Here is a 113,398-nt window from a genome sequence, read left to right as displayed (position 1 = left end):
GACTCTACTGGTGTTTCGATCGCATCCTCCATTCCGACAAGCGAGAGTGCATTGACGACCGGCTGTGGTGGCGTTCGATTACCAATAACCGGAACGAGATCACGGAACCGAGTCCGCCAGGACCGACGCACTCGAAGCCCATACTCCACATTTCGTCGGACAGTCGTTCCGAACAGATTCGGCTCTTGAAATACCATCCCAACTGATCGGCGTTTTGTCAGTCGCTCTCGCTCCGTCGCTGCCCAGATATCAGTTTGATCCACACGCACCGTTCCTGCCTCCGGCCGTTCAAACAGCCCGAGGGTTCGCAAAAGCGTACTTTTTCCTGCTCCTGACGGTCCAATCAGTGCCAGAATCTCACCGCGTTCGATCGTCACTGAAACCGCTTCAAATACCGTTGTCTCTCCAAACCTCCGGGCTACATTCTCTACGCGTAATGCCATTAGATATCACCTTGCGTCGCGGTCATCGTGATCTTCCTCCGCCGCTTCCAAGCCGGATGACGATCGCATTCACAGAGAGCACTAACACCAACAACACCGCGCCAAGTACGAGTGCAGTCTCGAACTGTCCTTGTCGTGCTTCCAACTGAATCGCGGTTGTGAGTGTCCGAGTGTATGAACTTCCATCGGAGACGATATTCCCACCGACAATCAGGACCGAACCAACTTCGCTAATCGCTCGACCAAATCCGGCAAGGATACCGGTTGCAATTCCATATTTGGCTTCTTTGATCGTTACAACTGCAACATCCAGCCGCGTCCCGCCCATTGCATAGGCCGCATCTCGAATCCCTCCGTCAACGCTATCGATCGCTGAGAGACTGATACCTGTAATGACCGGTGCTGCAAGGACGATCTGTGAGAGAATCATTGCCTCAGGGGTAAAGACCAGGTTGAGCGGGCCAAGCGGCCCCTGATTTGAGACCGCGAACAAGACAAGTAGCCCAACAACGACGCTTGGAAACCCCATTCCGGTGGTGATAATTGCATTCAGTAGCCGCTTTCCACGGAACTCCGTAACGCCAACAATAAGCGCGATCGGCAGGCTCAACACCGCACTGAGTGCAATTGCAGTAAGGCTCACATACAGCGAGACGCGAATGATACTCCAAATATAGCCATCCGACAAGAGTGCTGTAATCATTCGTCGATCGATCCGTAGCCAGTCTCATCGTCTGCTAGCGGGACAAAGAGCGGCTCATCATTGACTCGATACGTTTCAATGAGCGTTTGGCCCACCTCGCTCATCAAAAAATCAAGGTATTGCGTTGCAAAATTGTATCGTACGTGTTCGTGGCGATCCGGATTGACAGCCATTGCGCCGTACGGATTTGCAAGCGACCGATCGCCGTCTTCAACTGGCCCTGAAAGCAGTAGTGAGGGCGGTGCGTTTGCTCCCATCGAAAGATAGGTCCCGCGATCGGTTAGGGTGTATGCACCCCGTTGTGCAGCCATCATGAGGACGTTTCCCATTCCTTGACCCGCCTCAAGATACCATCCTCCCGACGGCGCGATCGCTGCGTGCTCCCACAACTCCAATTCTTTGATGTGTGTCCCCGAGTTGTCCCCTCGTGAGATGAACTCCGTCTCACTGGTTGCGATCTTCGAAAACGCAGCAGACACCGATCGTTGCGATCCAATATCGGCGGGATCCGACTCGGGCCCAACGATTACAAAATCATTCATCATCGGGACACACCGATCGATGCCATAGCCGTCCGCAACAAACGCTGCCTCAAGCGATGGTGCATGCACAAAGACAACGTCACAGTCACCTGCTCGCCCAGTCGCAAGTGCAGCCCCGGTCCCTTGGGCGATCGCTTGCACAGAAATGCCTGTGTTATCGGTGAACGAACGACTTAGTGCATCGACAATCCCGGAGTCATACGTGCTTGTCGTTGTTGCAATGCGAATTGTCCCATCAGTCGGTGTGTTTGGCTCCGTGGATTTGCGTCCAGTCGAGCCTGTCTGGAGAGCTGTTTGTGTGCAGCCTGCCGTCAGTGCAAGCATTCCTGCACCGATCGATCGGAGCACCGATCGACGTTGTGTCCGCATAGATACATCGGTGTTGGCAATGTTCTTATAGATTTCGCAGACCCAACAGCAACTGATTTCTGAATCGTTGAATAACCTCTCAATGAAACTACGAACGGTTACTTGACTGATGCCCGCCAAAGCGAACCGGACTTACACCCCGATCGAGAAAGGAGTGTATGAAGCAAGTCATCGCCGCCCGCACTGATATTGGCATGGGCGTTGGCAAACTCGCAGCACAAGTTGCACACGCATCGTTGTCAGCGTACGAAGATACGGACGAACGAACACGCCGTGCGTGGAAAGGTGGTGGTCAGAAAAAGGTCGTCGTCAAAGCCAGCGGCGAGTCTGAGCTGTACGAAATCGCAGAAAAAGCTCGTCTTGAGGGGCTTCCGCACGCAATCATTCGTGATGCTGGGCACACACAGCTTGATCCGGGTACCCCGACAACGATCGCCGTTGGCCCCGGTGATGACGAGCTCGTCGATCGCGTTACGGGCGACCTCTCTTTGTACTAATGACCATCGACGCACACCCGATCGAGCAGACGGTTGGAATGGAGCACTATGTGAGCGAGACCGAGGGTATTGGTGGTGTACTTCGAACCGAGCCTGATGATTTCCATGTCACGGAGCTTGAGGCATTTTCGATCGCCCCGTTTTCCGCAGAACCCGGCGGATACCCCGAAATCGTCCTTCGGGTAACGCTTCGATCGTGGGATACAAACGACTTCGCTCGGCGACTCTCGAACGCGCTGTCGATGAGCAGAGAGCGAGTGTCGTGGGCTGGAACAAAAGATAAACATGCAGTGACGACACAGCTGTTTACGGTCTCAAAAGCGGATCCGGACGAAATAGACGCACTCGATATTGATGGAGCAACGATCGAAGTGCTTGGTCGTGCGGGTCGACCGCTCTCGTTTGGGGACCTCTACGGCAACCGATTCTCGATTCGGGTCAGAGACGCGGAGACGTCTTCGCCCGTCCCACAAACGACTACCGAACTAGCGGCGTTTGCTGGGGACGAGAGCGAAATCGACACGAGTGAGCCAGTAACAGTTGGCGTTCCGAACTACTTTGGTCACCAACGATTTGGAAGCTACCGCCCAATCACACACGAGGTTGGACTCCGTATTGTGCGGGATGATTGGCGGGGTGCCGTGCTCTCGTATGTTGGCTCACCGTCGGAGAGCGAGCCTGAACGAACACGCAGCGCTCGAGAGTTTGTCGATGCGCAGGCCGAACGCGAGACGCCGGATTGGAACGCCGCGCTTGATCGTATGCCAGGACACCTTCGATATGAGCGATCGATGCTGCACCGGCTGCTGGAAGACGGCGCAACCACCGACGAGGATTTTAGACACGCGCTTGAGTCGGTCCCATCCAACCTCCAGCGACTCTTTGTGAACGCTGCACAGTCATACATCTTCAATCGTATCCTCAGCGAGCGGCTTTCCAAAGGGCTGCCGTTCGATCGGCCGATTGCAGGTGATGTGTGCTGCTTCGCCGATCGGGACGCACCGGACGGACTGTACGCACCCGATGATCACCGATTGCAACAGGTGACAGAAAAGCGCGTGCAAACGATGGAACGACACTGCAAGCGTGGCCGTGCGTTTGTTACCGCGCCGCTTGTTGGAACAGAAACCGAACTTGCGGACGGAGCGCAAGGCGAGATCGAACGTGCGATTCTCTCGGAACTTGAGATTGAGCCACCGGACTTCTCACTCCCCGGAAACTTTGATTCGACAGGGACTCGGCGCGCGATCTTGGTTCGAACTGATCTAACAGTCGATCCTGACGAGCTTCGATTTGCGTTTTCGCTTCCAAGCGGCTCCTACGCAACGGTTCTCCTCCGAGAGTATCTCAAAACAGGGCCGCTCGAACTGTAGCTGCCGCTGTCGCGGTAGCCACGAACCCAGTACTCATTACACCACGTGCGGATCGTTTCACATGGAATACACAACGCTTGGATCAACAGGTATCGAAGTGAGCAAACTCTGTCTCGGCTGTATGAGCTTTGGTAAACAGAATCGCAGCGAGTGGATGTTGGACGAGGAGGGTGGTCGTGAGCTTATTGAGCGGGCGATCGAACTGGGGATCAACTTCTTTGACACCGCAAACGTCTACGCGGCGGGAGAGAGCGAGGAGATTCTTGGAGAGACACTAACAGCGTACGACAGAGACGAGTTCACAGTTGCCACAAAGGTACGATTCGCCGTTGGAGACAAACCACACTCGTCGGGACTCTCTCGGAAGACGATCGAACAAGAGCTGGCGGATTCGCTTGAACGGCTGCAGATGGATACTGTTGATCTGTATCAGATCCATCGGTGGGATTATACAACACCGATTGAGACGACGCTTCGGGCCTTAGACGACGCAGTTCGACGTGGATCAGTTCGCCATATTGGTGCGTCCTCGATGTGGGGCCACCAGTTTCAGAAGGCGTTGCATCTGAGCGATCAGCATGGACTTGCACGGTTTGAGACGATGCAGAACCTCTACAACCTCGCGTATCGCGAAGAGGAGCGGGAGATGCTCCCCGTGTGTGCGAATGAAAACATCGGTGTGATTCCATGGAGCCCAATTGCTGCGGGCTACCTTGCGAGGCCGTACGAACAGGACGATGCAACAACGCGCGGCGAACATGAAACCGACATTGGCCGACCGTACCGTGAGGGTGGCGGTGAAACAATCAACGAACGGGTGCAAGAGCTCGCCGACGAGAGGGACCGTTCGATGGCCCAGATTGCGCTCGCATGGACGCTCCACAAAGATGTGGTGACTGCACCGATCGTCGGTACATCCAGCATCGAGCATCTCGAGGAGGCGGTCGAGGCAGTGTCGATCGACCTTACTGAGAGCGACATCGAGTACTTGGAGGAACCGTACACGCCAGTTCGGGTCTCCGGACACGAGTAGCTCACATCGACTGAAACAAATGATGTTTTAGTTGCGCCCTCCAAAACACCTGTAATGGACTGTTCGCGGTGTCACAACCCGCTCGATCGACCAGGCGACTACTGTCTGGTCTGTAACACCGCAAACTGTGATGCTGTCGTTATCGACTTTTCCCGTGATGCCGCGACGCTAACGATGGTTGCTGAGGAGACAATCCTCGGTGAAACCACAATTACAACCGTTCCTGAATTGGATCGAGATCATGACGATCGGGCAACGGTCGTTGAGCTCCGGAACTTCGCCGGACGCGTTGCTGATGAGGTTCGACGCAAGCGCCCGGAAACGGTTTTTGCGGCCGGCGAGCGTGAGCCGCTTCGAGAGACAAAAGCACAACTGCACTACGAGTTTTATCGGGTTCCGAATGAGGAACCTGTACAGTCGGTGATCGATCGGCGCGGGACACGCGCACTCGACATTGTTGAGATCCCTCCACGAGAGAAGATTGGTGGCCGCCACTCCACGCTCATTGGTGGGCGGAAAGGACGAAAAGCGATCAGCGTTATCGCTGGCCATCCACATGTCAAAAAGATCATTCCGGGACCGATCGACGCAGGCGGAAAAGGCTCACAAAAAGGACTGCGGGCGAAAGTCACCCGCGCGGATGGGAATGGAAACGTTCGGATGTTGCTTCGCGATGGTTCAAGCGTCCAAGAGAATCGGATTGTCACAACTGCAATGGATCGCGAGACCGGTGAGCGAGTTCGTGATGATCTCAACACTGCGCTTTCGGAAGCGGAGTTACAGTAGCGGATCTCCGGGTGTCACAGTGGCGCACAACGGGTCCGACTCAACACCTTTTTGTTCGCGCCTTGGGTACTGTCTGCTACTATGGCTGAAAAGAAGGCACGAAGCGTCGGGAGCGCCGGCCGATTCGGCGCACGGTACGGACGTGTGTCGCGGAAACGCGTGAAAGATATCGAAGCGGAAATGCGAAGCGCAACTGTCGATGGTGACAGCGTCAAACGCCTCGGAACCGGCATCTGGGTCAACGAGAAGACTGGAGAGAAGTTCGCAGGCGGCGCATACCGACCGGAGACACCTGGTGGAAAGCAGGTTCGACGATCGATCCGCGCAGCACTGGCCGACGAATAAGGTTTTCAACGACTTCGCCTAACTATATCATATATGAGCTACAAGTGCTCCCGTTGTAAACGCGATGTGGAACTCGATGAGTACGGCGGCGTTCGCTGTCCGTACTGTGGTCACCGCGTCCTGTTGAAAGAGCGGGCCCGAGACATCAAAGAAGTCGACGTTCGCTAACCGTCGCTGTCGATCGTGTCACACGCCGATCACACAGCGTCATTCTCCTTTCAGTACGACACCGAGCGATGCGCACGGATCGTTACAGATGCTGTTTCTATCGAAGTTGGTGAGCTTGCAGAAGACCGTGCACATGCAACAGTGTCGCGTGACGGATCAACTGTCACCGTAACAGTCCATGCGACAGACCTCATCGCGCTTCGGGCGGGAACAAACAGTTGGCTACGGTTGGTTTCTGTCGCGGAATCGATCGCAGATATGGTATCATATTCCACGGAAGATCCTAACACAAAATGAGTGGAATACCGCGGGTTTTTCCCGCTGGCGTTCAACGCTTCGAGCATGCAAGGAAATCTTCCACCGGAAGCACAGGAGAAACTCGAAACGCTTCAGGAACTTCAAGAGACCGCACAAAACGTTGCACAGCAGAAACAGTCAACGGAAAGTGCCCTCAATGAGGCAAAAACCGCACTCAACGCACTCGAAGATGTTGACAAAGACGCTGTAATGTACCGCGAGATCGGTGAACTGTTCATCCAGACCGACTACGACACCGCAGCAGAAGACCTCGAAGACAAGGTTGACAGCCTCGAAATCCGCGTTGAGCAGCTCAACAAACAGGAAGATCGTGTCCGCGGCCGATTTGACGATCTCCAAGAAGAGCTCCAACAGCTTCTGCAGGGTGGCATGGGCGGTCCAAGCGGCCCAGCCGGTCCGGGCGGCGCAGGCGGCGCATAAACGGTAATGTCGGAGCCAACAGACGAAGCAGTCGTCAATGCAGCTGCGGAGGCTGCTGAAGGCGTCATCTTCGCTCACTACAAACAGAAGGCAGTTCGTGACCTCGATATCACCGTCAGATTTGAGGACGGAATCCTCGAAGTTGACGTCTATCTGAACGCCCCGGATGATCCGGACCCAGAAGCGGTGATTGAAGAGGCGATCGCGGCCGCAGAGTCGGCGGTTGACGAACTGTTCGAGTAACGCTTTTTATACTACTTTATTTTGGATCTCCGATACGGGAGTGCCTACGTCCCAGTAGCAACTCTACACTGAACCTACAGCATTGCTGAGCAAATTATTAACCCGATTGTCGTACGTGTATACTCATAACGGAGTAGTTCGCTCTCAACTACTGTTGACACCCAACACAAACACTGGAGACACTCGTTGGGACCAACGCTCAGTTACACCATGGTTTTCTTGGATGTATTACCACTCGTCGTCGTGATGGTTGCGGGGCCACAGATACTCACTCCAATCTTTCTTGCATTGAGTAATGATTGGCGACGCAACTCTCTTGGGTACATTGCTGGGGCTGCGATTTCAATCACGCTTGTTGTGACAACTGCCTACATATTCGGTATTGGTGCGATCGGACAGGGGGCATCGAACACAATGCTGAGTGTCGTGATTCTTATCGTTCTTATTTTTGCGATGATCCATACCTACCGGACCAGAAATAAAGCAGAGCCACCGCAGTGGATGGGCAAACTTGATGCAGCCACACCAAAAACATCGTTCCGGCTTGGATTCCTGTTGTTAGGATTTTTCCCAACTGATATTCTGACGTCGATCGCAGTTGGTTCGTACCTTGCTGCGAACGGAGCGCCGTGGACGTACTCGCTGCCGTTTATTTCGCTCACAATTTTTGTGTTGTCGATTCCCTTTTTATTTCTGCTCCTGTTTAGTAAGCGTGCAGAAAGAGCGCTACCAATAGTCCGTGATTGGATGCACACTCACTCGTGGATCGTCAACGAAGTCGTGATCCTCTTCTTTATATTTCTCATTATGGGTAACTTATTGGGATGATACTATCAGCAACAGTGACAGAATAATTATATCGTCGCTTATGCTATGTCCTACCATGTCATACCAAGCACTGGGGACGACACCATTGGAGCGGCTCCAAGATCGGCTCAATCGGGAGGCACGTGTCTGTCCTGCGTGTCGGTATGAAGATACGGAGAACGGCTGGCAGGCAGTGACGAGTGGGTCGCGTGTTCAGTACCGACATATCTGTCCGAGCTGTGGGGAGATCTCAAAGCGAGAGCTTCGGCTGGGGTCACGATCGTAGCTGATCAACCCCCTACGTTCTTATTTTATGCGAGTGAGTGACTGCCATGGACAGCTACGATCGAATTCTTGTTGCGACCGATGGCAGTCCCGGATCACGACCAGTTCAAGAGCATGCGATCTTGCTCGCTCAGCTCTCTGATGCCGTAATTCATGCACTCTACGTGGTTGATCAGCGGTTTCCAAGCGCAACAGAGTATGATATGGTTGTTGAACGAATGGAAACGCAGGCAACAAACGCGCTTGATGCCGTCTCTGAGGCAGCAAAACCACATGGAATTTCAGTCACAAAACACCTCAGACGTGGCGTCCCTCACGAGGAGATTGTGGCATATGCTGACCAGTATAATATTGATATCATTGTAGTCGGAACGCATGGTCGATCGCAAATCCAACGGTTCATTCACGCAGGAAGCGTCACGGAACGCGTTGTGCGAACCGCAGAGGTACCTGTTTTTGTCACTCGGATTAGACCGGAAGACGATCCTGCAAGCACCGGGAGCGGAACAATACGGCTTCCCGGTGTCGAACTGTAATTAGTTCGATTCGCAGATGGAAATAAAGTTCTCGAACACTTCTTCGCCGCGCTCTGTGTGTGCAACCTCTGGATGCCACTGGACACCGTAGAGGTCTCGTTCGGTGTTGCTCATCGCCTCCACTCCACACACATCGCTCGTCGCGGTATGGGTAAAGCCATCTGGAACTGCTTTCACTTCATCGGCATGGCTTGCCCAGACACGTGTTTGTGGGGCGAGCGATCCGATGAGCGGATCATCTGCATCGAGAATCTCTACATCAACATCCGCATACCCACCGTAGTCACCTGATCCCACACGGCCGCCAAGCTCTTCAGCAATAAGCTGCATTCCGAGACAGATTCCAAGCACAGGGACGTCTGCATCGAGGTATTCGGCCGATCGGCCTGCACGGTCCATATCTGGGCCACCGGAGAGAACGATTCCATCTGCCTCGACGTCTGCGGGGTCGGTTTCGTTGTCAATAAGCTCTGTCTCTACATCGAGATCGCGGAGCGCACGTCGCTCCAAGTGTGTAAACTGCCCGTGATTGTCGATAACGACGACTCTGGTCATGCACTTTCTTGGATTGTTGGGCTCAAAAACAGTTCGGATCTGTGTATTCTATGCGTGTTTGTGTATCAGTAACGCGATTTGTCGTTCTTTGATCGATCGAGCGCAGACTGAAATCCGAACTCGTTTTGTTCTTTGGTTCGCCGTGCTTCTTTTTCCGCAATCGCCTCAAGATCCGGTGAAACGTCGTCATCAATCCGTGCAAACGAATTGTGGACTTTCGCATGACACCACCGACAAAGCGAAACTGTCAGCTCATGTGTCAGCGTCTGGTCATCGGATGAGATGTTTCCATATGAGAGATGGTGTTCTTCAAGCAGTGGTCGATCGGGCTCATTGGCGATCGGTATCTCCTCCAGCCCACACCGAGCACATTCACGATCGTCTGTCGTCCACCGATAGTGTGGGCAGTCTCGCCAACACTCATCTGCCCCAACGTGACAGCGATACTCCTCAGCGGCCCGTTCTTGAGCAAACGCTGGATCGTGACCGGCATATTCGAGCGCGTACCGACATCGCCCGTCGCTTGTGAGATGATCGCAGTGACCTGCCACCGCATACGGATCGTCAACGCCAACCGGGGTCCCCTGCGGTGTTCGCTCCATAGGTTTACTACTAAATCCACAATAATATAGCCCACCGCTGCGTCGCATCGCCCGTGCGAGTGGTACACCGGCCAACAGGAGATGGCGACGCAAACACGATCGCAACGACTGGTGAGTATGCGGACTCCTGGTTCAGTCAGGCGCGTGGGTTGATGTTTCGGCGATCGATCCCCGAGGACTATGCCCTCGTCTTCCGCTTCTCGAAGACAAAATCACGCGACCTCCATATGGTATTTGTCCCGTTTGCGATCGATGCAGTTTGGCTTATTGATGGGACAGTTGAGCGCACAGCACGGCTCGAGCCGTGGATTGGACTTGCCAAGGCACAGGCAGATACCATTCTTGAACTGCCTGCCGGTGCAGCATCACATGTGAACCCCGGAGATACGATCGAGATTGTCGAATAGTGTGGTAATAGTTGCAGGTCCGGCAGATACTGCTGTCAACTCGCTCCTTTTAGTACATCCAGCGACTCCACACAGAACGAGTATATGTCTCGTGATCGATTTATTGGGGTCTTCCCCCGATAACCACCCACTCCCAGTCGACAACGTACAGCTGCTTGACACCACACTTCGCGATGGTGAACAAGCGCCCGGGGTTTCTCTCACACCAGATGAAAAGGTTGAGATAGCCCAGGCGCTCGATCGCGCTGGTCTCTCCGTGATTGAGGCCGGCAGTGCCTGCACCAGCGAGGGTGAACGCGAGTGCATTAGCCGAGTAACCGAACTTGGTCTCGATGCGCGAGTGACAAGCTTTGCCCGCGGTGTTAAGTCAGATATCGATGATGCGCTTTCCTGTGATGTTGATGGCATTACGCTTGTGGTGCCAGCATCCGATCGCCACATCGAAACCAAAGTTGGAACAACCCGTGATGCGGTCGTAGAGAAATCAGTCTCACTGATTGCGTATGCCAAAGACCACGGCTTGTGGGTTGAGTTCCTTGGTGAGGACGGCTCCCGTGCAGATCCAACGTATCTTGAGCGACTTCTTGGAGCTGGCATTGATGCCGGAGCCGATCGGATCTGCTTTGCAGATACCGTCGGACACACCACCCCGGAGGCGACCTCTGAGATGGTCTCTCGGCTCTCGGCGCTTGGTCCAACAAGTGTTCACACGCACGATGATCTTGGACTTGCAATGGCGAACGTCCATGCAGGCCTCGCTGCGGGCGCAGATATGGTTCATGGAACGATCAATGGCATCGGTGAACGTGCCGGAAACGTTGCGCTCGAAGAGGTTGCGATCGCACTCAGCCATGGTTACGGCGTTTCGACGATGGAGCTAGAGTCCATCTATGAACTTGCAACGACCGTTGCACGCAATACCGGCATCCCGTTAGCGCCAAACAAAGCAGTCATTGGACAGAACACGTTCACTCACGAGAGCGGCATTCACACGGATGGAATGCTCAAAGACGTGGCAACGTACGAGCCGTATCCACCGGAGATGGTCGGCCGTGAACGGCGACTCGTCCTTGGGAAGCACGCTGGCCGTGCTGGTGTTGCCTCTGCGCTCGCTGAACATGATGTTGATGTGACCGAAAGCGAACTGCGAGCAGTTGTCGAGCGTGTCAAAGCGCTCGGCGATCGCGGAAAACGGGTGACGGATGCTGACCTGCTTGCGATTGCAGAAGATGTGCAAGGTCGCGATCGCGATCGCTACGTCGCACTGCTTGAACTCTCTGCGATCAGCGGGACAAGTGTTCCAACCGCGAGTGTAAAACTCCGTGTTGGTGAGCGCGAGCACGTTGCTTCGGGGACTGGTTCCGGACCGGTTGATGCCGCGCTCAAGGCAGTCCGATCGGCGCTCGGGTCGACTGCATACGCTGAACTTGAATCCTACCATGTTGATGCGATCACTGGCGGAACAGATGCGGTTGTAACCGTCGAGGTTGAGATGTCACGAAACGATCACACCGTCTCTGTTGCCGCCTCTGAGGCGGATATCACCCGTGCAAGCGTAACTGCAATGGTTGATGCGCTCGATCGGCTACTGGTCGCAGATCCACCGGAGCAGCCGATGACACCACCTGCAGACGACTGACCCACCCCAACTTCATTCGGGAGCACTTTTTATATTGCGTGTGCACACATTGTACAGACTGTGTTCGTTGTTGAGATCAAACCGTCTGCACGAAAGCGCAATCCCAATGTTGGCCGACTCGTGAACAAGTCGGGAACGACACACACATTCGAGAGTCGATCGGTTGCGGAACGGTGGGCGGCAGCCCTCATTTCGAGTGCACGAACACGGGTTTGGATTCAGTCTGCACACCCCGCGGATCGATCCGATGTTGATGCATATCTTCTCTCACGCAATACGCGTGGAAAACTGGAGGCAGCCTATGATAAACGTCGGCGTCGGCTTCGTGGTGGTGACACGAGCGCACAAAAAGGGCTGCCGATCGACTAATTATATTAGAGTGATTTAGTCAGTCCTCCATCGACGCGAATGTTTTGACCAGTAATGTAGCTTGCGGCCGGCGAGAGGAGGTATACAACCGCGTCTGCGATCTCTTCGGTATGGGCTGGCCGCCCCATTGGGATCCGGCTTCGTGTTTCTGCATCCACCTCGTAGCTATCGACAAAGCCGGGTTGGACCGTGTTCATCCGGATCCCATCTGCTGCGTACCGATCGGCATACAGTTTGGTAAAACTTCCAAGCCCCGCACGATGGATAGAGGAGACTGGAAACTCACTCGACGGTTCGAATGCTGAAAATGTGGAGATGTTGACGATCGATCCATGACCTTGCGACTCCATAATTGGGGTGACTAATCGGGCCATACGGATCACATTCAGCAGTACGAGAGCAAGCCCGTCATACCACTCCTCGTCAGATATTTCGAGCAGTTCACCGGATGGTGGGTGCCCGGTATTGTTCACAACCGCGTCAATCCGCCCGTACCGATCGGCTGTCGCCTCGACGAGTGCTTGTAAGTCGTCCGGGTTGGTCACCGATCCTTCGAATCCATCGCCACCGAGATCCTCTGCAACGTCCACTGCACTCCCTGACGGTGACAGTAGCACTGGTGTGTAGCCGTCTGCAGAGAGCTGTCTGGCGCAGGCTTCCCCGATACCGCTTCCTGCTGCAGTGACGATCGCAATCTTCGTATCTGACATACGCTGACAACCACAGTACAGTGGTAAAAATATGCCCTGTGACGGACTCCACAAAAAGCTCTCGAAGGGATCGTTTTGTAAAAAGCGCCGAGGGTGAGATTTGAACGGCACTCGCTCACGGATGCTCGCTCGCTGCTTCAAATCGCACGATAGTCGTAGCCACACCCCGAAATTGAGTGCCATAGCACGCTCTCGAGGAGATAGTTTTGTAAAAAGCGCCGAGGGTGAGATTTGAACTCACGTGTCCGAATGGACAGTAGATTTCGAATCTACCGCCTTGGCCGGGCTAGGCTACCTCGGCGTACACTCACAGATGTCGCTTCATGAAGGTAAATACTTTCGGTTGAAATCGCCGCTGTGTACCGATCTCACACTGCGGCGACCCCGAGTATTAAGCCACTTCCACGCCGGGTGGTCTGTATGGATATCCCCGATGCGACTGCAGCGTGCCGTGCGGTCACTGATGCAATCGGTACGGCAGTGATTGCCGAGCAACAATTCCTCGATCGCCTTCTCATTGGCCTACTCGCTCGTGGTCACGTCCTGCTTGAAGACGTCCCTGGAACGGGAAAAACGCTCACTGCCCGAAGCGTCGCAACTGCACTTGGACTTGACTTTTCACGGATACAGTTCACTCCCGATCTACTCCCGTCGGATGTAACTGGCACGAATATGTACGACGAGTCTGACGGAACGTTTAGTTTCTCTCAAGGGCCGATCTTTGCGAACGTTATTCTTGCAGACGAAATCAACCGGGCACCGCCGAAGACACAGGCGGCACTGCTCGAAGCAATGGAAGAAGGGCAGGTTACCGTCGATGGAGAGACACACATGCTTCCAACACCATTTTTTGTCATTGCAACGCAGAACCCGGTTGAGAGCGCAGGCGCGTTCGAGCTACCGGAAGCACAGCTCGATCGGTTTGCAATCAAATCCTCGATCGGATATCCCGATGAGTCTGGAGAGGTTGAACTTCTCAAACGACGTGCCGGACGAGCCAATCGAAGCCCGTCCGTTGAGTCTGTACTCGATCGTGACGCGGTCCTCTCACTTCGAGAGGCACCAGAGAGCGTGCTTGTCGATGCGGATCTACTCAGCTACATGGTGTCGATCACGAGAGAAACCAGAGCGGATCGTCGTGTCTCGGTTGGTGTCTCTCCACGGGGAACACAACGGTTATTCGAGACGGCACGTGCGCGGGCGGTTGTTTCCGGTCGCTCATTCGTTACACCGGATGATATTAAAACGATTGCACCGGTTGTGCTTGCGCACCGACTTGTGCTTACACCGGACGCGCTTGTCAATGATGTAAACCGAGCGCAGATCATTCGTGATGTGCTTGATTCGGTTCCTGTACCAACAGTTGAACAACCATCGATGTGAGTTCACTGTCGATAGACTGCAATAATAATCACTGCACCAAGAATCAGCAATACCAGCGCAGTCATCGGCTGGCCGTCACCTGCCAACACGTAGATTGCGTATCCCACTGTTGCTGTTGTACTTGTGACAAAAAGACTGAATGCGGCTCGAACCGCCTCTAATCGAGCAGTGTCTGCATTATGCCCAAGTGTCTGTCCAATGTCAATCGCAGAAGAACCAATATCCCATGCTAAGATTGCACACCCGGTTGCACCAAGCAACGGCGCTGGCGGTGCACCAAGAACGCCAGCAGCAACAATTGCGCCAGTTGTCATGAGCGCCCCAAGTGTCACGCCTTTCTGCCGGCCGCGATATACACTGACTGTTGTTATGAGTGCGCCAACGGCTGCTATCGTTGCACCAACCAACGAACCAAGCACAAGCACAGCAGCAGCAAGCAGACTCAAAAATATCGCTGCATAACTGCTTGCGGCCGCTGGTTTTCGATTAATTGTTTCCTGACGGGTTTGTCCTCGCGAGGTAGTCTCTCCGCTCACTGTGACCACCGCTGTGTTGCAGCCATCACTGCTGTTGGCAGCGGCTCATCGCCCCAATCAACGACGCGAATTCCATTCCCACGGAGTGTCTGGAGGCGATGTTGCCGTTCGATTGCCGCAATCCGATCGCCGATCGTATCTGCGGTTGTCTCATCGGGTGTAATAACGGTGACGAGATGGCCATATGCGTGTAGCCGCCGTGCAGTGTATATTGGCCGATCATCAACAAATGGGGAGCAGAAGACTACCTGTGCATCGGCTGGGAGTCGACGAATAAACCGGTTGAACCACAGTGTATGATAGAGGGTTCCTTCCGTTGCGGTCGGTGCTAAGCCTGGATGCGTTGCAAGCGCTTCTTGTACCCGTGCAGTGTGTGTTTTCCCGCTCTGTGGTGCAATCCAACATTCCGTTGGAGACATCGTAGCAATTCCAACCCGATCGCCATTCGAAATCAACGATGAAAAAATGGTGGCAACCGCATCAACGCTTCGTTCAACTGCATTCCGACCGGTTGGTTCTGCTGCAACGTACGCCTCTTTTCGAGAGTCCACAAGCAGTATGACCGTTGCTGCGCGCTCCTCTCTGAAATTGAGGGTCGAAAGCGTCCCCGTCCGTGCACGTCGATTCCAATCTATTCGGTTGAGTGGATCACCGCTCCGATACGCTCTGGTTGAATGAAATTCAATTCCATACCCACCAACATCCGTGGTTACCCGGCCACTGTACGGTGTTGTCAGCCCATGAAGCGAAAGGTTCGCACCAGCATGAAGCGGTGGCGTACAGCGGAGCGTTGTCGAAACTTCGCACACTGTCTCTCGCTCTCTTGATCCGCTTGGATTTCGTGTGATAAGCCGGAGGCTATCCCACGTATGCTTGCCACGAACGACTGATACCGTGTAGTGACAGGTCGTTGTCTCACCCGGCCGAAGTGATGTTCCGATTCGTGCAGGTCCATCAATTGTCTCCAGTGCAGGTGGTACACCGTCAATGACTCGAAGGTCAGAGAGCCATTTCGAGCCAGTATTTGTTATGGTAAGCGTTACGCCTGTGGTCTCTCCCGGTGCTGGGGCCTCATCTCCAAGCTCTCGATCGATCGAAACGTCCGCCACAGGAGCATCCCACAGCTTTGTATATGCCGCGTACCCAAATCCAATAATTCCTGCGAGGATGAGTCCAGAACTCGTCGTTAATACCCCAATTGCGACGACAAGGAGGGTAAGGCCTTCAATTCCAGCCCACCGCTTTGTCGCAAAGCTCCTCATTATTTCGTCCTTCTATCGGCCAACTGTTGTTGCTCGTCCTCATTCCACAGCGTCTCAATCTCGGTCACTGTCCGATCGATCGCGATTCTATCAAGGGACTGTCGGAACAGTACCGCACGAACTCGATCGCGTGGTGGATATGGTGTATTTGAAAGAAACGTCACTGCCAGCCGGTCAGTTGGCCACTCACGAGTATCAACTTTTGAGAGTGCGTTTTGTTCGGAAAGCCCTCTCCGAGCAACGAGCGATTGTACCGCGAGTGCTCGAAGTTTTGTTCTGAGTTTTCGACGCCGGTTTGCGGCAGACCGACCACCAGCAACGATCACAGCTACGTCGTCAGTCAGTGCACTCCCTGGAGATGGGGCTGCTTTTCGTTGCTCTGGGTCGCCGAGTGTGATGTGCGCTCGATCGGTCTCTTTCCCCGAAAGCGTGTATCTAACACCTTGTACCAGTGCGAACAACCCAACAAGCGTTAAAAATGTGCCAGTGAGGGTCAACAGCTCAGAAACGTCCGCAACGAGCAACGCTGTGAACCCAACTCCGATCGTTAGTACGCCAAATACAGCGACCCATCCAACTGAGAGTCGTTGCGCTGTGGTACTCATGTTGATTCATCCTCCTCTACTGTACTATAGGTCTCTTCAATCCGCCGAAGAATGGCGATCGCTTCGGCTTCTCGATCGGCAGTCACTGTTGTCTTACCGTAGCGAACAGACTCAAAGAGTCGAGTAAGCGCCTCCGCATCAGACCGTGCAATACCTGCATCAACCGCAGTGTCGCAAAACTCCACCGGTGTTGTTGTTTCCGGATTCTCAACCGCAAGGGCGTTGGTCATCGAAATCCATGCCCGATAGATCTCATTCTGGTCCGTTCGTGTTTCCGTTTGGCTGAGCCGATCGGCCGCATTCCCAGCGGTCTCGCCAAACGCTTGTTGGAGGTTGTCTGAAGGGTCCGGCTTTTCCGTCGATTCGCCCGTGTCGACTGGCATCTCTTTTCGATCAGTACCTCCCGCAAGAAGCAAAAACACGCCCCCAAGCAACCCAATGATGAGTAGTAGCCCAAAGAGTGCAGTTGGAATCGGGACTGTTGGTGACTGCTCACCGTCCTCTCCTGGTGACCCACCGCCCTCAAACAGCCCTCCATCACCACCGCCTCCTGTCCCCATGTCTGGAACTGGGAGTGTGATGTCAAACGGATCGCCACATGCCGCAAGAACAAGATACAGCGGGCCAAATACGAATACAACCGCAGCCATCAGTACACCTGCTGCAAACAATGACCCAGTGTCTCGATAGGCGAGATAGCCAATTGCAACCCAGAGGGCGAACACCACAACGAGCGTCGTCGGCTCAGTCAGTAGCGTTACACACGGAAAGGGAATATCAAACGATCGATCGGGGGCTGCGTCTGCTTGCTCATCAGTTCCTGGTGAGTCACCGATAAATGACCCGTCACCGCTTCCAAACCCTGATTCGGTTCCATCACTAGTCACCGCAGAATCAATTGTCGCAGCCCCAACTGCAAGTGCCATGACTGCAAGGAGGGCAACCGCGATCGCAACGAGCGCTGACCGGTCCACACACAACAGTTCGGGATTAGGGAGTTAGGCGTTTCGGCGTCAGTTACGAAAGATACTCTTCACGCATCCACTCATTGAATAGGTCAACAGAACACTGACTCAGCTCGTGTGTCCACGCATCAACACCTGTTTTCGGTGGCTCTCCAGAACAGGTCTCCGCAGGAGGGCTGTTTGTGCTATAGCTCTCTGCGTAGCCTGAAAGCATCGGTGAGTTTGCACCATCCGTGTTTTCCCCATGTTCGTGTTTCACGTCAACGGAGTGGAGAAGTTCGTGAATGACCATATTCTCAAACAATCCCGCCGCATCAACCACGAGGTCAAACTCCAACACCGCTGCGTTAATGAGCGTAACTGGCCGCTCTGTTTCTCGATATTTACCACTGCTAAGGCCGAGATATGGATAGCGAGACGTATCTCCACAGCTTACGTATCCACGGAGCATACTTGTACTGTAAATTAACATGTTCATCTCTCCCTCAACGAGCGATGCGTCACCACGGAAATGGTCAACATACCCGCCATAGGTGCTGTACGGTGCATGTGGAAGGTCAATTTTGCCTTTCTCATGGAGAGCAAATGTTGTCTCAACTTGAGACTCAAACCGTCCGATAGCGTTCTCAACATGAGGTATGACATCCTGTTCTGTGAACTGGTCACGCCACAAATGCACCACATAGGGCTGTAGCCCTTCACTCATGTTGGCTCTCCGGTCTCTATGGTTATGCGCGCCAATGACGCCGTCTCACGTATCCAGATCGCAGTGAGGCGTCCTTCACACCGATAGCAGTGTGCGTGATCCTGAACCTGTCCATGGACATACGACCGTGTTGGTGAGTGACCTTCCGATGATGGGGCCCCAGCAACTGCGGTTGGGGTCGTTGCTCCTGCTGTTTCGATGTAATACGTGGCATCGTTTTCGAATGTAATGTCGGTTTTATCGAGCTGCTGTGGTACTGTGCCGTGGACGTACATTCGGAGCGGGCCACTCGTTGTAATACGTGATGGGAGTGCCGTTGCGTCGTACACATGCTGTTCATTTTGATCCAGCGAGTTGTGGAACTCCGTTGCTGCGTCCTGAGCCGTGTCTGTGTTGGAGGCTATTGTCGGATACTGCAGTTGGTACCTGATTGCTGTCTCTGTAAACAGTCGAATCTCCAGCAACTCGTCTGGAGCGGATGACCGGTTACGATACCGATCTACTCCAACCGGTATCGCTGCACTGCCAACAAATCCAGCAAACCCACCTATCTGTTGGAGTGACTCTCGTCTGGTTAGTGACCGATCATCGACCATACCACATATTCCACGATATATTGGTTAAAATTTATCAGCAATTATTGGAATGTTTTGATTATATGAATAACACAGCTACCTGAATATTTGCTTTTGTACCCACTAGCTGTCCGACTGATACTGGTGGTGTACTGTCTGGATGGTATTGCGAATAATCCGATGTTCTCCCCGTTTCATTGCCACTGTTGCCTCCTCCGTGAAATCAAGTGTAAACGGTTGTGTGGCCGGAAGTAGCGCACCAACAGGGCCAAGTAGCCTCTCTGGATCAATCGTTGTCTCAAATCTGAATGCCGCTGGGAATGTATCAAGCGGTTGAGTGAACCGGAATTTAGTGTTGACAAAGTTTTTCGCCTCTTCTTTGGTGAATGTCTCGGTAACGGTAGTCCAAAATTCATCACTTGGGTGGCGAATAAGCGGGACAATTGCATCACCAAGCGTGGTCGATCGATCGAGAAGTGCCGTTTCGATGTCCGCTCTTTTTTCAGACGACACTGTTGGTGAGATCGCATCGACATATGTGTCGGTCGACAGAAGCTGTTCGCGATACGGCTCTACGCCTCGGTCATCAGCTGCGTACGCTGCGATTACAGCAAACTGCTGGAGTATCTCTGTGTGATATTTTTGCAGCTCTGGCTGGACAACATATCGATGTAGTGCCGTTGAGCGCCCCAATAACGCATCAATAAGCCGCGTGGGTGCGTCTCCGGCCCCGTTTCGGAGTGCTCTGGCAATCCGAAACTCCTCTGCGGTTGCGGTGAGCGTCTCATCAACAAACTGTTCGAATCCATTTTTGACCGCAGTGTCTGTCATTTTAGGGCTCTCTTAGCTGTGATTCCAGTTCGTTTCGTTCGACAGTGAGTATTTGTTCCCAAACATCGAAGAGCGTGCTGTTGAGTTCATACTGCTCGTTTATTCTTTTTACCCAGAGATCATCTTGGAACAACAGCGCCTGGAACTGACAGACATCTCGATCAAGCGTTGTCCGAGTACCAGTGTAGTATGCAACGCTCTGTTTGTGTGTTCGATCGACAAGCTCCTGGGGGACAATAATACCTGACTCTCTGGCGACATGGACGAACCACTCCAGATGCAAGATTGCATCCGCAAACACAAACCGATCGACAAACCCTGATACCATGTTTACCGCGGGGACACCGTCGACCAGCACATCTTGTGGCCGAGAGAACCGTGGAGCCGGCACTGAGACGCCGACACAGTATGGTTTTGCGACACGAGTCAGTCGAAGATCAGCATATCTAACTGGTCCAATCAGCCCAAGTTCATACCAGAGTGGCATCCACTCACAGAACGGCTCACAAAAGCGAGCATCTGCAAGCAGATCTGCGGCGATCGATCGGCGAAGTTGGTCGGGGATTGCAAGCCGTCCATCGGCAAGCGCTTGCATACCGGCTTCGTAATCAACAAAGTTCGAGGTATCAAAACCCATACCCTCTGCAACCGTCTCAACGTATTCCGCCCCGAGTTGGTACCACGTTGCGAAATCAGTCGGTTGCCATAGTCGAAGCAGAGACAGAACAGTCACAGGTAGTGTACGAGCGCAACCAATTTAGTCGAATCGGCCACGAGATTAGTCCGCGTTCGCCTGCCAGTTTCGAACCGTGTCTGGGCCAACCCCATCGACGGAGCCCGCAAGCTCATCAGGGTCTGCGTCTTTTAACGATTTAACATCTTCAACGCCGGCACTCTTGAGCTTTTCAGCGGTTTTCGCACCGATCCCTTTGATTGACTCAAGCTCATCGCCACCAACCTGTTGGGCTTGGTACTCTCTGTAGTTACAAATTGGACAGCCAAGCTCCCACGGTTCATCTCCATTGTGGATCACCAGCTCTGGAAGCTCGTGTTCTTCGCACCGATCGTCCGTAATCTCGATCTCACCCCGCCGTGGAAGCGGCAGTGAGTACTCACAGTCTGGATATCGAGTACAGCCAACGAGTCGAGAGCCCGATCGCAGCTGTTTGATTGCGAGCTCACCACCATGCTCCTCGCCACAATCCGGACAGACCCCAATTACCTCATCTTCCTGTTCGTCTGCCTCGTCTGCCTTACACTGCGGACAGCCGTGTGTGAACGTCTTTCGTCCAGCGAGCATCTTCACGTGCCGGAGGCCATGATCCTCACACTCGTCTTCAAGAATGAGCGGCTTGCCAGTTGATGGAAGCGGGAGGGTATATTTACAGTCCGGATAGCCGTCACATCCAACGAAGTATGACCCATAGCGACTTTTTCGGACAAGCAGATCCTCACCACACTCCGGACACGGGCCAAGCCTTTTGTCGGCTTTAAGCGATTGCTGGAGATGTTTTCCAACCTCCTCACCAGCGTTCATGAGCTCATCAAAGACCAGCTCCAACATCTCCCTGGACTCATCAGTAACTTCATCGTAGCCTTTCTCACCCGCAGCGATCGCTTGCATATCCATCTCAAGCTGTGCGGTCATCTCCTCGCTCACAATCCGATTGGCGAACTTTTCTGCCGCCTCAACAACCGATCGCGCAAGCATTGTTGGCCGTGGGGGATCGTTCTCAACGTAGCCGCGATCGTAGAGCTTCTCAATGGTGTGGTGGCGTGTCGATTTTGTTCCAACACCCATCTTCTCCATCGTTTCGATCAGTCGGGATTGGCCGTATCGGCGCGGCGGCTGGGTCTGTTTATCTTCGATTTTGACGTCCGAGACCGCAAGTGACTCACCCTCTTCGACAGCCGGAACGAATGTCTCACCGGCGTTGAAGTATGGATATACGGCGTGGTACCCCTCTTCGAGGAGTCGCTTCCCGTTTGCTTTCAGCGAGAGATCTTCGACAGTCTCACCGCCATCTGCTGCAACCGAAACGTCAGGGACGACAGAGACCACGCGGAGATGTTCCCATTTCGCAGCGTCCGCAACTGTCGCAAAGAACCGACGTACGACCAACTCATACACTTCCCACTCATCCTCGGAGATCTCACCGCGGTTCGGGAGCTCGCTTGTTGGATGGATCGGTGGATGGTCAGTTGTTTCTTTGTCACCAGCGGTCGGTTCAATTGATTCTCGCTCAAGTAGCGCCTCTGCATCCTCACCGAACGTTCGGTTATTTATAAATGCCTCCAGGAGCTCTCGTGGATCGAGATCATCCGGATACACCGTATTATCTGTCCGTGGGTACGTGATGTATCCTGCGGTGTAGAGGTCTTCAGCGATGCTCATTGCACGCTGTGCAGAGTAGCCGATCGACCCCGCTGCTCGGATAAACTGTGTCGTATTAAACGGTGCCGGCGGGTTGTCGGTTCGTGTCCGCCGCCGAACCGCATCTGCGGTTGCGGTGTCTGTCTCTTTAAGCGCGTCATAAACTGCGGCTGCCCGATCGCCATCCCACACCCGTTCGGCCTCATTGCCGTCCTCATCAAGGTAGAAATACTGCGCCTCAAACCCTGCGCCTGCATCCTTAGTCAGGTTCGCAAATAGCTCCCAGTAATCTTGAGGATCGAACGCTTCAATCTCGCGTTCACGATCGACAATGAGCTTGAGCGTCGGCCCTTGCACCCGACCGACAGAGATGAAATCATTGCCGAGTTGGCGAGCAGACAGCGAGAGAAACCGTGTCAGTGCAGCACCCCAGATAAGATCAATTACTTGCCGTGCCTCACCAGCAGCAGCCAAATCAAAATCAAGCTCCTCCGGATTTGCGAACGCTTCTGTCACTTCATTTTTGGTGATCGAAGAAAACCGAACCCGATCGATCGGCACATCGTCATTTACGTCTCTGACAAGTTCGTATGCTTCCTTTCCGATCAGCTCTCCCTCTCGATCGTAGTCTGTCGCGATCGTCACGGCGGATGCATTGCGCGCAAGCCGACGCAGCGCAGCCACAATGTTCTCTTGGGTGGGGTGTTTGTCGATCGGTGCGGAGATCAGTTCAACAGGCTCGACGTCTCGCCAATCATTATACTCTGATGGAAAATCGACGCCAACAACATGCCCGGAGAGACCGATACAGCGCTTTCCGCCCCATTTGTAGACGTTCACGCCGTTCATCCGATCTGTCTCAGCAGACTCGCCGCTGAGGATCTCTGCAATCCGCCGTGCGGCGTTGTCCTTTTCGGTAATAATCAGTTCGGGACCGCGGCTCATTGTGCCGGCCTACGCCGTCTTTTGGTCTAAACCTTTCGTGGATTCGCTCTCAGTGGGTGCGGCAATCATCACTTGTTTGGACCAACAACAAGCACTGGCACATCAACTGACCGTGAGAGCCGGTCTGCAAGCGGTGTTGGATTCACAAGGCGATCGAAGCCGGTGTACTTCGGTGACGGTGCAACCACTAACTCAATGTTGTGGTCGTCGATGTACGCTTTTGCTTCCTTGTATGGGTTTCCGTACCGGAAGTGTTTGGTGACCGAAACATCATGCGCGTCACCGATCGACGCAACGGTTTCAACAGCCTCCTCACCGTATGCTTCACGCCGTTCAACGACCATATCCCAATGCTCTGCTGTATCGACAACGTACAGTGCGTGTAGGGAGCTTCCGTAGCCTGTTGCGACATCAACACCGGTCTCCGCAGCCTCAGTAACGTCTGTATCGTCGGTCGCAATGACAAGGATCCGACTAAATAATTCGTGGTTGTTTGTTGTTTGTGATAATTGTATTGACATAGCGTACCAATGATTGATTGTCACACACAGATTGTCATTAGATTACAAATCATGTATTATTCCGTGTGTTTCTTACTCTCTGTAATTGCTCTACGCACTTTAATTTCACCGACAGATACGATAATTAACATTATTGTTCTATTTTTTCCATCGGACTTTTCACCCTTCCCGGAGAACTAGGTGTGTATGATCCGATTCATCATTGGCGTTATCGGCATGTTCGAACTCTGTTATCCTCATCGAGCGATTTCAATATGGACAAAACTTGCGTACACCAACGCAGACGATGCAGAGCCTCGTGAGTGGTTCCTCAATGTTGCCAAATTTGAAGGGCTGTTACTCATTCTCACCGCAGTTGCATGGCCGCTTTTCCAATCTGGAACGGACGATGAGGGCGAAGCGCTAGACGCCGAAGATTCAGTGCCAGATGACGATGCTGACGCCGAGGGTGACGACAACATCCCAATTTCGATCGATTAATCACTTACTCTGCTGATTCGTTTTGTTCACACTCAAATGAGCGCCAGATACTCACATTTCCCGACATATTGTCTTGGGTATCTCCAACATGAACCGAGAGTTTCACACACGGTGTTTCGTACGACCGAGTGTCGAACACCTCCCACTCGGACCTCGGCTGCTCATCACGCCACGTATACAGTTTGATATCGGTTTTATTTGGAACGTCATCAAATGTATGCCCAGGGATCGTGCTCGTCGTTGATTGGTCGCGTGCATCAATGCGCTCGTTGGCGTAGTATACCGGCTCTCCATCTTTTTGTAATAGTACATGAACGGTGCGGCTCTCATCGTCAAAGTTTGCCACTGAGAGCCTTTCGATCGCAGTTTCTTCGGCTGCTGGCTCTTGAAAACGTGAACAGCCAGCGAGCAAGAGCGTCGCTCCTACAGCGGTCGTCCGCAGTGCGCGTCGGCGTGTGAAAAAAGGCATGCCATTGACATATCGCAGCTGATATAAAAATAGTCTCCCGTAAGTAGTGAAATTATAGACCTAGACCATCGTCGTCTTCATATTCATCTTCATCTTCATCATCCGAAATTATCCCGTCTTCGTCATCATCACTACCTTCGCTCCCCCCGTCATCACTATCATCACTTGTGTCATCCGCTCCGGACGCTTCATCGTCAGTTTCTTCATCATCGCTGTCTGGTTCTCCAGTATCTGCTGCTTCCGGATCGATCGGGTCTGCGAGAATTGACTGCACAAGTGCAACAATGTTGTCTTCCTCTTGACGATGAAGTTCGTCCGGATACACCCCAATGGCAACGAGGAGATCATCACCCCGCTCTATCGCAGTTGTAACGTGTAGCCGAACGTCAACATCGGTGTTATCAAACTGTGCCTCGGCCGTGAACTCCGATCGCGTCGTCGTCTGTTCGAGGACCGTCTGTTCATGATCGGCGTTGTGCGAGACGTTGCTGATATTATTGTAGTTATCCGCAACTAGGTCGATGAGTTCCGCTGTATCCATCTCTGCAACTGGATTGAACTCTTGTCCGAGCACGTTCACTTGCGGCGTCGAAAGCAGCATAAACACCGCTGCGCGTTGACTCCCCAACGGGCCTATATCAACTGATTTTTCATGTTCAGTGAGGTAGTTCCGCGCGGTTACCTCTTCGCTGAGGAATGTAAGACCGACACGTTCCTCGATGGGTATCTCCTCAACACCAGTCTGTTCGTATCCCGTGTCATCACGGGTTTCTTCAGAAACTCCCGCTGGTGCTGCAGTGTGTTCATCCAGCCCAACCGTACTCAAACAGCCCGCAAGTGTTGTCAACCCAATCGCACCTACACCTGAGAGGACAGTTCGACGGTTCATTGTGCCCCACAGTTTTTATTCCGTTTATATTAGTTTGATGACTTTCACTCAACAGTTGTTCACACATGTTTTTCAAGAAATGACGCAATAGCCTCAAACTGTGTGATCAGATTCGTCCGATCGGTTGTGTGGTGGCCTTCATCCGGGAAAATTAGCGTCTCCACAGGGACGTCCCGCGACGCAAGTGCGGCGGCAATCTGTTCCGCCTCGCCAACTGGCACTCGTGGATCATTTGCTCCATGTTGGATAAACAGCGGGCACTTGATCTTCTCAACAGCATGAATCGGGCTGATCTCTTTGAGAACGTCTCGATCAGTTTCAAGCGATCCGTACTCGTGTTCACGGTGAGACCGACGCCACTCACCTGTATTCTCCAAGAAGGTCTCGAAGTCTGCGATCCCAACAAATTCGACAGCAGCACGCCATAGCTCAGGGTACTCTGTAATCGCCGAGAGAACGATAAATCCGCCGTACGATCGGCCATATGCAATAATTCGATCGGGGTCAACCGCAGGCTGCTTGTGAAGCCACTCAACAGCGGATTTGATATCACGAACGGAATCCATCCGTTTTTCAACATCGTCAAGCTGTGTGTACGCTTTCCCATATCCAGACGAGCCACGTACATTTGGCTCTAACACGGCATATCCTTGCTGAAGGAAGAACTGTTTTGTCGGGTAGAACCACGGTCGCCGTTGGTGTTCTGGTCCGCCGTGAATGTCCACAATAACGGGTGTCTTCCCCGCTGTCGCATCGTTTGGGAGCGTCCAGTATGCTGGAATTTCAATCCCATCAGCTGCGGTGTATCTGATTACCTCCGGTGATCGAAGCGTTGGTTCTGGGATTCCGAGCGTTCCAGCGGCAACAATCGTTTCGAGAACTGTATCCGGTGTTGTGTTCCCACATGCGATTGCATGTGGAGCGGTACGTTTCGAGTATGCAACTGCAAACTGTTCGCCAGTCGGTGAGCGCACAAGATCTGAAACAACCTGTGAGCCGATGTCCGGTTCAGTGTGGATCGCAACTGTGTCTTCGGGCGTGATTTCGCCGACGTGTAGCGTGCTAAACCCATCCACATTTCGCGTATAGATGAGCGCGTTTGTCGATCGGTCAACTGCGTAGTGGTCGATATTCCATCCATCCCCATCCACAATCGGTGTCGCAGTCCCATCTGAAAGCGACAGCCGCACAAGCGCCATGTTGTCATCCAACTGGTTTGTCAAACAGTAGAGCCCACCAGCACCATCGAATGTAAACGACTCATATCGGGCGTTCTCGGCACGGTTTATCTGCGTGAGTGAGCCATCATCGATTGCGCAGACGTAGACATCTTGTGCCCCGCTCGATCGTGCACGCGAAAGACAGAGTCGATCGCCGTCGGGATGCCACGCCTCAACCGAGAGAAACCCGCCCTCTCCTTCATAAACAAGCGTTGCATCATCAGGACCGCCGTCTCGATCTTGTATGTAAACGTCAAATGTGTCCGACTGTCGCCTGTTTGCAGCGAACGCAAACCGATCGCCATCCGGAGACCAGCCACCCCACAGATGGATCGCGTCCGGTGTTGCGGTTAGCGGGGTTTGCTCGCCGGTTTCCAACTGGTACCGGAACAGTTGGTCATGTTCATCGCTTCCTTGATCCATCCCAAATATAAATTCGGCGCGTGTTGGTGATGCACTCACGAACGAGATGCGCTCGGATTCGGCTGTGAGCCGTTCCGGATCGGTGTGCCGATCGAGACGGTACCAAACCTGTGATGTACCGGTTGTATCACAGAGATACAGCACCCCACCTTCCGTTGTAAATGAGGGCGAAGTGATGGTGTCAATACTGAGAAATCGACGGACTGGGTGCATACGAGCACTGCACGCGGAGCCCGGTAAAATATTCGTACACCGGCAGCCCGGTTCACAAGAGGCCTTACTCGTCTGCAATCGCCTGCAAAAACGCCGCAGAAGTCCGGATCCCTCGCTCGAAACATGCAAGCTCCATGTTCTCATTTGGTGAGTGGTTCCCTTCATCGTGGTTTGCGTACGGAACAACAAAGACAGGAATATCCGCAAGCGACGGTGCGTTCTGGAAATACGCCGCAGGAAGGCTCCCACCTAACACTGGGAACTCCACCGGCGACTGCCCCCAGACGGACGACAACGCCGATCGGACGGCATCGGCCTCTGGAGCATCGATCGGCGTCTGCATCGGCGCGAACGCAGTCTGTTTTGTCACCATTACATCGGGATTTCGAGCCTCGATATGCGCGCTGATCGCCGCAAACACCGCATCCGGATCCTGTCCCGGAACCAGTCGTGTATCTAGCTTTGCGGTTGCCTTTGATGGAAGGACGGTTTTCATTCCGTCACCCTGATAGCCGCTTGAGAGCCCGTTAATCGTGAGCGACGGCTCAAGCAGTAGTTTGTGATAGAAGCCTCGGTCGGTTACCAATGCAGTAATATCCAACTCATCCATCAACTGCTGTTCGTCCACTGGGATACTGTCAACAAGCTCGCGAGCACGATCACTTGGATTGACGCCGTCGAGGAAGCCGTCGATCGCAATGTCCTCACCAGTAAAGAACGAATCAAGGATGTGCACGAGCTCAGTCGCCGCATTCGGTGTTGGACCGCCGAAGTTACCGGAGTGAAAGTCCGTATTTGCGGTTTGCAGATCAAGTTGGAACGAGAGTACACCACGGTTTCCGTACGCAAACGTCGGCACGCTCTTTCGCTGTGTTTCGGTATCTGCTGCTGTTGCAGGTGCTGCGTGCATCGGCCCGTCTGCGACATACAGCAGATCTGCATCCGAGATATCCGGTGCACCGGAGTCAATGTATTCGAATAAGCCTGCACTTCCGCTCTCTTCTCCACCTTCCACGAGGAGTTTGATATTCACTGCGGGCAGCTCGTCAGCCTCGCTGAGTGCATGCGTCGCAAACACGTGTGCACTGAACTGGCCTTTGTTATCTCCGACACCGCGTGCATAGATACGACCGTCTCTGACTGTCGGCTCAAACGGCGGCGACTCCCACTCGTCGTCTGCGCCCGGTGGTTGAACGTCATAATGGCCGTAGAAGACAACCGTTGGATTTTCAGGATCAGTGAGTTTCTCAGCGTAGACGAGCGGATGCCGGCATGTTTCAATTGATTTGACGTGATCGAAGCCAAACCGATCGATCGTTTCAACAACGACATCGACCGCCGTATCCATTCCCTCTCCAGTGGTACTGATACTTGGTTGTCGCAGAAGCGAAAAGAGTGCAGATTGATATGTCTCAAGCTCGGTGTCGATCGTCTGTTGAACAATGTCTGTCATGTGCGTCCGTGCGCGATTCGGCTGCTTGGTGTTTTGGGTTGCGGTGGTCGGCGCGTCTGTTGGCTTGGACCACAACGACAAGGTACCCTCGGCGTGTACTGAGGGTATGACCAAACTCCTTGTTGTTGGTGGGAGCGGCTTTCTCGGTCGTGAGATCTGCAGAGAAGCAGTCGGTGATGGATATGCTGTTCGTAGTGTCTCAAGAGGTGGTCGTCCCTCGACGGATCTTCCTGGGCTACATCAACATGATGCACAGTGGATTGACGATGTTGAATGGACGAGCGCGGATCTGTTTAGCCCACATACCTGGCGCGATCGGCTGCGGGGCTGCGACATTGTTGTGCACGCTGTTGGGACTGCACATGAGTCTCCAACAGACGGTGTTACGTTCGAACGAATAAACGGTGACTCAGCGATCCTTACCGCGCTTGAAGCAGAGCGCGCAGGCGTAGAGCAGTTCGTGTTTCTCTCCTCTGCGGTTAATTATCCAACTGCGCGACGAGAGTATCTCCGATCGAAACGCCGGGCAGAGCGCGCAATCTCTGATCTGAACTTTGACCTTACAGTACTTCGTCCGGGTCCAGTATATGGCCCAGGGCAGCCGCATTTTCCGGGCGTGCTAAATGAACTCTGCCGTGTAGTCGACCGGTTGCCTGCAGTTCCGGAACGACTGGGTGATGTTCGGCCACTTCCGGTTGCACATGTTGCGCGGGTGACGCTTGATTCGTTTGCGTCCGATCGTCGTTTATTGACCACAGAAGATATCGCTGACGCGTGAACGAATACAGTACAGCAGGTATTGGCGGTGATCGATGTGGGGTTTCCGCATACATAGGTTCGTCCCACCATGTTTTTCGAGTGAGTGACCGCTGTGTCTGAGAATCGAAGTCGCGTCGATATGACAACCGGCGCAATCACGCCAAAGCTGTTCACCCTTGCGTGGCCGCTCGTGCTTGGAAACCTGCTACAGACATTCTATAACCTTGCAGATATGTTCTGGGTTGGGCGGGTAAGCGACGACGCTGTTGCAGCAGTTTCGTTGATGTTCCCGCTTTCGTGGATGTTCATTTCAACTGCAATGGGGATCACTGCCGCGACAATTGCGCTTGTCTCTCAGCATGTCGGGGCCGGAAACGATCGACGGGCAGATCACGTGGTCGCACAGACGACACTGCTGGCGCTTGTTGTCTCAACCGCGCTCTCAGCGCTTGGCCTTGCATTTAGATACGAACTGCTCACACTGATCGGTGCAGAGGGGCAAGTGTTCGTTGAAGCGCTTGCATATATCGAGATTATTTTCCTCTCGATCCCGCTGACGTTCCTCTTTTTTGCATTTCGGTCGTCGCTACAGGGTGCTGGCGATACGAAAACAGCGATGTGGCTCATGGTTGCCTCTGCAGGGCTGAATGTCGTCCTCGACCCGTTCTTTATTCTTGGTTGGGGCCCATTCCCTGAACTTGGTACACAGGGGGCTGCTGTTGCTACATTTATTGCGCGGTTTGCAGCAACTGCTGCTGGTGTGTACATTTTGCTTCGTGGTGGGTTTGGTGTCCAACTACGAGTAGCTGATCTCAAGCCGGATCCACAGATCCTGAAAAAACTTGTTGGGATTGGCTACCCTGCAACGATCGATGGCTGGGCCCGATCGTTTGCAGCAGTTGTTATGGCTGCATTTGTCGCCAGATTCAGCGTTGCAGCGATCGCTGCGTACGGGATTGGTGTTCGGTTGATGTCCGTTTCGTGGTCCGTTGCTGGTGCGGTCGGACAGGCAACTGCAACTGGAGTTGGACAGAACCTTGGTTCGGAGACGCCCGATCGGGCAGTTGAGGTAACATGGAAAGCCACTGCCGCAACGATGGGAATGTTAGCAGTCGCAGCGGGGCTTGTCATTGCGTTCCCTGCAACCGCAATGGAAATCTTCATCAGCGAACAGGCAGTGATTGACGAGGGAGTCCGATTCCTCCAAATTGTCGCCCCGTCATGGGCATTCTTCGGCGGCGTGATGGTTATTCAAGGCGCGTTCCGTGGTGCTGGTGTTACCAAGGTTGCAATGGTGCTCTCGTTCCTTTCCCGGTGGATCTTCCGAATCCCGCTTGCACTTGTTCTCGCGTTTGCGTGGACAATCACAGTTCCGGGTGTCGGGATTGAAATCGCCGCGTTAGATTATGGTGTCTCTGGATTATGGGTCGCATACACGACCGCAGCAGTGCTCTCATTTGGTGTTGCCGTGGTCTGGTTTAGCCGTGGTACGTGGAAAGACGGTGTCATTGCTACCGATCGACACGGGAGCACTGCCGATTAAAATACTACCCGGATTTTATGCGCATGGGGCGCATACCACACAATGTCTCCTCTGAATATCTGAACTGATATTTTGTAGTTTGGATTCAAATACTCACCCCACGTATTTTGAGTGTATGTTGGGTTCCGTTTCAAGACTGCTGCGGCGACTTTATAGTAAACCAATCAAGACTGATGGAGGTGTTGTTTCTGCGAACTCCACGAGCGGACCGGAGACGCCACCAACAGGGACGAAAAACGAAATTGAGGAGCCGTTACAGGCAGGCTCCGCTGTCCGACAGGATTCCGCATCGGTGAACTTCGACGGTGTTGGTGTTCCGATCTTCACACTGAATCCTGATGGCAGTATTGAGTCGTGGAACGATGAACTCGCAGAACTGACCGGTGTTACTTCTGCGGAGGCAATCGGACACGAGCATGCGAGCGAGATGTTCTATCCTGATGGGCGACGATCGGAGACGCTTGCTGACAAGGTCTTAACAGCACCAAAAACTGCTGCTGAGGAGTATGAGTTGGACGTTGAGAATGAAACACAGTATCGGTATGCAGACACGAGCACCATCCCCGATCGACACGGCGTTGAAAAACACATTCGCTTCACCGCAACACCAATTTTTGAAGATGATAAATTAGTTCGTGTAATTGAGGTTGTTAACGATCGTACCGAAGAAGTCGAACAAAGGCGCGCAACCGAAGCACTTGTTGATGAACTCGGTACTGTCCTTGAAGCGGTTGATGATGGTGATCTCTCGGTTCGTGCAACTCGAACTGACGCATTTGACGCCGTTGATAGTGGGTTATTAGATGTTGTTGATGATCTCAACAGCTCTTTAGACAATATTGAAAAGCTTACAAGCGACGTTGAGGTTCAGACCGATGAGATCGAAGAGGGTGTTGAGGAAACCACACGTGCAGCAACGTCGATCGCACAAGCGGTTGATGAACAACACGAACTGCTCTCTGAGGGTGTCTCCGAGATGCAGACGTTCTCTGCAACGATGGAAGAGGTGGCCTCAACTGCAGAGGAAGTCGATACTGCGGCTGATCAAGCAAGTCTCGCTGCACAAGAGGGTGTTGATGCAAGTGTTGATGCCCGACAGACAATGAAAGAGGTTGTCGATATTGGAGATGATCTTGTGGACACGGTTGGGACACTCGGCGAACAGATGGATGACATTCGGAAGGTTGTTGAAATCATCTCTGATGTGGCAGAACAGACGAACCTGCTTGCACTCAATGCAAACATCGAAGCCGCACGTGCTGGCTCCGAAGGTGATGGGTTTGCGGTTGTCGCAAACGAGGTGAAGAATCTCTCCGATGAGACGCAAAAACACACCGAACGGATCACAAACGACATTGACGATCTCGCGGCCCGGATGGAGGAGGCGTATCAAGCGACGGATGAGTCACAGCAGCACATCGGGACGGCGAACGAACAGATCGGCGAAGTGCTCGACTCGTTTGACGATATCGCAGCTGCATCCGAACAGGTTGCAGATGGCATCTCCCAAGTTTCACGAGCAACGACAGATCAAGCAGCAACCGTTGAAGAGCTCACAGTGACACTTGAGTCCGTCCAAGACCAGTCCGAGGAGACGGAAGCTGCAGCCACACAGATCGTTGCGGCAACCGATCAGCAAGCTGCTGCGGTCGAACAACTTAGCGCACGGGTCCGTGCGCTCCGTGGCGGTCAGTCACTACAATAAGGATACAGCGGCTCGTTTTACTTACGCTAACTCGTCTTGGAGCAGCGCGTTTACGGTTCCGGGATCGGCACTGCCACGGCTTTTTTGCATGACCTGTCCGACAAGGAAGTTGAGCGCCCCATCCTCCCCATTGTGATAATCTTCGACCGCATCAGGATTCTCTTCGATCGCTTCCGTGACGAACGCCCCAATCGCATCATCGTCTGCTTTTCCAAGTCCTTCCCGGTCAATGATCGTCTCGGGGTCGTCACCCTCATCCAGCATCGATCGAAGCACGATCTCTTCAGCATTTTTGACGGTGACTTCGTCCGCATCGACGAGACTAATGAGTGTGGTAAACTCTTCGAGTCGATCGCTGATATCGGTGACTTCCATGTCACGGTAGTTCAGTTCACCGAGCAGGTTGTCTGCGACCCACGTTGCTGCCAGATCAGGATCGAACGACTCAGCAACGTCTTCAAAGAAGTCTGCGACCGCTTTTGTCGAGGTGAGTTTCGATGCAGATTCACCATCAAGCCCGTACTCGGATGCGAACCGATCGCGTCGAGCGTCAGGCAGTTCTGGAATCGGGATCTTTGCTTTCCAATCTGAGACCTCAAGCGGTGGGAGATCTGCCTCTCGGAAATATCTGTAATCCTTCTCGGCTTCTTTCGATCGCATTGAGACGGTTATCCCGCGTGTCTCATCCCAGTGTCGAGTTTCCTGTTCAATAACGCGGCCACGCTGGATGGCGTTCTTTTGACGTGTTACCTCATATGCAAGTGCCTTCTCCGCGCCTTTGTGACTGGAGATGTTTTTCACTTCAGTTCGGTTTGCCGATTCAAGTGCCTCATCGCTGATTGAGCCGTCTTCTGCCACCGCTTCAGCATCAACGAGCGAAATGTTTGCGTCAACACGAAGGCTTCCATCGCGGGTTGCGTCGAACACACCAAGGTACGCTAACACTTCCTCGAGCTTTGCAAGGAAGGCACGCGTCTCCGCTGGCGATCGAAAATCCGGCTCCGTGACAATCTCAACTAATGGCGTTCCCGCACGGTTGTAGTTGACAAGCGTGTAGTCCGCGGTGTCGATACTCCCACCCTTGTGTTGGAGGCTCCCTGGATCTTCCTCAAGATGTGCACGGGTGATGCCGATCGATCGTCTGGTTCCTTCGACCGAAATCTCAAGCGACCCATCCGCACAGATTGGTGCATCGTACTGGGTTAGCTGGAAATTCTTCGGTAGGTCAGGATAGTAGTAGTTTTTTCGGTGGAACGTCGTCTGTTCAGGAATCTCTGCAGAGAGCGCCTTTCCGATCTTTACTGCTGCCTCGACGGCCCCTTCATTCAGAACTGGAAGTGCCCCGGGGAGTCCAAGACAGGTTGGGCATGTTCGCGTGTTTGGCGCTTCATCTTCGTCAGCGCGTGTCGAACAGCCACAGAAAATCTTTGTTGCGGTTTCGAGTTGGACGTGAACCTCCAACCCGATCACAACCGCAAGCTCTCGTTGTTCGGCGGCCTGAGCTGTCATTACGCCGGCTTTGCCCGCTGTCGGCTAAAGGCTAACGGGACAGTACCGAACTAGCGTGTGTGTTCTTGTCACACAGATGTCTGACACACATTTATACGGCCAGCAACACGCACGTATGATATGAGTAATCGCTCCGAGTTAGAATCACGGATCGCAGAGCTTCAAGCGGCAGTCAATGGCCTCACAGAGGAGCTTGTCGAAACCAAAGAGCGTGTTCGGATTCTCGAGACGGAGGTTGACGAACAGCGCGCCGCTGCCGAAGCTGCCGAAGAAACTGCGGAGCAACCGATCGTTGAGACGGATACTGAAGCTGAGCCAGCAGTCCGTGAGTGGACCACAAAAAGTGACGACCATGTCGAGGTTGTCAAACACGAGCGTAATGAGCCTGCACAAACAGACGAGGAGACAGATAATTCAGCAACCGAGACTGTAACCGATGCCGATAAATCCGATGAGTCACAGGATGCAGATAGTGATGCGTCGGCTGAAGAAAGCGACATTATTGTTGCGTAACGCTGTACCAACCACAGCTGCGTGGCCGACAGATTCCTCCACGATCGTAATTTCCTATGCACATTAAACGGCTTGTTTTGGACGGTTTCAAAAGCTTTGGACGACCAACGGAGATTCCATTTTACGAGGATTTCACCGTTATCACGGGGCCGAATGGCTCCGGCAAATCAAATATTATTGACGGTGTGTTGTTTGCACTTGGTCTCGCTCGAACGAGAGGTATCCGTGCAGAGAAACTCACAGACCTCATCTACAACCCAGGTCACGAAGACGGCGCTACCCGTGGTGGCACAAAAGAGGCCAGTGTCACCGTTATTTTGGACAACGCAGATGGTGCGCTCACCAGAGAACAAGTTGTCTCTGCGGCCGGCACGGATCGGATCGGAGAGATTGATGAGATCAAAATCAAACGGCGTGTCAAACAAACCGAGGAGAACTACTACTCGTACTACTACCTAAATGAACGATCAGTCAACCTCTCGGACATCCAAGATCTACTCTCACAGGCGGGTGTAACGCCGGAAGGCTACAACGTGGTCATGCAGGGCGATGTAACCGAAATCATCAACATGTCCGCCTACCAGCGCCGAGGCATCATTGATGAGATCGCGGGCGTTGCGGAGTTTGACCAAAAAAAGGATGCAGCTTTTGAGGAGCTAACAGCGGTCGAAGAACAAATTAAAGAAGCTGATCTTAAGATCGACGACAAAGAGAATCGCCTTGAACAGCTCGAAGATGAGCGTGAAACCGCGCTTAAATATCAGCGCCTGAGAGACGAGAAAACCGAATACGAGGGGTATCTCCAAGCGGCAGAGCTCGAAGAGAAGCGATCGGACCTTGCACAAACACAAACCAAAATCGAAACCCGAACAGAGGAGCTCGAAAAGCATAACGAGACGCTTGATACAAAACAGGGGCGGCTTACCCGCCTCAAAGATGAGCTCTCGGAATTAAATCGTGAGATCGAGCGCAAAGGTGAGGACGAACAGCTCAAAATCAAACGGGAGATTGAAACAATCAAAGGCGAGATCGATCGGCTCGAGGGCCGCATCGAAAATGCGGAGGCACGAGCGGAGGATGCAGAAACCGAGCGCAGGAGCGCGTTTGTCGAGATCGACCGCAAACAAGAGCAGGTCGATGAGCTTGCAGGCGACATTCGATCGCTCAAAGTCAAGAAGGCATCTACAAAAAGCGAACTCACGACAAAAGAGAGCGAACTCGAAGCGATCCAAGCCGAGATTGACGATGTTGACACGGAGTTTGATGAACTCAAAACCGAACTCGGTGAAAATACCGACCGGCTTGAGACGCTCAAAACGGAGATTAATGACGTTCAGCGTGAAAAGGACCGACTCTTAGACGGTGCCCGGCGACGATCAAACGAGATCGCGGATGCTCGATCAGAGCGTGACGCTGCCAGAGAGCGAAAACCGGAGCTGAAACGTAAACGGTCGGAGCTTCACAGCGAACTCCACAAAGCCGAGACAAACGTTGAGACAATCACCGAAACAGTTGAGGCGCTTCGAGAGGAGCGATCTGCAGTCAAATCCGAACTCGATGATGTTGCATCGAAGATCCGATCGAAACAGACAGAATATGCGGAGCTAGAGGCGCGTGCAGGCTCAAACGGCGATAGTTCGTGGCCGCGTGCAGTGACGACAATCAAGAACGCAAATCTGGCAGGAGTACATGGCCCGGTTGGTGAGCTTGCAAGCGTCGATGGCGAGTATGCAACCGCCTGTGAAACCGCAGCAGGAGGACGACTTGCCAATGTTGTGGTTTCGGATGATGGTGTCGGCTCAGACTGTATCTCATACCTGAAACAACGGAACGCTGGCCGAGCGACGTTCTTGCCGATTACGAAGATGGACAACCGTGGCCTCCCGCGGCTCCCATCTCACCCCGGTGTCGTCGATTTTGCTCGGAACTTGGTTAGCTACGACAGCCAGTATGAGTCCATTTTCTCGTACGTGCTTGGCTCGACACTTGTTGTCGAAGATATGCAGACAGCTCGAGAGCTGATGGGTGACTATCGGATGGTTACGTTGGACGGTGACCTGGTTGAGCGATCGGGAGCGATGACTGGTGGTTCCGGTGGTGGCTCTCGTTACTCGTTCTCAAAGTCCGGCGAAGGGCGGTTAGAGCGGGTTGCCAAGGAGATTGCCTCGCTGGAGGACAAACGCCGAACACTCCATACGAAAATCAACGAGTTTGAATCCGACATTGATGCGGCACGCGACCGGAAATCCAATGCAAGCGACAAGGTTCGATCGATCGAAACAGATATTGAGCGGGTTGAAGCAGATATCGAATCAACAGACGAAGAGATTGAATCGATCGAGTCGCGGATTGCGGAACTTGAAGCAAAGCGTGAGTCTGTTGATGAAGAGATGGCCGCTCTCGATGCGCAACTCGAATCGTTACAGACAGAACGAGCATCTGTTACGGAAACGATCGAGTCGCTTGAATCGGAGCTTGCCGATTCGAAGATTCCAGAGTTGACCGCCCAAGCTGAGGACATCCGAACAGAAATCAGTGAGCTCGAAGATCGGATGAGCCAGATTGACTCCAAACTGAATGAGAAACAGCTTGAGAAACAGTACGCAGACGATGCGATCGAGAACCTGCATGAGACGGTCACAACTGCACAGAACCGAAAGGCCGATGCCGAAGAGCTTATTGAAGAGCTTGAATCCGAGATTGAGTCTAAAGAGGAGACGTTATCCGAGAAGCATGCGGCAATTGCGGATCTTGAAACGGAACTCGTCGATCTAAAAGCCGATCGAAGCGAGCTCCAGGAAACCGTTGAGTCCGCTCGCAACGAGCGCGATCAGGCCCGCGATCGGGTCAACTCGATCGAGTCACGGTTGGAGGGACATAAAGACGCTGCCGAGCGGCTGGCCTGGGAGATTGACGAACTTGAATCACAGGTTGGTGAGTATGATCCGGATGAGATCCCAGACCATGACGAAGTTGAAGCGTCAATCACGCGGCTTGAGACGAAGATGGAGGCGTTAGAGCCGGTGAATATGTTGGCGATCGATGAGTATGATGAGGTTCAAACTGAACTTAGTCGGCTCACAGATGGTCGTGAGACGCTTGCCACTGAACGAGATGGTATCGAAGAGCGCATCAACCAGTATGAATCCCAAAAGAAGGCAACGTTCATGGAGTCGTTTAACGCGATCAACGAACACTTTACAGAGATTTTCTCACGACTATCTGCTGGGACTGGCGAGCTTGTCCTTGAGAACCCAGAGGATCCGTTCGAGGATGGGCTCACAATGAAAGCACAGCCTGGTGACAAGCCGGTTCAGCGGCTCAATGCAATGTCCGGTGGCGAGAAATCGCTGACTGCACTCGCATTTATTTTTGCCATCCAGCGACACAATCCAGCGCCATTCTACGCGCTTGATGAAGTTGATGCGTTCTTGGATGCCGTTAATGCAGAGCGTGTTGGAGAGATGGTTGATGACCTTGCAGGCGATGCACAGTTCGTCGTCGTCTCACATCGATCGGCACTACTTGAGCGCTCAGAGCGGGCGATCGGTGTCACGATGCAATCGGATAACGTTAGTGCTGTAACCGGTATTCAGTTCGGTGGCGAGACGGATCCAGAGTCAGACGCCCCAGAGGTGACATCGGATGACTAAGTTGCCGGACTCAGGTGAATCCCTAGAAATTGTCTCACCCGATGACACATCCCAGACGCCTGCAGAGACAGATGATGACGAGGTTGAGCCAGTCGAGCTGCTTGTTCAACTTGCAGAAGAAGGAGAAATTGAGCCGTGGGACATCGATATTGTTGCGGTGACTGATGCGTTTCTCTCGAAACTTGATGAGACTGATTTGCGAACGACTGGGCGGGCACTTTTTTACGCGAGTGTTCTACTTCGGATGAAAGGTGATGAGCTCTTACGCGACCCAGAGCCGGAGCCGGAACCGGAACCGGACCCATGGGAACAAGCGTTCAATGATGATGTGAGCAGTAGCTTCGACCCGATCGATGCCCTCGAAGCAGAGATGGACCGTCGGTTGGATCGAAAAAGTACCCGAGGATCGCCTGAAACCCTCGATGAACTGGTTCGAGAGCTCCGAGAAGCAGAGCGTGAAAACTGGTGGAAACGTCGCCGCGAGTACGATACAACAGAGTCACCGCGTGGATTTTCTCGTGGCCGCCAGACACTCGATTACCGATCTGCCGATGATCTTCGTCATGATGGAGAACCCACAGAAGGCGATGTCACGGGGACAACACACACGGAAGATATTGAGACCGTGATCGCTGATGTGATTGAGGTAATCGAAAAACAGTTTGAGCGTGGGCGCGATGCCGTGCTGTTTGCTGAGATCCGTACTGCAGGTGGACGGACTTTTATGACATATCTCTCGCTGCTGTTTTTGGCTCATCGTGGGCGGCTTCAGCTTCGTCAGGATGATTTTTTTGGTGACCTATGGATTGAGTCAGCAACTGCAGGTGCGGTGTCAGAAGACGACAACTCAGAACCTGCATCACCACGCACGCCGTCGGATTAACTAAGCTCAAGATCGGCTGCATCTTTCCACTCTCCAATTCCGGATGGATCAAGGTGGACATGCACGTCACCAACGTTTTCTTCAGATCGTAACTGTTGGACAAGTTCGGTTTCGATTTCATGGGCTTCTCTCAGTGTGAGCGCACCATCAACCTCTACATGAACCTCCACCTCTAACACCGGTCCATCATAGAATACGGTTAGGTCATGGATTCCTCGTACTGCGGGATGCTCCCGAAGGAGTGTCGCGATTGCGGTTCGCTCTGTCTCTGTTGGTGCAGCACCGACAAGATAATCAATATTTTCGCGGCCAATCTCGATCCCTTGGTAGATCACAAGAATACTGACCAATCCACCGGCAATCGGATCCAACAGTGGAAATCCAAGGAGCACGCCAATCACTCCGATCGCCGCCGCAAATGAGGTATAGATGTCGTTTAGACAATCTTTCGCAAGTGCAGCTAGAGCTGTTGAGTCGATCGTCTCATTCACATGGTCAGTGTAGCGATACACAACATACATATCTGCAATAGCAAAGCCAAGTGCAGCTAACAGAATCCAACTAAACGTCACATCTGCACCAAACACCAATCCACGGGCAGACTCATATAATAAATTCAATCCAAGCAGTGTGATCACGGCACCGACGAACAGTGCCGTGAGCGGCTCGATTCGTTCGTGTCCGTGTGGATGATTATCGTCTGCTTCGACGTAGCTGCTGTCTCCCCAGATGAGGACGACAAAGCTTGCAATAAGATCGGCAATAGAATGAGCCGCATCGGCGATGAGCGCAACGCTGTTGAAGGCAATGCCTGCACCCCCGACAACAATGATTTTGATCGCATTTCCGAGTACGTTCACCCACGTTGCACGGATGAACCGATTGCGATCCTCACGCTCTGCCATGTACTGTTTCGATCATAGCGCAGTATAGCGATTGTCATTATAACGGTGAAAATACAGAATTAGTGATGTGAAAATACAGAATTAGAATCCATTGACGAAGCGTTTGATATCACATATCTTCTTGGCCACCTGTCTCCAGTGTGCATGTATGACTGTTTCGCGGATTGATCATTTTGTCCTGACCGTTTCAGATATCGAACAAACGTGTGCGTTCTACAGCCAGATTGATGGTGTCGAGGTGCTCACCTTTGGCCCCGATCGGACCGCGCTCAAAGTTGGAACACAAAAAATCAACCTTCACGAAGCGGATGCTGAGATTGAGCCACGCGCGAGTAACCCAACCGTTGGTGGTGGGGACTTCTGTCTTATTACAAGCAAACCAGTATCGATACTCAAAACAGAGCTCGCTTCGGCTGGGGTCACCATTGAGCGAGGACCAGTTCCTCGAACTGGCACGCGGAATAAACTTCGATCTATCTATCTCCGAGATCCGGATGGCAACCTTGTTGAACTAGCGAACGAGGTGTGAAACTCTTCAGATCCACGTATCTGCATCGACGAGGTGCATTCGACACTCACCGAATAGTCATCCGCTCTCGAACGCGGCCGCGTTCACAAATTGTAACACGCAGAACCGAGTTCGTTTGAATCGGTACGCACCGGCTCTTGAAACGGAGTGGCTTCAACTGTTATAGGTAGTTTCCAACAAGCGGTTCAACACGATCACGAGTTTCTTGTGGAATTGCCTCCGTTGGTGTATTCACGGTCCCTGCAAGTGAGGTATGTGCCTCACAGGTATGGTCTTCTGGTAGTGACTCGATCGCCGCTTTAATTGCTGTTTTGATCGCATCTTGGTTCTTCGCTGCATTCTCAAGAACCTCTTCAAGCGTTACCTCACTGTCTTTTTTCCAGACGTCGTAGTCCGTGACGCCTGCGATCGTTGCATATGCAATTTCGGCTTCGCGAGCGAGTTTCGCTTCTGGAATTGCAGTCATGCCGACAAGGTCCCACCCCTGCGATCGGAAGAACTCGCTTTCCGCTCGTGTTGAGTACTGTGGGCCCTCGATGCAGACGTACGTCCCGCCTTTGACGACTTTTGTGTCCGTTGCAGTTTTAGCTGCATCCGTGAGATGGTCAACCAGTTCTGGACTGTATGGCTCTGTGAACGGTTGGTGAACAACGATTCCGTCACCATAGAATGTCATCTCGCGGTTGCGTGTTCGATCGAAAATCTGGTCCGGAATCACAAGCGTTCCTGGCTCAAGCTCTTCTTTCAGCGACCCAACCGCATTCGATGCAAAAATATGGGTGACGCCAACTTGTTTGAACGCATAGATATTTGCTCGGTATGGGAGATTGGTTGGTGATCGACCGTGATCTGCACCATGCCGCGGTAAGAATGCAATCTCTTTTCCGGTGTCTCCAAACTCGCCGATTGTTACGGGCGAGCTTGGCTCGCCATACGGTGTGTCGATCGATTCCTCCCGAACATTGTTTAACGGGAGCGATTCGTAGATTCCACTGCCACCGATAAATCCGATCATACTCATACACTCATTTGTGCTATCGTGCTACTAAACCGTGCTGACATCCGCAGCAGAATCGAAACGTATCTCAAAACGAGCACCACCCGATTCACTCTCGCTAATTGAGATCATCCATCCATGCGCCTCAACGATGCGTAACACAATTGCGAGTCCGAGCCCGGTCCCATCAGCAGCGCTTGAGTAGCCAAATGTGAATACATCATTTTGGTCCGAAACCGGAATGCCACGGCCTGAATCTTCCACATAAAATCCAGCCTGATCATTCGTCTGTCCAACTGTAATCGTGACCACTCCATCGTTGTGTTCGATCGCATTTCGAAAGAGGTTTTCAAAGAGCTGGCTCAGTTGGTTTGTATCACCATACAGTGTACAGTCAGAGTGGATCTCTAACGCTGCATCCTGCTGTTCAACGGTTTTCCAACACTGGGTTGCCAGCTCACGGAGTGATCTGGTCTCATGTTCGAGAGCTTGCTCACCAGTCTGTGCAACCATGAGCAAACTATCAATGAGCGTGTCGATCCGGCTATGTGCTTGCTTGATACGATCGATTCGAGTATCATTGTTATCGTACTCCGATTCGAGTTGTGCGAGCCATCCTTGTGCGACGTTGAGCGGGTTTCGAAGATCATGCGTAACAATGCTTGTAAAATCATTGAGTCGCCTATTCTGTACCTTCAGCTCGTTTCGTTGCTGCTCTACAACGGCTGTTCGTTCGATCGAATCGATCGCTGTTTCTGCGGCTGTAATGAGAATCTGCCCTAAAAATATATCTGTCTCATCGAATGCCCCCGGGGTTGTTTCACCAACCGAGACGGTTCCATATCCGCCAAGTGGGAAAATCGCTAGACTCCGAAGTCCCGTTCCAGTGTCAAGTGCGCTCGTTGTTTCAATATCGGCGTATGTCCTGACCGCTCCGGAAGCATACGCGTCCCAATTAAGACTGTCTCCGTCCGCACCGAATCCATCACGGTCTGGAAGCAGGTTCGCAACTGGGTCACTACAGACGGCGGGCTCAAGCTGCTCAGTTTCCGGATTGTAAAAGCGCACAACCATGATTGAAAATCCAAGTATCTCGGCTGCAGATGACACAATCTCTTCTGCAATCTCTGTCTTACTTTCGGCTTGTATGAGCTGTCTTGTTGCATCATGTAGCTCTTTGAGCCGTTGCTCTCGATGTCGGATACGTTGCTCACGTGTTACCCGGTCCATCGCAGCGGTGAGTGAACGTGCTAAGATTTCAACCAGTGCTTCATCGCGGTCATCAAACGCATCTGTTGTATTTGCAGAAACAATAAATACGCCGTATGAGCCGATTGGATGGACAATAACACTCTCTGTTGGTGTTGTCTCAGTGATTCCATCATACGCTGAGACGTTGTCAATCCGACACGGGGTTCCGTTCTCAAACACATCCCAAATAACCGCGGCACGGCTCTGTTGGGCATGTTCCCGATTAAACACGGGGACCGTTCCGAACGCATCACGTACGGAGTCAAAAACAAAACAAGGCACAATCTGATCACCTGCATCGTTGAGCAAGTGAACTCCGCTTAATGGGGCCCCAATGATTTCATGCGCAGCCGTTACTGCAACCTCCGCTGTTTCCTCGATCGATTGCGTATGCATGAGCTTCTGAGATGTGTCCCTGAGCTGTTCGAGCTTTCGTTCCTGCTCTTTCTTTTCGGTGATTTCTCGCGCAAAGCCGACGATTCGATCGACCTCACCGGTATCATCCAGAATCGGTTCCGCTTGTGCCCAAACCCATCGAGTATAACCTTCCTTTTCGTTTATTCGACACTCTACATCTACAACGTCACCTTCTGACACCGATCGCAACTGGGCGGAGATACGTGCTCTATCTTCAGGGTGAACCGGCGCAAAAAACGTCAGCGGGTTTTCAATAACGTCGCTGACTGTGGCTCCAGTGAGTTCCTGGTAAACGGAATTAATAAAGAGTACCTCAGTCCAATCCGCAGAGACCATCCATAATAGGTCTGTTGTCTGTTCTGCAATCTCGCGAAGCCGCTTTTCGGTCTGCTCTGCAGTTTGACTTGCACGATACTGTGCGACCACATTTGTAATCCGGTTTGCCAGGACAGTGTAAGTCTCTGGGCCCCCTTTTTGAAGATAATCGGTCACGCCCGCAGTGATTGCATCGCTTGCAATCTCTTCGGATCCTTTGCCGGTAAATAGAATATATGGAAGGTCAGTCCCCTGGCTTCGAACCGTCTCTAGCAGCGCTAACCCATCCATTTCTGGCATGTCGTAATCACTTACAATACAGTCAAACGTGTTCGAATCAAGCTTCGAAAGCGCTTCAGTAGCAGAGGTTGCGCTTGTGACTGATATCTGCGATTCTTTCCGGTGGAGGTATGTAGCCACCAACTCAGTAAAGGCAGGATCGTCATCAATATGGAGGACGTCGATTGTGGTGGTCATAACAGGGGTCGCTGTCAGAATATGACTGCACTCGGTAATAAAGGTTGAAGCACCCGTTGCTGATACAGGCAACATAAGCAAGATTGTGATTTGATAGCGTAGTTCGCGAGCGTTGAAATACATGCGCCGTGTTTCGAATCGTAGTGTCATCCGAATCGTCAGCACGAACAAATGAACTCACAGAGGGGGACTTGGTCGGCCCGATGATCGCGCTTGCGTGGCCGATGGTTGTGATACAGCTCTTGCAGGTGACGTACAACGTTGCCGACACTGCCTTTCTTGGAGCGGTTTCTGAGGATGCTGTTGGTGCATTGAGCCTCTCGTTCCCACTGATTTTCTTTCTTATTTCCGTTGGCGGAGGGTTCACCGCGGCAGGTGCCATTCTTGTGGCACAGTATACTGGGGCACAAAGCGGCAACTCCGCGGATAAAATCGCGGGACAGACGCTCTCGTTTGTGACGATCCTTGCAATTGGAATTGGTATTGTTGGCTACTTCACAACCAATTGGATGCTTGGGTTGCTCCCTGCAGACCCGGAGACGGAAGCCCGTATTATTCCGCTTGCAGCCGACTATATGCGGATCTACTTCCTCGGCATGCCGTTTTTATTTGGATTTTTTGTGTTTGTGTCGATCATGCGGGGGTACGGTGACACCCGCACACCGATGCGAATTATGGTGATTAGCGTCGTTCTGAACGTCATCTTAGATGCGATTTTGATTTTCGGACTCGGGCCGTTTCCACGATTGGAGATTGAGGGTGCTGCGATCGCAACGATCACTGCACGTGCGGTTGCAACCGGCTTTGGACTGTATATCCTCTTTTGGACAGATGCAGGCCCAAATATTGAACTCGAATACTTGATCCCCGACCTCACGCAGATTAAAGAGATTGTCAGCCTTGGTGTCCCAAGTGCGATCGAACAATCAACCTCATCGCTTGCGTTTATTATTTTGACGGCGATGGTCGTCACATTCTCGCCTGCTATTGTCGCAGCGTACGGACTCGGAAATCGGCTGATTTCGCTCGTATTTCTTCCGGCAATGGGCCTCTCACAGGCTGTTGATACGGTTGTTGGTCAGAATTTAGGTGCAAATCGCCCGGACCGCGCAAAGAAGGCGTCATGGCTCGCGATGGGGCTTGCTGCGATTGTCATGTCGGTGATTACGATCATCATGTTCACGTTCCCAGAGCCGATCGTCCGAGTGTTCCTGTCAGCAGATACGGAGGGGGCGCCACAAACGATCGCCTACGCGGTTGAGTATATGCAGATCGCAGCGTTCATGTTCGTGTTCATGGGTGCACTACAGATTATGCTCGGCACATTCCGGGGCGCCGGAAACACAAAAACAGCGATGGTTTTCTCAATGATCACGTTGTGGGTTGCCCGTGTACCACTGACATACTACTTTGTGTTCGTGCTTGGATGGGCTGAGACCGGGATCTGGTATGCGGTCCTGTTGGGCGACGTGATTGGCTTTGTTGCAGCGTTGGTGTGGTACCTGCGTGGGACGTGGGCAACAAAAATCATCGAGGAAGAACCAACCCCTGATCGAAGCGTGGACACTGTTGGCTCCGACTAGCGATCAGACAATAACGCCGGACTGCAACAGTGCAATTAACACTGTAAGCAATGGTACACTCACAAGCGTTGTCACCAGTATCACCGTGCTCACATACTCTGCAACGGTTAGCTCTCCGATCGTCTCATCACCAGCAAACTCGACAATAAGCACAAGCGGTGTGACTGCTGCAGGCATTGCCGTCTCAAGCACAAACACTCGTGCAACCGTTGGGTCTTCGAATCCAAGTACGACCGCAATCCCAACGCCAACGATCGGCGCAAGCCCCATCTTCAGCAGGGTCGGTTTCGTTGCACGCGAGAGTGCGGAGCCATAATCTGTATTTGCCAACTGTATTCCTAAAATAAGCAGCATTACCGGTATTGAGGAGTCACCAACAAGTTGCACTGCTTCCATTGCTGCTGCATCTGCGGGCGGGACAAGCCCACCTGCTCGTAAGAGCAGTGCAACAATCACAGCATACACAAGTGGAATTTTCAACACCCGTTTGATCCCTTCAAGCCCGCTTCCGCCGCCGCTTCGTGATGCGATATACACTCCAACAGTGTACACTAAGACTGCTTGCGCAGTGAGAAAGACAACCGCAGTCTGTCGGCCAACCGGTCCAAACGCAAAATCAGAGACCGGGATGCCGTAGTTTCCGGAGTTTGTGAATGCAATCACTAGAATCAGCGCACTTATCACCGGCTCCGTCTCACCCGTGAGTCGGCCGATCGCCTCACCGATTGCAACCATAATCACGGTGAATAATAACACGCCTGCGGCAATCCGAAGTAACGTTCCACCAGCGAGTTGCGTTACCGCGAGGCTATGAAATACAAGCGCCGGTGCAAGGACGTAGACAACAGCGGTGTTCAGTGGCCCTGGATCGATCGATTTTGTTCGACCGAGCACAAACCCTGCCGCAGCGATCGCAATAATCGGCAGGATTGCCTCTCCAAAGATTCCAAGCAGATCCAGATCCGTCATCTGCTGTCTCGAATCTCCGTATATTGGTCGTGAACCTCTTCATAAAGCGATCGGCCCAACTCAGTTTGTAATCGCGGCTCTGCGGTTACGAAGAACTCATCGAGGTGTGTAAACTCGACAAAGGCATTTCTTGTGTCCGAATCCGGATCATACCGACGCTCCGACTCATACACAAGCGCTTGCAGGCACATGTCGACCAGATCCATCTCTTTAACAAAGACTGATTCTGGCGTCTCACGAGCCTCATACTCCTCCCACAGTGACCGGATCTGGTCCGTTCCGAGCGGCGCTGTAAGCGAACCCACAGCAGCCCGCTCAAGTCGCTCTTTTGTTGCTTCAGAGACGGTCTCCGCAGTTGAGTCCGCCCGTGTTGGGAAATCACCGGTCTCTGCTTCTGCAAGATCATGGACGACCGCAAGCTGGAGCGCTCGACCAACAGAAAGCGTCTGGCCACGTGTTTCGAACTCCGCCGCCATCCGATCGCCATACACGAGGCAGAGAAACGACACGCCCCATGTGTGTGCAGCGACAGATTCTGGCTGTGAGACGCCTCTGAGCTGCCAGCCGGTTCGTATTTCGTCTTTCAACGATAGAATTTCGTGGAGTGTTGCTATCTCATCGGACACGATCGATTATTCAGTGGCTTCCACGAGCGCCCACTCAGTCTCCGAGACTGGAACGGTTACGCCACGACGAACCATCTCCGAGAGCACCTCATCTAATCGGTCCGGCTGTGCAATCTCCATTTCGATCCGATCGACATCGTGGAACTCAGCGAGATGGTGTCGAATGCCGTCTTTGGTGAACGTCTCAGCGTCGGCTTTTTCCATAACTCCTGCGATAAGATCGATCATATCCTCGATGAAGTTCCACGGGTAAACGACCCATGCCCACTCCTCAAGCTGCTCGCCGACGAAATCCGGTTCAAACTCGCTTGTCTGTAGCAGTTGGAGTGTCGCCGTTCGCACGTCGCCAGCATTTCGCTGCTCAACGTACTCCTGTGCTCGCTTGATCGAGCCGCCAGTGTCGGCAATATCATCGATGATGAGGACGTTCTTACCTTCGACAGAACCTTCGGGCATTGGATAGCGAATCTGTGGTTCGTCGGACTTCTGGGCGGTCCCAACGTAGTGTTCCATTTTCAGGCTAGTAAGGTCATCCAACCCGAGGAAATCGCAAATACATCGACCGGCAAACCAGCCGCCACGTGCAAGTGCAACGATGACGTCCGGTTCGAAATCATCGTCTTTGACTTGGACGCTCACATCGCGGCAGAGGCCATAGATGTACTCCCAGTTGGTGATGGTACAGTTGAAATTGTCCGGGAGATCGCTCATAACATCTCAGGATGGTTGCTTTCGGACTATAAGAGTTTACAGTTCAATTCGTGAATGTGTGAGCCACTACCACAATCGAAACGTACAGGATAGTAGAGACCATCAAGTAACAGTATGGTTTCTGTCGATGAGTTTTCACATGAGGTGCATATGCGGCGAGCGATCGAACTGGCAGAACAGGCTGTCGAACACGGGAACCGACCGTTTGGTACGGTGCTTGTCCACAATAATGAGATCATTATGGAGGAAGAAAACAGGGTCATCACTGAAAACGATATTCGCAGACATCCGGAACTGCATCTTGCCATGCGCGCATGCAACGAGCTGGATGAGTCTGTGCGCGCAGAGACAGTCATGTACACTAGCACCGAACCATGCCCAATGTGTGCAGGAGGGATTCGGTATGCCGGGTTGAACCGTATCTACTACAGCGTCGGGAGCGATGAAATAACGGAATTCACCGGCAGCTCGCCGATTACGGTCCGATCGGCTGCGATTCTCTCTGGAATTACAGATGTTATTGGGCCAGTGCTTAATGAAGAAGGAAGAGCGGTTCACGACTCATTTTACGGCTCGGATTGACCGTCAAAAGACACGTGTCTTTATGAATTGTCAAACAAGTACCAAACTATGAACACACGTCGCTTTGCACTTGTTGACGCATTCACTGAGACACCACTCTCTGGCAATGCTGCAGGCGTTGTCCCAGATGGATCTGGATTGTCCGACGAGCAGATGCAAGCGATTGCACGCGAACTTTCGGTTAGCGAGACTGCATTTTTCTTCCCCAGTGAGGATGCAGATCGAAAAATCCGATACTTCACACCGACACAAGAAGTTGACCTCTGTGGACACGCAACGGTTGCAACTCACGCACTGCTTGCAACAGATGACACGATCGAAACCGGCACACAGTCGCTTGAGACGAACGTCGGCGTGCTCTCAGTTGAGATTACCGCGTCCGGAATGGTCTGGATGACACAAGCTGAGCCCTCTGTTACTGCTGTTTCGATCGACTATGAGGCGCTTGCGGCTGCGCTTGGGATTGAGCAAGCGGCGCTCACCGACGTTGGTGAAGAACTTCCGATTGCGCGTGCATCTACCGGTCTCCCGTTTCTGATGGTCCCGGTTTCGTTTCTCCAACCGCTTGGAAATGCCGCCCCGGATATGGATGCCATCGCGTCGCTTTCGACGGAACATGATGTTGCAGGTGTCTACGCGTTTACCTTCGACACGCTCGATGCAGCATCGACACTCCACGCACGAATGTTTGCGCCAGCGTCCGGCGTTCCTGAAGACCCAGTTACTGGAACTGCAAGCGGTGCATGTGGCGCATATCTCGAATGGTACGGCGCACTTGATTCGTTCGTTGACCCGCTCCAGTTTGAACAAGGTCATTTCATAAACCGTGGTGGTCATGCACACGTTGACGTCCAAACGGATGAGACAACGGGGCTAACAACTGTCCGCGTTGGTGGACATGCAGTTACTGCTGCAGATGGAACGCTTACAATACCAGATATGTCGGAAGATGAGATAATCGAGGCGTAATCAGTAGCAGAGGTGATTTTCTGAATACTCACTCACACTTGAGTATACTTTTTTACACGCTTGCGCGGTCCGGAAACTTCTTTACCTGTCTGGTGGATCAATCGAATACGAAATGGCTGTACTTTGGCTTGACGACGTGCGTGCTGACGACATTGAGACAGTCGGCGGCAAGGCGGCGTCCCTTGGTGAACTTCTTGGTGCTGAGCTTCCAGTCCCGCCGGGATTCGTGGTGACTGCGGGAACGTATCGCCACTTCATTGAGAAAGCGGAGATCGACGAGGAACTCTTCGAAGCAATGGATATTGATACGGAGGACTCAGCCGCACTCGCGACAGCGGAGGAGACTGCCTACGATCTAATTATGGGAACTCCGCTTCCCGAGGAGGTACGTACTGAAATCCTTGAGGCGTATCGATCGATTGGCGATGATGAAGAGGCGTTTGTTGCAGTCCGATCGTCTGCAACTGCAGAGGATCTTCCGGACGCCTCTTTTGCAGGACAGCAGGAGACGTTTTTGAACGTAACCGAACAGAAACTCCTCCATCGTGTGAAGGAGTGTTGGGCATCGCTGTTCTCTCAGCGCGCAATCTACTACCGAAACCGACAGGGATTCCCACACCATGAGGTAGATATTGCGGTTGTTGTCCAGCAGATGGTTGACGCCGAAAAATCCGGAGTCATGTTTACCAGTCACCCATCCACCGGTGAGCCACGAATTATTATTGAGGCCGCATGGGGTCTTGGTGAGGCTGTTGTCTCTGGAACGGTCTCTCCAGATAACTATGTTGTCGATCGCGAGACAGCGACAATTGAGACCGCGACAATTGCTACCAAGAAAGTCAAGCTTGTTAAAGACCCACAAACGGGCGAAACAACCGAACTCGAAGTTGACGAGGAGCACAGAGACAAACAGGTGCTCTCTGATGGCGAGATCGAGAAACTCGTTGAACTTGGAGAAATCGTCGAAGCGCATTATGGGACACCACAAGATGTTGAGTGGGCAATCGTTGATGGTGACGTGTTCATGCTCCAATCCCGGCCGATAACGACGATCTCCGGAACGAAACAGATTGAAGATGCAACTGCCGACGATCGTGAATCTGCTGCCAAAGCTGGCTCCGAACTCGTTGCAAATGGTGGCTCACTCGGCGACTCGGATATCGAGGGGGAAGATGAGGATGGATCAGTACTCGTTCGCGGGCTCGGGTCAAGCCCAGGCCTCGTTTCTGGAACAGTTCGTGTTGTTACCAAACTCGACCACCTCGATCAGGTTGCAGACGGTGATGTAATTGTTACCGAGATGACGATGCCAGATATGGTTCCTGCGATGAAGCGTGCCGTTGCAATCGTCACTGATGAGGGCGGAATGACATCTCACGCAGCGATCGTCTCACGCGAACTCGGCGTTCCAGCAGTCGTTGGGACTGGAAGTGCGACAAGAGAGCTTCAAAACGGCCAAATAGTAACAATCGATGGCTCGAAAGGGACTGTTCTCTCAGGAGACCTGACAGACGGATCAGACAGCAAGAGCGATGCTGAATCCTCGGATGCTGTTTCACAGGAGTCGATTGATTCAGTCCGACCACAGACGCCTGTGAAACCGATGACCGCAACGGAAGTCAAAGTCAACGTCTCAATCCCGGAAGCCGCAGAGCGGGCCGCAGCAACCGGTGCTGACGGCGTCGGCCTGCTTCGCATCGAGCACATGGTTCTTTCGCTCGGGAAAACGCCTGAAACCTACATCAAAGACCATGGGGAACGAGGCTATCAAGATGAACTAATCAAAGGCATTCGGACCGTTGCGGATGCATTCTACCCACGGCCGGTTCGCGTCCGGACGATGGATGCACCGACAGATGAGTTCCGTGAACTAGCGGGTGGGGAGAGTGAGCCAACCGAACATAACCCAATGCTTGGCTATCGTGGTATCCGAAGAAGTCTTGATAAGCCTGATATCTTTGGCCAAGAGCTTGCTGCATTTAAACGGCTCTATGATATGGGCTATGATAATGTTGAACTCATGCTTCCGCTGGTCAACGATGCCGAAGACGTACTCCGTGCAAAGCAGCACATTGAGTCTGCGGGTATTGATCTCTCAAAACGTCGTTGGGGTGTGATGATCGAGACACCAGCAAGCGCACTCTGTATTGAGGAGATTGCACAGACCGGCATTGATTTTGCATCGTTCGGGACGAACGATCTAACACAGTACACGCTTGCTGTCGATCGTAACAACGAGAACGTCGCAGACCGATTTGACGAACTCCACCCTGCGGTTCTTGAACTGATTGCAAATACGATCGAAACGTGCAGGGAACTCGATGTTAATACGAGTATTTGTGGGCAAGCTGCCTCAAAACCAGCGATGGTTCGCTACCTCGTCGAGCAGGGTATTAGCTCACTATCGCCTAATATCGATGCAGTTCGGGATGTTCAACACGAAGTCAAGCGTGTTGAACAGAAACTCCTCTTAGATTCCGTTCGCTAACACAGCCAAAAGAGAACGGAACAGCTAATTTGTTGTTTCTGATATCGTGTGATGATGCAACCGCTTTGTAGGGATCATCCACAGCCGCAATCTTTCGATCGCGTGTTGTCCTCAATGTGTACGCGACCACATCCGGACGCAGTCGCTGCGGCAACCGAGTTTTTGACAACGAACCCTGGCGACCCAATGACATATCAGTCAATCGCAAAGATTGAGTCAAAGGCTGTCAACCTACTCGCCGATATTGTTGGTGAACCAACCGCAACGGGGTACATCACTAGCGGTGGTACTGAGTCGAACATTCAGGCGGTGCATGCAGCCAGAAACCGATCGGCTACCAAAACACCAAATATTGTCGCTCCAGAAAGTCTTCATTTTAGTTTCAACAAAGCAGCCACCGTCCTCAATGTTGAACTTCGTACCGTTCCAACAGACGAAGACCATCGGGCAGACCTCACAGCCGTCGAGAATGCGGTCGACGAAGATACGGTGTTGGTTGTTGGCGTTGCTGGTTCAACAGCGTACGGCCGTGTTGATCCAATTCCAGAACTAACCGATATTGCTCACCGTGTTGATGCAGTAATGCACGTTGACGCTGCATGGGGTGGGTTTGTGCTCCCGTTTACCGACCACGCATGGAGCTTTGCTGCTGGTATTGATTCATTGACGATCGATCCACACAAATTTGGGCAGGCAACAATCCCTGCTGGTGGGCTATTGGTCCGTGATCCATCGCTACTCGACGAACTCGCGATTGAGACACCGTATCTTGAATCACCAACGCAGGCAACCCTCACAGGTACACGAAGCGGCGCTGGCGTTGCTGGTGCCCTCGCAGCAATGGAGGCATTGTGGCCACACGGCTACAAAGAGACATATGAGCGAACCATGTATCTCGCAGAACGATTGGAAACCGAACTCTCTACTCGTGGATTTGAGACCGTCACACCACACCTTCCGCTCGTTGCTGCAGACATCCCGCGTGAGTTGTTTACGGCACTTCGATCGGAGGGCTGGCGAATAGCAACAACCGCTGATGGCACACTTCGAATTGTCTGTATGCCACACGTGACCCAGTCACTGTGTGAGTCGTTTCTTTCTGATCTCGACCGACTCCGTAGAGCTGGCAATTCGGCTTAGAACCAAAATTCGAACCGTGCGCCATCGTCATTCGTTACAACAACGTTCCAACCATGTGCTTCGGCAATGTCGGAGACGATTGCAAGGCCTAATCCGGTTCCGGAACGCTCGCTTGTCACTCCCCACTCGAACACAGAATCTATGAGTGACTCGTCAATACCGGGTCCATCATCGGCAACATAGAACCCCGAACGGTCTGTTTCTCGTAGTGTTCCGACGGTTACGGTGACTGTTTCTCCTCCGTGTGTTACTGCATTCGACAAGAGATTCTCAAAGAGCTGTTGAACCCGACTCGGATCACCCTCGATCGCTGGAAGCGTCTCAGTAGTAAACCGCTCTGATGGTACGCCAACTGTTTCTTTCGCGGCCTGTGCGATCGACTCTAAGGCGAGCGGCACCGGATCTTCGATCTGTTTGCCTTCTCGTGCGATTGTCAAGAGGTTCTCAACGAGCCTTTCGATCCGATCGAGCGCCTCTTGTGTTTGTGTTACAAACTGCTGTTGTTTTTGGGGGTCCGTTTCCATCTCAACTAAATCAAGGTAGCCTTGTGCAATGTTTAGCGGGTTCCGCAAATCGTGTGAGACGACGCTCGCAAATGCTTCCAGCCGCTCGTTTTGCCGCTCAAGCGCATTCTCTCTTGAGAGCAACTCTTCGTGATTGACCGCCGTGTCAAGGGCTGCTTTTGTTGTCGTTGATAAAATCTCTGCAAAGTGCTCGTCAACCGGGTCGAAACCATCAACGACCGGTGAACCAAATAAAAACACTCCGTGTTCTCCAAGCGGATACAAGAGCAGGGTTCGTACCTCTGGATCCTCTCGAGCCATTTCCGGCTCCGTCTGAATATCTGAATATCTTTCTGGTGTCTGTGACTCAAATGCAGACCCCGTTAACCCTTCTCCAACCGCAAATGTGAGTCGCTCGGCGGTCGTCTCATATAATTCATTCAATTCATCAGTGAGTAGAGTTGGCCGGAGAACGTCCGCCTCGTCATCGTGGATGAGAATCGTCGAAAACGGAGCATCGAGAACATCCCATGCTGCAGTGGTCGCAATATCGAGGGTTTCGTCGATTGACGATGCGGTAAGCAACTCACGCGTCGTCTGCTGTAACGCTGTAAGCGTTTTTTCGTATGCTTTCCGATCCGAAATGTCACGGATAACACCTACAGAGCCTGCAAAGTTACCACCAGTATCGGTGATTACTGCGAGGTTGTCTTCACAGATGAGCGTGTGACCATCTGCGTGAGTAACAGATAGCTCGACCGTTTTCCACTCCTTTTCATCGCTCTTGAGAATCTCTGTAATCGCAGCCGCTGCAGTTTTAATACTCTCCTCGGGCATGAACCGCTCCGGAAATGCACCGATAAGTTCGGACTCACTCCAGCCGATCGCAGCGGTCATTGCCCGGTTGACAGTCTGAATTTTACCATCAGCGTCCAAGACGTACATCGGATCCCCAATCGCTTCGACAAGCATCTCATACTGTTCAAGTCGCTTTTCGCGCTCTTTTTCGGGTGTTAAATCGGTGTAGATTGCAAACCACTCAGGAGGATCTGCATTGGGGATCCGAACGTTTCTGAGTCGAAAGTAGCGGACGCCGTCTGCAGTTTTTCGTGTGACAACGTCCTCAACCTGTTCGTTTGAACGAATACGATCGTTAAGCGTTGTAATATTAGACCGGGCTGTTTTCGGGACCAGGGTCTCATCAAATGACTGTCCAACGACATCATCTGCACCGTAGCCAAAGAGCGACTCAAATGCGGGGTTAACGGCTAAAATTATTGGCTCAGAATCAACAAAAGTGTATCTAACGATTGGGTCGGGAGCCTCTTGGAATAAAATACTCGTTTCGGAGGCAAAATCGGTACTGCTCATTGTACTCTCGTTATGTCACTGTTCCAATCGCTACCGGCAAACATTACTACACGGTAACAAGTACCAGATAATAAATCCCATGGCCCATCTGTGTCTGCCTGTTACGATTATGTCTGATCATTGCAGAACGAATCCGCGGGTTTTAGATGCGTCACGTAGCGTACGTATGCATACAAACCAATGAGCCACGATGATTTTCCAACGGATACACCAGCGGTGGTGACCTGTGGACTCCCGTACGCGAACGGTGATATCCACGTTGGCCACCTTCGGACGTATGTTGGTGGTGATGTCTACTCACGTGCACTTCGCCAGTTGGGCCAACAAACCGCGTTTGTTTCTGGTTCCGATATGCACGGTACACCGGTTGCGGTCAACGCCGACAAAGAAGGTGTCTCCCCGGAGGAGTTTGCACTGAGTTGGCACGAGAAGTACACCGAAATCTTCCCGAAATTTAACATCGATTTTGACAACTACGGACATACCCACGACGAGACAAACACCGACCTAACCAAATCGATTGTCAACGCGCTGGATGAGGCAGGCCACATCTACGAAAAAGAGATCATGGTAGCCTACGACCCAGTTGACGATCAGTATCTCCCCGATCGATACGTTGAGGGGACCTGTCCATACTGTGGCGAGCATGCTCGCGGTGATGAGTGTGATGAGGGATGCCAACGCCATCTTGAACCCGGAGAGATCAAAGAGCCAGTCTCTACGCTTTCAGGAAACCCTGCTGAGTATCGCAACCGAACACACAAGTTCTTCCGTGTGTCGGCGTTTTCCGACTATCTCTCCTCGTTCCTTGACAATCTTGAAGGAACCTCAAATGCCCGAAATCAACCACGCGAGTGGATCGAATCCGGACTCCAAGATTGGTGTATCACTCGTGACATGGATTGGGGAATCGACTATCCGGGCGAGAACGAAGACGAACTGGTGCTCTATGTCTGGGTTGATGCGCCGATCGAATACATCGCGTCCACACAACAATACACCGATCGAGTCGGTGAGGATGTCTACGATTGGGAGCGCACATGGAAGGACGACGGTGAGATCGTCCATATCATCGGCCGCGATATCATTCAGCATCACACGATCTTCTGGCCGGCAATGCTCGAAGGTGCAGGCTACAACACACCACGAGCGGTCATGGCATCCGGGTTTGTCACGCTTGGCGGCAAAGGCTTCTCGACGAGCCGAAACCGTGCAGTGTGGGCGAACGAATACATTGATGAAGGCTTCCACCCGGACCTCCTTCGGTACTATATCGCCACCAACGGCGGGTTCCAGCAGGACGTTGACTTCTCGTGGGAGAAGTTCCGCGATCGTGTGAACAACGAACTAGTTGGAACGGTTGGAAACTTCCTCTACCGATCGCTGTTGTTCGCGTACCGCAACTACGAGGGAACACCGGACGCATCCGTCTCACAAGCAGTTGAAGAGCGGATTGAGCAGGCGATCGACGATTTCACGGCCGGTGTGAACGACTATTCGATCCGTCATGCAGGCAACGCAGCAGTAGACCTTGCACGGTTCGGAAACGAGTACATCCAGCGCAATGAGCCGTGGAAACTCACCGACGAAGACCCAAATAAGGCGGCACAGGTTATTTTCGACTGTGTCCAGATCGCCAAAGCGATCGCTGTCCTCTTCTCCCCAATCGCACCCGATCGGTGTGACGAACTGTGGAGTCAGATCGGCGAAACTGGATCCGTCCATGATGTAACCGTTGACGCAGCACTTGAACCACCGCAAGCATCGTTCGATGAGCCGAGCGAACTGTTTGAGAAGATTCCTGACGAACGTGTTGAAGAGCTGAACGAGAAGCTCGATGCTCGTGTAAAAGAAGCAACCTCCGATGAGCCACCAGAGGAAACAGACGACGAGACAGAGATGACTGAAACCGACACCGACACCGAAACCGACATTGACATTGAACCGCTCGAAGATAATCGAATTAGCTTTGATGAGTTCCAAGCACTTGATCTCCGAATTGGTGAGATTATCTCTGCAGACGGTATTGAGGGTGCAGACAAACTCGCGAAGGTGACGGTTGACATCGGTGCAGAAACGCGCCAGATCGTCGCCGGGATCAAACAGCTACACGACCTTGACGAACTCGAAGGTACCCGTGTTGTGATCGTTGCAAATCTTGAAAAAGCAGAGCTGTTTGGCGTTGAGTCCAACGGAATGTTGCTTGCAGCCGGCGAACAAGCGGACATCTTGACGACACACGGCGATTCGGTTCCAGGCACTCGTGTACGGTAATTAATTCCGTTCGTACGACGGATTCCGAGCAACGTTCACCCCTTTGAGTTCCAACATCTCGATCGCATCCTGAAGATCCGCATCCGTCCGGGCGACCGTTGTGTTCTCTTCGGTTTCCATATCACGCTCGTATCTGATTGTCAGCTCTCTATCTTCGTGGGTGATCTGGACCAATGTAATATCTGCAAGCGGAATTTTTGCGCTGCTTCGGATCGATCGGTACAGAATCAGTGAGAGAACACCAACAACTCCTGCAACCATCAACAGCACTCCAAAGAACTCACCTGAGCGTACTGTTGAGGCCGCAGAGCTTGTGATAAGTATCCCTACGGAGTCATATAGTAGACGTACAAATGCGACTGGTGTGAAAATCAATAGTAACTGCTCCCATCGCGACGCATGTTTTAGCTTTGCTAGCTGTCCGCGGCTGTACGACTGGATGTCGCTGCTGAAGTGGAGGGCTCCGTTTGCGAGGCGGGCGTATCCGGTTTCGGTTCGAAAGCTCCACACACCGTGTGTGCTCACACAGTAGCTGTCCCTGTACAATCATATAATACTATTGGCAGGTTTGTTCGTCGGTTTCGTTCTGGATGAATATTCACTCGGTTTCGAGTGTTTCATAGGGCTTTTTCAGCCAGTCCGTCCAAGCGCAATTATGAGAAACGCAAAAATCGTTTGTACACTCGGTCCTGCGTCTGATGACCGGGCAACGATCGAAGCATTGGCGGACGCTGGGATGTCTGTTGCACGGTTGAACGCAAGCCATGGAACGACAGAACATCGGGCAGATGTAATCGACCGTGTCCGGGCAGTTGACGCAATCTCGGAAGACCCACTCGCAGTAATGGTCGACCTGAAGGGTCCAGAAGTCAGAACCGCTGCAATCGACGGCGAGATCGAACTTGAAACTGGCTCAACCGTCGCGTTCGTTGAAGGTGACGACGCTACACCGAGCGAGGTTGGGCTCTCAGTGTCGATCGGTGCTGCAGAAGCTGGTGACACAATTCTTCTCGATGATGGCCGAATTGAGGCGATCGTTGAACGGGTCGACGGTGAAACTGTGTATGCAGAGATTATCTCGGGTGGTGGGCTGACCAGCCGAAAAGGTGTCAATGTTCCCGGTGTCGATCTCGATATTGAATTGATTACACCTGGTGATCTCAATGAACTGCAACTCGCAGCAAACAAGGGGGCTGACTTCGTTGCTGCAAGTTTCGTCCGGGATGGAGAGGACGTGTATGAGATTATTGATCAGCTCGATGAGTTTGGCGGTGGAGACATTCCAGTGATTGCAAAAATCGAGCGTGCAGGCGCAGTGGAGAATCTCGATGAGATTGTTGCTGCTGCAGCTGGTGTGATGGTTGCTCGTGGCGATCTCGGTGTGGAGTGCCCGCTTGAAGACGTCCCAATTATACAGAAACGGATTATCAACAAATGTGTCGCTGCTGGCGTCCCTGTCATCACCGCCACTGAGATGCTCGACTCGATGGTCCAGTCACGACGACCAACTCGTGCAGAAGCTTCAGATGTTGCAAATGCGGTTCTTGATGGGACCGATGCGGTGATGCTCTCCGGCGAAACAGCGATTGGCAGGCATCCTGTTCGTGTTGTTGAGACGATGGCAAACATCGTTAAACAGGTTGAATCAAGCGAAGAGTATGCAGAAAATATCGAACAGCGGGTTCCAACCGCAACGGATGCCTCTCGGACAGAGGCGTTGGCCCGATCGGCTCGCTATCTTGCACGAGATATCGGTGCCGCAGCTGTTGTCGCTGCATCCGAGTCCGGCTACACGGCTCGAAAAACGGCAAAGTTCCGCCCAGGTGTCCCGATCGTTGCAACCTCTCCGAACGATCGCATCCGCCGCCAACTGGCGCTTTCGTGGGGCGTTCAGCCACACTACATTGAGTACAGCAACGGAATTGACGACGTGCTGACTGATGGTGTGCAAGCAGCACTCGATTCAGGTGCCGCAAAAAGCGGTGATACGATCGTTGTGCTCTCCGGAATGATGACCGAGATGGAAGGTGCAAACACAACGAATATGCTCAAAGTCCACGTGGCTGCAGAAACAATTGCGACCGGGAAACGGATTGCCGGTGGTCGCGTTTCGGGACCGATCGCTCGAAGCGAGGATGGGGATCTTTCCACTGTTGCAGATGGTTCAATTCTGTTCCTTCCAGCAGGATTTGATGGCGAGTTCACTGGTGACGTGAAAAAACTTGCAGGCATCATTGACGCGAGAGCCGGAATGACCGGCTATCCCGCAGTTGTTGCCCGCGAGCTGGGTATTCCGATGGTCAGTGGTGCACCGCTCCCTGAGACGGTCAACACTGGTGACACTGTAACGCTCGATGCAGAACGGGGCGTTGTCTACGAAGGCGACATCACTGCAACCGCTCGCCAGCGGTAATCATTTCACCGTCAAGCACAGAATATCAGTATGAGTAATTCCTCCGATGAGCCTTCTCAGTCTTCGACAGAGACCGAAAAACCGGAGCGTTCTCTCCCGGATGCTGATGGGGACGCCCAGCCAGCGGAGCCTGTTGTCGATGACACCGAATCCGAGTGGAAGTTCGCAATCGATGATGTTGGCCCGGAAGCAGAGGCAAAGCGAGAAAAAGAGCGCCAAGAATCCGTGCTCACACGGCCGATCGAACCCGAATCTGTCAAACTAGAGAATGCCATCTTCGTTGTGATTGGGGTTGCTCTGACCGTCGTTCTCATTCTCACTGCAATTTAGCAGGGCGTGTTTGGTATGTGCAAACCTTAATCACGTTGGTCACGTACGGACTGTATGAGCGTGTTGCTCCAGTTGGAATTCCTCACGGACTCGATTCCGCTCCTCCTCATTACAGCCGGACTATTGATTTCGCTCGCCGAAGCGATCGCTCCGGGTGCAAACTTCATTGTGGTTGGAATTGCACTGCTTGGGGCTGGCCTTGTCGGGTTAGCACTAGGCCCCCTTGCGAGTCCATTCATTCTCGGTATTTTTGTACTCTTGTTCGGTGCGATCGCCTTCTACGGCTACAACGAGTTTGATTTCTACGGTGGCAAGGGCCAACAGCAAACGAAAGATTCTCGCTCCCTTCGCGGAAAAACCGGAGTCGTAACTGAACGCGTTACTGGGTCGGAGGGACAAATAAAAATTCGCGGTGGTGGATTTAATCCATACTACTCGGCCCGATCGCTTGATGAGCCAATACCGGAAGGGGCAGAAGTGATGATTGTTGACCCCGGTGGTGGGAATGTCGTCACCGTTGAATCACTGGAGATCATCGAAGCGGATGAGATCGATCGTGAGCTCAAAGCAGGACGGGAACGATCGAATGGTAGCGATTCGTCTGACACTACAGAATCGACTGCAACTCGTGAGCGAGAACCGGAGTTCGAAACATAACTACCCGAGCGTGTAGCGTCCACGCGACATGAGGCCAATCCTTATGGGTCTGTCACACTTACTGACTATATGGACCCCGTAGCGACACTCTTACAGGTTGAGTTCGGAGCTACGGTGATCGGCCTCCTTTTCATTTTCTTAATTGTTGTCACAATCTGGCAGGCGATTGAGATTGTCGATGCATATGAAAAGAAGGCACTCACCGTCTTCGGAGAGTACCGAAAACTGCTTGAGCCCGGTATCAATTTCATCCCACCGTTTGTCTCTCGGACGTATCCGTTCGATATGCGTACACAAACACTGGATGTTCCACGACAGGAAGCAATCACTCGAGATAATTCTCCAGTGACTGCTGATGCCGTCGTGTATATCAAAGTGATGGATGCGAAGAAGGCGTTCCTCGAAGTTGATGACTACAAAAAAGCGGTCTCAAACCTTGCACAGACGACGCTCCGTGCAGTGCTTGGGGATATGGAACTTGACGATACGCTCAACAAACGACAAGAAATTAATGCAAAGATCCGCACTGAGTTGGATGAACCAACCGACGAGTGGGGGATTCGCGTTGAGAGCGTTGAGGTTCGGGAAGTCAACCCATCTAAAGATGTCCAGCAAGCGATGGAGCAACAAACCTCCGCAGAGCGCCGCCGCCGTGCAATGATTCTCGAAGCACAGGGTGAACGCCGAAGTGCGGTTGAGAAAGCAGAGGGTGATAAACAGTCGAACATTATCCGTGCACAAGGTGAGAAACAGAGCCAGATTCTCGAAGCCCAGGGTGACGCGATTTCGACAGTTCTGCGTGCAAAATCCGCAGAATCGATGGGTGAGCGTGCAATTATTGAGCGTGGGATGGAGACGCTCGAAGCGATCGGGCAAGGCGAATCGACGACGTTCGTCCTCCCACAAGAGCTCACCTCGCTTGTTGGCCGCTACGGCAAACAGCTCTCCGGAAGCGATATCCAAGAAAGCCAAGCTCTGCAGGGACTTGACTTTGATTCCGAAACACGCGAACTGCTTGGATTGGATAACATCGAACAGATCCTCGGTCAGATTGACGATGCTGCCGAACTCGATATCGAACAGCTTGAACAGGAAGCAGAGAAGATCAAAGCAGGCGATAGCGGTTCCGACATCCGATCGGCCAACGAAGTGATTGAGGAGGTCGATGAGGATGGCGGCTCGGTTGAAAAAGAGTTGGAAACTGAACCGTCAACTGATGGTGGCGAAAAAGAAGTTGAGAAAGAGCAATAAAACGCGAGAGTATCCAGTCCCTACCGGATACGTATCGGATTGCCAGCACCGTCCGTAGGGACGAAGTACTTTTATCAGAACCCATACCTACACTTGATTGAATGACAGATAGAGTCGACGAACGGAAACGGGCAACGCTTCGACGTTTTGCTGCGATTGGAGCTGCAGCCCCGTTCGTCGGCACTGCAAGCGCAACGGCATCATCGGACACAGACGATAACGAAACTCGAGATGCAATCTGTGGCTACGTTCGGACGACTCCGGGGGCCCATTTTTCGAAGCTCCGTGATGACCTCCGCTTAGGGACTGGTGAAACACAGTACCATCTTCGGCAGCTCGAAGACGCAGGTCGAGTTGAATCGTTCAAAGATGGTGAATACAGGCGCTATGTTAGCGCTGATCGGTTTACTGACTTTGAGAAACAAGCGATCGGCTATCTTCGCCGGACGACTCCTCGCCGGATGATTATCGAACTGCTTCGCGATCCGGACACCACCGGTGCAGCCATCGCTGCTGCGTTAGACGTTTCTCGGCCAACAATTAGTGCTGCCGCAAGCGATTTGGTGGATGCAGGACTGCTCGATCGATCGGACGGCTACCGGTTAACCGAACCAGAGATTCTGATTACGCTTATTGTCCGATATGCGGACTCGTTTGGCTCAGATGCGGTCTCGTTTGCAGATGATGCCGCAGTGTACATGCAGTACACACCACACACAACCGACGAAAGCTGAATCAGTCAGGGCGAAATGATCGACAGGAGTTCTGAAAGCGAGGTTATTTCATATGCAGGCTCGACGCTGAGCGACAGTGAACGATTGTGCGATCGGCGGATAAATATCGGCTCTAATCCAGCCCGCTTACCGGCAATGATGTCTGTTTCACGATCGCCAATGTAGAATCCACTCTCTGCATCGAGCGCAGAGAGTCCTTCAAGCAAATAATCCGGCTCGGGTTTTCGTCGAGTAAAGCCTTCAACACCGGTGTCGCGACCACGAACAAACGAAAACACGTCAATTCCGAAATGATCTACAACAAATGTGACTGTTGGATCGTAGTTGTTGCTTACCAATCCAAGTGTGTACTCGTCTGCGAGCGCCTCAAGGGCTTTTGCATCTGTATATAAGCCTCTTTCACCCGCTTTGAGCCGATTGATGGCACGCGTGGCACTCTGTACTTCCCGATCAGCATAAAATTTCGCTGGATCCACCCCGATCGTCTCACACGCTGAAATGAATGTCTCGGTGTACTCGTAGGTATCAAGGGCGCTCCATACGCTCGGTTCCGGTGTGATATCGTACATTTCAAGCGTCTCGGAGAGCGCTTCTGTATGGACGCTTGCATCCGTTCCCCACCCTTTGAGGATTACACCATCCATATCAAACAGCAGGACGTCTGTATGTCGGTTCTGGTCGTTTGTTGTCGTTGTTGTTGTCATTGATCTTACTACCAGTAGTGATTATTCTGGGCAGCCACAGTCTGGCTCCGTTCCGATTGTTTGTGTTCTCGTGTTCAATTCGGTAAAAATAGCAGCAGCACCGGATTCGAGGGCCGTATTGTCAGCGGTCATTGCTGGCTCTTTGCCAATCTCAGGAGTACCAACAATAACGCGACCAACCATCCACGACGCGTGTGGCGTACAGACGTAGTCGTAGATGCCTTCCTGTTCAAATGTGTGCGTGAAGCGCTCTCTGTATGTGAGTCGATCGCTTTGGAATTTGGTCGCACCATCGGGTATTCGATCTGGGAACGATACAATATCATGCCGATCGTGATCATCCCAATTTGTCCACGTTACTGATCCACCGGATTTGATCCACACCAACTGTGGATCAAATCTCATTTCGTCTTCAGCAACAATGTTTACTGTTGCCTCTTCGAGCGGCTCATCAATGACGGTCGTAATTGATTGTGATGGTGCGTCGTTCAGCTGTTTGTCACTGGACCGAGAGCGATCATCTTCAGTGCGCTGGCTGTGTGACTGCACTGCACTCTGTATCCCTACACAGCCTGCAAGCGTACACACACCTGCGATCGTTGCCAATATCGATCGTCGCTGTTGATTGTTCATTGTGAGATTATCGAACCATTAGCGAACCTTTGCTCGTGCATACGCAGAGATACCCTCGCTGGCAAATACTACCAGCAAGATTGCAAGAATGATCAACGAAACCGCTCGCCACTGGAACGCATTGATTGCATTAAATAGTTGTACACCGATACCGCCTGCACCAACGAAGCCGAGAATAGTCGCACCACGGACGTTGATATCCCATCGATAGACGCTTAATCCAACAACTGCCGGCATGATCTGTGGGAATATTCCATAGATCATCTGTTGAATTTTGGTTGCACCTGCTGCGCTTACAGCTTCGACCTGATTGAAATCGATCTCCTCAATCTCTTCCCCAAGGAGTTTGCCACAGAATCCGATCGATCGGACCGCAATCGCAACCGTCCCTGCGAATGCGCCGGGGCCAAACATAACCACAAAAATAAGCGCCCAAATGATGATGTGAACCGATCGAGTTACTGTAACGATGAGCTTCCCGAGTGCGTACGTGTAATTGTTTGGTGTGGTATTTTCAGCTGTAATAAACGCCACTGGTATCGAGAGAATAACTGCCACAATTGTCCCAACAACTGCGATGTGTATGGTTTCGATCATCGGCGCAACGATACCAGGGGCTGTTGACCATGCAGGCGGATAGCTTCGCTCGAACAGATCCGCAATCTCTGCTGGTGCAGATGCGAAATACTGCAGATCCATTGCGAGATACCGCCACGAGGCGACGACAACAGCCAATGAAATGAGTCCGATGAGATATCGGGTGAGTGTTGCTCTTCGATCGAACCGTTTCCATGATTTTTGTGTTTCTATCGACATTATTGCACCCGTTTTCGAACGTATGCGCTGAACAGCTCACCGGCTAAGACAACAAGAATGATTGCCAGCAAAATTGTGGCAACGTAGTTGTATTCGTACCGAGAGAACGCTTGTAAAAGCAGTGTACCAATACCACCTGCACCGACAATTCCAACGATTGCAGAAGCACGGAGGTTAATATCCCAACGGTAGACGGTTAAGCCGATAAACCGAGGGACAACTTGTGGGACAATGCCGTACAGCACGCTTTGGAGTTTGGATGCGCCGGTTGCTTCGATCGCCTCCATTGCACCCATGTCAACATCCTCGATATCCTCTGCAAGCAGTTTTGAAAAGAAGCCGACCGTTTTGAACGAAATTGCGATGATGCCGGCAAGGGGTCCAATTCCAACTGCTTTGACTGCGATAATTGCAACAATAAGCCCATCAACAGCACGTGAGACGCTGATAATCCCTCGATTAAGTGCATACACAGAGCGTGGCATGAGATTGCCTGCTGCTCCAAACGCAACCGGTATCGAAATGAGAATTCCAGTTACGGTTGCAATCATCGCCATGGCGATGCTTTCGAGAACTAAACCAATCACCCGATTGACCGCAGTTGCTTCAGTCTCCGGTGGGACCATCGAACTTACTAACGAGGCACCAAACCCCATTCCATCAACAATTCGTTGTGGAGAGACACCTCCAAGGAGGCTTACGAGCGACCAGAGGACAAAAAGCGTTGTGAGAACATAGACAACCCATTTGACGGTATGATTATAGAATACCGTTGGACGTTGCCACGTTGTTACTGGAGTCTGTTCTGTTGCCATCTTAGTCTTCACCTGTCGCTGCACGGTGTGGCGTACTTGGGGTGGCTGTGGCCGTGGTTGAGTCGGTTGCTCTAGTCTCGGACCGTGTTGTCGCACCGACTTGCGTTGCGGTCTCCGGCACGGCACCACGATAGATCACATCTTTTGCATGGTCATCGAGGGCGGTCGTTTTTCCATCGAAGACCAACTCGCCGTTATGAAGGCCAAGTATCCGATCGGCATACTCAACGGCCAGTGGCACTTCATGAATATTAATTAGCACCGGGATATTTTCGGTTTCAGCAATATCGGTAAGGAGATCCATTACCGCGTGGGATGTATCCGGATCAAGACTGCTCGTCGGTTCGTCGGCCAACAAGATCTTTGGCTCTTGAATAACTGCTCGAGCAATACCAACTCGCTGACGCTGTCCGCCAGAGAGTTCATCGGCCCGTTTATTCTCCATACCTCCCAAACCGACGGTCTCTAAAATTTCAAATGCTCTCTCTACATCTTCCTGTGGGAAGTTTCGTCTAAACGCAGCCCAGTTTGAGACGTATCCTAATCGGCCAGAGAGCACATTCTCCATCACTGAGAGACGCTCAACCAAATTATACTCCTGAAATACCATGCCAATATCGCGCCGAACCTTCCGTAGGTCCGTTTTTGAAAGCCGTGTCAACTCCTGTCCGTCAAGTGTGACTTCCCCTTCGGTTGGTTCGGTAAGTCGATTGATACACCGGATGAATGTCGATTTTCCAGCCCCACTGGGGCCAATCATTGAGACAATTTCGTTGCCGTCAACCGTCGTGGTAATGCCTTTCAGCGCTTCATCACCAGTCGGGTACACCTTTCGTAAGTTGGTAACTTCCAGCATCTGTTTATAAAATTAGGGTACAGTGGTCTAGAGATTCTCCTGGTCGTACTGGACATCGTTGAATCGCTGGATGATCATGATCTCATGCCAATGATTCACGTAGTCCACTTCAACATACTCCGGATATCCAGCCTCGTCGCCGTACGATGTTCCTTCCCAATTTGTGTTTAGCCACGTTTCTCGTGCACCTTCGACGATGTCAGGGTGGAGGTTGTATCGGTAACCGATCGGTCCTGGTGGGAATGGGTCAGATGCCCAGAGGATCTTATAATCATCCCACTCAATATCGTCCACAGCCTCGACAGTATTATCCAAACAGGTACTACAAATTGGCCCACCGTCAAAGTCGCCGAACGCAACACCACGGCCGCTCTGTTCGTGACCCCCCGAGAATTCCGGATTGTAGTTTTCTTCGTAGGTTATATCGAAAAATTCGTCAAAGAGCGCTGACGGTGCCTGATGCCCTGAGTTTGAGCTTGCTTCAGTGTGCGCAATCCGGTACCCATCATCGTCTTTGAATTCTTCGACGCTTGAGATCTCATGATCCGCACGTGTGATTGCAAACAGCCTGTAGCCGAATTCTCCACCATCAACACCCATCGCAAGCGGAACCATTCCAGCGAGGTTAACACCAAACGGCGTATTCCCAGTCGCAAAGTTTGCGATATGGATTCGCTCCGACCGCATTGCTTCGACGACTGCTGCATAGCTGTCGATCGTTTGAAATTGGACCTCTTTACCGGTCTCTGCTTCCAACTTCTCAATCATCGGCTCCAACTGCTCTGCGTATGCTGCTTCACTGTCCTCTCGTGGGAGTTCAGCGTAGACGAGCGTATCTGGGTCGATCCACTCATCTTCATCGTCTGGAAGCTCTTGTGGCTCAATTCCGTGTGCGGCCTCGGTTTGGCCACGGTCACCCATCGCTTCAAGATCGGCGAGACGCCCGCGAACGTAGTCCTGCTCGATAACTGCACTGCCATAGTAGTTGTTGTTCATCCAGTCAGGGTTGTCCGGATCAAACTGATCGGTAAGCATCGAATCAGTTGAGCCACCGTTTCCAGTATCACTGCCCCCATTACCACCATTACCACCAAGACCAGCACCTGCTTGACCGTTCCCGTCGCTATCATCATCTCCAAGACAGCCTGCGAACGCTGCAGTTCCAAGAGCACCACCGGCGAGAATAAACTTCCGTCGCGATCGATCTGGGTTTACCATCACCTATACGTCCGAGAATATCAGTAAAATACGCTGCTATGAGGTATATAGCCCTGTATGAGATACTGGGTTGCGCTCTGTATACTATGTATTATACATACCTACAGCCGCAAAATCTTTTATTCTATGTTCTATATAGTTCTATAAACCGATTCAATTAAACATTGTTCCATATAGATCCGCGGAGTTGGTATCTTTGACAGTCGTCCGAGCTGCGTTTTAGGCAGTTACCATCCACGTTGTTCCGGACGAGTAGCCCCACTTTTCAATCGAGAGTTCAGTTTCAGCATCACATACAGCACGAATGTTTGCACCAACCTCTTTTGCACTCAGTCCAAGCTCTTGAGCAATGAGACGGGATTTAAAATATGTTTGGGTATCAACATTTTCACGCAGGTAGTGGTAGATCTGACGCTGTTTCTCTGAAAGGCCTGCGGTCATATCGGATTGAGGGGTGGTTGTGGTGCTCATATCTCTGTAAAGGGGGCCTACATAAATACCCTATTTGGTAGAGCGGGCTAACACGCCGCAGTCTATCGTTTTTAGGCGCTAGCAATGATTCTGTATGGGGTGAAGTTCTTGAATCGGGTACAGTTGTCTAACAGATCTGCCCTTCACAGACAGTGACTCCAGAAGGTACTTATCGCTCCCGTGGTGAAATCTCCTGTATGGACAAAGGGGTGGTGAGTCGGTCGGTTAGCGTTGTTCTCCCTGCGTACAATGAGGAACAAACGATCGAACACACCGTCACAACAACGCTTGAAACCTTGCAGTCGTTTTTATCTCCCGGCGCATTTGAAGTGATTATTGCCGAAGATGGGTGTGACGACCGGACCCCCGAAATTGCGACTCGGATGGCTACTGAGGACGGTCGAGTCCATCATTTTCATAGCGATGAGCGGCTTGGACGAGGCGGTGCATTAGAACGAGCGTTTGAAGCCGCAACAGGCGATGTACTCGTCTATTTTGATACGGATTTGGCGACGGATATGTCCCACCTTGAGGAACTTGTTACGCGCATTCAATCCGGCAAGTACGATGTTGCGACTGGGTCCCGGTGGATGCGTGGACACAGGGCCGATCGTCCGGCAAAGCGAGGTGTTCCAAGCCGTGGATTCAACCTCCTTGTTCGAACCCTGCTTCGATCGTCGATCAAAGATCATCAGTGCGGTTTTAAAGCCATCTCCCGCGAGGCGTTCAACGACCTCCATGAAGAGATCGAAGATCGACACTGGTTTTGGGATACTGAACTCCTTGTCCGGGCACAGCGGCGCGGATACCGTGTTTCTGAGTTCCCTGTTCAGTGGACACCGAAAGGGGACACAAAAGTTGATTTAGTTCGTGATATCTTTGGGATGGGCAGCCAGATCATTCGGTTGTTTTGGCAGCTGTCGATCCAGCCACGAATCACCCAGCGTGTAACGATCGCTGCAGGGCTACTGCTTACGCTTATTGCGGTCGGACTCATGACGCTCTACCTTGATCCGAGTGACGTTATCGCGGAGATGGGACGAGCCGATCTCACGCTTGTCGGAATTGCGGCGCTGTTGTACCTGTTTTCGTGGCCGATCCGTGGTCTCAGATATCGTGATATTCTCTCACAGCTTGGCTTCAACGAGCGCGTTGGGTTTCTCACTGGTGCGGTCTTCATCAGTCAAACTGGAAACCTTGTCTTCCCGGCACGGGCAGGCGATGCAGTGCGTGCATACATCGTCAAAATGCGCCGTGGGATCCCATATCCATCCGGATTTGCGTCACTTGCAGCGGAACGCGTCTTTGATCTATTGACGATCACCGGATTAGCTGGCATTGTATTGATTGGCTATGCAGCAACTGGACAAGGTGGCGAGGTTGCATCCGCGTTCGGTGCAGATCCCGAAACCGGTGCACAGAGCGGCCGAACTGCGGTGATTGTCGCATCCGGTGTTGGCATGGCGGCAATTGCAGCAGTTACCGCAATTGTGCTCTCAGCACGATCAGATACCAACCGTGTTCGCACATTTATAACCCGCGTTTCAAACGATTCTTATGGAGAGTACGTTGCGAGCATTCTTGAACGATTTATTGGTGATCTCCAACGAGCAGCCGGGACACGGCGAGCATTTAGCTTGATCGGGGCAACAAGTGTTTTGATTTGGGTGATTGACGTGCTTGTGGCTGCGATCGTGCTCGCAGCGTTTGGGGTTGGACTCTCAACGATCCAACTCCTTTCGGTCTGTTTCTTTGCAGTAAGCGTTGGCAATCTTGCAAAAGTGCTTCCGCTCTCTCCGGGTGGTATTGGCCTCTATGAAGGGGCATTTACGCTCCTTGTTGTTGGGCTCACACCGATCGGCGCTGCAACTGCATTAGGTGCTGCAATCGTCGACCACGCGGTGAAAAATATCGTGACACTCGTCGGCGGCGTTATTTCGATGATTTCGCTTAACGTTTCGTTAACGACTGCTGTTGAAGAATCACAGGAGATGGCTGCGGCGGAGATCGATGCAGATGCAACGGCGGAATAGCTCCCGGTTGCCTACTCATAGAGTGAACACACAAACGGGCCGAGTGCACCGGCAACCGCCGTTGCGAGTGCATCAGTTCGGTCGACACGTCCGTTCGTAAATACGCCTGCTGCCCCTTGTGCGGTCGCAATATCTGTTGTGCCGAGGGTTGCATCCATAACTGGTCCCAGTTCTTGACCTTGTGTAACCTGCTGTGCGATTGATTTCGGGAGCTCCATACTTGGACCAGTTGCGGTTCCAACCTGCTCACCATCAGTGACTGCGGCCCACATGATCAGATAGAGCTGTTCATCATCTCCATACCGTGCAACGCCGCCTTCAAGACCAACGCCGAGCCCTGCGGTCGTTTCCACATGTGCTTGCTTTGCTCGTGTTATCGCACCCGTTTTTGTTACTGTATGGCCGATCGGCTGCTCTGAGACACCAGAATCGACATCGACTGGCTCAACTATCAGTTCGCTTCCCAACTCGTCATACTCGCTTGAAAACGCCTGTTCAACCGCGGCCTTTTTGACTGGGTTGAGGCTTCCAACCGCAACGTGCATTACTCTATCAAGATGGTTTTATACCCATATCTCTGCCGGAACTGCGCTACGCCGACCGCAAGATCGTTGCAAGCGTTTCGATCCCGTCAATGAGCCGTGGACTTGGTTGGTTCAACAGTGAATCATCGAAAATGTGCACCGTTGGATCAATGTTCCACGGTCGATCGGTAATCCGATCTGCGGTTACGCGCTCTCCAAATCCACAGATGTGCAACACCGCGTGTTCAGGGGCTGCGCTTTCTACCTCCGTTTGGGTTACCTCAGTTGATCGGTCACCAGGGTCAACAAATGGGTACGTACCACCTGCGGCAACAACTGCATCTGGAACCCAGTTGCCAGCAGCCATTGGTGGGTCGGACCATTCCTCACAGTACACGACTGGCCGATCAGTATCGTCGGTTTCAGAGTCAATTACGGCAAGCCGCTCCCGTGCGCTGCGTTCTAACTTTCTCCCCGCCTCCGGCTCACCGATCGTTTCCCCTACCGTCGCAAAACTCTCAAGAACATCCTCAAGCCGAGCAGGTTCGGTGTGGATCACCGTGTATCCTTGGTCACAGAACTCATCTCGAATCTCTTGTTGCAGGCTATCGCTCGTGCAGATGTAGTCCGGATTCAGCGCTTCAATCCGGTCGTACTCCGGATTTAGCCATCCGCCAACAACCGGTGCATCCACCGAACAGTGGGCTGTCACACCAACAAGTCGATCTGCACACCCAAGCGCGTCGATCGTTGCAGTGGTGCTCGGAGCGAGTGAGACGATCGAATCCGGGGTCATTGTACGTATTCAGTGAGACAAAAGTAAATAGTTCAGTATGCCGTGTGGTATATAATACCGCCATTTGGGTTGGATAATATCCTGTTAATTATGCAGAATTCGGGCATCTGACGAAGTAACACCAACGGAATTAAATAGTACCCTTCCGTCTTCTGTCCAAGGATTGCCTCTCGGGTTTTACCGCGCTCCCCGTGAGCACCAACTTACACATGAGCGATAACACGTTTACAACCACCAGACAGCGACGGACGACGCGCACGCAAGAGAACGAACAGGAAACCGAAAAAGAGTCAGAAGGGCTCCAGTGCCCAGAATGTAGCGGCCATGTTATCACCGACGAAGGACACGGTGAGACGGTCTGTTCCGACTGTGGTCTTGTCATCACTGAGGACTCCGTTGACCGTGGTCCGGAGTGGCGAGCATTCGACGCCCGCGAAAAGGATCAAAAGAGCCGTGTTGGTGCACCAACCACGAACACAATGCACGACAAAGGGCTCTCAACGAATATCGACTGGCGGAACAAAGATGCATACGGGCGATCGCTCGGTGCACGTCAGCGCCAGAAAATGCAGCGCCTCCGCAAATGGAACGAACGCTTCCGTACCCGTGACTCAAAAGAGCGGAATCTCAAACAGGCGCTCGGTGAGATCGATCGGATGTCTTCCGCACTCGGCCTCCCGGATAACGTTCGAGAGACTGCATCCGTAATCTACCGCCGTGCGCTCGAGGAAGATCTTCTTCCTGGCCGATCGATCGAGGGTGTTTCAACCTCGTGTGTGTACGCAGCAGCCCGAATGGCTGGTGTGCCACGATCGCTCGACGAGATTGCAGATGTGTCCCGTGTCGAAAAAAGCGAAATTGCACGAACCTACCGCTATGTGGTTCGTGAGCTCTCCCTTGAGGTTCGTCCGGCCGACCCAGAACAGTACGTTCCTCGATTTGCATCCTCACTCGACCTCAGCGAGGAGTCCGAGATGCGAGCAAAACAGCTTTTGAAGAATGCAAAAGAACAAGGCGTTCACAGCGGGAAGTCACCAGTCGGTCTCGCGGCAGCCGCAGTGTACGCAGCAGCACTTTTGACGAACGAAAAAACCACACAGGCAGCAGTGTCCGAGGTTGCAGACATTTCGGAAGTGACGATCCGCAACCGATACCACGAACTGCTCGAAGCTGAAGAAGAAATCCTCGCGTAATCCGGGGGTCGGTTGTAAAAGAGCGAACGCTCTTATATTTTCGAAAGACAGATTTGGTATGGCTGAACTTTCATTTGAGAGCTTTGTGCTTACTGCAAGCACTGCAGATCTCTCCGAAGAGCCCGCGGCTCGATCGGATGCGGACGCGATCGAGTTCCGGTTGGATCTTGCAGACGACCCGCTTGCTGCTCTCGATGTCTATGATGGGTCGCTCCCGATTCTCGTGACAAATCGGCCAACATGGGAGGGTGGTGATGCGACATCGGAAGCCGATCGGTTTGATGAGCTTGCGTCTGCGATCGACTACGACAGTGTTGCGGCAGTTGATATTGAGCTGGGTGCGCTTACCGGAACGGTTGATGCAGCAGCACACGATCGGGCAGTGTCACTCAGAGAAGCCGCTCGTAACCAAGATGTCACGGTTGTCGCATCAGTACACGATTTTGAAACGACACCACCGATAGCACAATTGAACGAGCTGTTGGAAGTTGCCGCGACAGAAGGTGATGTTGGAAAGCTTGCGACCGTTGCACACGATCGATCGGATGCGCTTGCACTGTTGACTGCAACGCACACCGCGACCCAGAATGGGCTGACCGTCGCAACGATGGGCATGGGAGAACCAGGACGGCACACACGAGCCGTTGCGCCGTTGTATGGGTCTCGAATTGGCTATGCACCAGTCGATCCAGAGAACGCGACAGCACCAGGACAGTACGATCTCCGAACGCTCAGAGAGATTGTTACTGAGCTTACTCGGACAGCATGAGATACTGACTGGACAAACAGGGCTTTAACATAGGCCTCCACTAACTAACCACTAATGGACGATACACGACGTAAAGCACTCATCACGCTCATCGTTGCTGCAATCCCGGGCTATCTTGGACTTGCAGGTGTGGGTCATGCGTATCTCCGTCAGTGGCGACGATCGATCGTATGGTTTTTGCTTGGCATTGGCTCTGCAGTAGCACTCATCTTCTACTATGTTGAGGATCCCGCGGCGATCGAGGTTACTGATCCTGCTGCGGTCCCAATTGAGGTTACAATTCCACTGCTCGTTATTATCACCCTTAGCGTGTTGGATGCGTTTTTCCTCGCAATTTCGCTTGGGCGTGAACAGAAAGAAGAACTTGCACGAGAAGAAGCGGGTGAGGACGTACAGGCTGCACCAAACTGTCCGAACTGTCGCAAAGAAGTCGATCCGGAACTTGACTTCTGTCCATGGTGTACGATCGAATTTGAACAACCACCGGAAGAGGAAAAACCAACATCGCAAAACGAACTCGAAAAGTAATCAACCCGATCGGACTGTTATTTTTCGATAATACTCTCTTCGACTGCTTCACCGAAGTGACGAGCAACTGCTTCGTAGTAGACGAGAATTTCATCACCTTCTTCAAGATCGGTAACCGCTTTCCGTCCTGCTTTTGTTGGTACCTTGATCGTCTCTGCGTTCTGTAGTAGCGTTTCGATTCGATCAACTCCATCGGCGGTCTCTACCTCCGCTTGAATACGGAACATCGGCCGCTTTTCGATCTTCACCCGTCCAACGACTGCCTCTCGTGTCTTGCCATCCGTATTGATAAGTTGTACTTCATCTCCGCTCTGGAGTTCCGAGAGATAGGTCGTACCACCATCTGGCGTACGGGCGTATGCATGCACAGCACCTGCGTTGACACGGAACGGTCGTGAGGCAACGTACGGCGACTCTGCGGTTTCAGCGTGAACAAAGAACAGCCCGCGTCCCATTGAACCAACAAGCATCCCCTCACTGTGGTCCATGAGGCTTGCCGTATCGACACAGACGCGATCGGCCATCCCAGTTCGCTCGACTTTCGTTACCGTTGCGTACTGGAGGTCAAGGGTCTCACGCTCGCTTGCGTCACGAACTTCGACTGTCGATCGAATCTCATCAGGGTTGTCAGAGTCGAGTAATACACCATCGGCCCCAAGCTCAAGCGTTTCAAACGCAGTCTTGGCCTCTTCCGCAGTTGTGACTCCAGCAATAAGATGCGTCTCATCTCCGATGCGGGCAATGAGGTTTTCAAGCGGGATGATCGTCCAATCTTCTCCAATCACCATTGTATACTCCGCGTCGTATGCAGCTTCCTCAGCGAATGACTCGTAGTCTTGATTGAAGATTCGGATGTATGCACCCTGTGCACGATTATCCGTTCTCCGAAGCGTTGAGAGATCAGCAGAGCCGGAGAAATCAGCAGGAAGATCAACCGTCCCGTCGCCTTCGCCATCTTTGCCGACAAAGTAGGCGTCTGCAACAGCCTCCTCAGCCTCAATCGTATCGACGAGGTCGGCATCCGATCGGAATGCAGCAACGTTGATATCGCCAAGCTCTCGAACGCGGCCGACATCCGCCTCGTCAACAAGTACCCAATCAACACCCGCTTCGATCGCGGTTGTAATCCGTCGTTTCCGCGTTTCCCACTCACCAACGCTGTTGTCGGCTTTGAGCCAAACAGTTCGTGTCATTACACAGTGGTCAGAGTCCGTCGGCTTGAACGTGTTGACTTCGACAACGCTTCCGATGAGAACAAGACGCGTCTCAGTGCAGGAACGCAAAACGAGCGTGCGGTTCAGGCTTCGATCGTCAATCCAGCAGCGCGGAGCGCGTCTTCAACAGTTTGGTCGTCATGGACAACCGCAGACACTGCACGAGTGATCGCTTCCGGATCATCGTGTTGGAAGATCGATCGGCCCATCGAGACACCTGCTGCACCACCATCCATTGCGCCCCGAACCATTCGAACCGTCTCTTCGTCAGTCCCTTTTGAGCCGCCTGCGATCACGACTGGAAGCCGAGTCGACTCACAGACGTGTGTGAAGCTCTCACCATCGCCGCTGTACCCTGTTTTCACGACGTCTGAACCAAGCTCTTCAGCGAGACGAACTGCATGCCCGAGCTTTTCGGGCTCATCACCGTCAATTCCCGGCCCACGGGCATATGCCATTGCAAGCACTGGAATACCATAGTCCCCGGCTTCTGCGGTGAGTGTTGCAAGATCCTCGATCTGTTTCGGCTCGTAGTTTGAACCCACGTTAATATGAAGCGATACGGCGTCTGCGCCGGCTTTGATCGCTTCTTTCACAGTGCTTGTCATCCGCTTATCATTTTCGTCCGGGCCGATTGTCGTCGATGCATTAACATGGACAATGTAGCCTGCATCATTTTTATTCGGATGTACGCGTGGCGCGATCCCTTTTTGTGTGAGGACTGCATCTGCGCCCCCACGCGTAACGGCATCAATCGTTGATTCGATATCTTTCAGGCCGGTTACTGCACCCATTGTAATCCCGTGATCCATCGGGACAATGAGGTATCGGTCGTTTGTGGAAATCCGTGTGAGTCGTGCGAGGTGTCCTGCGGTCATTTGTAGTATGTGAATCTCTGTCAGTTGTTTTTATGTACCTTGCGAATGTGGCTCGGTCAGTGCTGTTTCGACTTCAGTTGCCGTTTCTCATATCCGCGCGCTGCACCTGCTTTGAGCTCCTCCGAAAGCGACTGGAGGCGATCGGCGACAGCCGCAGTTGTCTCTTCGTTTTCGACGCCGGATGCAATGATATCGACCAGTGCAGAACCAACGATGATCCCATCTGCACCGTTAGCAATAATCCGTTCTGCGTGTTCACCAGTCGAGATGCCGAATCCAACTGCTTTCGGGATACTATAGCTGTTGAGCCGACCGAGGCTTGTTGTCGTCTGATCAGAGACGTCTGTTTTTGCACCAGTCGTCCCGAGCCGGGCCTGAACGTAGACGTATCCGGAGACACGCTCCATCATTTCGCTGAGTCGATCGCCTTCAGTAGTTGGTGCGACAATAAAAATGAGATCCAACCCGTATTTATCACAGGCATCACGTAGCGGATCCGCCTCCTCTGCAGGGAGATCGGGCACAACAAATCCGGAGATACCAACGTCGGCAGCCTTCTTTACAAAGCCCTCTGGTCCTGGCTCTCCACCGTGGTTTCGGCCATACTGATAGATGAGATTGTAGTACGTCATACAGACCACTGGCACATCTACGTCGATCGATTCAACAAACTCGAAGAACCGATCGGGGGTCATTCCTCCGTCTAGTGCCCGTACAATTGCGTTCTGGATTGTTGAACCCTCTGCGATCGGTTCGGAGAACGGGAGGCCAAGTTCGATGACATCTGCACCGCCACGGGCAAGCGCCTCAACATATGCTTTCGACTTTTCGAAGGTTGGGTCACCAACCGCAAGATACGGAATGTATGCAGCTCCATCTTCGAATGCGGATGCAAGGTCGCTATTTTGTGATCGGTTGGCAGCCATTACATCCCACCTCCTGCAAACATCGACATATCTGGTGCATTACGTATCTCTCGTGCTGCGGTTTCTTCAATAACGGTCTCAAGATCTTTGTCACCGCGCCCTGAAACGTTGACAACAACGGTCCCGTCCAATGATTCGTGGTGTTCCTCGAGATACCCAAATGCGTGTGCAGTTTCGAGGGCGGGGATAATTCCTTCCGTTTGTGACAGACGGTGGAATCCTTCTAACGCAGGCTCATCGCCCACAGTAACCGGTTTCACCCGTTCGGTATCGACCAAATATGCGAGTTCGGGACCAACACCAGCGTAATCAAGTCCGGATGAGATGCTGTGAGATTCCATAATTTGCCCGGAGGTGTCTTGTAGCAGTTTCGTTCGGGCACCGTGAAGCACACCCTCGTTTCCGGTTGAGAGCGATGCAGAGTTTGGTGCAACCCCTGCGGCCTCATCGACGGTTAATGACGACCCACCTGCCTCAACAGCGTGGAGTTCGACTGATTCATCCCCAACGAATTCCGCAAACGAACCCATGGTGTTCGAGCCACCGCCAGCACAGGCAACCACCACATCGGGAAGGCCTCCTGTCTTGTCGATCGTCTGTTGTCGTGCTTCCTCAGAGATTACGGCTTGGAAATCACGGACCATCACTGGGAATGGGTGTGGGCCAACGACAGAACCGATCACATAATGGGTTGTCTCTACGGTTGTCGCCCAGTCACGCATCGTCTCTGAAATTGCTTCTTTGAGGGTACCACGGCCGGTGGTCACCGGCTTTACGTCGGACCCGTTAAGCTTCATCCGAAATACGTTCGGCCGCTGTCGGTTGATGTCGCGCTCTCCCATGTAGATCGTACATGGCATGTCCAAATGCGCTGCAGCCATCGCAGTCGCGGTTCCATGCTGTCCAGCGCCGGTTTCTGCAATAATGCGCTCTTTTCCCATATATTTGGCAAGCAGCACCTGTCCGAGCGCATTATTAAGCTTGTGTGCACCCCCGTGTAGGAGATCCTCGCGTTTGAGATACAGTTCAAGATCGTAGCGTTCCGAAAGCCGATCGGCCCGCTGCAACGGTGTCGGCCGACCACCGAAGTCAGCTAATCGGGAGCGGAACTCATCCATAAACCCGTCTTCATTCTGCAGTACATATCGCTCGTAGGCATCTTCCAGCTCTTGGATCGCTGGCATCAGTGCCTCTGGAACGTACTGTCCTCCGTAGTCGCCAAACTTTCCTGTGTTATCAGTGCTCATTATCTAGTGTTTGTGGTGCAGTCGTAAACGCTCGCGTATTTGTTTCGGGATCGCCGTCCATAATCGCAGTTCCAATCAATAATCCATCAGCACCGGCAGAAACCATTCGGGTTGCATCCTTCGGCGTTGTAATCCCGCTTTCGGCAATCAGTGTTACCGTATCCGGTACGTCTGGTGCGATCGATTCGAATGTTTCTAGATCAACAACGAGTTGGCCGAGATCACGGTTATTAACGCCGATCAGCGTTGCTCCTGCGGTGAGTGCTGCTTCAAGCTCAGCTGCGGTATGCACTTCAACAAGCGGCTGGAAGCCGCGAGACTCTGCTTCCGCCACAAGCGATTCGAGGTCATCACCGAGGAATCGGGCAATCAACAGGATAACATCCGATTCCACCAGATCGAGCTGATCCTCGCGGAGGATGAAGTCTTTTCGAAGCACCGGAACATCGACTGCCGCGCGGATCCGTTCGAGATTTTCTATCGATCCGCCAAAATGATCCGGCTCAGTGAGCACAGAGAGCGCTGCCGCACCACCCGCAACCATCGACTTCGCAAGTGTGACCGGATCATCTTCATTTGTTCCCTCTGTCGTCGGGCTAGTCGGCTTTACTTCTGCAATAACTGGGATCCGACCATCCGATCGGACAGCCTCGAACGCGTCATCCAGCGAGCGAGCCCTAACAGAGAGCGGTTCGGCCCCGCCAGGCCGCTGCTCCGCAGATGTGAGTATATCTTGCACCGCAGGTGCAAGCGACGCTACAGTATCGTTCATTAGTGTACACTAATGAACTCATTTGTACAAAACACTTACGTCCGAGGTGGAAGGTTCAAGCCCCGTGAGTGGTCAAGGTGGTGTATGGACGATGCGGGCATTTACGCACGACCGATCGAAGATCTCGATCGAGTACTTCAGATCGGCGTTGCAGGCAGTCAGCTAATCAGCGTCTCGTTTCCGACGACGGTTCCTGCTGATGCGGGGTCGACGCATGAATTTCTTGATATCATTGAAACTGCACTCTCCGGTGAGAGTGAACAATTGGGCACGATTCCGGTTGCACTTACAATCCCGACTGAACAGCGAGGCGTGCTTGAAACGCTTCGAGACGTTCCAGCAGGGCGCACTATCACGACCGATCGGCTTGCGCAGTTTGCAGGACTTGATCCGTCCGCAGACGGTGTTCATCGGACGGTACAGGATGCACTCCGGGCAAATCCTGTTCCGTACGTCATTCCAGATCATCGCGTTCGTGATGGACAGGGCGCAACACCACCTGCGGTGGCTGCTGCACTTCGTCGCCGTGAGTAGCGCCATTTCGTTTACGGCTCTGTTTCAAATGGCTCCCAGCCAATACCTTCGTGAATAACGAACTCAAGGGCGTTCACAATGTAGTGTGCGATAATCACGGCAAACAGGCTGTTTGTGACAATAAATAGCCATGCAAGCACGAGTCCCAGGGTTCCTGTGACGACCATTCCAACTCGACCCTGCGCGCCATGACCAACGCCGAAAGCAACCGATGAACCGATCGCAAGCAGCCATAACGGAACATCGAATCCAACGTGTAACGCGCCAATAAGAATGCCCCGGAACAAGAGCTCTTCAAACCCTGCTATAATCGGGAGCACAACGAACAGGAGGACAAGCCATCCTGCAACACCATCAGGTGTGAGTGCTCCACGTAGCGCCTCCGATCCAGTTAGCCCCCACTGTTTTGCATGGCTTGCTCCAAGTTCATTGAGAATATAAAGTACAAGACCAGTCACAACACCGAGCCCAACCGCATCCGCGGTGGTTACTGTCAGATCTGCGCCGATCGCCGATACCGGCACATTTGTGAGCCAGAGTGCAATGATGAGTATTCCTGCAAAGAGCCCTTGTGAGAATGCGACGTTAGCCAACAGTAACCCGGTGGAAACACCCTGTTCAGTCTGCTGTCCGAGTCGTCCGTTGTCCGTTGCTACAGCTGACTCGCCACCATCAGCGTGTGGCTGGTTCATATCCGAGTCTGATTCTACATCAGTGGTTGAATACGGTGGCTGATCATGTTCATGGGCTGCAACCGTTGGATGCTCCGCTGATGACTGTTTGGTTGTGACTGCAGATTCTGATGCACGCGCCAATAGCAATAATACGAGTAACACTGACAGCGAGACGGCAGCAAAAGCCGTCCACGCTGGCATACGACGTTACTGTGGGCTTGGGCTCTGTGGCCCAGCAACCGTCTGTTTATCCAGTGCCGATCCGGTGATACTCTTGAGGCGAGCAACAAGCGAATCCTTGTCACCCTCACTCTCAAGTGCGATATCGAGCACTTCGCTGATGTGACTGACTGGAATGATGTCAACCATCTCCTCGTACTCGTCTTCGATCATCACATCTTGCTCATTCGCTTTCGGAATAATTACCGTATCACAGCCTGCTTTCGCTGCAGCCTCGATCTTGTGGGTGACGCCACCGACCGGGAGGACATCACCTCGAACCGAGAGCGACCCTGTCATTGCGAGCGACTGACGAACGCCCACGTCTTCAAGTGCAGAGATCACTGCTGTTGCGACGGTGATCGATGCGGAGTCACCGTCGACACCCTGTTGACCTGCTTGGACAAACTGGATGTGAACGTCTTTTTCGGCTAAGTTCTGATCGGAGAACTTCTTGATAATTGCGGAGACGTTCTGGACGGACTCTTCGGCCATCTCCTTGAGCTGTCCCGTTGCAATTACTTTCCCTGGTCCTTGAGACGGCGTCACCTCTGCCATAACTGGCAGCATGATACCTGAGTCTTCGCCCATGACGGCAAGTCCGTTGACACGGCCGACTTCGTAGCCATCCGAGACTTGGAGCTCGTAATCTTTCCGGCGCTCGATGAACTCGTCTGCAAGCTGTTGTTCGATCGATCGCGAACGACGTTTTGCTTTCAGGACGTGCTCTCTTGTCGTGTGTTCTGCACCCTCTCCGCGGGCGATGTCACCTGCGACACGCACCAGCCCACCAAGGTTACGGAAGTGAAGCGTCAGATGACCCTTCCGGCCTGCACGACGTTTTGCCTCCAAAATGACCTCTTCGATCGCTGTTGCCTCAAACTCCGGCAACCGGCCATCGTTTCCAACCTCTTGCGCAACGAAGCGTGCGTACTTACGACGCATCTCAGGTGTATCTTCGATTGTGTCATCCATGTAGACCTCATACCCGTATCCTTTGATACGGCTTCGAAGCGCAGGGTGCATGTTCTCCATCGCATCGAGGTTTCCTGCTGCGATCATGATGAAGTCAGTTGGGACTGGCTCCGTCTGCACCATTGCACCGGAGGAGCGCTCGCTTTGTCCGGTAATTGCGAATTCACCCTCCTGAATGGCAGTCATGAGATGCTGCTGGCTGCGAATATCGAGCGTGTTGATCTCGTCAATGAACAACACACCTTTGTTCGCTTTGTGGATTGCACCAGGCTCGACACGATCGTGGCTTGGTGTCTCCATTCCACCCGACTGGAATGGGTCGTGACGAACATCACCAAGGAGTGCACCAGCGTGAGCACCGGTTGCATCACGGAACGGTGCAGATTTGGTGTCCGCGTTGTTCACGAGGAGGTTTGGCACCATTGCATCGCTGCCACGGGAGGCATAGCGGAACGCAAGGTACACAATACCTGCTGCAAGGATCCCAAGGAGGATCTGTCCTGCAATGATGAGTGCATATCCAAGCACCACTGCAATGATGATCCACATAAGGAAGGTACGCATCTGGTTGCGTTTTCGGGCTTCCTCTTTGTGGGCATCAACAATCTGTTCACCCTTCCCTGCAGGAACGGTTCTGATCTTTGGCTTGTTTCCATCATCTGGATTGTGGTAGACAAGTACATCTTGCAGCTCCTCTTTTGGGAGCAGCTCTGTCATTGCCTTCGAGAGCATCGACTTTCCGGTCCCCGGTGAACCGATCATCATCACGTGGCGGCGCTGTTTTGCCGCTTTGATGATGACATCGCGGGCATGCTCTTGTCCAATCACTTGATCAACAAGCCGTTCAGGAATCTCTATCTCTGCAGTTGAGTCAATCAACAACCCACCAAGAAGATCATCTTCATCGATCTCATCTGCGATCTCAGCATCGACTTTTACTTCGCTGCCAAGCTCTTCAATCGATGGTGGCTCGTCTTCTGTACTGGCATCGTCGGTGGACTCTGCAGATGGGTCTGTAGACGATTTCGAGCCATTCACATCGAACAGCTCGTCATCAGTCTCAGTGTACTCTGTTGATTCAGATCCAGATTCAGATGACTCCGTCTGATCGCCATTGCGTGCCTGGTTAGTAGGTGAGAGCTCCGCTGGGCGACCCTCAGAGGGTGAATCGTCGGTGACGTCCGACGACTCAGGGGTTCCTTCCTCGGAAGAAGGACTATCGTCGTTGTCCATGTGGTTACTCATAGAATCTTTTCGCTACCTAAAGTGAAGGTCTGTCGACTGATATACTTTCTCCCCTTGGCTGATGAGGAAACTCCGCACTATTCCCGTGTTATACGTCATATACTGCCGGTTTTACAATTCCAACGCAAGCCGTCGTGTTTATAAATACGCCTGTGGAACCGTACATGTAATGCGGGGCTTCTATATCGGCCGATTTCAGCCGTATCACAATGGTCACCACCATATGGTTGAAGAGATTGCCGGTCAAGTAGACGAACTGGTGTTGGGAATTGGAAGTGCCGGTGACTCCCACTCACCTCGAAATCCATTTACTGCTGGTGAGCGGGTGATGATGGTTACAAAATCGGTGGCAGAGTTCGACATTCCGACGTACGTTGTCCCGATCGAAGACCTTGATCGAAACTCTGTGTGGGTAAGTCATGTCCAAAGCATGTCTCCTGCATTCGACGTTGCATTTTCAAACAATCCGCTTGTCATTCAACTCTTTAAAGAGGCTGGCGTGGAAGTCCGTCAATCACCCATGTTCCGTCGAGAAGTGCTTGAGGGAACCGAGCTCCGCGATCGGATGATCGCGGACAAAGACTGGCGATCGCTCGTTCCAGACCCTGTTATTGACGTTATTGCCGAAATTGGGGGTGTTGAACGGATTCAACACGTGAGCGACACTGACAGCAACGAATTTTGATAGATGATTACGCTTGCTTCGGACTTTGGCGCGGTATATCCTGCAGCAATGAAAGGTGTGCTCTTGTCACATACAGATGCAGATCTCGTTGATATTGCGCATGACCTCCCACGACAAGACCCGCGTGCGGCCGCATTTTGGCTTCAGTTTGCGCTCTCTGAGTTCCCACCTGCAGTGCATCTCATTGTTGTTGATCCTGGCGTTGGTACTGACCGACGTGCGATTGTTGTCCGATCGGGTGAGCATGCATTTGTTGGCCCAGATAACGGCGTCCTGCTTCCACCAGCCCGTGTCGTGAACGAGAAGCCGATCGAGGCGTTTGAGATCACGGATGTCACGGCTGATTCAATGACATTCCATGGGCGCGATGTCTTCGCCCCCATGGCTGCGCTCGTTCACGAATACGGTGTTGGTGACCTTGCGGAGATTGAGTGTCTGAAGCCGATCGATGATCCGATCGGCATCACCTTTCCAACGCCGACGCTCTCCGGCGATGGAACAGAAATCGATGCGACGGTTCTCGTCGTTGATGATTTTGGAAACGTGATTACGAACGTACCGGGTGAGAAACTCGCCAACTACACTGACTGTCTCGTAAATGGACACCGTGTGCCGATCGTAGATACGTTTGCCTCAGTTCCGACCGGTGAGCCGCTTGTGACGGTTGGAAGCCACGGCTATGTCGAGTGTGATGTTAATCACGGTCGTGGAGATGTGTATTTTGCTGTGTCGGTTGGTGAGACTGTGTCGTTTGAAATCTTCGATCGGTGAGTACAGTGCTGTCTACAGTTACCGACGTGACACCAATGTTTGACGTATTTATTCTGATGAACTGGATTGGCCTGTTTGCATTCGCTGCCGTCGGCGCACTCAAAGGAAAGGATGCTGGCCTAGATCTGTTTGGCATCGTTGTTCTTGGCGTATTAACTGCGCTTGGTGGTGGCATTATTAGAGACACACTTGTTGGTGAGATCCCTGCTGCACTCACGTCTATGACCGATGTTTCAATCGTGCTTTGTGGCGTTTTTATTGCGGTTGTGTTGAGCCGCTCGGTTGAGGGTGCACTTATTGATCATCCAGCGTTGCTCACTGCTGATGCAATCGGTCTTGCAGCATTCGCTGCAACAGGGGCGCTTGTTGGGATTGCTGCAGAGCTCACCGTTTTTGGTGTTGTTGTTCTTGCAACGCTCACTGGCGTTGGTGGCGGCAGCCTCTGCGATCTGCTTTTGACTCGGGTTCCGGTCGTGCTTCGAGAAGATTTTTATGCGACACCTGCAGTCATCGGTGGTGGTCTCTGCTGGGTCGCTGTTGTTGCCGGCTTTACACCAACGAGCGCCGCAATTGGCTCTGCACTGTTCGTCTTTGGCCTTCGAATGCTTGCGGTTCGGTATGATTGGCGACTGCCAACGTTTTGAGCGTGCTGTTGCTCAGGGTACGGTGTACAAAAAAGAGTGTCTGTACGAGGTGGTTATTCTGCCGCGATGACGTCGTCGATTCGGAGAATCATCGTGGACGCCTCGGTGGCTGATTCGACGGCTTCACGTTTCACTGCAGCAGGGTCAAGAATGCCTGCCTCGATCGGGTTACCGATCTCTCCGCTTCGACCGCTTGAGATGATTCCTGCAATACCTTCTGCATCGTGCATCGCGCGAAGATCGACCAGTGCGTCGATGGAATCCATGCCGGTGTTCTCTGCAAGAGTCCGAGGAAGCGCATCAACCGCATCAGCGAATGCTTCAATTGCGAGCTGTTTTCGTCCTTCGACACTTGCTGCGTGGCCGCGGACATGGTCTGCGATCGCAATCTCTGTTGCACCTGCACCAGGGACAACGCCGCCTTTATCGAGTGCAGCGATGACAACATCGATCGCATCGTTCAGTGCGCGTTCGAGCTCATCAACAACGTGCTCTGTTCCACCACGAACGAACAGCGTTACATTCTTTGCGTCAGTGCCACCTTCAATGAAGGTAAGCTCGTCGTCGCCGAACTTTCGAACATCGATCGAGTCTGCGCTGCCGATATCTGACTCATCGAGATCTTTGAGCGTGCCGAGGCGTTTTGCACCGGTTGCTTTTGCAAGCGATTTGGCGTCCTTGGATTTGACGCTCTTGAATGCCAGAATGCCGTGATCTGCAAGGTATCCTGCAACGCGATCCTCGATCTTTTTCGTGCAGAAGAGTACGTCAACGCCTGCTTCTTTCAGTGACTCTGCGTAGCCACGGAGTTCACCTTCTTCCGCCTCGATCGCTGCGTTGAGTTGGTCAACGGAGGTGATGTTGTACTCCGTGTCAACTTCGCCTTTTCGAACGTCGAGCTTTGCATCGAGGATCGCAACGGTTGCATCCTGAACCGATCGTGGCATGTTGTCGTTGACTGGTGCTTTGTCAACAATAACGCCCTCCACAAGCTCCGTCGCGCTTGAGGATGCACCGGTTCGGGTGTGGATGTGGATGTCTTCACGGTTGACATCGTCGACAGCGACTTGACGGACTGCGGAGACGACCTGTCTTGCAAGCACATCTGCAGTCACATCACCGGTTCCTTTTCCGGTCATGCTTGATTCTGCGACCTGTTCGAGAATATCATCTTCAAGATCGATATCAAGCACTTCGTTTTCAATTGCCTCTTGTGCGAGACGTGCTGCCTCGTGATAGCCTTCAACAATGACTGTCGGATGAAGATCTTGCTCAAGAAGATCCTCTGCTTTCGCGAGGAGTTCACCGGAGAGCACTGCTGCGGTTGTTGTCCCGTCACCAACTTCGATCTCTTGGGTCTCCGAAACTTCGACGATCATCTGTGCGGCCGGATGCTCGATATCCATCTTGTTGAGGATGGTTGCTCCGTCGTTTGTGATCACCACATCGCCGGAAGAGTCAACGAGCATTTTGTCCATCCCGCGCGGGCCAAGCGTGGTCCGAACCGAATTCGCGACGGCCTTCCCTGCCCGAATGTTCGAGTCTTGGGCGGCCTGCCCGCGTGTTCGTTGGCTTCCCTCCGAGAGGATGAACAGTGGTTGCTGCATTCGTGATGCCATAATGAATAACCTCACACAATCATGGTTTGCGGTTCTATATATAGCTTTCTAAATTTCATAGCAAAAAACGCCAGAGGGCGGTGAGACAACTGTTCGCATGCCTTGCGACTGCATTAATTAAACTATTTTATATGTGTCTCTCGACCTATCAGTAATGTTAGAACTGGAGCACGGCTTCCGTATTGTCGATGTGCATGCACATCTTGATGCGGATGCAGTCGCCGTCGAGATACATGGTCGTGATGTGACGCCCGAACGGTTGGAACGAGAGTGCCATCAGGCGGGCGTTGTTCGATCGGTAGTCTCTCCCAGTCCACAGCCTCGAGACAAAGGCTATCTTCGTGCAAACAATGCCGTTGCTCGCTTGAGTGTCGATCGCCCGTTTCTTGCATTTGCTCGCCTTAGTGGGCCTCGTTATCCTCGTACGGGGACTGCCTCAATTCTCCGAAACACCATCACAACAAAAAAAGACCACCACACAAAACCGGCTGATGTTGAGCAGTACGCATACGATGACCGGTTTCATGGCTTTGTCCTTGATCCCGTATATGATGGTGTTCCAACTCAAGCGGTGCTTGAAACGTTATCAACTGTTCGCGCACCTGTGTTGGCATATGCACGCCCAGGATGCCCGCCAAGCGCGATCGTAGACGCACTCTTACCAACCTCATACCCTGTGATTATAACTGGATTTGGCGGGTTTCCGCTTGATCGCTCCCGGATGGAACAATCAATTGATCTGCTTGGTGAGTTTGATTCACTCCATCTCGACACCTGGTTCGTGCGGTATCGAGATATTCTAAAACGTGGACTGATTGAGCATCCCGATCGGATTCTCTTTGCAAGTGGTGCCCCTGAAACTCACCAAAACGTTGCAGTCATGGAGATTCTTACGTTGGATGTTCCTGAAGACGCAATGAATCGAGTATTTAATAAAAATCCGTCGAGGGTAATCCCTGGGCTTGCACCCGGTGGAGGATAGCTGTCGTTCACTCTTGATTAGTCATGTTCCGCCAATCGTATCGTGCAACGGCTCTGTCTGCGCGTTTCGAGATTCCATGTGGGTTTCGGGACGGCGATCGATCGCGCGCCCGTGCCACAAGCCCATCTGAAAATCCTGTTGTCATACCAACCACAACGTCTCTTCCAGTCCCAAACCATGCTGATGGTTTACCCTCTCCTCTGGCAACATCTTTCGCTGCAGCAATGCTATCACTCGTTGCGTGAGACAGGGTTCGCCGACAAACCGTTGGTCGGATGCCGTAGTTTTTAACGAGCCGATACGCAAGTGCTCGATACTTCCAGCCCCAATCTCGGTCGTTGCCGTCTGAGTTAATCCGTGTTACACACATTGATGGCTCGTATGCAACTGATTCGCTCATCCCAGCAAGCCGATGTGAGATGTCACGTGACCCCCCTGTTGCAAGATACTCATCATAGCCATCAAGCCCGGTGAGTGTATCCGCTTCAAAAGCAACGTTATCGGTTTGAACATATGTGACACTTCGCCCAGCGATTGTTCGCTGCTCAACTGACGACCGCGCTTCAGAATCGGCTTTCTGTACTGGCCCGGTTACAACCGATGCGTTTTCAAACCCAGCTGTGATCCCCGCTATCCAATTTGGAGACACATGGACATCGTAGCCAACGATCGCAATTACATCACCAGATGCAACCTCAATCCCTGCATTACGGGCAACGGTCACCATTCGTGCGGATACCTCAACAAGAACATCAACATCGTCTCGGTCACGCACCATACCGGTCGTCCCATCTGCAGATGGGCCGTTAACAACAATCACCTCCGCATCTGGTGCTGCGCGTGAGAGCGCATCAAGGCACCCACCGAGCCGATCACGGCCATTTAGTGTCGGCACAACGACCGATAGCTCCATACACAGTACTCAGCGAGCGGCAATATAAAAGACGGGATGTAGTTCTTCGTTCGATTGGTCAGTCACGAGATCGAACGAAACACGACTGTTCTACGCGTTCAGGTAATAGACCTGTTTTCGAGCGTCCTTGAAGCTATACCGTGATCCGATCAGTCCGGAGTCATCGAGACGGTTGAGCGCGTATCGAACAGTACGGTCTGGTAGGAGCGATTCTTCCGCAAGTTGGCCCTGCGATAGTGGCTCGTCACCTTCTAGTACTTTAGCGACAAGCTTTGCGCTTGGTGGAAGCTCACGTAGTCGATCACGAAATTCGGCTTGGGTCAGGTGGTCTTGTGGTTTCGTTTCAACTGGACTAGTGCTCATACCACTCATGAGTCAGAGGTACATGGTAAAGGTTGTCTACATATTGCGCAATGTTGTTCGTATAGTATAATGTCCTATTATCACATTGTATGTTCACGATCGATACAGTTCTTTACGACCACTTTTCACAGACCCAACCGTAGTTCGACCATGATCCCAGCGTCTCACATCGACATTCTTGAAAAGAAATCGTTTGCGCATCTGTCAACAATCAATCCTGATGGCACACCACACGTGACTCCAGTATGGGTTGATCATCTCGATGGTGAGTACATCTTACTCAACACCGCTCGTGGCCGCAGAAAAGAAAAGAATATCAAAGCGAATCCGAAGGTTGGTGTTTCAATTCTCGATCCGGATGATCCCTATCGATATATTTCAGTTCGTGGAAAGGCAGAACTGATTGATGATGGCGCAGTTACACATATTGACAAACTTGCAACCAAATACATGGGTGTCGAAACATATCCACACCATGGGGATGAATCCGGTCAGCGTGTTATCATTAAAATCCCAACTGACCGGACCCACGTGAGTGGGTAGCGGTATTCAACAGTCATCAGTACGGTTTTGTTCCTTGGGTGAAAGTAGTAGGTAGTGTGAAAGGAAAGGAATGGTACCAAGCGGACGATGTCGCCGATGAGTATGACGACAAACGGTTCACCGGGGGCGGTGAATTGATCGACCTCCGTGAGAAACAAGCGGTATTGGATGCGCTAGGCCCTGTCGAAGACAAGCGAATCCTCGAAGTTGCCTGTGGAACAGGCCGTTTTACTGTCATGCTTGCTGAGCGTGGCGCAGATATCATTGGACTTGATATCTCCCCAGCAATGATGGCAAAGGGACGAAAAAAGGCACAACGCGCTGGTGTCTCTGGCAGTGTTGAATTTATGCGTGGGGATGCTGCGCGGCTCCCGTTCCCGGACGATCACTTCGATGCGGTCTTTGCAATGCGATTTTTCCATCTTGCAGACACGCCAGTGACGTTCCTTCGTGAGCTTCGCCGAGTCTCTAAAGAGCAGGTATTCTTTGACACGTTCACTCGGCCAAGCACACGTGTACTGTACAACTGGTTACTTCCGATGGGATCACGACTCTATTCGAAGCGGGACGTCGAGAGTCTGCTCGCAGATTCTGGGCTTTCGCTCGCTGCTGCGACGCATGACTTTATGCTTCCATACGGATTTTACAGAGAGCTTCCTGGTGCGGTTGCGAGACCGTTTAGAACGGTTGATACTGCACTTGGGTCAACACCACTCGGTGATGCAGTCGCTTCTGTTTCGTACTGGAACGCAAAAAAAGAGTGAGACGCAGCGTTTACAATTCTTCGTCAACCACTTCGCCAACTGCGAAGTTCGATTTGACTTCTGAGACTTCGATTTTCACGCGCTCTCCGATCTCTGCATCAGGAACAATAATCACATAGCCACGCTCAACACGGGCAATACCATCGCCTTGCTTTCCAATATCTTCGATTTCAACGTATCGAAGCTCACCCGCTTCAACAGGTGGTTGCGGTCCATCGGTGTGGACATCAGCGATATCCGTGGTTTGGGACGGTGATTCCTCAGCAACTGGCTCGCGGGAAATCAGCGCAACACGATAGGTTTCTCCGGGTTCGATCGAGCCGGTTTCGATCTCTCGACGCGGAATCTCAACCGTATACGTTTCATCATCAGCAGTCACTTCCGCACTGAACAGACAAAGGAGTCGATCCGAGATTTCCATAGGCGTAAGACCTCTATCCATTCATACTCTCCGACAGTTATAGAACTACCGCCCGCAGTCTCTGCTGTCTCCCGATTCGCGCCTTGGTGCTCACTCGATCGTGCGCCCATCCTGTCGTTTTGGCCCTTCTGAGTCGTAGACAACAACAGATTCCCCAGAGATGGGGCGGTAAGTATCACGAACACCGATCGCTTCCGTAAGCTCTCGAATCGCACGCTTTTTAAGTGCCTCCGCGAGCGATTCAGCGTCGGTCCGTGAAATATCTCGGCCAAGCCCCTCACATTCGTGTGCTCGCACAGCGCCATGCTGGTCTACTGGCTCACCCATCGGTTGGGTGGTTCCACCAAGATCGACACTGAACGGGTATGTTTGGCAGATTAGCGGGCGATCGGTATGTACTGCACACCGTCCAACACCCTCGTCCTCCCGATAGAATGTACAATCGCCACAGGATGTTGTCTGCAGTGCCCATTCAAAAGTCTCGCCGGTCTGTGTGCCGTCGTCTTTTGTTGTGAGGCCATACGGCATCGGACGGGCAACATCTCGCCAATCGTAGCTGGCTGCATCTGCAACCGCTCGTACTTCGTCAGGGAAAATGGTCGCCGTGTGCGGCTCTGTTGTGGTGTGACAGTCGCTCTCTTCAGCCTCATACCCTTTACAACACGCCCCACATCGGGTACACTCAAACCCGATCGACTCGATTGCATCCGCAAGTTCTGTCTCATCAAGTTCGCGGGCACGCGCTAACTCGGCCTCAAGCGACTCCATACCAGTTGTGGCTGTGCAATGAATAAAACATCGTCGTCACTCAGTGCGTGTCACATACTCGGTGTCTGGGTTCCACTCTATCTTTGATTCGGCAGCCAATTTTTCGATATGTGCAATAACCGTGAGCCGTGCAAGGTCACGGACGCCAGTGAGATCTTTGTCGTATGCTGCCTCCAAGATTGTATCCGGTGATGTTGAACCAGTCTTGATCGCGGCATGTACGCGTGCCTCTCGCTCATGGCGATGTTGTATCAATCGATCGATCGTCTTGACAGGCTCCGTAATGGGGTCTCCATGGCCAGGATAGAGAACATCTGGCTCTCGGTTCCGGAGTAGTCGAAGGGAGTTCAGGTACGCGTTCATATCACCATCCGCACCACCAACAAAGATGCTGCCCGGTTCGATCGCAAGATCACCACAGATGAGTGCATGATCACCATCCTGTGTCTTGATCTCAAATGCAACATGGTCCGCTGCATGACCTGGCGTTGCGATCGCAGTAACGGGGCCAATCTGGTCTCCATCACGGAACGTCTGGGCAGGATAGACACCGATCGCTTCGGCAAGCCGCGTTTCGTGTGTATGAACGCTCCAGATATCTGCGGTACTTTGCATTCCATATGCGAGCACCGCGCCAACATGGTCCGGATGAGAATGTGTCACCGCAATATGGGCGACTGACTGTTCAGCTACTGCAGCATCCAACGCGTCGATCCGGCCTGCGGGGTCAATCAGTACGGTTTCGTCTGTCTCTACCTCCTGAATGAGATATGCATTTGTCTGACCAGTTGGTGCCCGTGTTTCAACTGGAACAGAGAACCGATCGATTTCTACAGGCCTCATAAGGGTTCGTTGTTATTTATTGAGGGCGTCAGTTGTCGTAAACGCCGAAAGGTCAACACTGGGATCAACAACAGCACTAATTTCTTCGAGGTTTTTGTATGGGCGGCCCACAATAAGATCGCCAGCACGCTGTTTCCCAACGCGTGGGAGCGTCGACAGCTCATTCATTGATGCGTTGTTGAAATCAAACGGATACGGAACACCGGTGACCGATCGGTAGCCGTGATCGACGATTGCAACATCAATAATGGATCCGAGTTCGCGCTCGCCCGGAATCCCAACAAGGAGCGGATACGTTCCAAGCTGGCGACCAAATGTTCGCCCATCCTGATGATATTCGAGGTGGACATCCGGGAGAATCGTTCCTGCAGGCGCGAGCCGCCGAAGCATTGGCTGGTCAATCTCCGCTCTCACTTCCCGTTTGTATGTCTGAAACAGCTCTTTATGATCTTGTGCAATCTGGGCACCAGTCGTTGACATCTCCGTGCCGGCAAATGCCATCACCTGTCGGATATTGATCCGTCGTACCATCAAACCCTCATCGTACACGCGCTTGAGGAACTGCTTGTTATGCTCATAGGTTTCGCGGGTTTCCCCTTTGAGTCCATGCAAGAGGTTAATTCCAGGCAGAAGCTTTGGCAGCCGGTTAGCCGCCTGCTCGCCGTGTGTCGGCGCATCCGATCGATCCTCGCCTGGACGCCAGCCCGCTTCCTCGTTGACAATCTTTACCGCTTGGAAACACTCCTCCGCAGAGACGTTGAGGTTGTTCTCTTCTTGGACAACCGGGTCTGCAGACTCAAGTCCAAATGCGGCTGTATCACCGGGCGTATTATGTTTTGCAATGATCCGAATACATTCGCGGCTCTCCTCTGGCCAGCGAGCGATCGTGATCGGGTTCATATTATCGAGATGGAGCGTCCCAAGATCGGGTGCAACCTCTCGAATCCCTCCGTAGAGTCGTCGGAGTGCGTCTGGATTCGGTGCTTCACCGTCACCGCCAAATGCGAGAATATCTGCTTGTCGACCAAGACGGTAGTGGCGAGCCCCACGAGAATAGAGCGCTTCGACCTCTCGCACAACCGAGTCTGCCGTTCGGAATGCCGGATTGCCGTATAATGGCTCCGTACAGAATGAACAGCGGTATGCACAGCCGCGAGAGGTCTCCATCTCACAGATCAGATGTTCCGGATGATTCGGATGCTGTTCGACGATGAACGCGCCGTATTCGGCCCATCGATCGAGCTCCGAATTGTCTCGCATTCGGTTATTAAACCCTTCGAGCCCGTTTTCAACGAGATCAAACGCTGCAGCCTCAATATCTCCTTTCGCAACGAACTGGTAGTCGAGATCTTTTCGTTCGGTTTCAACTCCTCCTGCGTTCTCCTCACCAACACCGAACCGCACAGGACCGCCTAACAGCGTGACTCCATCGGCAGTCCATGCTAGCTCTTTTACTTCATCAGGCTCTGCAGGTGTTCCGCCAACGTACTTTCCAGGGACAGTCATCCCGCCAACGTAGATGAAGAGGTCTGCTCGCGCAACGTCACCCCATTTTTGTCGGTCTTCACGGAGTTCGTCGATCGTATGATACGTGATCTGTTGCGCTGGAACACCTGCATCAACAAGCGCACCCGCAGTGAATCGCGGGTACGTTGAAATGTACGGCGGCACGCCGAAATGTGCCGGTTCGTCCACGTACCCGTCAACTATCGTCACGGTAAGCGAAGACGGGTCAGTCATAGCCGACCGTTAACCGTGAAGACGGTAAAGTCGTGCGAATCGGTGCGCCCGTCGCTTAGTCATCATCCATCATCACAGTGACAACTGGCTGTTCGGACTGGAGTATCACGCTCTGTGTGACACTGCCAAATACTGCTTTTCCGGTTCTACTTCTGCGTCGTGGTCCAACAACAATATATCGTGCGTCATTTGCGGTTGCGTATTTACTGATCTCATCGCCTGGCTTTCCGATCTTTCCAACTGCGGTCCCGGAGACTCCGGCCGCATCAAGTGCACGCTGGGCTCGTTTCTGTGCTCGGTCGCGCATTTCTTGCATTGACATCTCTTTTCGTTCGTGTGCGCGTTCGCGGCCGGTGTTAACAAACTCCGATCGCGTCAGTGCATGAATTGCATGTACGGGGAGATCGTATGCGGTTGCGAGCGCTGCAGCCTCCGCGACAACCTCCGCTCCATGCTCCGAGTTATCAACCGCTGCAAGGATGATCATACTGTAACTACAGCCGCATCATACATAATCATTCATTGACGAATCTGAAAATTGCCATGTGACTTAAGCCCGTTCCGCACAAATATAGATTCATGCCTGCGACGAAGGAGATCAAGTGTCTCAATGACGCCTGTGAGTTGGATATGTTCGAAAATCACTATACATATGATGTGCCCGAAGATCACAGCGTCTCCGACCTCTCATGCCCGTATTGCAATGAAACTGAATCCCTTGAGCTAATCGAACTATGACTGGTGTCACAGAATATGGCCGATCGGCCGTGAATGCAGTGCTCTCTCGTGTTGGTCGTGGTATGGGTCACGTCCAGGAGCGGAAACCACTTCCATACGACCTACTTGAGAGTGAGGAAGAGTATCTCATCGTATTTGATGCACCAGGTGTCAAAACGGAGGATATTCAGGTCAAATTTGTTGAGACGACACTAGAAGTGCGTATCGATCGCTTCCGAGACTTTTATGATGGTTTTGAGATGCGATTCCCAGGGCGAGGACTCAGTCTAACCGGCTCGGTCGAACTCCCAGAGGATGCAAGCGTCACAAAGACAGACGCGAATGCTGCAGCAACACTCACCCGATCGGGCACCTTACAGGTCAAAATTCCGAAGACGATGAACACAAAAACGGTTGCTGTCGAAGAAGAGCCGGACGAAGACGAAGAGTAAGCTTGACATCCTCCACACGATTGAAGTCGTGGGATTCCTCACGCTTGGAGTCGGGCGTTCCGACGCCAACGAAGGCAACTTCCCGAGCGAGTTACGCTGATATTCGACCCCGTTCAAGCTAACCATTGCGGTTTCAACGGGATTCGTCGGATTCATCCCACGCTCACAAGAGCTATGATCTTGTGCAGCCCACCAGAACGCTCTGCGTTCTGGGGACGACTTTAGTCGTGGGCTTTCTCCTCGACTTCGTGTAATTCGCGTGGTGTAGATTCCCAACTGACTACTCTACTGCCATTCCTTCCGTTATTTCAAACGACTCTTCTCCGGTAAATCGAGTAGGATCGAACGGCTCAATGGATGGTTCTCCCAACACATCTTTTGCGATCGCTTCACCCATTCCAGCCGCTCGCATGAATCCATGCCCCTGCCAGCCCGTTGCAACATACAGCCCATCCCGAAGCTCACCACAGAGCGGGTTTTCGTCCGGCGTTGCGGTACAGAGGCCAGCCCACGCCCGATCGACTGTGATATCATACGCTGCTCGCTGTTTTACTGCATCTGTTACCGAGTCAATAAACCAAGTATCTGCATCCCGCTCCCACTGGTCGGGATCTGTTTCAACCAGTTCGGTCCCATCGCCTGCGAGCATCCCAGTTGGGTGAGGCCGGAAGTAGACGCCAGTTGTGGCATCGTAGCACATCGGGCCATTATACGGGACGGTGCTCGTCAGTGCTTGCACCCGATACGGTTTCATTGCAATCGTGATACCGACCGCTCCGAGCAATTGCTTTGTGTGTGCTCCGGCTGCGATAATAACTCGATCGTAGGTCGTCCGCTCTCCATTGGCGATGATTGTTGTCGTGTCTTCGGCGTCAGCAATCGATGCAGTGGTTTCGGTTTTTAGCTTCACACCGCGATTGACTGCACGTTTCGCAACGGCATCAACGTATGTCTGTGGTGTTGTCCAGCCAGCATTTCGCGACACTGCAGCAACTCCGATATCATCAGTTTTGAGCGGGAACTGCGACCCAAGCGTTGCAGGCTCGATACATGACACATCTCGGCCATGGACGCGCATTCGTTCGACGCCTTCAGCGAGTGCTTCACAGCGTGTTGTATCATTTTTGTGTGCAACCATGACGTACGGACAGTCCGTGAAGGTGAATGGATCAACGCCGGAGAGCGATCGAACACGCTCTTGGGTCCGAGCACCGATCTGTGCGTCTATATCTGTCGCAAAAGCATCGTAGAGAACCCCTGCAGCGCGCCCTGAGCTACCGGAGCCAACAGTACCCTTCTCATAAACGGTTACAGTCGCTCCGGTAGTTGCAAGGTCATGCGCTGCGGTAATCCCAACCGCACCAGCACCAATAACTGCGATAGAGAGTCCGTCTCCGTCTGCATCAATCTCCGGTTCCCATCCAGTTCGTGGTTGGCTCATACACTGGCGTCACGACCTGGTGACTTCAGTGTTGCAGTTCGAAGTATTGGTTTGCTCACTCGCAGAATTCGAAAATTCCGCGTGCTGGGTACCCCACAACGGTGTCAACACCAACGTCAGAGAGCATTTCAATCTGTTTGTGAATGTCGGTTGGTGTGCCGATTAGTGCATAATCACGCACTGCCTTCGAGAGCACTTCACGCGCACGACCCGTTGCATTCCGATCGGTTTCCGCACCCTCGGGGAGGGCACGTCGTACCGGCCCCCGACGCGCGGTATACGGACCAACTGCGTCAAGAATTTCATCTTCGTCATCAGTCAAGACAGTTGGTGCATATACCGCAACCTCGCCAGTGAATCCGGCTGCACGAAGCGCCCGTACGTCGCGTCTCGTTGATCGAGAGAGCAACTCATACTGTGGCCCACCTGCAGCAAGCGCGATACGCTCAATGCCTTCTGTCCCGAGCCATGCATCCGGTGCACTGTTCCGTGCTGCACCGATCCGCGGGGCGATCGCCTTTTCTGCTTCTGTCTCTGTTAAGTATGCACCGTGACCGGCAACGAGGATTCGGTTGACTGTCTCTGGGATTGTCTCCACGAGGTGGTCATCGCCAAGCGGGTCGAATCCATCCGCTCTTACGGGTGTTGTGAGGTATACAGTCTTTTCTGCAGCTATTTCACGGAGTATATCCGGGTCTGGAAGGTAGTCCTGACCTTCATAATCAATGGCCACTGCGGGCATCGGAAGCTCCAGCGCACGTTTGAGACTGCACTCTTTTGGTTTTAGTGCAGCGACGGAGATTCCTGTTTTAGAGACGCTTCGCTCACCGGCTAACATTGTAGAATACCTTCCATAGTTTCTATCGGTCGATTACGATCGCGGAACGCGATCCATCGTCTGTGCGACCATGTACACTCGTATATCGCAGTGCGCTGTATAAGCGTATCGCTCACGACACAATGTTGCGGGTCTTCAAACGGGGTAGTCCGCATCCGGATCGACAACCCGATCGACCGACGTTGGCATCTCCCATGTGGTTGTAAGCTCTAACAGCTGTACGAGCATCCGGCCTGTTGCTCCCCAGACGGTATACCCATCAACGTGGAAAAAATGAATTCGGATATTTCCATACTGTGGATGTTCACGACGCTCTGACTCGTAGTTTGTGCGGTCCTTGAGTTCTGACACCGAAAGCAACACTATCTCCGCGACTTCTCGTTCATCTGGAACGTATGTCGAATCCGGAACGTCTGCCACAAACGGGCGAACGGCATAGCCTGATGTTGTTTCTATCTCATCGAGCTGCCCGACGAATTGTACCGTGTCCGGGTCAAGGCTGATTTCTTCATGCGCTTCACGCCGCGCAGTCGCTTTTAGATCGGTGTCGCTTGGCTCTGTTCCTCCACCTGGAAAACTCATCTGCCCTGGGTGTTCTCCAAGATGTGCCGCGCGTTTTGTAAACAGCAGGTATGTGTCACTCTCTCGTTCGATGATTGGCGCGATAACTGCAGCCTGTTTTCGCGGATTTTCAATCACAGTTGGCGTATATGACTGGAGCCGGGAACGATCGATCTGGGACACGTGTTATGTCATCGTATGCGTTGGATTATAAAAATCCGATCGAATTGGCGGTTACTGCTCGGCGACGATCGCTTTTTTTCGATCCGCCTCGGCTGCAGCGGTAACCGCTTTTGGCTTGATTGGGGCGTTTGCCCATGCTGGGAGTCGAGTATCGATTGTTGGCTGTGTGATCGCACTTGCATACTGTGCCACTTGTGCTGTTTCGGCTTCTTGGTCGTACGTAAATCCATTGTATGCAGCATCAAGTCCGTATTGGCGAACAAGTGCTGTTGCACACTTTCGGTACTCCTCTCGAAGTGCGTCATACTCCGGCGTGATACCGTGTTCTTCGACCGATAAAAAGAGCGCAGCACCGACAGCAGTGCTCATGTCAGAGAGCCCTGTCTCACCTGCGACTGGTCGATGATCGTGCTCATAGGCTCCAAGATCAACCTGTGCTGTTTGAGAAAATCCTGCAAGCGAGAAGGCATCACCGAGCGTCCCGACCTCAAGCCCCCACGATCGTGGGATTCGAAGCCGCCTCATGAGGTCAGATGTCCCTGCAAACTCACCTGCAAGTGCGTATCTGAACGAATCTAAGTACTCAAGGATCGAACCCGTATGTCGATCGGACAGCGCGCGAATTGTCGGTTCATAAAACAGGCGAAATAGCCGCCCATAGAACTGATTATCCTCGATCCGTGCATAGTACCCCTTCGAAAATGTGTGTCCGTTCAGGAGTGGGAACAAGAGCCGAGGGACGTAGGTCCGATCATACGTAATTGTATCTGCATCGTGGAGGACAATGTACTCAGACTCAAGTGCAGTACCCAACGCAAGCCATACGTCGCGTCCTTTTCCACGTTCTCCGTGTAGCCCATGTTCAGAGAGCAGCTCTGCGATCGCTGGACCACTACACCAAAGCATCTCGATTGAGAGATCAAACTCATCGAACCACGCTTCAAATGAATCCACCTCGTCTGCAGGTGCACGGAGCGGAACGATTACTCGCTCTGGGTCGACTGCCGATAGCTCTGTCAGGACATGTGTTGCTGCTGCACTTCGAAATTCGCGAGCAGCCATTGGAACGATCACTGCAGTGCTATCGGTTCGAACAGCGGGAACGTCCGTAGAAAATCCGTGGAGCGTTGTAATTTGCTCTTGGACATACTCCATTACGACTCTATAGGGGCGAAACGCTCAAAGATGTCTCGGTGGCGGCTGTGGCGTTATCGGGGGACTACCGCTCCCCTGGCAATCGCCCCGATCGCTCAACAACGACTAACCCAAGTACGATTACACCGAGCAATAACGCCGCACCACCAAAGACCGCATCGTACGTGTAGCCGGCTTCGATGAAGTAGCCAACGACAGATGAACCAAGCGCCTGTGTCAACATTGCGATCGAGCTAAACACCGCATATGCGCTTCCACGAGCATCATCAGGGAGTGTATCAAGTAGATACGTGTCCACTGCTGGAAACAACATATGAATAATGAACCCCACAACTGCAGTCATGATGATGAGCACTGCGAGGTGTTCGACGATCGTTAATATGAGGAGGCTCACGACAAACGACACGACAATCCCGAGCATGTACGGAACGTGTGGAAGCCGATCGGCGAGGTCACCACCAAAGTAGAATGCAGGTACACCCGCTGCGAAGATGATTGTCAACATCGTTGCGGACATCCCTCGAGAGAGCCCTTTTGACTGCATATACAGCTCATAGAAATTAAAGACACCCTGCCAGACGAACGATACTGCACCGATAATTGCGAGCGCTGTGACGATAATCCGCCATTGCGATCGTGCAGCAGCGAGCAGATTACGATCGTTCTTCCCCGCGGTTGGAAGCGTTGTCTGCTTCGCAGCAACCCAGGTATAGAGTGTGACTCCTGCTGCAGCAACGGCGATCGCCCACAGAGAAAGCCGCCAATCAACGTACAATGTCAGCGCAACAAATGGTGCCGCGATGACTGCTGCAATCTGACTCGCCGTACCGTGTATGCCCATCGCTCTTCCAACCCGTTTTGGATAGAGCTCACTGAGGAGCGGATTTGCGGACACAAAGTAGACGCCGGAAGCAATTCCCATTAAGAATGCACCGGCCATCAGGTGTGGGACTGTTGTTGCAGTTGCCGCAAATGCAGACGATACTGCGAGAATGAGACCCGATGCGAGGACAACGTGATGGCGCGGGACCTTTGTTAGGAGCCATCCTGTTGGGAGCCGAAGCGATGCGCTTCCAACCCACGCAAGCGTTACAATGAGGCCTGCGGTCGCTTCACCGATTGCAAATTCGTCAATAAAGACGCTCAAAAGCGGGGCAAACACAATCCGAGCAAGGTTAACCAGAAAGACCAACCCACAGAGAGACGCAAAGAGTCGAGCACGTGCCACACTGATATCCACTTGGTGAGCCTGTTCAAACATTCCGAAACCGGAAGCGTAGGACCTATTCTTTCCGTTGGTGTCAGACAGGCGTCAGCCAATAGTACGGGGCCTTTTTGACCTTTCACTACAAAGCGACAATTATGAAATCAACGCGGAAGGGTCTCAGAGATGGGGAATTGTTCAAAGATAACTATGAGCGCATAAAATGCAAATCGTGTGACCAGACGCTCAAAAAGAAGAACGACCCTGCAGAAGTGTTTTCGGTTAGAACCTGCCCAGACTGCGGTGCAGAGTGGAAAGAGCTCCGTTAATTCTTATTTAAATCTAAACGTTTCGAGATTCTTTGGTGCGAACGTTCGCATATTGTATTCATGGTACAATGCAGACGAAAGGTCTTGCACCGATCGTTCGTCACCGTGAACACACAACACTTTTTCCGGCCGTGGGTTCATGGTCCCAACAAAGTTCATTAACCCTTCTCTGTCAGCGTGTCCAGAGAACCCATCAACGGTTGAAACATCCATATTGAGCGAGAGCGTACTTGTTCGACCGGCGTCGTTTGGATTTGGAACCGGAATCTCATCCCACCCAGTTTGAATGCGTCGACCGAGCGTTCCTTGTGCCTGATACCCTACAAACACAAGCCGTGAATCTGGGTCCGGGCCAATATGTCTCAGCCACGACATAATTGGGCCGCCAGTCACCATCCCGGACGTCGAAAGGATAATACACTGATCACCATCAGCAACATCCTGTCGCTCCTCTTCACCGGCATCAATGTGGTTGAATTCGTCGGCGAGGAATGGATTTTTGTCCTCGTGGAAGATCCGATCTCGGAGATCATCGCGGAGATACTCTGGGTAGGTCGTATGAATTGCTGTCGCCTCCCAGATCATCCCATCAAGGTGAACTGGCATGGATGGAATCTTGCCCGATCGCATCGCCTCCTCGAGCACAAGCATGATCTCTTGAGACCGACCGACTGCAAACGCAGGGATGACAATTTTCCCACCCTTCTCATACGTTTCGTTGATAATCTCAACGAGGTTCGCTTCTGAATCCGCTTGATCAGTCTGATAATCATTCCGTCCACCGTAGGTAGATTCCATAACTAATGTCTCAACACGTGGGAAGTCGTTGACTGCACCGTTGAAAAGCCGCGTATCTTTGTAGTGAATGTCACCGGAGAATGCGACGTTGTACATCCCATCTCCAATATGGAAGTGTGATACTGCCGAGCCGAGAATGTGGCCCGCGTTATGGAAGGTGAGCTTAATATCTGGTGCAATATCAGTTACGTCGCCGTATTCGATCGGAATTGTGTGTTTGATCGCCTCCCGTACCATCTCGGACTCATATGGTGGTGCTCGACCTTCTTTGGCTGCAACATCAAGATAATCCAGTGTGAGAAGCCCCATGAGATCACGGGTTGGTTCCGTACAGTAGATTGGCCCATCGTATCCGTACTTGAATAAGAGTGGAATAAGTGCGGAGTGATCAAGGTGGGCGTGTGTCAACACAACTGCGTCGATCGAGTTTGCACCTGAGCCAAGTGCTTCCGGCACTTGGAGATACGGAACCTCGCCCTCTGCGCCTGGCTTGTCACCACAGTCAATCAGGATTCGAGTGTCTGCGGTTGAGAGAACAAAACTTGCGCGTCCGACTTCACGGCAACACCCAAGCGTGGAGATTCGGACCCACTCCTCTCGGCCAAGCTGTTCACGATGGATCTGTCGTCCAACTCGTTCGAGAATATCCCGGCGATCGTCTCGCTCCTGTTTGAGGAAGTTTCGGACGTTTGAGACTGTCGAGGATTCGATCGGTGGTGTCCGAACAACTTCGGGTGTCCATCCAACTTCTTTGGTGATTTCACGGAGTGTCGCCCCATGACGACCGATCACCATCCCTGGTTTTCCAGCCTCAATGACCACTTCACCGGTGTCGTGATGAAAATCTAAATCAGTAACCCGCGCTTCCTCGGGAATGACACTAAGAATCTTCTCTTCAGCCGTGGTCGTGTCTGTGAGGGCAGTTGGGTCTGGTCTGATGGTAATTCGTTTTCTGAACTTGCTCGCAAGTTTCCGGACAAGTTCGCCATCACCAGCAAAGCGCTTCGGATCTGGGGTATACAGAACCAGCTCCGGTCCTTCATATTTGACATCTGTAACGGTGATATCGTTTGGAATCTGCTGTTCAACGTCTGTTTTCAGTTCGTCGAGTTGTTTATCTACGGAACTCATATCTCGGAGAAGTCCGTGACGGCAGGATACGACTCAGCAACCTGAGATTGGGAGCGGAGGCGGAGCCTCCGTTTCAATTCTCTACTGAAACGTCTCATACCGACCGGGTACATACTGTAAATACTGTCTGATAGGTGTACGAATGCGGGAACAGTCAGCGAAAACCCGCTTAGTCGGCAGTATCGCCTCTTTGTTATAAAAGCCTTCGCAAAACCGAAGGGTTTTGACGACGTTTCGGTCATATGAACATCACTCCATCGGTTGTTCGGGCGGAGCGTGACTGGATACTCCGCCGTGATGAGCAGATTGTGGCCATCATCAATGAGACGCGCGATCGGCTTGGCGTCCTTTTTGAGACGAATGTTGACCATATTACGATCGAGCAGTATCACGCTGCGGTGATTGATCTCTTCGCGCGCGGAGACATCGCAGTCAATGTGGCTGCATACTGTCGGATACTCCGAGAGCTTGACGTTGCGGGAGATTATCCCGGATTCATCGTTGATGAGATTCTTGGTAGAGAGCTTGCGGCGACAGTTGCAGGCGAGCAACCGCTTGCGTTGCTCGCTCAAGCCACATTTCACTTTGCGGATATCCATGTGCACGGTGATGAGACGGAGAATGCAGGTGTAGACGACCTCGATGCTGCGCTTGCAGCGGGTTTTCAAACGCGGCTTCCGGGCTGGAGTTGGCGAGAACAGAAGAGTCCGTTCTCGATCGAATAGCGCCTTTTTTGCTCACGGTTACGAACCACTCCAACACGAATGGAAACTGAAGCGCTTCCGGAAGCAACTGTCTGTCATCCGATCGTTGACGATCGAGCACTCCTTATCGAGAAGCAGCGGGGCATTGGTGAAGGCAAAATAATCGGGCCAGGCGGGAAGGTTGAGCCGGGGGAATCACCAACGGAATGCGTAATCAGAGAAACACAAGAAGAGATCGCCGCGACACCAACCGGCGTCGAAAAAGCGGGTGAGTTTACGTTTATCCACGGGGATGAGGCTGCATTTTTTATTCACGTCTTTCGTGCAACTGGCCTTTCCGGGACGCCTGCACAGACAGATGAGGCAATCCCACACTGGTTCGACACGGATTCGCTTCCGTACGATCGCATGTGGGCGGACGATCGGTACTGGTTCCCCTACCTTCTCAACGACACGCCGTTTCGTGGGTGGTTCGTTTTTGATACGGACGGTGATGAGCTGAAAGAATACACCCTCGATGTAGACGTAGACTTTTCAGGAGCCATCTGATTGAGCGAACGATTGACACGGAGTACCACTGCTTCGCACGTTTTAAGCCTACGCTCCGAAATCAACGAGTAATGAGTAAAAACCAGGAGCTCGGAATCACCGAGTCCAAAGAACACAACACTGGTGAGTGGTACGCTGAAGTCGTGCAAAAGGCTGGCTTAGCGAACTACGCCCCAGAGGGGATGAGCGGGTTCATTATCACCCGTCCGCGCGGCTATGCCCTGTGGGAATCGATCCAACAGAACCTCGATGCCAAATTCAAAAAAACCGGTGTCCAGAACGCGTACTTCCCGTTATTTATTCCGGAGAGCTATCTTGAACGAGAGAAAGATATTGTTGAGGGCTTCGATCCGGAGGTTGCATGGGTAACTCACGGCGGCCATGACGAACTTGAAGAACGGCTTGCAGTCCGTCCAACAAGCGAATCCATCATTGCGCCGTATATGGCACAGTGGGTTCGCAGCCATCGAGATCTCCCGCTCCGTGTCAACCAATGGGCCTCTGTCGTCAGATGGGAAGCAACGGACACAAAACCGTTCTTCCGGACAAAAGAGTTCCTCTGGCAGGAGGGCCATACAGCCCACGAAACGCATGACGATGCATGGGAGGAGACGATCACGCGACTTGATCAGTATCAGTCGATGTACGAGGATCTGCTTGCGATACCGGTTCTCCGTGGACAGAAACCGGATCACGACAAGTTCCCAGGCGCACACACAACCACAACTGTTGAAGCGTTGATGCCGGATGGAAAGTCAGTGCAAGCTGGAACAAGCCATCACCTTGGAACCTCCTTTGCAGAAGCGTTCGACATCACCTACTCCGATGAAGATGATGAGATCCAGGCAGCGCACACGACCTCATGGGGGCTCTCGTGGCGATCGCTCGGTGCACTCATTATGACCCACTCGGATGATCAGGGACTCGTCCTACCGCCAACGATCGCCCCTGAGCAGGTTGTCATTGTTCCAATCTGGCAAGAGGATACCCAAGAAGAAGTGCTCTCCTACGCCGAAGGCGTTAAAAAAGAACTTGAAGATGCAGGGATTCGCGTCGAGCTTGACGCACGCGAACAGCACAACCCTGGCTTCAAATTCAACGAGTGGGAACTGAAAGGTGTCCCGGTTCGATTCGAGATTGGGCCGTATGAGGTTGCTGATGAAGAGATTACGGTTGTCCATCGTCCGGATGGTGAATCCACAAAAGAGGATCGAGACGGCATTGCAGAGGCTGTTATTGACCACTTCGATGAAGTGTACGCAAAACTCTATGCAACCGCCGAAGAGAATCTTGCAGAGAACGTTCGTGAGGCAGATTCTCGCGAGGAGATACTCGGAACGATCGGCCAACACGGCGGCTATGTTAAAACACCATGGTGTGGCGACGAATCCTGTGAAGATGTGATCAAAGAGCCACTCTCCGCTGAGATTGTGATGTGTCCGTTCGACGATGACGAAGCGCTCGATGACGATGCAGTCTGTTCAATCTGCGGCGAACAGGCAACACAGACAGCGTACTTCGCAAAGAACTACTGAGTATCACGTTCTATTTCCGATCGGCTTCTACAGTAATCATTAGTGAGAAACCACGACAATTCGTTACAAACCTATGAATATCAATTACCTACTATGTCCTTATATGTGGCTAATGAACCCTTATCCCTTCAGGGTCAGTGATTTATTTGGCTACGAGAAGTAGAAACACATGACCAAGCCACACAGTGACACCCACGTACGTGAGAGCGTACACGATGGGCCCCTCGGTCTTGCTGACCCGACCGACGATCGGTCCAACTGCGGTGTCGGAGCGGTAATTGATCTTGAAAACAGCGCATCTCATGCTGTTGTTTCTGATGCAATTGATCTCTTAGAGAACCTCGAACATCGAGGGACAACCGGTGCTGAAGAGAATACTGGCGACGGTGCCGGAATTATGATCCAGCGTCCGGATTCCTTCTTTGCGAGTGACGTTGGTGACCTTCCAGCGCAGTATGCTGTTGGGTCCGTTTTTATGCCACACGATGAGGCAGTTCAGTCTGAGCTCCGAGACGTATTTGAGTCCACGCTCAACGAATATGGATTGGATGTATTCTACTGGCGTGACGTCCCAACAAATAACAGCGACCTCGGAAAAACAGCACTTGATTCTGAGCCGGTCACTGTTCAGCCGTTTGTCACGCCACAAGATGACAGCCTTGAACCAGACGCATTTGACAGAGCGCTTTATATTGCGCGGCGGGCAGTCGAAACGGAGGCAGAGACAATTGACGGGGCAGGCCGATTCTACATCTGCTCTCTCAGCCGCAAAACCCTCGTTTACAAGGGACTCCTCAAAGGCGAGCAGCTCCGTGAGTATTATCTTGACCTACAAGATGAGCGGATGGAAAGCCAGCTCGTGCTTGTTCACGCACGATTTTCGACGAACACGCTCGGCGCGTGGCACCTCGCACATCCATACCGAAACGTCATCCACAACGGCGAGATTAACACTATTCGTGGCAACGTAAACTGGATGCGTGCTCGTGAGTCTGCCCTCCAGCATGATGCATTTGGTGAGGAGATTGAGACGCTTAAGCCGATTACTGTCGCGGACCAATCTGACACTGCAAGCGTCGATAACGTCGTTGAACTCCTGTTGAACACCGGTCGTGAGCTTCCACACGTCCTTCGGATGCTCATTCCAGAGGCGTACGAGAATGACCACCTCATGGATGACGATCGACGCGACTGGTATGATTACCACGCAAGCCTTGTCGAACCATGGGATGGTCCAGCGCTCGTTGCAGCCACTGATGGTGACAAGGTTGCAGCGGTGCTCGATCGGAACGGACTTCGCCCATGTCGATACGATGTCACGACAAATGGGCGGCTCATTGTTGCCAGCGAAGCAGGCGCACTCGAGACTGACCCAAGCAAAATCAAAGAACGCGGCCGGCTACAGCCAGGACAGATCTTCATGGCGGACCCTGATGCAGGCCGAGTCATCCCGGATGCGGAAGTGTTCGACGGGCTATTAGATGATAAATACGGTGAGTGGGTTGATGACCAGCAGGTTGATTTGGGGTCGATCGCAGGGGAGAGCTATATTCCACAGGCAGATGTGAGTTCGCTTCGAGCCCATCAGGCAGCGTTTGGTTACACAACTGACCAACTCAATCATCTTCTTGAGCCGATGGCGAACCAAGGAAAAGACCCCGTTGGCTCAATGGGTGATGATACACCGCTGTCTGTTCTTTCGGAGTTCAACCGCCCGCTATTCACCTACTTCAAGCAGCTGTTCGCACAGGTTTCGAATCCGCCGATTGATTACATCCGCGAAGAGTTGGTGACAAGCCTTCAGTCAAGGCTTGGTGCACAACAAAATCTGTTGGATGAAACGGCGGATCATGCACACCAACTCGTGTTAGACTCACCGGTGCTGACTGATGAACAGACTGCAACAATCAAAGGGCTCACACCGGAGGCAGATGGATTTACGACCGCAGTATTGGAGATGACGTACGATCCAGAAACGGATCTCGAAACTGCGATCGAAACCCTTCGAACCGATGCCAGAGAGGCAATTGCAGATGGTGCAGATATTATTGTGCTCTCCGATCGGACGACTGACACCGATTCAATTCCAATTCCAAGCCTGCTTGCAACCGGTGGTGTCCACCATGACCTTGTCCGTCATGGACTCCGAACCGAGGTTGGACTTGTCGTCGAATCCGGCGACCCACGGGAGGTACACCACCTTGCAACACTGATTGGATACGGTGCCGGCGCGGTGAATCCGTACCTTGCGTATCAAACAATTTCAGACCTTGTTGCCGGCCCAGACGGTGCGGATGAGAGCCACGCAATCAAGCAGTATATTCACGCGCTCGAACACGGGTTGTTGAAGATCATGGCCAAGATGGGTATCTCAACGGTTGAATCCTATCAAGGCGCACAAATCTTCGAGGCAGTCGGCCTGGATTCAGGACTCGTTGCAGAGTACTTCGAAGGCACCGAGATTAGAACTGAAGGTATCGGCCTTGAACAGATCGAGGGAGACCTTCGAACCCGCCATGCAGTTGGATTTGGTGCTGACCCAGAGTTGGAGACGCAAGGCGAGTACGAACACCGGTCAACTGGGATCTACCACCAGTGGAATCCAAAGACTGTCGGGACGCTTCAACAAGCGGTTCGGTCGGGTGACTACGAGCGATACAACGAGTTCGCGGAGATGATCAACGATCAAAACGAGAACTTGCAGACGCTCCGCGGTCTTCTCGAATTTACGTCTGACCGTCAGCCAGTGCCGATCGAAGAAGTTGAGCCGGTCGAAGAGATCGTCACACGCTTCACAACCGCGGCGATGAGTCTGGGGAGCCTCTCACCGGAGGCGCATGAGAACAACTCGATCGCAATGAACCGTATCGGTGGCAAATCCAACACTGGAGAGGGTGGAGAGCCACCGGAGCGATTTGGCACTGAGAAAGAGTGCAACGTAAAACAGGTTGCATCCGGCCGGTTTGGTGTCACCTCCCACTATCTTACCTCTGCTGACGAACTGCAGATCAAGATGGCACAGGGATCGAAACCAGGCGAAGGAGGTCATCTTCCAGGTCGAAAAGTAAATGAGATGATCGCACACGTCCGCTATGCAACACCTGGTGTTGGGCTTATTTCACCACCGCCACTGCACGACATCTACTCGATTGAGGATCTCAAACAGCTTATTCACGATCTCAAAGCCGCAAACCCGGACGCAGATATCAACGTCAAACTCGTCTCGGAAGCAGGAATCGGGACGATCGCAGCAGGTGTCGCAAAAGCAAACGCAGATGTGGTTCACATTTCCGGCCATGACGGTGGCACTGGAGCATCCCCAAAAACATCAATTAAAAATGCAGGGCTTCCGTGGGAACTTGGCCTCGCAGAGGCAAATCAGATGCTCTGTGCAACCGGGCTTCGTGATCGGATTCGTGTCTCCGCAGATGGTGGCATGAAAACCGGCCGCGATATCGCAGTTGCTGCATTGCTTGGTGCCGAAGAGTACGGCTTCGGGACCTCTGCACTCGTGACATCTGGCTGTGTGATGGCCCGGCAGTGCCACGCAAATACCTGCCCGGTCGGTGTCGCAACACAGGACGAAAATCTGAGAAACCGCTTCCCAGGGCAGCCTGACCACGTCATCAACTACATGGCGTTCATGGCTGAGGAACTCCGTGAGATTATGGCGGAGCTTGGCTTCAAAACGCTTGATGAGATGATCGGCCGTCCAGAGATACTTGAACAACGGATCACCGATCACGAGAAAGCAAAGCACCTTGACCTCTCAACCGTGATTGCGCCAACTGCAGGTGAACAACGGATCAAAACGCGCGAGCAACACCATGCAGACATGGAGACACAACTTGATTGGGATCTCTTAACCGAAGCAGCTCCTGCGATCGAAGACGGTACGCCTGTATCACTTGCCCGCGAGATCTCAAATGTTGACCGGGCTGTCGGTGCCACGCTCTCAAACAGGATCTCAAAAGCATACGGTGGTGAGGGTCTCGCAGATGATACGATCTCGATCGATTTCGATGGGATTGCGGGGCAGAGCTTCGGTGCATTCCTCGCAAATGGGGTGACGATGAACCTCACAGGAGCAGCCAACGACTACGTCGGAAAAGGCCTCTCCGGCGGCAAACTCGTTATTCGGACACCGGAGACTGCAGCCTACAACGCAGATGAGAATATCCTTATTGGAAACGTTGCACTGTACGGTGCCACAGAGGGAGAAGCGTATATTAACGGCGTTGCAGGTGAGCGGTTCGCAGTCAGAAACTCCGGTGTAAAAGCCGTTGTCGAAGGTGTTGGTGACCATGGCTGTGAGTACATGACCGGCGGTGCCGTTGCTGTGCTTGGGGAGACTGGACGGAACTTTGGTGCTGGAATGTCCGGTGGTGTTGCATACGTCTACGATCCAGACGGAACATTCGAGACAAAGGTCAATATGGAGATGGTCTCGCTTTCGAACGAACTCACAGAAAGCGACGAACAGATGCTGACACGACTGCTTGAGAATCACGCCACCTACACTGGTAGCGAAAAGGCAACAGCGCTGCTTGAAGAGTGGGCAACCGCGCGTGAAAAATTCGTTCGTGTCTTCCCAGATGCATATGCAGAAGTAATTGAAGACGGTCGTGGTGCGGATGTTCGTAAAGAGCTTCCAGAATCAGCAGACGCTGCAGCTGATAGCACGATTGGTGCGGAAGCCGTCTCAGGCGACGATTAAACGCAGCCCAACATTACTTCTCAATTAGTTCGATCGCGCCACTAGATAACGATTGAACATCTTCATTCCAGACTAAATGACTGTCACAGTGACAGTCAGAGGCACCAAACTGTGCAACCCGATGTCCGGGAAGTCTCTCTGAGAGGGCGCATTCGAGATCCCGATGTGGGTACTGGACAGTCTCATAGAGCGTTGTCTGTTCGTGTGTGAGCAGATAATCAATGTGCCAGTGTTGAACCGTCCGATCGCCGACTGCAAGCGATCGATGCCGCTCAACCCGACGTAATCCACCAGAGCCGAATGCACTCCCAGCATATGCGTAGCCGCCAGCATCGAACTCGATCGTCCCGAGTGCACCGACCTCAATTGCGGTTGGCTCAGCAATGGTGAGAATAAGTACGTAGCTACCGGGCGCTGCCATCGCGACTAGTCATCACCCGGAGCCACACCGGTTGTGTCGTGTTCGTCGGCTCGGTGCTCACGCTCCATCCGTTCTTCAATGAGCCGAATACGCTCCGGAATCGGAGGGTGGCTGTAATGAAACGCTGCGTAGGTTGGGTGTGGAAACGGATTGGCAAGATTCTCGCGTGCGAGTGCAGAGAGCGCGTCAATCATTGGTTGGCCGTCATCCATCACCGAAACCGCAAACGCATCCGCCTCTCGCTCGTGTTTCAGCGAGAGTTTGTTTGTGATCGGGGATGTAAGTTCCATAATCGGTCCTACAATGAGTACTGCGAGAAGCAACCCTGCATACGTTGCGGTTTCTGGAACCCCAAAGAGTGCATAGAGCGGTTCGTAGCTGACAAGCACTCCAAGGAGCGCAAAGACGATCGCCATCTGTATCGCACTGCTTGCGATCTGTTTCCAGATGTGGGATTTCTTCCAATGGGCCAGTTCATGTGCAAGGACACTCTGGACCGCCGGGAGTGTCATCCGATCGACCAATGTGTCAAACAGGACAACGCGTTTGGTCTCACCAAATCCAGTAAAGTATGCATTGAGGTGCGACGATCGGCGACTTGCATCCATCGTGTAGATCTGTTCACAGGAGAAGCCTGCCCGATCAAATACATCTTCAACGCCAGCTTTGAGTTCGCCATCCTCAACTGGCGTAAACTCATTGAATAGCGGAGCGATCACACGCGGATAGATGATCTGCATTGTGAGGCTAAATCCGATGACGAGCGCCCAGCCAGCAACCCACCACCATGTTGGGAACGCCTGAATAAACCACAGGATTGCCCCTGCGATGAGTCCGACAAAGACGATCGAAACAGCCGTGCCAACTAGTTTGTCTCGTATAAATAGCGTTGGAGTCTGATTGTTGAATCCAAATATCTCTTCGATCCCAAACGTTCGCAGTACTGCGAATGGAAGCGAAAACAGCTGTGCCGCAATGATAAGACCAACAAAGAAAAGAATACCTTGCAGGACAGGGTCGATTCCAGTTGCAGCAAGCAGTGTTACAATTTCTGTGAACAAACCGCTATAGAGGACAACGAAGAGAACACCAAGCCCAATCCACGTCTGCAACTGCGAGGCTGCGGTTGTGATTCGATGGTAGTTGAGCAGCTCATTGTGATCTTCGATATCAAGCGTTTCTTTCAACCATGCAGTCTTTTCGGTGACGGTACGATCGGCATAGCTGACGTTTTTGATCGCTAAGGCAGTAAAAAACGCCTGTGTTCCAAGAAGAAGGGCAATAAAAGCGACGTGAAACTCAATCATACCGCTCTGTAGGGTATCGACGGCAAGGAAAGTGTCGGTTGACGTTCGTCTGTTGGCTTCCGGAAGCGTCGTCCGGTTCTTGCACGTTTTTGACTGTGCTCTACATCATACGCACATGGGAAAGACCGCACTCGTTATCGGTGGGACTCGATTTATCGGCCGCCACACTGTTTCTGATCTGCTCGACCACGAGTATGACGTGACTATTTTCAATCGTGGAAACCACGACAATCCATTTGCGGACGACGATCGGGTGACACATATCGCAGGTGACCGCACGGACCGATCGGCGCTTGCGTCTGCAGCAGAATCAGTCACCCCCGACGTTGTCATTGACTGTGTTGCCTACCAGCCAGAAGATGTTGCGGCTGCAGTAGACGTGTTTGATGCGGTTGATGGGTACGTGTACATCTCCTCCGGTGCGGCATACGGTGCAGAAATCATCCCGAAACGAGAGAACCGGACCCCACTACGTCCATGTTCGGATGAGCAAGCAATTGATGACTCAGGGGAGACCTATGGAAACCGAAAAGCCGAGGGCGACCGGATCATCTTCGAGGCAGCAAAAAGCGGTGTGAATGCAATGGCTGTTCGACCATGCATCGTCTACGGCCCATACGACTACACTGAGCGGTTAGATTACTGGATCGATCGGGTTGCGAACTACGATCGGATCATCGTCCCCGGTGACGGGCAGAACATCTGGCATCGCGGCTATGCAGGCGACGTTGCAAGCGCTCTTCGAATCGTTGCAGAAGAGGGTGAGCCAGGAGAGGCCTACAACGTTGGCGATCAAGAGCTGGTGACGATCGAAGAGATGGTCGACCTCATCGCAGATGCACTTAAAACCGAGATCGAAGTCGTTGCCGCGGGTGAGCGAGAGCTTGCAGCGGGTGGACTTGCACCAACAGATTTCATTCTGTATCGGGAGTACCCACATATCCTCTCAACAAGTAAACTCGCTGCTCTTGGCTGGGAGTCAACATCGCTCTCGGAAGCAATGGCTGATACGGTAGCTGAGCACAGAGAGAGCGATCGAAACGGAAGCGAGTATGATCCTGGTCGCGAGGCTGAAGAGCGTGTGCTTGCAATCCTTGATACACTATAAAATTCGGGAGCGCTCTGCAAGTCACTGATTAGTCAACGATCCGATCGACATCCATCCCAACAACTTCCTCTTCAAGCCACTCGCGGAACCATTTG

General features: G+C 52.5%; 116 protein-coding genes and 1 tRNA gene (2 of these 117 running past the window's edge). 54 read left to right on the top strand and 63 right to left on the bottom strand.

The window, feature by feature from the left end; genetic code table 11:
* The 3 genes in view from AArcSt2_RS01190 to AArcSt2_RS01180 are tightly spaced (at most 22 nt apart) and all read right to left on the bottom strand, a layout consistent with a single transcriptional unit that may run on beyond the window.
* A protein-coding gene (locus tag AArcSt2_RS01190; protein ID WP_250582362.1) for an amino acid ABC transporter ATP-binding protein crosses the window boundary here: on the bottom strand, positions 1–443 show its 5' portion. It extends 322 nt beyond the left edge of the window; only the first 443 of its 765 coding nucleotides appear in the window; the start codon lies at positions 441–443; its stop codon lies beyond the left edge, outside the window.
* Between the two features lie 22 nt (positions 444–465).
* Complete coding sequence (locus AArcSt2_RS01185) at positions 466–1,146, bottom strand: ABC transporter permease (protein ID WP_250582360.1); 681 nt, start codon at positions 1,144–1,146, stop codon at positions 466–468.
* Positions 1,143–2,057 carry an ABC transporter substrate-binding protein gene (locus tag AArcSt2_RS01180; protein ID WP_250582358.1) on the bottom strand — a complete coding sequence of 305 codons (915 nt, stop codon included), beginning with the start codon at positions 2,055–2,057 and terminating at the stop codon, positions 1,143–1,145. The genes AArcSt2_RS01185 and AArcSt2_RS01180 overlap by 4 nt, the downstream gene beginning before the upstream one ends.
* 158 nt (positions 2,058–2,215) lie before the next feature.
* Here AArcSt2_RS01180 and pth2 point away from each other — a divergent pair, with 158 nt between their 5' ends.
* From pth2 to AArcSt2_RS01120, 12 genes are all read left to right on the top strand, one after another.
* Positions 2,216–2,554 (top strand): peptidyl-tRNA hydrolase Pth2, encoded by a 339-nt coding sequence (pth2, locus tag AArcSt2_RS01175; protein ID WP_174652913.1) that lies wholly within the window; start codon positions 2,216–2,218, stop codon positions 2,552–2,554.
* Positions 2,554–3,927 (top strand): tRNA pseudouridine(13) synthase TruD, encoded by a 1,374-nt coding sequence (gene truD / locus AArcSt2_RS01170; RefSeq protein ID WP_250582356.1) that lies wholly within the window; start codon positions 2,554–2,556, stop codon positions 3,925–3,927. Before pth2 ends, truD begins: the two co-directional genes overlap by 1 nt.
* Positions 3,928–3,988: 61 nt before the next feature.
* Positions 3,989–4,960 (top strand): aldo/keto reductase, encoded by a 972-nt coding sequence (locus AArcSt2_RS01165; protein WP_250582354.1) that lies wholly within the window; start codon positions 3,989–3,991, stop codon positions 4,958–4,960.
* Positions 4,961–5,014: 54 nt separating this feature from the next.
* Complete coding sequence (locus AArcSt2_RS01160; RefSeq protein WP_250582352.1) at positions 5,015–5,746, top strand: DUF2103 domain-containing protein; 732 nt, start codon at positions 5,015–5,017, stop codon at positions 5,744–5,746.
* A gap of 81 nt (positions 5,747–5,827) precedes the next feature.
* On the top strand, positions 5,828–6,091 hold the full coding sequence (locus AArcSt2_RS01155; RefSeq protein ID WP_174652917.1) for a 50S ribosomal protein L37ae: 264 nt from the start codon (positions 5,828–5,830) through the stop codon (positions 6,089–6,091).
* Between the two features lie 33 nt (positions 6,092–6,124).
* A complete protein-coding gene (locus AArcSt2_RS01150; protein ID WP_174652918.1) occupies positions 6,125–6,259 on the top strand; it encodes a DNA-directed RNA polymerase subunit P in 135 nt (44 codons plus the stop codon).
* Between the two features lie 15 nt (positions 6,260–6,274).
* Entirely contained in the window at positions 6,275–6,556 is a 282-nt protein-coding gene (locus AArcSt2_RS01145) for a KEOPS complex subunit Pcc1 (RefSeq protein WP_174652919.1), read from the top strand.
* A 45-nt stretch (positions 6,557–6,601) separates the two neighbouring features.
* Positions 6,602–6,997 (top strand): prefoldin subunit beta, encoded by a 396-nt coding sequence (locus AArcSt2_RS01140; protein ID WP_174652920.1) that lies wholly within the window; start codon positions 6,602–6,604, stop codon positions 6,995–6,997.
* A gap of 6 nt (positions 6,998–7,003) precedes the next feature.
* On the top strand, positions 7,004–7,240 hold the full coding sequence (locus AArcSt2_RS01135) for a DUF3194 domain-containing protein (RefSeq protein WP_174652921.1): 237 nt from the start codon (positions 7,004–7,006) through the stop codon (positions 7,238–7,240).
* Positions 7,241–7,450: 210 nt separating this feature from the next.
* On the top strand, positions 7,451–8,068 hold the full coding sequence (locus AArcSt2_RS01130) for a GAP family protein (RefSeq protein ID WP_250582350.1): 618 nt from the start codon (positions 7,451–7,453) through the stop codon (positions 8,066–8,068).
* Between the two features lie 55 nt (positions 8,069–8,123).
* Positions 8,124–8,333 carry an HVO_0649 family zinc finger protein gene (locus tag AArcSt2_RS01125; RefSeq protein ID WP_250582348.1) on the top strand — a complete coding sequence of 70 codons (210 nt, stop codon included), beginning with the start codon at positions 8,124–8,126 and terminating at the stop codon, positions 8,331–8,333.
* 46 nt (positions 8,334–8,379) lie between these two features.
* Positions 8,380–8,868 carry a universal stress protein gene (locus AArcSt2_RS01120; protein ID WP_250582346.1) on the top strand — a complete coding sequence of 163 codons (489 nt, stop codon included), beginning with the start codon at positions 8,380–8,382 and terminating at the stop codon, positions 8,866–8,868.
* On the opposite strand, the gene AArcSt2_RS01115 is transcribed toward AArcSt2_RS01120, so the two are convergent.
* Positions 8,869–9,423 (bottom strand): GMP synthase subunit A, encoded by a 555-nt coding sequence (locus tag AArcSt2_RS01115; RefSeq protein ID WP_250582345.1) that lies wholly within the window; start codon positions 9,421–9,423, stop codon positions 8,869–8,871.
* 65 nt (positions 9,424–9,488) lie between these two features.
* Positions 9,489–10,025 (bottom strand): DUF7097 family protein, encoded by a 537-nt coding sequence (locus AArcSt2_RS01110; RefSeq protein WP_250582343.1) that lies wholly within the window; start codon positions 10,023–10,025, stop codon positions 9,489–9,491.
* Positions 10,026–10,078: 53 nt separating this feature from the next.
* On the opposite strand from AArcSt2_RS01110, the gene AArcSt2_RS01105 reads away from it, so the two are divergent.
* From AArcSt2_RS01105 to AArcSt2_RS01095, 3 genes are all read left to right on the top strand, one after another.
* Positions 10,079–10,432, top strand: a complete 354-nt coding sequence (locus tag AArcSt2_RS01105; RefSeq protein WP_250582341.1) for a DUF192 domain-containing protein — start codon at positions 10,079–10,081, stop codon at positions 10,430–10,432.
* 91 nt (positions 10,433–10,523) lie between these two features.
* Positions 10,524–12,071: a (R)-citramalate synthase gene (locus AArcSt2_RS01100; RefSeq protein WP_425493634.1), complete on the top strand. Its 1,548-nt coding sequence runs from the start codon at positions 10,524–10,526 to the stop codon at positions 12,069–12,071.
* A gap of 60 nt (positions 12,072–12,131) precedes the next feature.
* On the top strand, positions 12,132–12,440 hold the full coding sequence (locus tag AArcSt2_RS01095; protein WP_250582337.1) for a DUF8081 domain-containing protein: 309 nt from the start codon (positions 12,132–12,134) through the stop codon (positions 12,438–12,440).
* A gap of 5 nt (positions 12,441–12,445) precedes the next feature.
* Here AArcSt2_RS01095 and AArcSt2_RS01090 read toward each other — a convergent pair whose 3' ends face one another.
* Entirely contained in the window at positions 12,446–13,150 is a 705-nt protein-coding gene (locus AArcSt2_RS01090; RefSeq protein ID WP_174652929.1) for an SDR family oxidoreductase, read from the bottom strand.
* A gap of 216 nt (positions 13,151–13,366) precedes the next feature.
* Positions 13,367–13,451: transfer RNA gene (locus tag AArcSt2_RS01085), tRNA-Ser, on the bottom strand.
* Between the two features lie 119 nt (positions 13,452–13,570).
* Between AArcSt2_RS01085 and AArcSt2_RS01080 the strand changes: the two genes are divergently transcribed.
* On the top strand, positions 13,571–14,533 hold the full coding sequence (locus AArcSt2_RS01080; RefSeq protein ID WP_174652930.1) for an AAA family ATPase: 963 nt from the start codon (positions 13,571–13,573) through the stop codon (positions 14,531–14,533).
* Between the two features lie 2 nt (positions 14,534–14,535).
* Here the strand turns inward: AArcSt2_RS01080 and AArcSt2_RS01075 are convergent, their stop codons facing one another.
* The 10 genes from AArcSt2_RS01075 to AArcSt2_RS01030 form a co-directional block, all read right to left on the bottom strand.
* The gene (locus AArcSt2_RS01075) at positions 14,536–15,069 is read right to left on the bottom strand and encodes a DUF7519 family protein (protein WP_250582335.1); all 534 of its coding nucleotides are present in this window, start codon (positions 15,067–15,069) and stop codon (positions 14,536–14,538) included.
* Positions 15,066–16,331 (bottom strand): DUF58 domain-containing protein, encoded by a 1,266-nt coding sequence (locus AArcSt2_RS01070; RefSeq protein WP_250582333.1) that lies wholly within the window; start codon positions 16,329–16,331, stop codon positions 15,066–15,068. Before AArcSt2_RS01070 ends, AArcSt2_RS01075 begins: the two co-directional genes overlap by 4 nt.
* The gene (locus tag AArcSt2_RS01065) at positions 16,331–16,936 is read right to left on the bottom strand and encodes a DUF7269 family protein (protein WP_250582331.1); all 606 of its coding nucleotides are present in this window, start codon (positions 16,934–16,936) and stop codon (positions 16,331–16,333) included. Before AArcSt2_RS01065 ends, AArcSt2_RS01070 begins: the two co-directional genes overlap by 1 nt.
* Positions 16,933–17,910, bottom strand: a complete 978-nt coding sequence (locus AArcSt2_RS01060; RefSeq protein ID WP_174652934.1) for a DUF4129 domain-containing protein — start codon at positions 17,908–17,910, stop codon at positions 16,933–16,935. Before AArcSt2_RS01060 ends, AArcSt2_RS01065 begins: the two co-directional genes overlap by 4 nt.
* A 43-nt stretch (positions 17,911–17,953) precedes the next feature.
* Positions 17,954–18,607: a hypothetical protein gene (locus tag AArcSt2_RS01055; RefSeq protein ID WP_174652935.1), complete on the bottom strand. Its 654-nt coding sequence runs from the start codon at positions 18,605–18,607 to the stop codon at positions 17,954–17,956.
* Positions 18,604–19,203 carry a hypothetical protein gene (locus AArcSt2_RS01050; RefSeq protein WP_250582329.1) on the bottom strand — a complete coding sequence of 200 codons (600 nt, stop codon included), beginning with the start codon at positions 19,201–19,203 and terminating at the stop codon, positions 18,604–18,606. The genes AArcSt2_RS01055 and AArcSt2_RS01050 overlap by 4 nt, the downstream gene beginning before the upstream one ends.
* A gap of 102 nt (positions 19,204–19,305) precedes the next feature.
* Complete coding sequence (locus AArcSt2_RS01045) at positions 19,306–20,013, bottom strand: hypothetical protein (RefSeq protein ID WP_250582327.1); 708 nt, start codon at positions 20,011–20,013, stop codon at positions 19,306–19,308.
* Between the two features lies 1 nt (position 20,014).
* The gene (locus AArcSt2_RS01040; RefSeq protein WP_174652938.1) at positions 20,015–20,746 is read right to left on the bottom strand and encodes a DUF8116 family protein; all 732 of its coding nucleotides are present in this window, start codon (positions 20,744–20,746) and stop codon (positions 20,015–20,017) included.
* A 45-nt stretch (positions 20,747–20,791) separates the two neighbouring features.
* Positions 20,792–23,332 carry a DNA topoisomerase I gene (locus tag AArcSt2_RS01035; RefSeq protein ID WP_250582325.1) on the bottom strand — a complete coding sequence of 847 codons (2,541 nt, stop codon included), beginning with the start codon at positions 23,330–23,332 and terminating at the stop codon, positions 20,792–20,794.
* Positions 23,333–23,400: 68 nt separating this feature from the next.
* Positions 23,401–23,853, bottom strand: a complete 453-nt coding sequence (locus tag AArcSt2_RS01030) for a universal stress protein (RefSeq protein ID WP_174652940.1) — start codon at positions 23,851–23,853, stop codon at positions 23,401–23,403.
* 186 nt (positions 23,854–24,039) lie between these two features.
* Here AArcSt2_RS01030 and AArcSt2_RS01025 point away from each other — a divergent pair, with 186 nt between their 5' ends.
* Positions 24,040–24,333 (top strand): hypothetical protein, encoded by a 294-nt coding sequence (locus AArcSt2_RS01025; protein ID WP_174652941.1) that lies wholly within the window; start codon positions 24,040–24,042, stop codon positions 24,331–24,333.
* 4 nt (positions 24,334–24,337) lie between these two features.
* On the opposite strand, the gene AArcSt2_RS01020 is transcribed toward AArcSt2_RS01025, so the two are convergent.
* The 4 genes from AArcSt2_RS01020 to AArcSt2_RS01005 all read right to left on the bottom strand — a co-directional run bounded on the left by AArcSt2_RS01020 (position 24,338) and on the right by AArcSt2_RS01005 (position 29,000).
* Entirely contained in the window at positions 24,338–24,802 is a 465-nt protein-coding gene (locus AArcSt2_RS01020) for a hypothetical protein (protein WP_174652942.1), read from the bottom strand.
* Between the two features lie 52 nt (positions 24,803–24,854).
* The gene (locus tag AArcSt2_RS01015; protein WP_250582323.1) at positions 24,855–25,691 is read right to left on the bottom strand and encodes a DUF6517 family protein; all 837 of its coding nucleotides are present in this window, start codon (positions 25,689–25,691) and stop codon (positions 24,855–24,857) included.
* 59 nt (positions 25,692–25,750) lie between these two features.
* Positions 25,751–27,547 (bottom strand): S9 family peptidase, encoded by a 1,797-nt coding sequence (locus AArcSt2_RS01010; protein WP_250582320.1) that lies wholly within the window; start codon positions 27,545–27,547, stop codon positions 25,751–25,753.
* A 64-nt stretch (positions 27,548–27,611) separates the two neighbouring features.
* Complete coding sequence (locus AArcSt2_RS01005; RefSeq protein ID WP_250582318.1) at positions 27,612–29,000, bottom strand: M20/M25/M40 family metallo-hydrolase; 1,389 nt, start codon at positions 28,998–29,000, stop codon at positions 27,612–27,614.
* 106 nt (positions 29,001–29,106) lie between these two features.
* Between AArcSt2_RS01005 and AArcSt2_RS01000 the strand changes: the two genes are divergently transcribed.
* The 3 genes from AArcSt2_RS01000 to AArcSt2_RS00990 all read left to right on the top strand — a co-directional run bounded on the left by AArcSt2_RS01000 (position 29,107) and on the right by AArcSt2_RS00990 (position 33,007).
* The gene (locus AArcSt2_RS01000; RefSeq protein ID WP_174652946.1) at positions 29,107–29,778 is read left to right on the top strand and encodes an NAD-dependent epimerase/dehydratase family protein; all 672 of its coding nucleotides are present in this window, start codon (positions 29,107–29,109) and stop codon (positions 29,776–29,778) included.
* A gap of 120 nt (positions 29,779–29,898) precedes the next feature.
* Positions 29,899–31,302 (top strand): MATE family efflux transporter, encoded by a 1,404-nt coding sequence (locus AArcSt2_RS00995; protein WP_174654553.1) that lies wholly within the window; start codon positions 29,899–29,901, stop codon positions 31,300–31,302.
* A gap of 115 nt (positions 31,303–31,417) precedes the next feature.
* Positions 31,418–33,007, top strand: coding sequence for a methyl-accepting chemotaxis protein (locus AArcSt2_RS00990; protein WP_250582316.1), 1,590 nt, complete (start codon positions 31,418–31,420; stop codon positions 33,005–33,007).
* A gap of 21 nt (positions 33,008–33,028) precedes the next feature.
* Here the strand turns inward: AArcSt2_RS00990 and gatB are convergent, their stop codons facing one another.
* Positions 33,029–34,516 carry an Asp-tRNA(Asn)/Glu-tRNA(Gln) amidotransferase subunit GatB gene (gene gatB, locus AArcSt2_RS00985; protein ID WP_250582314.1) on the bottom strand — a complete coding sequence of 496 codons (1,488 nt, stop codon included), beginning with the start codon at positions 34,514–34,516 and terminating at the stop codon, positions 33,029–33,031.
* 120 nt (positions 34,517–34,636) lie between these two features.
* On the opposite strand from gatB, the gene AArcSt2_RS00980 reads away from it, so the two are divergent.
* The 3 genes from AArcSt2_RS00980 to AArcSt2_RS00970 are packed head-to-tail and all read left to right on the top strand — an operon-like array spanning position 34,637 to position 39,565.
* Positions 34,637–35,029 carry a DUF7518 family protein gene (locus AArcSt2_RS00980; protein ID WP_250582312.1) on the top strand — a complete coding sequence of 131 codons (393 nt, stop codon included), beginning with the start codon at positions 34,637–34,639 and terminating at the stop codon, positions 35,027–35,029.
* Between the two features lie 56 nt (positions 35,030–35,085).
* Entirely contained in the window at positions 35,086–38,682 is a 3,597-nt protein-coding gene (smc, locus tag AArcSt2_RS00975; protein WP_250582309.1) for a chromosome segregation protein SMC, read from the top strand.
* Positions 38,675–39,565: a segregation and condensation protein A gene (locus AArcSt2_RS00970; RefSeq protein WP_250582307.1), complete on the top strand. Its 891-nt coding sequence runs from the start codon at positions 38,675–38,677 to the stop codon at positions 39,563–39,565. Before smc ends, AArcSt2_RS00970 begins: the two co-directional genes overlap by 8 nt.
* Here AArcSt2_RS00970 and AArcSt2_RS00965 read toward each other — a convergent pair.
* A complete protein-coding gene (locus AArcSt2_RS00965) occupies positions 39,562–40,470 on the bottom strand; it encodes a cation diffusion facilitator family transporter (RefSeq protein ID WP_250582306.1) in 909 nt (302 codons plus the stop codon). The two genes, AArcSt2_RS00970 and AArcSt2_RS00965, sit on opposite strands and share 4 nt — an antisense overlap.
* Before the next feature lie 148 nt (positions 40,471–40,618).
* Between AArcSt2_RS00965 and AArcSt2_RS00960 the strand changes: the two genes are divergently transcribed.
* Entirely contained in the window at positions 40,619–40,999 is a 381-nt protein-coding gene (locus AArcSt2_RS00960; RefSeq protein ID WP_174652953.1) for a VOC family protein, read from the top strand.
* A 160-nt stretch (positions 41,000–41,159) separates the two neighbouring features.
* On the opposite strand, the gene mtnP is transcribed toward AArcSt2_RS00960, so the two are convergent.
* Complete coding sequence (gene mtnP, locus AArcSt2_RS00955) at positions 41,160–42,020, bottom strand: S-methyl-5'-thioadenosine phosphorylase (RefSeq protein WP_174652954.1); 861 nt, start codon at positions 42,018–42,020, stop codon at positions 41,160–41,162.
* Positions 42,021–42,044: 24 nt separating this feature from the next.
* Positions 42,045–44,456: a receiver/sensor box histidine kinase gene (locus AArcSt2_RS00950; protein ID WP_250582304.1), complete on the bottom strand. Its 2,412-nt coding sequence runs from the start codon at positions 44,454–44,456 to the stop codon at positions 42,045–42,047.
* Positions 44,457–44,599: 143 nt separating this feature from the next.
* On the opposite strand from AArcSt2_RS00950, the gene AArcSt2_RS00945 reads away from it, so the two are divergent.
* The gene (locus AArcSt2_RS00945; protein WP_250582303.1) at positions 44,600–46,039 is read left to right on the top strand and encodes an MATE family efflux transporter; all 1,440 of its coding nucleotides are present in this window, start codon (positions 44,600–44,602) and stop codon (positions 46,037–46,039) included.
* Between the two features lie 3 nt (positions 46,040–46,042).
* On the opposite strand, the gene AArcSt2_RS00940 is transcribed toward AArcSt2_RS00945, so the two are convergent.
* Genes AArcSt2_RS00940 through AArcSt2_RS00930 form a run of 3 tightly spaced genes read right to left on the bottom strand, consistent with a single transcriptional unit; the run spans position 46,043 to position 48,345 of the window.
* On the bottom strand, positions 46,043–47,008 hold the full coding sequence (locus AArcSt2_RS00940) for an AEC family transporter (RefSeq protein WP_250582301.1): 966 nt from the start codon (positions 47,006–47,008) through the stop codon (positions 46,043–46,045).
* Complete coding sequence (locus AArcSt2_RS00935) at positions 47,005–47,634, bottom strand: HD domain-containing protein (RefSeq protein ID WP_250582299.1); 630 nt, start codon at positions 47,632–47,634, stop codon at positions 47,005–47,007. The genes AArcSt2_RS00940 and AArcSt2_RS00935 overlap by 4 nt, the downstream gene beginning before the upstream one ends.
* Positions 47,635–47,640: 6 nt before the next feature.
* A complete protein-coding gene (locus tag AArcSt2_RS00930) occupies positions 47,641–48,345 on the bottom strand; it encodes a phosphoribosyltransferase (RefSeq protein WP_174652958.1) in 705 nt (234 codons plus the stop codon).
* Positions 48,346–48,459: 114 nt separating this feature from the next.
* Between AArcSt2_RS00930 and AArcSt2_RS00925 the strand changes: the two genes are divergently transcribed.
* From AArcSt2_RS00925 to mfnA, 4 genes are all read left to right on the top strand, one after another.
* The gene (locus tag AArcSt2_RS00925) at positions 48,460–48,927 is read left to right on the top strand and encodes a nucleoside deaminase (protein WP_174652959.1); all 468 of its coding nucleotides are present in this window, start codon (positions 48,460–48,462) and stop codon (positions 48,925–48,927) included.
* A 48-nt stretch (positions 48,928–48,975) separates the two neighbouring features.
* Complete coding sequence (locus tag AArcSt2_RS00920) at positions 48,976–49,896, top strand: PhzF family phenazine biosynthesis protein (RefSeq protein ID WP_250582297.1); 921 nt, start codon at positions 48,976–48,978, stop codon at positions 49,894–49,896.
* A 112-nt stretch (positions 49,897–50,008) separates the two neighbouring features.
* A complete protein-coding gene (gene ppsA, locus AArcSt2_RS00915; RefSeq protein WP_250582295.1) occupies positions 50,009–52,384 on the top strand; it encodes a phosphoenolpyruvate synthase in 2,376 nt (791 codons plus the stop codon).
* Positions 52,385–52,435: 51 nt separating this feature from the next.
* A complete protein-coding gene (gene mfnA, locus AArcSt2_RS00910) occupies positions 52,436–53,524 on the top strand; it encodes a tyrosine decarboxylase MfnA (RefSeq protein ID WP_425493633.1) in 1,089 nt (362 codons plus the stop codon).
* On the opposite strand, the gene AArcSt2_RS00905 is transcribed toward mfnA, so the two are convergent.
* Positions 53,521–55,398 (bottom strand): PAS domain-containing sensor histidine kinase, encoded by a 1,878-nt coding sequence (locus AArcSt2_RS00905; protein WP_250582293.1) that lies wholly within the window; start codon positions 55,396–55,398, stop codon positions 53,521–53,523. The genes mfnA and AArcSt2_RS00905 overlap by 4 nt on opposite strands.
* 180 nt (positions 55,399–55,578) lie before the next feature.
* Between AArcSt2_RS00905 and metG the strand changes: the two genes are divergently transcribed.
* Positions 55,579–57,672: a methionine--tRNA ligase gene (gene metG / locus AArcSt2_RS00900; protein ID WP_250582291.1), complete on the top strand. Its 2,094-nt coding sequence runs from the start codon at positions 55,579–55,581 to the stop codon at positions 57,670–57,672.
* Here metG and AArcSt2_RS00895 read toward each other — a convergent pair whose 3' ends face one another.
* A complete protein-coding gene (locus AArcSt2_RS00895; protein ID WP_250582289.1) occupies positions 57,673–58,197 on the bottom strand; it encodes a hypothetical protein in 525 nt (174 codons plus the stop codon).
* Between the two features lie 130 nt (positions 58,198–58,327).
* Between AArcSt2_RS00895 and pyk the strand changes: the two genes are divergently transcribed.
* The 5 genes from pyk to AArcSt2_RS00870 all read left to right on the top strand — a co-directional run bounded on the left by pyk (position 58,328) and on the right by AArcSt2_RS00870 (position 63,057).
* Complete coding sequence (gene pyk / locus AArcSt2_RS00890; protein ID WP_250582287.1) at positions 58,328–60,085, top strand: pyruvate kinase; 1,758 nt, start codon at positions 58,328–58,330, stop codon at positions 60,083–60,085.
* Positions 60,086–60,115: 30 nt separating this feature from the next.
* Positions 60,116–60,415, top strand: a complete 300-nt coding sequence (locus AArcSt2_RS00885) for a DUF7312 domain-containing protein (RefSeq protein WP_174652967.1) — start codon at positions 60,116–60,118, stop codon at positions 60,413–60,415.
* Positions 60,416–60,469: 54 nt separating this feature from the next.
* Positions 60,470–61,072, top strand: coding sequence for an NfeD family protein (locus AArcSt2_RS00880; RefSeq protein WP_174652968.1), 603 nt, complete (start codon positions 60,470–60,472; stop codon positions 61,070–61,072).
* 69 nt (positions 61,073–61,141) lie between these two features.
* The gene (locus AArcSt2_RS00875) at positions 61,142–62,323 is read left to right on the top strand and encodes an SPFH domain-containing protein (RefSeq protein WP_174652969.1); all 1,182 of its coding nucleotides are present in this window, start codon (positions 61,142–61,144) and stop codon (positions 62,321–62,323) included.
* 101 nt (positions 62,324–62,424) lie between these two features.
* On the top strand, positions 62,425–63,057 hold the full coding sequence (locus AArcSt2_RS00870) for a winged helix-turn-helix transcriptional regulator (RefSeq protein WP_174652970.1): 633 nt from the start codon (positions 62,425–62,427) through the stop codon (positions 63,055–63,057).
* A 5-nt stretch (positions 63,058–63,062) separates the two neighbouring features.
* Here AArcSt2_RS00870 and AArcSt2_RS00865 read toward each other — a convergent pair whose 3' ends face one another.
* The 7 genes from AArcSt2_RS00865 to AArcSt2_RS00835 form a co-directional block, all read right to left on the bottom strand.
* Positions 63,063–63,761, bottom strand: coding sequence for an HAD family hydrolase (locus tag AArcSt2_RS00865; RefSeq protein WP_250582285.1), 699 nt, complete (start codon positions 63,759–63,761; stop codon positions 63,063–63,065).
* A 21-nt stretch (positions 63,762–63,782) separates the two neighbouring features.
* On the bottom strand, positions 63,783–64,394 hold the full coding sequence (locus AArcSt2_RS00860; RefSeq protein WP_250582283.1) for a cupredoxin domain-containing protein: 612 nt from the start codon (positions 64,392–64,394) through the stop codon (positions 63,783–63,785).
* 18 nt (positions 64,395–64,412) lie between these two features.
* A complete protein-coding gene (gene phnE / locus AArcSt2_RS00855; RefSeq protein ID WP_250582281.1) occupies positions 64,413–65,210 on the bottom strand; it encodes a phosphonate ABC transporter, permease protein PhnE in 798 nt (265 codons plus the stop codon).
* Complete coding sequence (gene phnE / locus AArcSt2_RS00850; RefSeq protein ID WP_250582279.1) at positions 65,210–66,025, bottom strand: phosphonate ABC transporter, permease protein PhnE; 816 nt, start codon at positions 66,023–66,025, stop codon at positions 65,210–65,212. The genes phnE (AArcSt2_RS00855) and phnE (AArcSt2_RS00850) overlap by 1 nt, the downstream gene beginning before the upstream one ends.
* 1 nt (position 66,026) lies before the next feature.
* Entirely contained in the window at positions 66,027–66,881 is an 855-nt protein-coding gene (gene phnC, locus AArcSt2_RS00845; protein ID WP_174652975.1) for a phosphonate ABC transporter ATP-binding protein, read from the bottom strand.
* 27 nt (positions 66,882–66,908) lie between these two features.
* Positions 66,909–68,099, bottom strand: a complete 1,191-nt coding sequence (gene phnD / locus AArcSt2_RS00840) for a phosphate/phosphite/phosphonate ABC transporter substrate-binding protein (RefSeq protein WP_250582277.1) — start codon at positions 68,097–68,099, stop codon at positions 66,909–66,911.
* A 219-nt stretch (positions 68,100–68,318) separates the two neighbouring features.
* A complete protein-coding gene (locus tag AArcSt2_RS00835; protein WP_174652977.1) occupies positions 68,319–68,570 on the bottom strand; it encodes a DUF7123 family protein in 252 nt (83 codons plus the stop codon).
* A 197-nt stretch (positions 68,571–68,767) separates the two neighbouring features.
* On the opposite strand from AArcSt2_RS00835, the gene AArcSt2_RS00830 reads away from it, so the two are divergent.
* Entirely contained in the window at positions 68,768–70,603 is a 1,836-nt protein-coding gene (locus AArcSt2_RS00830; RefSeq protein ID WP_250582275.1) for a flippase-like domain-containing protein, read from the top strand.
* A gap of 11 nt (positions 70,604–70,614) precedes the next feature.
* Here the strand turns inward: AArcSt2_RS00830 and yjjX are convergent, their stop codons facing one another.
* Positions 70,615–71,148, bottom strand: a complete 534-nt coding sequence (yjjX, locus tag AArcSt2_RS00825; RefSeq protein ID WP_174652979.1) for an inosine/xanthosine triphosphatase — start codon at positions 71,146–71,148, stop codon at positions 70,615–70,617.
* A gap of 46 nt (positions 71,149–71,194) precedes the next feature.
* Complete coding sequence (locus AArcSt2_RS00820) at positions 71,195–71,923, bottom strand: helical backbone metal receptor (RefSeq protein ID WP_250582273.1); 729 nt, start codon at positions 71,921–71,923, stop codon at positions 71,195–71,197.
* Positions 71,924–72,132: 209 nt separating this feature from the next.
* Here AArcSt2_RS00820 and AArcSt2_RS00815 point away from each other — a divergent pair, with 209 nt between their 5' ends.
* The 3 genes from AArcSt2_RS00815 to AArcSt2_RS00805 are packed head-to-tail and all read left to right on the top strand — an operon-like array spanning position 72,133 to position 74,413.
* The gene (locus AArcSt2_RS00815; RefSeq protein WP_174652981.1) at positions 72,133–73,116 is read left to right on the top strand and encodes a transcription initiation factor IIB; all 984 of its coding nucleotides are present in this window, start codon (positions 72,133–72,135) and stop codon (positions 73,114–73,116) included.
* Between the two features lie 58 nt (positions 73,117–73,174).
* Complete coding sequence (locus AArcSt2_RS00810; protein WP_250582271.1) at positions 73,175–73,885, top strand: type I 3-dehydroquinate dehydratase; 711 nt, start codon at positions 73,175–73,177, stop codon at positions 73,883–73,885.
* 54 nt (positions 73,886–73,939) lie between these two features.
* A complete protein-coding gene (locus tag AArcSt2_RS00805) occupies positions 73,940–74,413 on the top strand; it encodes a zinc ribbon domain-containing protein (protein ID WP_250582269.1) in 474 nt (157 codons plus the stop codon).
* 17 nt (positions 74,414–74,430) lie between these two features.
* On the opposite strand, the gene AArcSt2_RS00800 is transcribed toward AArcSt2_RS00805, so the two are convergent.
* The 5 genes from AArcSt2_RS00800 to trpC form a co-directional block, all read right to left on the bottom strand.
* Positions 74,431–75,606, bottom strand: coding sequence for a 3-dehydroquinate synthase II (locus AArcSt2_RS00800; RefSeq protein WP_250582267.1), 1,176 nt, complete (start codon positions 75,604–75,606; stop codon positions 74,431–74,433).
* A 104-nt stretch (positions 75,607–75,710) separates the two neighbouring features.
* Entirely contained in the window at positions 75,711–76,505 is a 795-nt protein-coding gene (locus AArcSt2_RS00795) for a 2-amino-3,7-dideoxy-D-threo-hept-6-ulosonate synthase (protein ID WP_250582265.1), read from the bottom strand.
* 56 nt (positions 76,506–76,561) lie between these two features.
* Positions 76,562–77,431 carry a tryptophan synthase subunit alpha gene (trpA, locus tag AArcSt2_RS00790; protein WP_250582263.1) on the bottom strand — a complete coding sequence of 290 codons (870 nt, stop codon included), beginning with the start codon at positions 77,429–77,431 and terminating at the stop codon, positions 76,562–76,564.
* Positions 77,431–78,678 (bottom strand): tryptophan synthase subunit beta, encoded by a 1,248-nt coding sequence (gene trpB / locus AArcSt2_RS00785; RefSeq protein WP_250582261.1) that lies wholly within the window; start codon positions 78,676–78,678, stop codon positions 77,431–77,433. The genes trpA and trpB overlap by 1 nt, the downstream gene beginning before the upstream one ends.
* A complete protein-coding gene (trpC, locus tag AArcSt2_RS00780) occupies positions 78,668–79,450 on the bottom strand; it encodes an indole-3-glycerol phosphate synthase (protein ID WP_174652988.1) in 783 nt (260 codons plus the stop codon). Before trpC ends, trpB begins: the two co-directional genes overlap by 11 nt.
* Before the next feature lie 84 nt (positions 79,451–79,534).
* Between trpC and AArcSt2_RS00775 the strand changes: the two genes are divergently transcribed.
* A complete protein-coding gene (locus AArcSt2_RS00775) occupies positions 79,535–79,984 on the top strand; it encodes an MGMT family protein (RefSeq protein WP_174652989.1) in 450 nt (149 codons plus the stop codon).
* An 11-nt stretch (positions 79,985–79,995) separates the two neighbouring features.
* Here AArcSt2_RS00775 and AArcSt2_RS00770 read toward each other — a convergent pair whose 3' ends face one another.
* Positions 79,996–80,859 carry a CPBP family intramembrane glutamic endopeptidase gene (locus AArcSt2_RS00770; protein ID WP_250582259.1) on the bottom strand — a complete coding sequence of 288 codons (864 nt, stop codon included), beginning with the start codon at positions 80,857–80,859 and terminating at the stop codon, positions 79,996–79,998.
* A gap of 6 nt (positions 80,860–80,865) precedes the next feature.
* The gene (gene lonB, locus AArcSt2_RS00765) at positions 80,866–83,097 is read right to left on the bottom strand and encodes an ATP-dependent protease LonB (RefSeq protein ID WP_250582257.1); all 2,232 of its coding nucleotides are present in this window, start codon (positions 83,095–83,097) and stop codon (positions 80,866–80,868) included.
* Positions 83,098–83,266: 169 nt separating this feature from the next.
* Between lonB and AArcSt2_RS00760 the strand changes: the two genes are divergently transcribed.
* The 3 genes from AArcSt2_RS00760 to AArcSt2_RS00750 are packed head-to-tail and all read left to right on the top strand — an operon-like array spanning position 83,267 to position 85,197.
* Complete coding sequence (locus tag AArcSt2_RS00760) at positions 83,267–83,782, top strand: nicotinamide-nucleotide adenylyltransferase (RefSeq protein ID WP_174652992.1); 516 nt, start codon at positions 83,267–83,269, stop codon at positions 83,780–83,782.
* A gap of 3 nt (positions 83,783–83,785) precedes the next feature.
* Positions 83,786–84,553, top strand: a complete 768-nt coding sequence (locus AArcSt2_RS00755; RefSeq protein ID WP_250582255.1) for an SAM hydrolase/SAM-dependent halogenase family protein — start codon at positions 83,786–83,788, stop codon at positions 84,551–84,553.
* A gap of 35 nt (positions 84,554–84,588) precedes the next feature.
* A complete protein-coding gene (locus AArcSt2_RS00750; protein WP_174654556.1) occupies positions 84,589–85,197 on the top strand; it encodes a trimeric intracellular cation channel family protein in 609 nt (202 codons plus the stop codon).
* Positions 85,198–85,250: 53 nt separating this feature from the next.
* On the opposite strand, the gene thsA is transcribed toward AArcSt2_RS00750, so the two are convergent.
* Positions 85,251–86,804 carry a thermosome subunit alpha gene (gene thsA, locus AArcSt2_RS00745; RefSeq protein WP_174654558.1) on the bottom strand — a complete coding sequence of 518 codons (1,554 nt, stop codon included), beginning with the start codon at positions 86,802–86,804 and terminating at the stop codon, positions 85,251–85,253.
* Positions 86,805–86,970: 166 nt separating this feature from the next.
* Here thsA and AArcSt2_RS00740 point away from each other — a divergent pair, with 166 nt between their 5' ends.
* Complete coding sequence (locus tag AArcSt2_RS00740; protein ID WP_174652994.1) at positions 86,971–87,798, top strand: amidohydrolase family protein; 828 nt, start codon at positions 86,971–86,973, stop codon at positions 87,796–87,798.
* Between the two features lie 7 nt (positions 87,799–87,805).
* Here the strand turns inward: AArcSt2_RS00740 and AArcSt2_RS00735 are convergent, their stop codons facing one another.
* Positions 87,806–88,711, bottom strand: a complete 906-nt coding sequence (locus AArcSt2_RS00735) for a glycosyltransferase (protein ID WP_250582252.1) — start codon at positions 88,709–88,711, stop codon at positions 87,806–87,808.
* 90 nt (positions 88,712–88,801) lie between these two features.
* Entirely contained in the window at positions 88,802–89,074 is a 273-nt protein-coding gene (locus AArcSt2_RS00730) for a MarR family transcriptional regulator (protein WP_174652996.1), read from the bottom strand.
* 150 nt (positions 89,075–89,224) lie between these two features.
* On the opposite strand from AArcSt2_RS00730, the gene AArcSt2_RS00725 reads away from it, so the two are divergent.
* Complete coding sequence (locus AArcSt2_RS00725; RefSeq protein ID WP_250582250.1) at positions 89,225–89,617, top strand: PPOX class F420-dependent oxidoreductase; 393 nt, start codon at positions 89,225–89,227, stop codon at positions 89,615–89,617.
* Between the two features lie 56 nt (positions 89,618–89,673).
* Entirely contained in the window at positions 89,674–90,381 is a 708-nt protein-coding gene (locus AArcSt2_RS00720) for a class I SAM-dependent methyltransferase (protein WP_174652998.1), read from the top strand.
* 10 nt (positions 90,382–90,391) lie between these two features.
* Here the strand turns inward: AArcSt2_RS00720 and AArcSt2_RS00715 are convergent, their stop codons facing one another.
* From AArcSt2_RS00715 to AArcSt2_RS00695, 5 genes are all read right to left on the bottom strand, one after another.
* Positions 90,392–90,802, bottom strand: a complete 411-nt coding sequence (locus AArcSt2_RS00715; protein ID WP_250582248.1) for a TRAM domain-containing protein — start codon at positions 90,800–90,802, stop codon at positions 90,392–90,394.
* Between the two features lie 90 nt (positions 90,803–90,892).
* On the bottom strand, positions 90,893–91,570 hold the full coding sequence (locus AArcSt2_RS00710) for a YkgJ family cysteine cluster protein (protein WP_250582246.1): 678 nt from the start codon (positions 91,568–91,570) through the stop codon (positions 90,893–90,895).
* A 36-nt stretch (positions 91,571–91,606) separates the two neighbouring features.
* Positions 91,607–92,413 (bottom strand): MBL fold metallo-hydrolase, encoded by an 807-nt coding sequence (locus AArcSt2_RS00705; protein ID WP_174653001.1) that lies wholly within the window; start codon positions 92,411–92,413, stop codon positions 91,607–91,609.
* Positions 92,414–92,425: 12 nt separating this feature from the next.
* The gene (locus tag AArcSt2_RS00700; protein WP_250582244.1) at positions 92,426–94,153 is read right to left on the bottom strand and encodes a radical SAM protein; all 1,728 of its coding nucleotides are present in this window, start codon (positions 94,151–94,153) and stop codon (positions 92,426–92,428) included.
* Positions 94,154–94,208: 55 nt separating this feature from the next.
* On the bottom strand, positions 94,209–94,640 hold the full coding sequence (locus AArcSt2_RS00695; RefSeq protein ID WP_174653003.1) for a universal stress protein: 432 nt from the start codon (positions 94,638–94,640) through the stop codon (positions 94,209–94,211).
* Between the two features lie 92 nt (positions 94,641–94,732).
* Here AArcSt2_RS00695 and AArcSt2_RS00690 point away from each other — a divergent pair, with 92 nt between their 5' ends.
* On the top strand, positions 94,733–94,891 hold the full coding sequence (locus tag AArcSt2_RS00690; protein WP_174653004.1) for a DUF7559 family protein: 159 nt from the start codon (positions 94,733–94,735) through the stop codon (positions 94,889–94,891).
* Positions 94,888–95,322 carry an Hsp20/alpha crystallin family protein gene (locus tag AArcSt2_RS00685; protein ID WP_174653005.1) on the top strand — a complete coding sequence of 145 codons (435 nt, stop codon included), beginning with the start codon at positions 94,888–94,890 and terminating at the stop codon, positions 95,320–95,322. The genes AArcSt2_RS00690 and AArcSt2_RS00685 overlap by 4 nt, the downstream gene beginning before the upstream one ends.
* A gap of 280 nt (positions 95,323–95,602) precedes the next feature.
* Here AArcSt2_RS00685 and AArcSt2_RS00680 read toward each other — a convergent pair whose 3' ends face one another.
* The 5 genes from AArcSt2_RS00680 to AArcSt2_RS00660 form a co-directional block, all read right to left on the bottom strand.
* Positions 95,603–96,763: an NAD(P)/FAD-dependent oxidoreductase gene (locus AArcSt2_RS00680; protein WP_250582242.1), complete on the bottom strand. Its 1,161-nt coding sequence runs from the start codon at positions 96,761–96,763 to the stop codon at positions 95,603–95,605.
* Between the two features lie 55 nt (positions 96,764–96,818).
* Positions 96,819–97,601 carry a DUF7388 family protein gene (locus AArcSt2_RS00675; protein ID WP_250582240.1) on the bottom strand — a complete coding sequence of 261 codons (783 nt, stop codon included), beginning with the start codon at positions 97,599–97,601 and terminating at the stop codon, positions 96,819–96,821.
* Between the two features lie 135 nt (positions 97,602–97,736).
* Positions 97,737–98,336 carry an NUDIX hydrolase gene (locus AArcSt2_RS00670; protein WP_174654560.1) on the bottom strand — a complete coding sequence of 200 codons (600 nt, stop codon included), beginning with the start codon at positions 98,334–98,336 and terminating at the stop codon, positions 97,737–97,739.
* 60 nt (positions 98,337–98,396) lie between these two features.
* On the bottom strand, positions 98,397–99,500 hold the full coding sequence (locus AArcSt2_RS00665; RefSeq protein WP_250582238.1) for a glycosyltransferase family protein: 1,104 nt from the start codon (positions 99,498–99,500) through the stop codon (positions 98,397–98,399).
* Positions 99,501–99,564: 64 nt separating this feature from the next.
* Complete coding sequence (locus tag AArcSt2_RS00660; RefSeq protein ID WP_174653009.1) at positions 99,565–100,728, bottom strand: MFS transporter; 1,164 nt, start codon at positions 100,726–100,728, stop codon at positions 99,565–99,567.
* 134 nt (positions 100,729–100,862) lie between these two features.
* Between AArcSt2_RS00660 and AArcSt2_RS00655 the strand changes: the two genes are divergently transcribed.
* Positions 100,863–101,033 carry an HVO_0758 family zinc finger protein gene (locus AArcSt2_RS00655; protein WP_174653010.1) on the top strand — a complete coding sequence of 57 codons (171 nt, stop codon included), beginning with the start codon at positions 100,863–100,865 and terminating at the stop codon, positions 101,031–101,033.
* A 3-nt stretch (positions 101,034–101,036) separates the two neighbouring features.
* Here the strand turns inward: AArcSt2_RS00655 and AArcSt2_RS00650 are convergent, their stop codons facing one another.
* Positions 101,037–102,962, bottom strand: a complete 1,926-nt coding sequence (locus AArcSt2_RS00650; RefSeq protein ID WP_250582236.1) for a beta-CASP ribonuclease aCPSF1 — start codon at positions 102,960–102,962, stop codon at positions 101,037–101,039.
* A 242-nt stretch (positions 102,963–103,204) separates the two neighbouring features.
* Here AArcSt2_RS00650 and AArcSt2_RS00645 point away from each other — a divergent pair, with 242 nt between their 5' ends.
* The 4 genes from AArcSt2_RS00645 to gltB all read left to right on the top strand — a co-directional run bounded on the left by AArcSt2_RS00645 (position 103,205) and on the right by gltB (position 110,467).
* Positions 103,205–103,687, top strand: a complete 483-nt coding sequence (locus AArcSt2_RS00645; RefSeq protein ID WP_174653012.1) for a DUF7984 family protein — start codon at positions 103,205–103,207, stop codon at positions 103,685–103,687.
* Positions 103,688–103,726: 39 nt separating this feature from the next.
* Positions 103,727–104,215: an 8-oxo-dGTP diphosphatase gene (locus AArcSt2_RS00640; RefSeq protein ID WP_174653013.1), complete on the top strand. Its 489-nt coding sequence runs from the start codon at positions 103,727–103,729 to the stop codon at positions 104,213–104,215.
* A 71-nt stretch (positions 104,216–104,286) separates the two neighbouring features.
* Complete coding sequence (gene proS / locus AArcSt2_RS00635; protein WP_250582234.1) at positions 104,287–105,750, top strand: proline--tRNA ligase; 1,464 nt, start codon at positions 104,287–104,289, stop codon at positions 105,748–105,750.
* 169 nt (positions 105,751–105,919) lie between these two features.
* Positions 105,920–110,467 carry a glutamate synthase large subunit gene (gene gltB / locus AArcSt2_RS00630; RefSeq protein WP_250582232.1) on the top strand — a complete coding sequence of 1,516 codons (4,548 nt, stop codon included), beginning with the start codon at positions 105,920–105,922 and terminating at the stop codon, positions 110,465–110,467.
* 13 nt (positions 110,468–110,480) lie between these two features.
* Here gltB and AArcSt2_RS00625 read toward each other — a convergent pair whose 3' ends face one another.
* Together AArcSt2_RS00625 and AArcSt2_RS00620 are read right to left on the bottom strand one after the other, a co-directional pair.
* Positions 110,481–110,888, bottom strand: coding sequence for a GIY-YIG nuclease family protein (locus AArcSt2_RS00625; protein ID WP_174653016.1), 408 nt, complete (start codon positions 110,886–110,888; stop codon positions 110,481–110,483).
* 5 nt (positions 110,889–110,893) lie between these two features.
* Entirely contained in the window at positions 110,894–112,195 is a 1,302-nt protein-coding gene (locus tag AArcSt2_RS00620; RefSeq protein ID WP_250582231.1) for a M48 family metallopeptidase, read from the bottom strand.
* 115 nt (positions 112,196–112,310) lie between these two features.
* Between AArcSt2_RS00620 and AArcSt2_RS00615 the strand changes: the two genes are divergently transcribed.
* Positions 112,311–113,303, top strand: a complete 993-nt coding sequence (locus tag AArcSt2_RS00615) for an NAD-dependent epimerase/dehydratase family protein (protein ID WP_250582229.1) — start codon at positions 112,311–112,313, stop codon at positions 113,301–113,303.
* Positions 113,304–113,331: 28 nt separating this feature from the next.
* Here AArcSt2_RS00615 and AArcSt2_RS00610 read toward each other — a convergent pair whose 3' ends face one another.
* A protein-coding gene (locus tag AArcSt2_RS00610; RefSeq protein WP_174653019.1) for an HD domain-containing protein crosses the window boundary here: on the bottom strand, positions 113,332–113,398 show its 3' end. Its footprint extends 623 nt past the window's final position; only the last 67 of its 690 coding nucleotides appear in the window; the start codon falls outside the window, past its right edge — the gene reads right to left on this strand; it ends in the stop codon at positions 113,332–113,334.

The organism is Natronocalculus amylovorans (assembly GCF_023638035.1).
GTDB lineage: Archaea > Halobacteriota > Halobacteria > Halobacteriales > Haloferacaceae > Natronocalculus > Natronocalculus amylovorans.
This window is presented reverse-complemented; position numbering and strand designations above follow the sequence as displayed.

Excerpts from the sequence above, each read along its gene's own strand:
- mfnA (WP_425493633.1), top strand. The coding sequence starts at position 52,436 with ATGATGCAACCGCTTTGTAGGGATCATCCACAGCCGCAATCTTTCGAT.
- phnC (WP_174652975.1), bottom strand. The coding sequence starts at position 66,881 with ATGCTGGAAGTTACCAACTTACGAAAGGTGTACCCGACTGGTGATGAA.
- AArcSt2_RS00645 (WP_174653012.1), top strand. The coding sequence starts at position 103,205 with ATGAACATCACTCCATCGGTTGTTCGGGCGGAGCGTGACTGGATACTC.
- AArcSt2_RS00735 (WP_250582252.1), bottom strand. The coding sequence starts at position 88,711 with ATGGAGCTATCGGTCGTTGTGCCGACACTAAATGGCCGTGATCGGCTC.
- AArcSt2_RS00690 (WP_174653004.1), top strand. The coding sequence starts at position 94,733 with ATGCCTGCGACGAAGGAGATCAAGTGTCTCAATGACGCCTGTGAGTTG.
- AArcSt2_RS00815 (WP_174652981.1), top strand. The coding sequence starts at position 72,133 with ATGAGCGATAACACGTTTACAACCACCAGACAGCGACGGACGACGCGC.
- AArcSt2_RS00680 (WP_250582242.1), bottom strand. The coding sequence starts at position 96,763 with ATGAGCCAACCACGAACTGGATGGGAACCGGAGATTGATGCAGACGGA.
- AArcSt2_RS01180 (WP_250582358.1), bottom strand. The coding sequence starts at position 2,057 with ATGCGGACACAACGTCGATCGGTGCTCCGATCGATCGGTGCAGGAATG.
- AArcSt2_RS01035 (WP_250582325.1), bottom strand. The coding sequence starts at position 23,332 with ATGAGCCGCGGTCCCGAACTGATTATTACCGAAAAGGACAACGCCGCA.
- AArcSt2_RS01160 (WP_250582352.1), top strand. The coding sequence starts at position 5,015 with ATGGACTGTTCGCGGTGTCACAACCCGCTCGATCGACCAGGCGACTAC.
- AArcSt2_RS00940 (WP_250582301.1), bottom strand. The coding sequence starts at position 47,008 with ATGACGGATCTGGATCTGCTTGGAATCTTTGGAGAGGCAATCCTGCCG.
- trpA (WP_250582263.1), bottom strand. The coding sequence starts at position 77,431 with ATGGCTGCCAACCGATCACAAAATAGCGACCTTGCATCCGCATTCGAA.
- AArcSt2_RS00925 (WP_174652959.1), top strand. The coding sequence starts at position 48,460 with ATGGTTTCTGTCGATGAGTTTTCACATGAGGTGCATATGCGGCGAGCG.
- AArcSt2_RS01165 (WP_250582354.1), top strand. The coding sequence starts at position 3,989 with ATGGAATACACAACGCTTGGATCAACAGGTATCGAAGTGAGCAAACTC.
- AArcSt2_RS01140 (WP_174652920.1), top strand. The coding sequence starts at position 6,602 with ATGCAAGGAAATCTTCCACCGGAAGCACAGGAGAAACTCGAAACGCTT.
- AArcSt2_RS00860 (WP_250582283.1), bottom strand. The coding sequence starts at position 64,394 with ATGAACAATCAACAGCGACGATCGATATTGGCAACGATCGCAGGTGTG.
- AArcSt2_RS00700 (WP_250582244.1), bottom strand. The coding sequence starts at position 94,153 with ATGACTGACCCGTCTTCGCTTACCGTGACGATAGTTGACGGGTACGTG.
- AArcSt2_RS00995 (WP_174654553.1), top strand. The coding sequence starts at position 29,899 with ATGACAACCGGCGCAATCACGCCAAAGCTGTTCACCCTTGCGTGGCCG.
- AArcSt2_RS00870 (WP_174652970.1), top strand. The coding sequence starts at position 62,425 with ATGACAGATAGAGTCGACGAACGGAAACGGGCAACGCTTCGACGTTTT.
- AArcSt2_RS00920 (WP_250582297.1), top strand. The coding sequence starts at position 48,976 with ATGAACACACGTCGCTTTGCACTTGTTGACGCATTCACTGAGACACCA.
- gltB (WP_250582232.1), top strand. The coding sequence starts at position 105,920 with ATGACCAAGCCACACAGTGACACCCACGTACGTGAGAGCGTACACGAT.
- AArcSt2_RS01030 (WP_174652940.1), bottom strand. The coding sequence starts at position 23,853 with ATGTCAATACAATTATCACAAACAACAAACAACCACGAATTATTTAGT.
- AArcSt2_RS00615 (WP_250582229.1), top strand. The coding sequence starts at position 112,311 with ATGGGAAAGACCGCACTCGTTATCGGTGGGACTCGATTTATCGGCCGC.
- AArcSt2_RS01185 (WP_250582360.1), bottom strand. The coding sequence starts at position 1,146 with ATGATTACAGCACTCTTGTCGGATGGCTATATTTGGAGTATCATTCGC.
- AArcSt2_RS00885 (WP_174652967.1), top strand. The coding sequence starts at position 60,116 with ATGAGTAATTCCTCCGATGAGCCTTCTCAGTCTTCGACAGAGACCGAA.
- AArcSt2_RS01150 (WP_174652918.1), top strand. The coding sequence starts at position 6,125 with ATGAGCTACAAGTGCTCCCGTTGTAAACGCGATGTGGAACTCGATGAG.
- AArcSt2_RS00675 (WP_250582240.1), bottom strand. The coding sequence starts at position 97,601 with ATGTTAGCCGGTGAGCGAAGCGTCTCTAAAACAGGAATCTCCGTCGCT.
- AArcSt2_RS01020 (WP_174652942.1), bottom strand. The coding sequence starts at position 24,802 with ATGCCTTTTTTCACACGCCGACGCGCACTGCGGACGACCGCTGTAGGA.
- AArcSt2_RS01155 (WP_174652917.1), top strand. The coding sequence starts at position 5,828 with ATGGCTGAAAAGAAGGCACGAAGCGTCGGGAGCGCCGGCCGATTCGGC.
- AArcSt2_RS00800 (WP_250582267.1), bottom strand. The coding sequence starts at position 75,606 with ATGACACGAACTGTTTGGCTCAAAGCCGACAACAGCGTTGGTGAGTGG.
- AArcSt2_RS01115 (WP_250582345.1), bottom strand. The coding sequence starts at position 9,423 with ATGACCAGAGTCGTCGTTATCGACAATCACGGGCAGTTTACACACTTG.
- AArcSt2_RS00970 (WP_250582307.1), top strand. The coding sequence starts at position 38,675 with ATGACTAAGTTGCCGGACTCAGGTGAATCCCTAGAAATTGTCTCACCC.
- AArcSt2_RS01055 (WP_174652935.1), bottom strand. The coding sequence starts at position 18,607 with ATGAGTGAAGGGCTACAGCCCTATGTGGTGCATTTGTGGCGTGACCAG.
- AArcSt2_RS00665 (WP_250582238.1), bottom strand. The coding sequence starts at position 99,500 with ATGGAGTATGTCCAAGAGCAAATTACAACGCTCCACGGATTTTCTACG.
- AArcSt2_RS00750 (WP_174654556.1), top strand. The coding sequence starts at position 84,589 with ATGTTTGACGTATTTATTCTGATGAACTGGATTGGCCTGTTTGCATTC.
- trpB (WP_250582261.1), bottom strand. The coding sequence starts at position 78,678 with ATGAGCACTGATAACACAGGAAAGTTTGGCGACTACGGAGGACAGTAC.
- AArcSt2_RS01000 (WP_174652946.1), top strand. The coding sequence starts at position 29,107 with ATGACCAAACTCCTTGTTGTTGGTGGGAGCGGCTTTCTCGGTCGTGAG.
- phnE (WP_250582281.1), bottom strand. The coding sequence starts at position 65,210 with ATGTCGATAGAAACACAAAAATCATGGAAACGGTTCGATCGAAGAGCA.
- AArcSt2_RS01110 (WP_250582343.1), bottom strand. The coding sequence starts at position 10,025 with ATGGAGCGAACACCGCAGGGGACCCCGGTTGGCGTTGACGATCCGTAT.
- AArcSt2_RS00725 (WP_250582250.1), top strand. The coding sequence starts at position 89,225 with ATGATCCCAGCGTCTCACATCGACATTCTTGAAAAGAAATCGTTTGCG.
- AArcSt2_RS00830 (WP_250582275.1), top strand. The coding sequence starts at position 68,768 with ATGGACAAAGGGGTGGTGAGTCGGTCGGTTAGCGTTGTTCTCCCTGCG.
- AArcSt2_RS00755 (WP_250582255.1), top strand. The coding sequence starts at position 83,786 with ATGATTACGCTTGCTTCGGACTTTGGCGCGGTATATCCTGCAGCAATG.
- AArcSt2_RS01130 (WP_250582350.1), top strand. The coding sequence starts at position 7,451 with ATGGTTTTCTTGGATGTATTACCACTCGTCGTCGTGATGGTTGCGGGG.
- AArcSt2_RS00805 (WP_250582269.1), top strand. The coding sequence starts at position 73,940 with ATGGACGATACACGACGTAAAGCACTCATCACGCTCATCGTTGCTGCA.
- AArcSt2_RS00655 (WP_174653010.1), top strand. The coding sequence starts at position 100,863 with ATGAAATCAACGCGGAAGGGTCTCAGAGATGGGGAATTGTTCAAAGAT.
- yjjX (WP_174652979.1), bottom strand. The coding sequence starts at position 71,148 with ATGCACGTTGCGGTTGGAAGCCTCAACCCAGTCAAAAAGGCCGCGGTT.
- AArcSt2_RS01135 (WP_174652921.1), top strand. The coding sequence starts at position 7,004 with ATGTCGGAGCCAACAGACGAAGCAGTCGTCAATGCAGCTGCGGAGGCT.
- AArcSt2_RS00820 (WP_250582273.1), bottom strand. The coding sequence starts at position 71,923 with ATGACCCCGGATTCGATCGTCTCACTCGCTCCGAGCACCACTGCAACG.
- AArcSt2_RS00650 (WP_250582236.1), bottom strand. The coding sequence starts at position 102,962 with ATGAGTTCCGTAGATAAACAACTCGACGAACTGAAAACAGACGTTGAA.
- pyk (WP_250582287.1), top strand. The coding sequence starts at position 58,328 with ATGAGAAACGCAAAAATCGTTTGTACACTCGGTCCTGCGTCTGATGAC.
- AArcSt2_RS01050 (WP_250582329.1), bottom strand. The coding sequence starts at position 19,203 with ATGGTCGATGATCGGTCACTAACCAGACGAGAGTCACTCCAACAGATA.
- AArcSt2_RS00905 (WP_250582293.1), bottom strand. The coding sequence starts at position 55,398 with ATGAGCAGTACCGATTTTGCCTCCGAAACGAGTATTTTATTCCAAGAG.
- AArcSt2_RS00965 (WP_250582306.1), bottom strand. The coding sequence starts at position 40,470 with ATGGCAGAGCGTGAGGATCGCAATCGGTTCATCCGTGCAACGTGGGTG.
- AArcSt2_RS00770 (WP_250582259.1), bottom strand. The coding sequence starts at position 80,859 with ATGCCAGCGTGGACGGCTTTTGCTGCCGTCTCGCTGTCAGTGTTACTC.
- AArcSt2_RS00620 (WP_250582231.1), bottom strand. The coding sequence starts at position 112,195 with ATGATTGAGTTTCACGTCGCTTTTATTGCCCTTCTTCTTGGAACACAG.
- AArcSt2_RS00740 (WP_174652994.1), top strand. The coding sequence starts at position 86,971 with ATGTTAGAACTGGAGCACGGCTTCCGTATTGTCGATGTGCATGCACAT.
- AArcSt2_RS00990 (WP_250582316.1), top strand. The coding sequence starts at position 31,418 with ATGTTGGGTTCCGTTTCAAGACTGCTGCGGCGACTTTATAGTAAACCA.
- AArcSt2_RS00685 (WP_174653005.1), top strand. The coding sequence starts at position 94,888 with ATGACTGGTGTCACAGAATATGGCCGATCGGCCGTGAATGCAGTGCTC.
- AArcSt2_RS00695 (WP_174653003.1), bottom strand. The coding sequence starts at position 94,640 with ATGATCATCCTTGCAGCGGTTGATAACTCGGAGCATGGAGCGGAGGTT.
- AArcSt2_RS01090 (WP_174652929.1), bottom strand. The coding sequence starts at position 13,150 with ATGTCAGATACGAAGATTGCGATCGTCACTGCAGCAGGAAGCGGTATC.
- metG (WP_250582291.1), top strand. The coding sequence starts at position 55,579 with ATGAGCCACGATGATTTTCCAACGGATACACCAGCGGTGGTGACCTGT.
- AArcSt2_RS00625 (WP_174653016.1), bottom strand. The coding sequence starts at position 110,888 with ATGGCAGCGCCCGGTAGCTACGTACTTATTCTCACCATTGCTGAGCCA.
- AArcSt2_RS01015 (WP_250582323.1), bottom strand. The coding sequence starts at position 25,691 with ATGAACCGTCGAACTGTCCTCTCAGGTGTAGGTGCGATTGGGTTGACA.
- AArcSt2_RS00835 (WP_174652977.1), bottom strand. The coding sequence starts at position 68,570 with ATGAGCACCACAACCACCCCTCAATCCGATATGACCGCAGGCCTTTCA.
- AArcSt2_RS00640 (WP_174653013.1), top strand. The coding sequence starts at position 103,727 with ATGGAAACTGAAGCGCTTCCGGAAGCAACTGTCTGTCATCCGATCGTT.
- AArcSt2_RS01025 (WP_174652941.1), top strand. The coding sequence starts at position 24,040 with ATGATCCGATTCATCATTGGCGTTATCGGCATGTTCGAACTCTGTTAT.
- pth2 (WP_174652913.1), top strand. The coding sequence starts at position 2,216 with ATGAAGCAAGTCATCGCCGCCCGCACTGATATTGGCATGGGCGTTGGC.
- AArcSt2_RS00795 (WP_250582265.1), bottom strand. The coding sequence starts at position 76,505 with ATGACCGCAGGACACCTCGCACGACTCACACGGATTTCCACAAACGAC.
- AArcSt2_RS01080 (WP_174652930.1), top strand. The coding sequence starts at position 13,571 with ATGGATATCCCCGATGCGACTGCAGCGTGCCGTGCGGTCACTGATGCA.
- AArcSt2_RS01065 (WP_250582331.1), bottom strand. The coding sequence starts at position 16,936 with ATGAGTACCACAGCGCAACGACTCTCAGTTGGATGGGTCGCTGTATTT.
- AArcSt2_RS00730 (WP_174652996.1), bottom strand. The coding sequence starts at position 89,074 with ATGAGCACTAGTCCAGTTGAAACGAAACCACAAGACCACCTGACCCAA.
- trpC (WP_174652988.1), bottom strand. The coding sequence starts at position 79,450 with ATGAACGATACTGTAGCGTCGCTTGCACCTGCGGTGCAAGATATACTC.
- AArcSt2_RS01010 (WP_250582320.1), bottom strand. The coding sequence starts at position 27,547 with ATGCACCCAGTCCGTCGATTTCTCAGTATTGACACCATCACTTCGCCC.
- AArcSt2_RS00705 (WP_174653001.1), bottom strand. The coding sequence starts at position 92,413 with ATGAGGCCTGTAGAAATCGATCGGTTCTCTGTTCCAGTTGAAACACGG.
- gatB (WP_250582314.1), bottom strand. The coding sequence starts at position 34,516 with ATGACAGCTCAGGCCGCCGAACAACGAGAGCTTGCGGTTGTGATCGGG.
- AArcSt2_RS00950 (WP_250582304.1), bottom strand. The coding sequence starts at position 44,456 with ATGACCACCACAATCGACGTCCTCCATATTGATGACGATCCTGCCTTT.
- AArcSt2_RS00775 (WP_174652989.1), top strand. The coding sequence starts at position 79,535 with ATGGACGATGCGGGCATTTACGCACGACCGATCGAAGATCTCGATCGA.
- AArcSt2_RS01070 (WP_250582333.1), bottom strand. The coding sequence starts at position 16,331 with ATGAGGAGCTTTGCGACAAAGCGGTGGGCTGGAATTGAAGGCCTTACC.
- smc (WP_250582309.1), top strand. The coding sequence starts at position 35,086 with ATGCACATTAAACGGCTTGTTTTGGACGGTTTCAAAAGCTTTGGACGA.
- proS (WP_250582234.1), top strand. The coding sequence starts at position 104,287 with ATGAGTAAAAACCAGGAGCTCGGAATCACCGAGTCCAAAGAACACAAC.
- AArcSt2_RS00875 (WP_174652969.1), top strand. The coding sequence starts at position 61,142 with ATGGACCCCGTAGCGACACTCTTACAGGTTGAGTTCGGAGCTACGGTG.
- mtnP (WP_174652954.1), bottom strand. The coding sequence starts at position 42,020 with ATGAGTATGATCGGATTTATCGGTGGCAGTGGAATCTACGAATCGCTC.
- AArcSt2_RS00760 (WP_174652992.1), top strand. The coding sequence starts at position 83,267 with ATGCGGGGCTTCTATATCGGCCGATTTCAGCCGTATCACAATGGTCAC.
- AArcSt2_RS00930 (WP_174652958.1), bottom strand. The coding sequence starts at position 48,345 with ATGAGCGATCTCCCGGACAATTTCAACTGTACCATCACCAACTGGGAG.
- AArcSt2_RS01045 (WP_250582327.1), bottom strand. The coding sequence starts at position 20,013 with ATGACAGACACTGCGGTCAAAAATGGATTCGAACAGTTTGTTGATGAG.
- AArcSt2_RS00880 (WP_174652968.1), top strand. The coding sequence starts at position 60,470 with ATGAGCGTGTTGCTCCAGTTGGAATTCCTCACGGACTCGATTCCGCTC.
- AArcSt2_RS01125 (WP_250582348.1), top strand. The coding sequence starts at position 8,124 with ATGTCATACCAAGCACTGGGGACGACACCATTGGAGCGGCTCCAAGAT.
- ppsA (WP_250582295.1), top strand. The coding sequence starts at position 50,009 with ATGGCTGTACTTTGGCTTGACGACGTGCGTGCTGACGACATTGAGACA.
- lonB (WP_250582257.1), bottom strand. The coding sequence starts at position 83,097 with ATGAGTAACCACATGGACAACGACGATAGTCCTTCTTCCGAGGAAGGA.
- AArcSt2_RS00810 (WP_250582271.1), top strand. The coding sequence starts at position 73,175 with ATGGCTGAACTTTCATTTGAGAGCTTTGTGCTTACTGCAAGCACTGCA.
- thsA (WP_174654558.1), bottom strand. The coding sequence starts at position 86,804 with ATGCAGCAACCACTGTTCATCCTCTCGGAGGGAAGCCAACGAACACGC.
- phnE (WP_250582279.1), bottom strand. The coding sequence starts at position 66,025 with ATGGCAACAGAACAGACTCCAGTAACAACGTGGCAACGTCCAACGGTA.
- AArcSt2_RS00715 (WP_250582248.1), bottom strand. The coding sequence starts at position 90,802 with ATGGAAATCTCGGATCGACTCCTTTGTCTGTTCAGTGCGGAAGTGACT.
- AArcSt2_RS00960 (WP_174652953.1), top strand. The coding sequence starts at position 40,619 with ATGACTGTTTCGCGGATTGATCATTTTGTCCTGACCGTTTCAGATATC.
- AArcSt2_RS01120 (WP_250582346.1), top strand. The coding sequence starts at position 8,380 with ATGGACAGCTACGATCGAATTCTTGTTGCGACCGATGGCAGTCCCGGA.
- AArcSt2_RS00865 (WP_250582285.1), bottom strand. The coding sequence starts at position 63,761 with ATGACAACAACAACGACAACAAACGACCAGAACCGACATACAGACGTC.
- phnD (WP_250582277.1), bottom strand. The coding sequence starts at position 68,099 with ATGGTAAACCCAGATCGATCGCGACGGAAGTTTATTCTCGCCGGTGGT.
- truD (WP_250582356.1), top strand. The coding sequence starts at position 2,554 with ATGACCATCGACGCACACCCGATCGAGCAGACGGTTGGAATGGAGCAC.
- AArcSt2_RS01005 (WP_250582318.1), bottom strand. The coding sequence starts at position 29,000 with ATGACAGACATTGTTCAACAGACGATCGACACCGAGCTTGAGACATAT.
- AArcSt2_RS00980 (WP_250582312.1), top strand. The coding sequence starts at position 34,637 with ATGAGTAATCGCTCCGAGTTAGAATCACGGATCGCAGAGCTTCAAGCG.
- AArcSt2_RS00710 (WP_250582246.1), bottom strand. The coding sequence starts at position 91,570 with ATGGAGTCGCTTGAGGCCGAGTTAGCGCGTGCCCGCGAACTTGATGAG.